This is a genomic window from Pseudoflavonifractor gallinarum, assembly GCF_014982855.1.
GTDB classification, from domain to species: Bacteria; Bacillota; Clostridia; order Oscillospirales; family Oscillospiraceae; genus Pseudoflavonifractor_A; species Pseudoflavonifractor_A gallinarum.
This window is the reverse complement of the sequence record NZ_JADCKF010000009.1, coordinates 1-113,184: the sequence shown is the minus strand read 5'-3', so window position 1 is coordinate 113,184 and position 113,184 is coordinate 1. Positions and strand designations below refer to the sequence as shown.

Annotated in this window: 111 protein-coding genes, 3 tRNA genes, 2 rRNA genes, 1 pseudogene and 1 other annotated feature; of the genes and pseudogenes, 52 read left to right on the top strand and 65 right to left on the bottom strand. The window is 58.1% G+C overall.

Annotated features, from left to right (window positions below; genetic code table 11):
* Positions 1–59: 59 nt before the first annotated feature.
* From INF37_RS10850 to pyk, 5 genes are all read left to right on the top strand, one after another.
* Positions 60–428 carry a VOC family protein gene (locus INF37_RS10850; RefSeq protein WP_101691485.1) on the top strand — a complete coding sequence of 123 codons (369 nt, stop codon included), beginning with the start codon at positions 60–62 and terminating at the stop codon, positions 426–428.
* Between the two features lie 3 nt (positions 429–431).
* Complete coding sequence (locus INF37_RS10845; RefSeq protein WP_193538278.1) at positions 432–1,496, top strand: acyltransferase; 1,065 nt, start codon at positions 432–434, stop codon at positions 1,494–1,496.
* Positions 1,497–1,524: 28 nt separating this feature from the next.
* Positions 1,525–2,952, top strand: coding sequence for an MBOAT family O-acyltransferase (locus INF37_RS10840; RefSeq protein WP_193538276.1), 1,428 nt, complete (start codon positions 1,525–1,527; stop codon positions 2,950–2,952).
* 12 nt (positions 2,953–2,964) lie between these two features.
* Positions 2,965–4,179, top strand: a complete 1,215-nt coding sequence (locus tag INF37_RS10835) for a DHHW family protein (protein WP_193538274.1) — start codon at positions 2,965–2,967, stop codon at positions 4,177–4,179.
* A gap of 180 nt (positions 4,180–4,359) precedes the next feature.
* A complete protein-coding gene (gene pyk / locus INF37_RS10830; protein WP_235964306.1) occupies positions 4,360–5,778 on the top strand; it encodes a pyruvate kinase in 1,419 nt (472 codons plus the stop codon).
* 202 nt (positions 5,779–5,980) lie between these two features.
* On the opposite strand, the gene INF37_RS10825 is transcribed toward pyk, so the two are convergent.
* The 7 genes from INF37_RS10825 to trxB form a co-directional block, all read right to left on the bottom strand.
* Positions 5,981–7,135 (bottom strand): YibE/F family protein, encoded by a 1,155-nt coding sequence (locus tag INF37_RS10825; protein WP_193538272.1) that lies wholly within the window; start codon positions 7,133–7,135, stop codon positions 5,981–5,983.
* An 88-nt stretch (positions 7,136–7,223) separates the two neighbouring features.
* The gene (locus tag INF37_RS10820) at positions 7,224–9,083 is read right to left on the bottom strand and encodes a purple acid phosphatase family protein (protein ID WP_193538270.1); all 1,860 of its coding nucleotides are present in this window, start codon (positions 9,081–9,083) and stop codon (positions 7,224–7,226) included.
* Positions 9,084–9,303: 220 nt separating this feature from the next.
* A complete protein-coding gene (gene grdD / locus INF37_RS10815; protein ID WP_193538269.1) occupies positions 9,304–10,461 on the bottom strand; it encodes a glycine/sarcosine/betaine reductase complex component C subunit alpha in 1,158 nt (385 codons plus the stop codon).
* A gap of 13 nt (positions 10,462–10,474) precedes the next feature.
* Complete coding sequence (gene grdC, locus INF37_RS10810; RefSeq protein WP_101691493.1) at positions 10,475–12,013, bottom strand: glycine/sarcosine/betaine reductase complex component C subunit beta; 1,539 nt, start codon at positions 12,011–12,013, stop codon at positions 10,475–10,477.
* Between the two features lie 167 nt (positions 12,014–12,180).
* Positions 12,181–12,651, bottom strand: a complete 471-nt coding sequence (gene grdA / locus INF37_RS10805; protein ID WP_101691494.1) for a glycine/sarcosine/betaine reductase complex selenoprotein A — start codon at positions 12,649–12,651, stop codon at positions 12,181–12,183.
* Between the two features lie 63 nt (positions 12,652–12,714).
* Positions 12,715–13,032 (bottom strand): thioredoxin TrxA, encoded by a 318-nt coding sequence (gene trxA / locus INF37_RS10800; protein WP_101691495.1) that lies wholly within the window; start codon positions 13,030–13,032, stop codon positions 12,715–12,717.
* A 50-nt stretch (positions 13,033–13,082) separates the two neighbouring features.
* The gene (gene trxB / locus INF37_RS10795) at positions 13,083–14,018 is read right to left on the bottom strand and encodes a thioredoxin-disulfide reductase (protein ID WP_101691496.1); all 936 of its coding nucleotides are present in this window, start codon (positions 14,016–14,018) and stop codon (positions 13,083–13,085) included.
* Positions 14,019–14,429: 411 nt separating this feature from the next.
* On the opposite strand from trxB, the gene INF37_RS10790 reads away from it, so the two are divergent.
* Positions 14,430–15,083 carry a TetR/AcrR family transcriptional regulator gene (locus tag INF37_RS10790; protein WP_101691497.1) on the top strand — a complete coding sequence of 218 codons (654 nt, stop codon included), beginning with the start codon at positions 14,430–14,432 and terminating at the stop codon, positions 15,081–15,083.
* A 72-nt stretch (positions 15,084–15,155) separates the two neighbouring features.
* Here the strand turns inward: INF37_RS10790 and lepB (INF37_RS10785) are convergent, their stop codons facing one another.
* Genes lepB (INF37_RS10785) through INF37_RS10770 form a run of 4 tightly spaced genes read right to left on the bottom strand, consistent with a single transcriptional unit; the run spans position 15,156 to position 19,864 of the window.
* On the bottom strand, positions 15,156–15,764 hold the full coding sequence (gene lepB / locus INF37_RS10785; RefSeq protein ID WP_235964305.1) for a signal peptidase I: 609 nt from the start codon (positions 15,762–15,764) through the stop codon (positions 15,156–15,158).
* Positions 15,761–18,022, bottom strand: coding sequence for an ATP-binding protein (locus INF37_RS10780; RefSeq protein WP_186963979.1), 2,262 nt, complete (start codon positions 18,020–18,022; stop codon positions 15,761–15,763). The genes lepB (INF37_RS10785) and INF37_RS10780 overlap by 4 nt, the downstream gene beginning before the upstream one ends.
* Positions 18,019–19,113, bottom strand: coding sequence for a metallophosphoesterase family protein (locus tag INF37_RS10775; RefSeq protein WP_193538267.1), 1,095 nt, complete (start codon positions 19,111–19,113; stop codon positions 18,019–18,021). Before INF37_RS10775 ends, INF37_RS10780 begins: the two co-directional genes overlap by 4 nt.
* A 1-nt stretch (position 19,114) precedes the next feature.
* Positions 19,115–19,864, bottom strand: coding sequence for a tRNA lysidine(34) synthetase (locus tag INF37_RS10770; RefSeq protein ID WP_193538265.1), 750 nt, complete (start codon positions 19,862–19,864; stop codon positions 19,115–19,117).
* Positions 19,865–20,134: 270 nt separating this feature from the next.
* Between INF37_RS10770 and rplM the strand changes: the two genes are divergently transcribed.
* From rplM to INF37_RS10755, 3 genes are all read left to right on the top strand, one after another.
* A complete protein-coding gene (rplM, locus tag INF37_RS10765; RefSeq protein WP_101691502.1) occupies positions 20,135–20,566 on the top strand; it encodes a 50S ribosomal protein L13 in 432 nt (143 codons plus the stop codon).
* Positions 20,567–20,583: 17 nt separating this feature from the next.
* Entirely contained in the window at positions 20,584–20,988 is a 405-nt protein-coding gene (gene rpsI / locus INF37_RS10760; RefSeq protein ID WP_101691503.1) for a 30S ribosomal protein S9, read from the top strand.
* A 228-nt stretch (positions 20,989–21,216) separates the two neighbouring features.
* Complete coding sequence (locus INF37_RS10755) at positions 21,217–22,572, top strand: diguanylate cyclase domain-containing protein (RefSeq protein WP_193538263.1); 1,356 nt, start codon at positions 21,217–21,219, stop codon at positions 22,570–22,572.
* 67 nt (positions 22,573–22,639) lie between these two features.
* Here INF37_RS10755 and INF37_RS10750 read toward each other — a convergent pair whose 3' ends face one another.
* Positions 22,640–23,629: a biotin--[acetyl-CoA-carboxylase] ligase gene (locus INF37_RS10750; RefSeq protein WP_193538261.1), complete on the bottom strand. Its 990-nt coding sequence runs from the start codon at positions 23,627–23,629 to the stop codon at positions 22,640–22,642.
* A 135-nt stretch (positions 23,630–23,764) separates the two neighbouring features.
* Between INF37_RS10750 and yabP the strand changes: the two genes are divergently transcribed.
* The 4 genes and pseudogenes from yabP to INF37_RS10735 all read left to right on the top strand — a co-directional run bounded on the left by yabP (position 23,765) and on the right by INF37_RS10735 (position 25,324).
* The gene (gene yabP, locus INF37_RS10745; RefSeq protein WP_101691506.1) at positions 23,765–24,052 is read left to right on the top strand and encodes a sporulation protein YabP; all 288 of its coding nucleotides are present in this window, start codon (positions 23,765–23,767) and stop codon (positions 24,050–24,052) included.
* Between the two features lie 3 nt (positions 24,053–24,055).
* A pseudogene (gene yabQ, locus INF37_RS16015) lies at positions 24,056–24,313 on the top strand (spore cortex biosynthesis protein YabQ); the annotation flags it as partial.
* A gap of 235 nt (positions 24,314–24,548) precedes the next feature.
* Entirely contained in the window at positions 24,549–24,824 is a 276-nt protein-coding gene (locus INF37_RS10740; protein WP_180956719.1) for a septum formation initiator family protein, read from the top strand.
* Positions 24,825–24,874: 50 nt separating this feature from the next.
* On the top strand, positions 24,875–25,324 hold the full coding sequence (locus INF37_RS10735; RefSeq protein WP_193538259.1) for a S1 RNA-binding domain-containing protein: 450 nt from the start codon (positions 24,875–24,877) through the stop codon (positions 25,322–25,324).
* A 58-nt stretch (positions 25,325–25,382) separates the two neighbouring features.
* Here INF37_RS10735 and INF37_RS10730 read toward each other — a convergent pair whose 3' ends face one another.
* From INF37_RS10730 to rny, 10 genes are all read right to left on the bottom strand, one after another.
* Complete coding sequence (locus INF37_RS10730) at positions 25,383–25,622, bottom strand: RNA-binding S4 domain-containing protein (RefSeq protein WP_101691509.1); 240 nt, start codon at positions 25,620–25,622, stop codon at positions 25,383–25,385.
* 70 nt (positions 25,623–25,692) lie between these two features.
* Positions 25,693–26,007: an HU family DNA-binding protein gene (locus INF37_RS10725; protein ID WP_328821073.1), complete on the bottom strand. Its 315-nt coding sequence runs from the start codon at positions 26,005–26,007 to the stop codon at positions 25,693–25,695.
* A 72-nt stretch (positions 26,008–26,079) separates the two neighbouring features.
* A complete protein-coding gene (gene mazG, locus INF37_RS10720) occupies positions 26,080–26,868 on the bottom strand; it encodes a nucleoside triphosphate pyrophosphohydrolase (protein WP_186963935.1) in 789 nt (262 codons plus the stop codon).
* 37 nt (positions 26,869–26,905) lie between these two features.
* Positions 26,906–28,666: a putative polysaccharide biosynthesis protein gene (locus INF37_RS10715; protein WP_101691512.1), complete on the bottom strand. Its 1,761-nt coding sequence runs from the start codon at positions 28,664–28,666 to the stop codon at positions 26,906–26,908.
* A 12-nt stretch (positions 28,667–28,678) separates the two neighbouring features.
* Complete coding sequence (locus tag INF37_RS10710; RefSeq protein WP_101691513.1) at positions 28,679–29,980, bottom strand: amidohydrolase family protein; 1,302 nt, start codon at positions 29,978–29,980, stop codon at positions 28,679–28,681.
* An 11-nt stretch (positions 29,981–29,991) separates the two neighbouring features.
* Positions 29,992–30,816: a purine-nucleoside phosphorylase gene (locus INF37_RS10705; RefSeq protein WP_101691514.1), complete on the bottom strand. Its 825-nt coding sequence runs from the start codon at positions 30,814–30,816 to the stop codon at positions 29,992–29,994.
* Between the two features lie 90 nt (positions 30,817–30,906).
* The gene (locus INF37_RS10700; protein ID WP_101691515.1) at positions 30,907–31,299 is read right to left on the bottom strand and encodes a hypothetical protein; all 393 of its coding nucleotides are present in this window, start codon (positions 31,297–31,299) and stop codon (positions 30,907–30,909) included.
* Between the two features lie 125 nt (positions 31,300–31,424).
* Positions 31,425–34,028, bottom strand: a complete 2,604-nt coding sequence (locus tag INF37_RS10695; protein WP_193538257.1) for a response regulator — start codon at positions 34,026–34,028, stop codon at positions 31,425–31,427.
* Between the two features lie 200 nt (positions 34,029–34,228).
* Entirely contained in the window at positions 34,229–34,807 is a 579-nt protein-coding gene (gene lepB, locus INF37_RS10690) for a signal peptidase I (protein WP_101691517.1), read from the bottom strand.
* 86 nt (positions 34,808–34,893) lie between these two features.
* Positions 34,894–36,438: a ribonuclease Y gene (gene rny / locus INF37_RS10685; protein WP_101691518.1), complete on the bottom strand. Its 1,545-nt coding sequence runs from the start codon at positions 36,436–36,438 to the stop codon at positions 34,894–34,896.
* Positions 36,439–36,861: 423 nt separating this feature from the next.
* Between rny and yedF the strand changes: the two genes are divergently transcribed.
* Positions 36,862–37,461 (top strand): sulfurtransferase-like selenium metabolism protein YedF, encoded by a 600-nt coding sequence (yedF, locus tag INF37_RS10680; protein ID WP_193538255.1) that lies wholly within the window; start codon positions 36,862–36,864, stop codon positions 37,459–37,461.
* A 3-nt stretch (positions 37,462–37,464) separates the two neighbouring features.
* Positions 37,465–37,728 carry a DUF3343 domain-containing protein gene (locus tag INF37_RS10675; RefSeq protein ID WP_193538253.1) on the top strand — a complete coding sequence of 88 codons (264 nt, stop codon included), beginning with the start codon at positions 37,465–37,467 and terminating at the stop codon, positions 37,726–37,728.
* Positions 37,729–37,773: 45 nt separating this feature from the next.
* On the opposite strand, the gene INF37_RS10670 is transcribed toward INF37_RS10675, so the two are convergent.
* The 5 genes from INF37_RS10670 to INF37_RS10650 all read right to left on the bottom strand — a co-directional run bounded on the left by INF37_RS10670 (position 37,774) and on the right by INF37_RS10650 (position 43,517).
* Positions 37,774–38,175, bottom strand: a complete 402-nt coding sequence (locus INF37_RS10670; RefSeq protein WP_235964304.1) for a hypothetical protein — start codon at positions 38,173–38,175, stop codon at positions 37,774–37,776.
* Positions 38,176–38,398: 223 nt separating this feature from the next.
* A complete protein-coding gene (locus INF37_RS10665; RefSeq protein WP_193538249.1) occupies positions 38,399–40,309 on the bottom strand; it encodes a sigma 54-interacting transcriptional regulator in 1,911 nt (636 codons plus the stop codon).
* Between the two features lie 127 nt (positions 40,310–40,436).
* Positions 40,437–41,462 (bottom strand): Bug family tripartite tricarboxylate transporter substrate binding protein, encoded by a 1,026-nt coding sequence (locus INF37_RS10660; protein ID WP_235964303.1) that lies wholly within the window; start codon positions 41,460–41,462, stop codon positions 40,437–40,439.
* Between the two features lie 53 nt (positions 41,463–41,515).
* On the bottom strand, positions 41,516–43,045 hold the full coding sequence (locus INF37_RS10655; RefSeq protein ID WP_101691524.1) for a tripartite tricarboxylate transporter permease: 1,530 nt from the start codon (positions 43,043–43,045) through the stop codon (positions 41,516–41,518).
* A 16-nt stretch (positions 43,046–43,061) separates the two neighbouring features.
* Complete coding sequence (locus tag INF37_RS10650) at positions 43,062–43,517, bottom strand: tripartite tricarboxylate transporter TctB family protein (protein WP_328821072.1); 456 nt, start codon at positions 43,515–43,517, stop codon at positions 43,062–43,064.
* A 494-nt stretch (positions 43,518–44,011) separates the two neighbouring features.
* Between INF37_RS10650 and INF37_RS10645 the strand changes: the two genes are divergently transcribed.
* A complete protein-coding gene (locus INF37_RS10645; RefSeq protein ID WP_193538247.1) occupies positions 44,012–44,494 on the top strand; it encodes a SprT-like domain-containing protein in 483 nt (160 codons plus the stop codon).
* Here INF37_RS10645 and INF37_RS10640 read toward each other — a convergent pair.
* Positions 44,491–45,048: a DUF2284 domain-containing protein gene (locus INF37_RS10640; RefSeq protein WP_101691526.1), complete on the bottom strand. Its 558-nt coding sequence runs from the start codon at positions 45,046–45,048 to the stop codon at positions 44,491–44,493. The genes INF37_RS10645 and INF37_RS10640 overlap by 4 nt on opposite strands.
* 160 nt (positions 45,049–45,208) lie before the next feature.
* Here INF37_RS10640 and INF37_RS10635 point away from each other — a divergent pair, with 160 nt between their 5' ends.
* The 3 genes from INF37_RS10635 to INF37_RS10625 are packed head-to-tail and all read left to right on the top strand — an operon-like array spanning position 45,209 to position 47,896.
* Entirely contained in the window at positions 45,209–46,027 is an 819-nt protein-coding gene (locus tag INF37_RS10635) for a DUF3298 and DUF4163 domain-containing protein (protein WP_193538245.1), read from the top strand.
* Positions 46,015–47,640: a 23S rRNA (uracil(1939)-C(5))-methyltransferase RlmD gene (gene rlmD / locus INF37_RS10630; protein ID WP_193538243.1), complete on the top strand. Its 1,626-nt coding sequence runs from the start codon at positions 46,015–46,017 to the stop codon at positions 47,638–47,640. The genes INF37_RS10635 and rlmD overlap by 13 nt, the downstream gene beginning before the upstream one ends.
* 10 nt (positions 47,641–47,650) lie before the next feature.
* Entirely contained in the window at positions 47,651–47,896 is a 246-nt protein-coding gene (locus INF37_RS10625) for a DUF6061 family protein (protein WP_193538241.1), read from the top strand.
* 51 nt (positions 47,897–47,947) lie between these two features.
* Here the strand turns inward: INF37_RS10625 and INF37_RS10620 are convergent, their stop codons facing one another.
* The 7 genes from INF37_RS10620 to INF37_RS10590 all read right to left on the bottom strand — a co-directional run bounded on the left by INF37_RS10620 (position 47,948) and on the right by INF37_RS10590 (position 56,463).
* The gene (locus INF37_RS10620) at positions 47,948–49,774 is read right to left on the bottom strand and encodes an ATP-binding protein (RefSeq protein WP_193538239.1); all 1,827 of its coding nucleotides are present in this window, start codon (positions 49,772–49,774) and stop codon (positions 47,948–47,950) included.
* 20 nt (positions 49,775–49,794) lie between these two features.
* A complete protein-coding gene (locus INF37_RS10615; RefSeq protein WP_193538237.1) occupies positions 49,795–50,982 on the bottom strand; it encodes an SIR2 family protein in 1,188 nt (395 codons plus the stop codon).
* Positions 50,983–51,003: 21 nt separating this feature from the next.
* On the bottom strand, positions 51,004–54,231 hold the full coding sequence (locus INF37_RS10610; RefSeq protein ID WP_193538235.1) for a type ISP restriction/modification enzyme: 3,228 nt from the start codon (positions 54,229–54,231) through the stop codon (positions 51,004–51,006).
* A 30-nt stretch (positions 54,232–54,261) separates the two neighbouring features.
* Positions 54,262–54,540, bottom strand: a complete 279-nt coding sequence (locus tag INF37_RS10605; RefSeq protein WP_193538233.1) for a hypothetical protein — start codon at positions 54,538–54,540, stop codon at positions 54,262–54,264.
* A 232-nt stretch (positions 54,541–54,772) separates the two neighbouring features.
* Positions 54,773–55,426: a sigma-70 family RNA polymerase sigma factor gene (locus INF37_RS10600; protein ID WP_235964302.1), complete on the bottom strand. Its 654-nt coding sequence runs from the start codon at positions 55,424–55,426 to the stop codon at positions 54,773–54,775.
* Positions 55,416–56,264 (bottom strand): helix-turn-helix domain-containing protein, encoded by an 849-nt coding sequence (locus tag INF37_RS10595; protein ID WP_193538230.1) that lies wholly within the window; start codon positions 56,262–56,264, stop codon positions 55,416–55,418. Before INF37_RS10595 ends, INF37_RS10600 begins: the two co-directional genes overlap by 11 nt.
* A 7-nt stretch (positions 56,265–56,271) precedes the next feature.
* Entirely contained in the window at positions 56,272–56,463 is a 192-nt protein-coding gene (locus INF37_RS10590) for a helix-turn-helix domain-containing protein (protein ID WP_193538228.1), read from the bottom strand.
* 227 nt (positions 56,464–56,690) lie between these two features.
* On the opposite strand from INF37_RS10590, the gene INF37_RS10585 reads away from it, so the two are divergent.
* The 17 genes from INF37_RS10585 to ppdK all read left to right on the top strand — a co-directional run bounded on the left by INF37_RS10585 (position 56,691) and on the right by ppdK (position 74,932).
* Complete coding sequence (locus INF37_RS10585) at positions 56,691–57,311, top strand: CHC2 zinc finger domain-containing protein (protein ID WP_193538226.1); 621 nt, start codon at positions 56,691–56,693, stop codon at positions 57,309–57,311.
* Positions 57,289–58,668 (top strand): DNA primase family protein, encoded by a 1,380-nt coding sequence (locus INF37_RS10580; protein WP_193538224.1) that lies wholly within the window; start codon positions 57,289–57,291, stop codon positions 58,666–58,668. The genes INF37_RS10585 and INF37_RS10580 overlap by 23 nt, the downstream gene beginning before the upstream one ends.
* Before the next feature lie 391 nt (positions 58,669–59,059).
* Positions 59,060–59,278: an LLM class flavin-dependent oxidoreductase gene (locus INF37_RS10575; protein ID WP_456239157.1), complete on the top strand. Its 219-nt coding sequence runs from the start codon at positions 59,060–59,062 to the stop codon at positions 59,276–59,278.
* Positions 59,275–60,261, top strand: coding sequence for a MobV family relaxase (mobV, locus tag INF37_RS10570; RefSeq protein WP_193538220.1), 987 nt, complete (start codon positions 59,275–59,277; stop codon positions 60,259–60,261). Before INF37_RS10575 ends, mobV begins: the two co-directional genes overlap by 4 nt.
* Complete coding sequence (locus tag INF37_RS10565; protein ID WP_193538218.1) at positions 60,245–60,427, top strand: hypothetical protein; 183 nt, start codon at positions 60,245–60,247, stop codon at positions 60,425–60,427. The genes mobV and INF37_RS10565 overlap by 17 nt, the downstream gene beginning before the upstream one ends.
* 88 nt (positions 60,428–60,515) lie before the next feature.
* A complete protein-coding gene (locus INF37_RS10560) occupies positions 60,516–60,758 on the top strand; it encodes a helix-turn-helix domain-containing protein (RefSeq protein WP_193538216.1) in 243 nt (80 codons plus the stop codon).
* The gene (locus INF37_RS10555; RefSeq protein WP_193538214.1) at positions 60,742–62,415 is read left to right on the top strand and encodes a recombinase family protein; all 1,674 of its coding nucleotides are present in this window, start codon (positions 60,742–60,744) and stop codon (positions 62,413–62,415) included. The genes INF37_RS10560 and INF37_RS10555 overlap by 17 nt, the downstream gene beginning before the upstream one ends.
* Before the next feature lie 98 nt (positions 62,416–62,513).
* On the top strand, positions 62,514–65,903 hold the full coding sequence (locus INF37_RS10550) for a PAS domain-containing hybrid sensor histidine kinase/response regulator (protein WP_193538212.1): 3,390 nt from the start codon (positions 62,514–62,516) through the stop codon (positions 65,901–65,903).
* A gap of 13 nt (positions 65,904–65,916) precedes the next feature.
* Entirely contained in the window at positions 65,917–66,603 is a 687-nt protein-coding gene (gene tsaA, locus INF37_RS10545; protein ID WP_193538210.1) for a tRNA (N6-threonylcarbamoyladenosine(37)-N6)-methyltransferase TrmO, read from the top strand.
* Positions 66,604–66,630: 27 nt separating this feature from the next.
* Positions 66,631–67,959 (top strand): putative ABC transporter permease, encoded by a 1,329-nt coding sequence (locus INF37_RS10540; RefSeq protein ID WP_193538208.1) that lies wholly within the window; start codon positions 66,631–66,633, stop codon positions 67,957–67,959.
* 58 nt (positions 67,960–68,017) lie between these two features.
* Positions 68,018–68,410 carry a DUF3783 domain-containing protein gene (locus tag INF37_RS10535; protein WP_193538206.1) on the top strand — a complete coding sequence of 131 codons (393 nt, stop codon included), beginning with the start codon at positions 68,018–68,020 and terminating at the stop codon, positions 68,408–68,410.
* A gap of 164 nt (positions 68,411–68,574) precedes the next feature.
* On the top strand, positions 68,575–69,339 hold the full coding sequence (locus tag INF37_RS10530; RefSeq protein WP_235964301.1) for a threonine/serine exporter family protein: 765 nt from the start codon (positions 68,575–68,577) through the stop codon (positions 69,337–69,339).
* Between the two features lie 13 nt (positions 69,340–69,352).
* Positions 69,353–69,829, top strand: a complete 477-nt coding sequence (locus INF37_RS10525) for a threonine/serine exporter family protein (RefSeq protein WP_101691534.1) — start codon at positions 69,353–69,355, stop codon at positions 69,827–69,829.
* Positions 69,830–69,833: 4 nt separating this feature from the next.
* Positions 69,834–70,523, top strand: a complete 690-nt coding sequence (locus tag INF37_RS10520; protein ID WP_193538204.1) for a YjjG family noncanonical pyrimidine nucleotidase — start codon at positions 69,834–69,836, stop codon at positions 70,521–70,523.
* A gap of 30 nt (positions 70,524–70,553) precedes the next feature.
* The gene (locus INF37_RS10515; protein ID WP_193538202.1) at positions 70,554–71,501 is read left to right on the top strand and encodes a GDSL-type esterase/lipase family protein; all 948 of its coding nucleotides are present in this window, start codon (positions 70,554–70,556) and stop codon (positions 71,499–71,501) included.
* Positions 71,502–71,550: 49 nt separating this feature from the next.
* Complete coding sequence (locus INF37_RS10510) at positions 71,551–72,021, top strand: DUF4358 domain-containing protein (RefSeq protein ID WP_193538200.1); 471 nt, start codon at positions 71,551–71,553, stop codon at positions 72,019–72,021.
* Between the two features lie 277 nt (positions 72,022–72,298).
* A complete protein-coding gene (gene ppdK, locus INF37_RS10505) occupies positions 72,299–74,932 on the top strand; it encodes a pyruvate, phosphate dikinase (protein ID WP_193538198.1) in 2,634 nt (877 codons plus the stop codon).
* Between the two features lie 149 nt (positions 74,933–75,081).
* Here ppdK and INF37_RS10500 read toward each other — a convergent pair.
* Positions 75,082–75,158: transfer RNA gene (locus INF37_RS10500), tRNA-Arg, on the bottom strand.
* A gap of 139 nt (positions 75,159–75,297) precedes the next feature.
* Here INF37_RS10500 and INF37_RS10495 point away from each other — a divergent pair.
* On the top strand, positions 75,298–75,657 hold the full coding sequence (locus INF37_RS10495) for an arsenate reductase family protein (RefSeq protein ID WP_193538197.1): 360 nt from the start codon (positions 75,298–75,300) through the stop codon (positions 75,655–75,657).
* Positions 75,658–75,702: 45 nt separating this feature from the next.
* Here INF37_RS10495 and pyrB read toward each other — a convergent pair whose 3' ends face one another.
* Entirely contained in the window at positions 75,703–76,761 is a 1,059-nt protein-coding gene (gene pyrB, locus INF37_RS10490) for an aspartate carbamoyltransferase (protein ID WP_101691541.1), read from the bottom strand.
* A gap of 172 nt (positions 76,762–76,933) precedes the next feature.
* Here pyrB and INF37_RS10485 point away from each other — a divergent pair, with 172 nt between their 5' ends.
* The gene (locus INF37_RS10485) at positions 76,934–77,482 is read left to right on the top strand and encodes a putative ABC transporter permease (RefSeq protein ID WP_193538195.1); all 549 of its coding nucleotides are present in this window, start codon (positions 76,934–76,936) and stop codon (positions 77,480–77,482) included.
* Positions 77,483–77,533: 51 nt separating this feature from the next.
* On the opposite strand, the gene INF37_RS10480 is transcribed toward INF37_RS10485, so the two are convergent.
* On the bottom strand, positions 77,534–77,746 hold the full coding sequence (locus INF37_RS10480; protein WP_193538193.1) for a hypothetical protein: 213 nt from the start codon (positions 77,744–77,746) through the stop codon (positions 77,534–77,536).
* A 204-nt stretch (positions 77,747–77,950) separates the two neighbouring features.
* Here INF37_RS10480 and INF37_RS10475 point away from each other — a divergent pair, with 204 nt between their 5' ends.
* From INF37_RS10475 to INF37_RS10465, 3 genes are all read left to right on the top strand, one after another.
* The gene (locus INF37_RS10475; RefSeq protein WP_193538191.1) at positions 77,951–78,466 is read left to right on the top strand and encodes a gamma carbonic anhydrase family protein; all 516 of its coding nucleotides are present in this window, start codon (positions 77,951–77,953) and stop codon (positions 78,464–78,466) included.
* A gap of 47 nt (positions 78,467–78,513) precedes the next feature.
* The gene (locus tag INF37_RS10470; RefSeq protein WP_235964309.1) at positions 78,514–79,287 is read left to right on the top strand and encodes a hypothetical protein; all 774 of its coding nucleotides are present in this window, start codon (positions 78,514–78,516) and stop codon (positions 79,285–79,287) included.
* A 69-nt stretch (positions 79,288–79,356) separates the two neighbouring features.
* A complete protein-coding gene (locus tag INF37_RS10465; protein ID WP_101691546.1) occupies positions 79,357–79,530 on the top strand; it encodes a DUF1540 domain-containing protein in 174 nt (57 codons plus the stop codon).
* 80 nt (positions 79,531–79,610) lie between these two features.
* Here INF37_RS10465 and INF37_RS10460 read toward each other — a convergent pair whose 3' ends face one another.
* From INF37_RS10460 to rsxC, 7 genes are all read right to left on the bottom strand, one after another.
* Positions 79,611–80,591 carry a pyrimidine reductase gene (locus tag INF37_RS10460; protein WP_193538187.1) on the bottom strand — a complete coding sequence of 327 codons (981 nt, stop codon included), beginning with the start codon at positions 80,589–80,591 and terminating at the stop codon, positions 79,611–79,613.
* Positions 80,592–80,784: 193 nt separating this feature from the next.
* The gene (locus tag INF37_RS10455; protein WP_193538184.1) at positions 80,785–81,651 is read right to left on the bottom strand and encodes an RnfABCDGE type electron transport complex subunit B; all 867 of its coding nucleotides are present in this window, start codon (positions 81,649–81,651) and stop codon (positions 80,785–80,787) included.
* A gap of 15 nt (positions 81,652–81,666) precedes the next feature.
* Positions 81,667–82,257 (bottom strand): electron transport complex subunit RsxA, encoded by a 591-nt coding sequence (gene rsxA / locus INF37_RS10450; RefSeq protein ID WP_207724952.1) that lies wholly within the window; start codon positions 82,255–82,257, stop codon positions 81,667–81,669.
* Entirely contained in the window at positions 82,257–82,904 is a 648-nt protein-coding gene (gene rsxE, locus INF37_RS10445; protein WP_101691549.1) for an electron transport complex subunit RsxE, read from the bottom strand. The genes rsxA and rsxE overlap by 1 nt, the downstream gene beginning before the upstream one ends.
* Before the next feature lie 14 nt (positions 82,905–82,918).
* Positions 82,919–83,479, bottom strand: a complete 561-nt coding sequence (locus INF37_RS10440) for an FMN-binding protein (protein WP_193538182.1) — start codon at positions 83,477–83,479, stop codon at positions 82,919–82,921.
* A complete protein-coding gene (locus INF37_RS10435) occupies positions 83,476–84,525 on the bottom strand; it encodes an RnfABCDGE type electron transport complex subunit D (RefSeq protein ID WP_101691551.1) in 1,050 nt (349 codons plus the stop codon). The genes INF37_RS10440 and INF37_RS10435 overlap by 4 nt, the downstream gene beginning before the upstream one ends.
* On the bottom strand, positions 84,522–85,868 hold the full coding sequence (rsxC, locus tag INF37_RS10430; protein ID WP_101691552.1) for an electron transport complex subunit RsxC: 1,347 nt from the start codon (positions 85,866–85,868) through the stop codon (positions 84,522–84,524). The genes INF37_RS10435 and rsxC overlap by 4 nt, the downstream gene beginning before the upstream one ends.
* Before the next feature lie 414 nt (positions 85,869–86,282).
* Positions 86,283–86,522, top strand: a binding site (T-box leader).
* Between the two features lie 51 nt (positions 86,523–86,573).
* Here rsxC and ilvB point away from each other — a divergent pair.
* From ilvB to ilvC, 4 genes are all read left to right on the top strand, one after another.
* On the top strand, positions 86,574–88,283 hold the full coding sequence (ilvB, locus tag INF37_RS10425) for a biosynthetic-type acetolactate synthase large subunit (protein ID WP_193538180.1): 1,710 nt from the start codon (positions 86,574–86,576) through the stop codon (positions 88,281–88,283).
* Between the two features lie 15 nt (positions 88,284–88,298).
* Complete coding sequence (ilvN, locus tag INF37_RS10420; protein WP_101691554.1) at positions 88,299–88,862, top strand: acetolactate synthase small subunit; 564 nt, start codon at positions 88,299–88,301, stop codon at positions 88,860–88,862.
* A gap of 207 nt (positions 88,863–89,069) precedes the next feature.
* Positions 89,070–89,522 (top strand): GNAT family N-acetyltransferase, encoded by a 453-nt coding sequence (locus tag INF37_RS10415; RefSeq protein ID WP_193538178.1) that lies wholly within the window; start codon positions 89,070–89,072, stop codon positions 89,520–89,522.
* Positions 89,523–89,668: 146 nt separating this feature from the next.
* A complete protein-coding gene (gene ilvC / locus INF37_RS10410; RefSeq protein WP_186963913.1) occupies positions 89,669–90,688 on the top strand; it encodes a ketol-acid reductoisomerase in 1,020 nt (339 codons plus the stop codon).
* Between the two features lie 494 nt (positions 90,689–91,182).
* Here ilvC and INF37_RS10405 read toward each other — a convergent pair whose 3' ends face one another.
* Both INF37_RS10405 and INF37_RS10400 read right to left on the bottom strand, forming a co-directional pair.
* Positions 91,183–91,947: a helix-turn-helix domain-containing protein gene (locus tag INF37_RS10405; RefSeq protein WP_193538176.1), complete on the bottom strand. Its 765-nt coding sequence runs from the start codon at positions 91,945–91,947 to the stop codon at positions 91,183–91,185.
* 93 nt (positions 91,948–92,040) lie between these two features.
* A complete protein-coding gene (locus tag INF37_RS10400; RefSeq protein WP_408004150.1) occupies positions 92,041–92,328 on the bottom strand; it encodes a helix-turn-helix domain-containing protein in 288 nt (95 codons plus the stop codon).
* Positions 92,329–92,634: 306 nt separating this feature from the next.
* Between INF37_RS10400 and INF37_RS10395 the strand changes: the two genes are divergently transcribed.
* Entirely contained in the window at positions 92,635–93,897 is a 1,263-nt protein-coding gene (locus INF37_RS10395) for a GGDEF domain-containing protein (protein WP_180956723.1), read from the top strand.
* A gap of 43 nt (positions 93,898–93,940) precedes the next feature.
* On the opposite strand, the gene INF37_RS10390 is transcribed toward INF37_RS10395, so the two are convergent.
* Positions 93,941–94,621, bottom strand: coding sequence for a FadR/GntR family transcriptional regulator (locus tag INF37_RS10390; protein WP_101691559.1), 681 nt, complete (start codon positions 94,619–94,621; stop codon positions 93,941–93,943).
* 113 nt (positions 94,622–94,734) lie between these two features.
* On the opposite strand from INF37_RS10390, the gene ilvD reads away from it, so the two are divergent.
* The 3 genes from ilvD (at position 94,735) to INF37_RS10375 (ending at position 97,225) form a co-directional block, all read left to right on the top strand.
* Complete coding sequence (gene ilvD, locus INF37_RS10385; protein WP_101691560.1) at positions 94,735–96,396, top strand: dihydroxy-acid dehydratase; 1,662 nt, start codon at positions 94,735–94,737, stop codon at positions 96,394–96,396.
* A gap of 110 nt (positions 96,397–96,506) precedes the next feature.
* Positions 96,507–96,848, top strand: coding sequence for a DUF4234 domain-containing protein (locus INF37_RS10380; RefSeq protein ID WP_101691561.1), 342 nt, complete (start codon positions 96,507–96,509; stop codon positions 96,846–96,848).
* Positions 96,848–97,225 (top strand): DUF2752 domain-containing protein, encoded by a 378-nt coding sequence (locus INF37_RS10375; protein ID WP_193538174.1) that lies wholly within the window; start codon positions 96,848–96,850, stop codon positions 97,223–97,225. The genes INF37_RS10380 and INF37_RS10375 overlap by 1 nt, the downstream gene beginning before the upstream one ends.
* A gap of 46 nt (positions 97,226–97,271) precedes the next feature.
* On the opposite strand, the gene INF37_RS10370 is transcribed toward INF37_RS10375, so the two are convergent.
* From INF37_RS10370 to INF37_RS10345, 6 genes are all read right to left on the bottom strand, one after another.
* Positions 97,272–98,108, bottom strand: a complete 837-nt coding sequence (locus tag INF37_RS10370; RefSeq protein WP_193538171.1) for a DUF975 family protein — start codon at positions 98,106–98,108, stop codon at positions 97,272–97,274.
* Between the two features lie 55 nt (positions 98,109–98,163).
* Entirely contained in the window at positions 98,164–99,792 is a 1,629-nt protein-coding gene (locus tag INF37_RS10365; protein ID WP_193538169.1) for a sensor histidine kinase, read from the bottom strand.
* A gap of 2 nt (positions 99,793–99,794) precedes the next feature.
* A complete protein-coding gene (locus INF37_RS10360; RefSeq protein ID WP_193538167.1) occupies positions 99,795–100,466 on the bottom strand; it encodes a response regulator transcription factor in 672 nt (223 codons plus the stop codon).
* 117 nt (positions 100,467–100,583) lie between these two features.
* Positions 100,584–101,630: a TPM domain-containing protein gene (locus INF37_RS15880; protein WP_193538165.1), complete on the bottom strand. Its 1,047-nt coding sequence runs from the start codon at positions 101,628–101,630 to the stop codon at positions 100,584–100,586.
* Between the two features lie 3 nt (positions 101,631–101,633).
* On the bottom strand, positions 101,634–102,830 hold the full coding sequence (locus tag INF37_RS10350; RefSeq protein WP_101691567.1) for a toxic anion resistance protein: 1,197 nt from the start codon (positions 102,828–102,830) through the stop codon (positions 101,634–101,636).
* A gap of 44 nt (positions 102,831–102,874) precedes the next feature.
* Positions 102,875–103,564, bottom strand: a complete 690-nt coding sequence (locus INF37_RS10345; RefSeq protein WP_193538162.1) for a 5-bromo-4-chloroindolyl phosphate hydrolysis family protein — start codon at positions 103,562–103,564, stop codon at positions 102,875–102,877.
* A gap of 282 nt (positions 103,565–103,846) precedes the next feature.
* On the opposite strand from INF37_RS10345, the gene ilvA reads away from it, so the two are divergent.
* The 3 genes from ilvA to recR all read left to right on the top strand — a co-directional run bounded on the left by ilvA (position 103,847) and on the right by recR (position 106,579).
* Positions 103,847–105,058 carry a threonine ammonia-lyase gene (ilvA, locus tag INF37_RS10340; protein ID WP_101691569.1) on the top strand — a complete coding sequence of 404 codons (1,212 nt, stop codon included), beginning with the start codon at positions 103,847–103,849 and terminating at the stop codon, positions 105,056–105,058.
* Between the two features lie 246 nt (positions 105,059–105,304).
* Positions 105,305–105,949 (top strand): ribulose-phosphate 3-epimerase, encoded by a 645-nt coding sequence (rpe, locus tag INF37_RS10335; protein ID WP_101691570.1) that lies wholly within the window; start codon positions 105,305–105,307, stop codon positions 105,947–105,949.
* Between the two features lie 27 nt (positions 105,950–105,976).
* Positions 105,977–106,579 (top strand): recombination mediator RecR, encoded by a 603-nt coding sequence (gene recR / locus INF37_RS10330; RefSeq protein ID WP_101691571.1) that lies wholly within the window; start codon positions 105,977–105,979, stop codon positions 106,577–106,579.
* A gap of 102 nt (positions 106,580–106,681) precedes the next feature.
* Here the strand turns inward: recR and INF37_RS10325 are convergent, their stop codons facing one another.
* From INF37_RS10325 to INF37_RS10275, 11 genes are all read right to left on the bottom strand, one after another.
* Positions 106,682–107,689, bottom strand: coding sequence for an asparaginase (locus tag INF37_RS10325; protein WP_193538160.1), 1,008 nt, complete (start codon positions 107,687–107,689; stop codon positions 106,682–106,684).
* On the bottom strand, positions 107,686–108,291 hold the full coding sequence (locus INF37_RS10320) for an FMN-dependent NADH-azoreductase (RefSeq protein ID WP_193538158.1): 606 nt from the start codon (positions 108,289–108,291) through the stop codon (positions 107,686–107,688). The genes INF37_RS10325 and INF37_RS10320 overlap by 4 nt, the downstream gene beginning before the upstream one ends.
* A 5-nt stretch (positions 108,292–108,296) precedes the next feature.
* Entirely contained in the window at positions 108,297–109,469 is a 1,173-nt protein-coding gene (locus INF37_RS10315) for a DUF2812 domain-containing protein (RefSeq protein WP_193538156.1), read from the bottom strand.
* A 4-nt stretch (positions 109,470–109,473) separates the two neighbouring features.
* A complete protein-coding gene (locus tag INF37_RS15580) occupies positions 109,474–110,664 on the bottom strand; it encodes a DUF2812 domain-containing protein (RefSeq protein ID WP_207730483.1) in 1,191 nt (396 codons plus the stop codon).
* Between the two features lie 59 nt (positions 110,665–110,723).
* Positions 110,724–111,047 (bottom strand): PadR family transcriptional regulator, encoded by a 324-nt coding sequence (locus INF37_RS10305; RefSeq protein ID WP_193538154.1) that lies wholly within the window; start codon positions 111,045–111,047, stop codon positions 110,724–110,726.
* A 109-nt stretch (positions 111,048–111,156) separates the two neighbouring features.
* Complete coding sequence (locus INF37_RS10300) at positions 111,157–111,888, bottom strand: M15 family metallopeptidase (RefSeq protein WP_193538152.1); 732 nt, start codon at positions 111,886–111,888, stop codon at positions 111,157–111,159.
* A 17-nt stretch (positions 111,889–111,905) separates the two neighbouring features.
* The gene (gene sfsA, locus INF37_RS10295; protein ID WP_193538150.1) at positions 111,906–112,598 is read right to left on the bottom strand and encodes a DNA/RNA nuclease SfsA; all 693 of its coding nucleotides are present in this window, start codon (positions 112,596–112,598) and stop codon (positions 111,906–111,908) included.
* A gap of 69 nt (positions 112,599–112,667) precedes the next feature.
* Positions 112,668–112,783: ribosomal RNA gene (gene rrf, locus INF37_RS10290) — 5S ribosomal RNA — on the bottom strand.
* A gap of 43 nt (positions 112,784–112,826) precedes the next feature.
* Positions 112,827–112,942: ribosomal RNA gene (gene rrf, locus INF37_RS10285) — 5S ribosomal RNA — on the bottom strand.
* Positions 112,943–112,981: 39 nt separating this feature from the next.
* Positions 112,982–113,056: transfer RNA gene (locus tag INF37_RS10280), tRNA-Glu, on the bottom strand.
* 2 nt (positions 113,057–113,058) lie between these two features.
* Positions 113,059–113,134, bottom strand: a tRNA-Lys gene (locus INF37_RS10275).
* Positions 113,135–113,184 lie beyond the last annotated feature (50 nt).

Genomic DNA, 113,184 nt, shown 5'->3' with positions numbered 1-113,184 from the left:
AACTGCCCGCTTTCTCCATCGGGAGCGGGCAGTTTCACTTTTGCAAAGAGGTGTTTCCCATGCTTCAGTTCAACCACTTCAACTTCAATGTGCTCGATCTGGGCCGCTCTCTGGACTTCTATGAGAAGGCGCTGGATCTCCGTCCCGTCCGTACCAAAGAGGGCCCCGACGGTTCCTTCCGTCTGCTCTTTCTGGGCGACGGCTCCTCTTCCTTCACCCTGGAGCTGACCGAGGTCAAGGGCCGGACCGAGCCCTACGACCTGGGCGAGTGTGAGTTCCATCTGGCCTTTACCACCGACGATTTCGACGGCATGTACCAGCGCCATCGGGATATGGGCTGCATCTGCTTTGAAAACCGCGATATGGGGGTATATTTCATCGAGGACCCGGATGGGTACTGGATCGAGATCGTCCCCCAGCGGAGCTGAGCCATGGCCCGGGGCGAGGGCGGGCGGCTGGTCTACGCCGACCTGCTGCGTGTGGCCGCCACCCTGGCGGTGGTGATCCTCCATCTCTCCGGCGGGTGGATCTCCGAGGTGCCGGTGGCCTCCGGCGCCTGGCGGGTCTTTAACGTCTACGATGGCCTGACCCGCTGGTGTGTCCCGGTTTTTGTCATGCTCTCCGGGATGTTTTTGCTGGATCCCAAGAAGTCTCTCTCCTACCGCTCCCTCTTCTTCCGGCAGATCCTGCGCATCGTGGTGGCACTGGTGGTGTGGAGCGTGGTATATGGGCTCTTTGCCCTGTTCCTGAACGGGACGCCCCTCACCCTCTCTGCACTCATGCAAATCCTGCGGGAGCTGGTGTGGGGCAAGCTGCACTATCATCTCTGGTTCCTCCCCATGATCGTGGGGCTCTACCTGGTCACCCCCTTCCTGCGCGCCTTCGTGCGGGGGGCCTCCCGCTCGGACTTCCACTTCTTCTTCCTGCTGGTCTTTGTCTTTGCCATGCTCCTGCCCACCCTGCTGCGCATCCGTCCCAGCGCGACCCTCTCCACCTGGATGGACAAGCTGCAGCTGGAATTGGTACTGGGCTACACGGGCTACTATGTGCTAGGCTACTATCTGAAAACCTACACCCTGGGCCGTATTACGGAGCTGCTGCTCTATTTGCTGGGTCTGCTGGGCGGCGCGGTCACCGTATGGGGCACCGAGTGGCTCTCCCTCCGGAGCGGAAGTTCGGATTTTACCCTGTACAGCTATTTCTCTCCCACGGTGTGCGCCATGGCCGTGGCGGTCTTTGTGCTCTTCCGCTATCTCCTGGGCATGAGTGACGAGCGCTCCCGCCGCCAGCAGATGGCAGGGCTCTCCGCCATTACCTTCGGTATCTACCTGTGCCACGATCTGTTTATCATGCTGCTGCGCCACTTCGGCATCTCCACCCTCTCCTTTGCTCCGGTGGCCGCCGTGCCCGCGCTGTCCCTGCTGGTGTTCCTCTGTGCCGCTGTGTTGGCCTGGCTCCTGTCCAAGATCCCGGCAGTGGGGCGGTTCATCACCTGAGATTTTCGCTGAAAAGGAGTCCTGAAGCGTGCTGTTTTCCAGTTCCATCTTTCTCTTCCTCTTCCTGCCTCTGATGCTGCTGGGCTACTACGGTCCCTGCCGCCTGCTGGGCCGGTGGAGCCGCCCTGCCCAGAATCTGCTGCTGCTGGTGGGCTCCCTTCTCTTCTACGCCTGGGGTGAGCCCTGGTTCGTCCTGGTGATGATGGCCTCTATCCTGGTCAACTATGCCTTCGGCCTGTGGGTCCACGCCCAAAAGAGCCGTGGAAAGTCCACCCGTGTATCGGTGGTCCTCTCGGTGGCCTCCAACCTGGGACTGATGTTTGTCTTCAAGTACCTCACCTTTGTGCTGGGCGAGCTGGGACGGCTGGGGCTCTCCCTCACCGTCCCGGTGATCGAGCTCCCCCTCGGCATCTCCTTTTTCACCTTCCAGGCCATGAGCTATGTGCTGGATGTGAACCGGGATCGGGGCCAGGTCCAGCGCAATCCGCTGAAAGTGGCCCTGTACATCTCCTTCTTCCCCCAGCTCATCGCCGGTCCCATCGTCAAGTACGAGACGGTGGCGGAAGAGATCGACAGCCGCCGGGAGACCTGGGAGGACTGCTCCGCCGGGGTATGCCGCTTCCTGGTGGGCCTGGGCAAGAAGGTCATCCTGGCAAACCAGTTGGCGGTGGTAGCCGACTTTGCCTACGGCCTCTCCCCCCACGCCCTCTCCACCGGGATGGCCTGGCTGGGCTCCCTCTGCTACACCCTCCAGATCTACTACGATTTCTCGGGCTACTCCGATATGGCCATCGGCATGGGGCGTATGTTCGGCTTCCATTTCCTCGAAAACTTCAACTACCCCTACATCTCCCGCTCGGTCACCGAGTTCTGGCATCGGTGGCACATCTCCCTGTCCACCTGGTTCCGGGATTATGTCTACTTCCCTCTGGGCGGAAGCCGGGTGGACCGGCGCTGGAAGCACATCCGCAATCTCTTTGTGGTGTGGCTCCTCACCGGGATCTGGCACGGGGCCGCGTGGACCTTCCTGCTGTGGGGTCTGTACTATTTTGCCCTCCAATTTCTGGAGAAATTCTGCGGCCTGGGCCGCGGCTGGCCCAAGTGGACTCAGTGGCTCTTTACTTTCTTCCTGGTCAATCTGGGTTGGGTCTTTTTCCGGGCAGAACAGCTGAACGTGGCTCTGCCCTATCTCCACGCCATGTTTACGCCCGCGGCCGGTGTGTGGGACGGCTACGCCTCCCTCTTCCTCACGGACAACCTCCCCATTCTTCTGGCGGCCGTCCTGGGCTGTGCCCCGGTGCTCCCCTGGCTGGGGGCGCGGACCGCCCACTGGAAGGGCGGCGCCGCACTGGCACAGGATCTGTGCTGCTCTGCGGCCCTGCTTCTGCTGCTGGTGATTTCGGCCAGCTTCATTGTTAAGGGAACCTATAATCCCTTTATCTATTCCAACTTCTAAGGAGGACGCGCTATGAAACACCGGAAAGAGACCATCACTGCCGTCCTCTTCTTTCTCCTGCTGGCCATGGGACTGTGCTACATTGCCTTTCTCTTTCTCTCCGGCCAGAGCTCCCTGCGCGAGGAATTGGGCAAACTCCGCCGGGACCCGGGCTATGTGCTGGAATTTGTGGAACAGGCCGAGTCCGCCCTCAATGAGGACCTGGACCAAAGCCACGGCTTTATCCAGCTCTACGGCGGCTTTCAGCGTCTGTCCGGACGGCGGATGCTGGAGGATGTGAACCAGGCGGCCCGGGTGGTCCGGCTCTCCAACGGAACGCTGAATTTCTCCTATCCGGATGCTCAGCCGCTGGATGTCTCTCCCCAAATCCAGGCTGTCAATGACCTCCACGATGTCCTGGCACAGTGGGACATCCCTCTCCTCTATGTGGCCGCCCCTCAGAAGATCCAGGACGGACAGGAGGAGGCGCTCCTGCCCCCCGGTATCTACGATTACGCCAACGACAACGCCGACCGCCTGCTCGCCGGTCTCCAGGCCCATGGCACGGATACCTGGGACCTGCGCCCGCTCTTTGCACAGCAGGAGGACTATGCCTCCCTCTTCTTCTGCACCGATCACCACTGGAAGCCCGAGGGCGCCTTCCTGGCCTGGCAGGAGCTGACCGGCATTCTCGCTCAGGACTACGGCATCCATACCCCGAGCGAGTACACCGACCCCGCCAATTATGAAACTAAGGTCTATGAGGATTACTTTTTAGGCAGCCAGGGAAAGCGAACCGGCACACTTTACGCGGGTACCGACGATATTACGGAATATATCCCGCGCTTTGAGACAAACTTTACCTATGCCTCTCCCTCCTTCGCCCAGGAACGGACCGGCACTTTTTCCCAGTCCCTCCTGTTCCCCGAGCGCGTGGCGGAGCGGGACTGGTTCGGCGGCAATCCCTACACCCTCTACTCCGGCGGGGATTACGGCATCGCCACTATGACCAACCACCTCAACCCGGACGGAAAGAAGATCGTTTTGCTGCGGGAGTCCTTCTCCTGCGCCCTGGCCCCCTTCCTGGCCCTCTCCTGTTCGGAGCTGACCACCATTGATCTGCGCTATTTTGACGGGGATCTGCTGGATACGCTGCGTGAAATCGACCCAGATCTGGTCCTGACCCTCTACTGCGTGAGCTCTATCAGCAACCAAGATCTCTTCACATTTCAGCAAGGAGAAACTTAAGGAACATTTTCCCTCTCTTTTGTCACGCCGTGGGGAGTATTCTGCGTCCGCCCCCCGTTTCTTGTGATTTTTGACGCTTCTCACGCGCGCGTATTCTAAGGTATAATCAAGATAAGCAAGAATAGATAGACTGTTTTTTTGGAATTGAACTGCCATTTACATGGTTTGGAGGTAACTGCTTTGAGAAAGACCAAAGTGATCTGCACCCTCGGCCCCGCCGTTTCCAACGCGGAGATGATCCGCAAGCTGATCGAGACCGGCATGAATGCCGCCCGGTTCAACTTCTCCCACGGCACCCACGAGAGCCACCTGGCCCAGCTGAATATGCTCAAGCATGTCCGGGACGAGATGTGCGTCCCCGTGGCCACCATTCTGGACACCAAGGGCCCTGAGATCCGCATCAAGAGCTTTGAGCAGTATCCCGTGCAGCTGGAGCGCGGCCAGACCTTTACCCTTACCACCGATGAGATCGTGGGCAATGCCGAGCGTGTCTCTGTCACCTACACCAACCTGCACAACGAAGTGGGCCCCGGCTGCCGCATTCTGGTGGACGACGGCCTCATCGAGCTGCTGGTGGAGAAGGTGGAGGGCCACGACATCGTCTGCACCGTGGAAAACGGCGGCCCGCTGTCCAACAACAAGAGCATCAACATCCCCAATGTGAGCATCCTGCTCCCCTCTCTCACCGAAAAGGACAAGTCCGACCTGAAGTTCGCCGCTGAGAACGACTTTGACTTTGTGGCCGCCTCCTTTGTGCGGAAGGCCAGCGACGTGGAGGACATCCGTGCCTGCCTGAAGGAGTACGGCGGCGAGCACGTGCGCATCATCTCCAAGATCGAGAACCGGGAGGGCGTGGACAACCTGGAGGAGATCATTGCGGCCTCCGACGGCATCATGGTGGCCCGCGGCGACCTGGGCGTGGAGATCCCCGCCCACGAGGTGCCCATCCTCCAGAAGAAGATGATCAAGGCCACCATCCGCCAGGGCAAGCCCGTCATCACTGCCACCCAGATGCTGGATTCCATGATCCGCAATCCCCGTCCCACCCGCGCCGAGGTCTCCGACGTGGCCAACGCCGTGTTTGACGGCACCTCCTGCGTGATGCTCTCCGGTGAGACCGCCTCCGGTAAATACCCCGTGGAGGCCCTCCAGACCATGATCGACACCGTCACCGCTGCCGAGGGCTCCATCAACTACTGGAACCGCTTCCGTCAGCGCCACGTGCTCACCGGCATTCAGGGCATCAACGACGCCATCACCCACTCCTGCTGCCTGACCGCCATGGATCTGGACGCCACTGCCATCCTGACCCCCACCCAGTCCGGCCATACCGCCCGGGTGATCTCCCGCTACCGTCCGGCCTGCCCCATCCTGGCCATGTGCCCCAATGAGCGCACCCGCCGCCAGCTGGCCATCTCCTGGGGCGTGCACTCCTACCTGACCGGCGACGTGGACTCCACCGACCGCCTCTTCTCCATGGCCGTGGAAGTGGCCGTGAAGGAGGACGCCGTGCAGAAGGGCGACACCGTGGTCATCACCGCCGGCGTGCCCATCGGCAAGAGCGGCTCCACCAACCTGATCAAGGCCCAGACCGTCTAAACATCCATCACCTCTGCCGGTTCGGCAGCGGTTGGATCAGGCCCGTATTATAAGCTGAATATAAATAAAATCCCTTAAGGGGACCCAGGCGATTGCATTCTTTCCCGGGTCCTTCTTAAGGGATTTTTTAATGTTACCGCCTTTTCTGCTGCCAAAATATATCCCCCACCCAGCATGGGAGGGGGATATAATCAGATCTGTTTTACGGCTGCTCCGTTCCGCGCTTTTTTTCTCTCCAGGTATAGAGGAGAACTGCCAGGCACACCGTCACTGGTACGCTCAGTACGATGCCAAAGCTGCCAGAAAGGCCCTGCATGATAGCGATTCCAATGTTGTTGGAGTTTATGATTTGCTGATAGGGCAGATCATAGGCATAGTCCAGCAGCAGCATCGAAACGCTGCCGCCTGCAAAGGCCAAAATCAACGTGTTGGAGTCCGTGCCCATCATATCCCGCCCCACATGCATCCCAGCCTTAAAAAGTGCCCGTTTAGACAGGGAGGGATTTTGTTGATGGATCTCGGAAATCGCGCTGGCAATGGACATAGCCACATCCATTACCGCCCCCAAACTGGAAATGAGAAGCCCCGAGAAGAGGAGCCCTCCCACTTGAATGCCGTTCACATTCCAGAGGGTAAGGAGACTCTCAATGTCGGACACGTTCCAGCCGCTGATGCCGCTGGCCCAGCTGAAGCATGTGGCCGCCACCCCTGCGATGACCACCCCGGCTACCGTACCACCGGTGGCGACCAGTGTTTTTTTGGTGGGTCCTCCGATCAGATACATGGTCACCACGGTGGTCACCACACACAGCCCCACCGACACCCAGAAGGGGGAATACCCTCTGTACACCAGGGGCAAGTAGAAAAAGAGGATACACAAAAAGGTGAAAATCAACCCCAGAGCGCCCTTAAGGCCCTGTTTCCCGCCAACCAGCACCAGCACCACCAGATAGAGGGCGGCAAAGAGGTACAGGACCCCCTCGCGATCCTGGCTGTACACGCTGGTAATGGTGGACTCCCCTGCCACACTCTGCAGGACCACCACTTTCATACCTACAGTGCAGCCCGCGCCGAAGAGATAGCCGGAAGAACTGGTTGTCTCCAGCTCCTGTCCAGCCCGGACGCCGGTCGTCATGCGCACCATCACCCGCTGTTCGCCCACCCGGCTGCCGTCAGGCATGAGATTATCCTGGAGAATCTGGGTGACTACACCCTTCTCAAAGGTCTGACCCTCCCGGGAGACCAGCGGCACTTTGTCTACCCGGTTGATCGATACAACAAAAGCCACAAAGACTGCCAAAAGGAGAAGTGGCACGCCCCAGCGGAGCAGGAAGTGGGAAAAGGTTCTCTGTTTCATGGCAAAACTCCGTTCTTGTAGCACAGCGGCCTCTGCGCACCAGGCGCGGAGGCCGCTGTCTGTCGGTTGATTCAGGGCTTGGCGTTTTTTACAGGTTTACACCCAGAGTCGCCAGGAAGGACGCAGACACGTAGTAGTTGCCCTCGGCCAGCACGGCGTTGGTGGAGACAGTCTTGCCGTCCACCGTGATATTCAGCGCAGAAGCAGCGCCGGAAGCGGGGGTCCCGGTGGGCACAGCGCCGGTGTAGGCCTTACCGGTATTGACGACCACGCCGTTGTCCCACTGTACATCAAACTGGTTGTCGGTGCCGGAAACGGAGGCAGCCACGTCGCGCAGGCGGTAGTAGGTCTCTCCCTCCACATCCAGAGTGGCGGCGGACACACCGTCCGCAGTCTTGCGGATGGTGAAGGTATCGTCGATCTTCTCTGTCTTGCCGTCGTCGGTGATCTGGTAAGTATCGATGGTGAAGGTGTCCTCACTCAGGGAAATGACGGAATAGCTGGGCAGCCAGTTCTGGCTGCGCTCGGCCACATAGTCCTGCTGGGAGGCAATGAGCTCATAGAACTTCGAGCCAGAGGCCGAGTTCGCGGTCATGTAGAGGATTCCCTTGGGGTTCGTCACGGTGTTGCCGCTGGTGCTCTCAATGGTATAGCAACCGTTGTCGGCCTGGAAGGCATCGTGAGCGGCGGTACCGGTGGTGTCACCCTCCTCGGGGTACAGAGGGATCTTCTCGTCAGTCTGGGTGTTGTAGGCGTTGTCCCAATCGTAGTCGGTGCCCTCGTCGTTCAGACGGAACTCATAAGTGCCGTGGGTCTGACCGTCACCGTAGAGCATCTTGGTACGGCTGTAGGTATGGTCATGGCCCTGGAGCACCACGTCGATGTCGTACTCATCGAAGATGGGGGTCAGCTGGGTGCGCAGGATCATGCCATCCGTGTCGGAGTGATCCAGGCCGGAGCCATAGATGTCCTGGTGGATGGTCACGATGCGCCACTTGGCATCAGGGTTAGAGGCGATCGCCTCCTGGATGGCCTTCTCGTGCTCGGCCACGTTGTAGTTATTGGTGTTGAGGACGATGAACAGACCCGCACCATAAGAATAGTAGTAGTCGCCGCCGGCCTGCGTCTTGCCATACTCCGTGGTGTTGGGGTTATTGAAATGGTACATATAGTCGGCGTTCAGAGAATCATGGTTGCCGATGGTGGTCGCCACAGGCAGGCTGGCCAGAGCGCTGGCGCTCAGGTAGCCAGCATATTCCTCCTCCTTGGCCTTACCGGTCTTGTTGACCTGGTCGCCGGCGGAGATGATGAAGTTGAGGTCAGGGTTCTGGGCAGTGGCAATATCCAGGGTACGGTCCCAGGCAAAGCTGTCATTGCGGGCCGCCAAATTACCCGCACCGGAGTCGGCAGTGAGCGTCACATCTCCCTGGGTCTGACCCTTGGAGGCGCCCACCTGGGGATCGCCCACATAGAGAATCTTCAAGGTGGAGAAGTCCTGGGTCTGATAGGTAACCACGTCGGACTGGACGCCATTGCGCTCCACGGTGTAGTAATAGGTGCTGTTGGCCTGAAGCCCGGTGACGGTGACATGGTTGTACTGGTAGGCCACGCCGTCGGTGAGCGCGGTGTCCACCGCATCCGCCGTACCGGTAAAGGTCTTCAGATTCTCCTTGTCGGTGCCAAAATGGACCACGGGAGTGGCGGCTTTGCCGTCCTCCACCTTGCTGTACCAGGCGAAGTTCAGCTCGGTCTCATCGGCGCCGGGGGTCAGGGAGACCTTGGTGTAATCAGTGGCGACGGCGTCCCACTGGGCGACCCATGCGTTCCAGGCCTCGCTGCCGCCGGTCACGCTGGAGTCATTGTAGGGAGAGGCCAGGGCCAGAGGGGCCGCCCCCATCAGAAGAGAGCCGGTCAGGACGCCGGCCAGGACCTTTTTGCTCATATTCATGTCCAGATTACTTCCTTCTTTTCTCAAGTATACAGCTTATTTTGCAACTGCAATTGGCAGTATAGCACCCCATTTTCACCTTTTCAAGAATAGTTTCAGAATCTTTTCACGTATTTTACACAGTTTTTTCATTTCTTAGAAACAAAAACCGACCCCTAGGCATTTACGCCCAGGGGTCGGTTGGAATCCCTCAATCTGTGAATAAACTATGCAATTAAATTCAGGACACGAAGCCGGCGGCCTTGAGGATCTCCACGGCGCGGTCCTTGTTGGCCTCGGACACGCGGACGATGGGACCAGTGCAACCCATGCCGTCCTCGGCGTAGATCTTCTCCTTCCACAGAGCCTTCACGGCATCCTCCAGGTCCATGACCTCGATGCCGGGGATCTGGGCGGTGACGATCTCCTTGGGAGGAGCCACCACGTCCTCCGCGGGAGCGGCGGACTTGTTGGCAGCGACCTTGCGCTCAGCCAGGAGCTTCTCCAGGCCGGCCTTCTCGGCGGCGGCGAACTCGGCGGCAGCCACCTCGAACACCTTGCCCCGCACCAGCTGGGCGGCGTAGTTGATGGCGCCGGCGATCACGGGAGCGCCGGAGGCACGGGAGATAATCATGACCAGACGGTCATAGCCCTTGCCGATGCCGGGGCCGTAGCCGTAGCCCACGGCCTCGTAGCTGCCGCCGGTGCAGGCGGAGGAGAGCATCTTGGAGAGGATGTTGCCGGTGAGGGAGTCGGTGACCATCACGTCGGCGGAACCCATGAGCACGTCGTTGCCGCGCATCACGCAGCCGCCATCAGCACGGGCAGACTCGGCAAAGGTGATGGGGTAGCCGTTTTCCTTCAGGGTCTTGAGGGCACCCTCGGTCTGACGGGCGCCGTCCACGTTCAGGATACCCACGGTGGGGTCAGCCACGCCGCAGGCCTTGGCAGCGATGATGCCGTAGATGGCATTCTTGATCATGCCCTCGATCCGGTCGGTGGAGGAGGTGCCGGTGGTGTTGGCGATGAACATCTCATGGCCCTTGCCGGGGGTGACGGCGCGGCCCACGGTGGACACACCGATGGGGAAGGGATAGTGCATGGTCACAGCGCCGTCCACGGCGCCGGTCTCCAGCAGCTCTTCCATCTTCTTGTGGGCCTCGTCCTCGTCGGCCACGGGAACGGTGGTGACCTCAGGATGGGTGATGGTTCCGATGAAATACACATCGGCGCCGGCGCGGGCGGCCTTGACGGCGCCCTCCATCACGGTCTCTTCGCCGTGCTCACTGCCCATGGCGGTGACGGCGATCTTGGGCTTAGCGCCGAACGTGCCGGTCTCCAGGCCCTCGGCGATGGCCAGGAAGGTGTCGGCAATCAGCTTTTTCGTCTTGTCAGCCATTGCGTCTCCCTCCTTACTCGTCGTCCACAGCCAGAGTGGCGGCGAACTGACGGAAGGACTCGGCGATGAGCTTCTTCACCTTCTCGGTGGATACGCCGCCCTCTTCCACTTCACCGCTGTTCTTGCGGATGACGAAGGACACGCCGTCGAAGAGGTTGGTCATACGGCCCAGGAACAGGGAGCCCTTGCCGATGATCATGGCGGTGTTCAGCTCGCCGGCGAGCATCTCGTCGCGGGCGGGGCCGATGAAGGGCACGCCGGAGGGGATGTGGCCCTGGGTGGGAGCCCAGCCCACCAGACCGTGCTTGGTCAGGAACTCGGGCATGGCCTTCTTGTCCAGGTCGCCGTTCTTGACCGCCAGAGCGGCGATCATCTTGTAGTTGGCCAGAGGCACATCACCGGCGCCGGCGGGCTTGGTGATGTCGGGGTTCTGCATCTCGGGGGAGTACTTGTCGATGTCGGTGATCTTCAGACCGGCGCGGGCCAGAGGATCGGCCACCAGAGAGCCGATGACGGCCTGAGGAGCGGAACCGGTGCCCACGGTGTGGCGGCCCAGGATGGACAGGTCGATCTCGGGGTTCACGCCGTCGTTCTGGGAGATGACCACGGCGAAGCCGCCCAGCATGTCCTCCAGGATGGGCAGGCCCTTCTTGACGTGGTCCTTACCGTTCATGCCCAGCTTAGCGGTGCAGCCGCCAGCGGTGACGATAACGGTCTTGTAGGTGCCGGCCTTGACCAGAGAGGCGGCCTCCACAATGGCGTGAGCAGGACCGGCACAGAAGCCGCGGGTATCGGAACCGGTGGCGTTGGGCAGGCCGGCGATCTCAGCAGCCGCCTTTGCGAAGTTGCCGCCGCCGCGCTGGTTCATGTCGCCGCAGGCCTCCTCACAGCAGTCGATGACGTACTCGACCTCGGACTTGTCGATGCCGGCGTTCTTCACGGCATGCAGCAGAGCCAGCACGCTGGAGGCCTTGGACACCAGGTTCTCGTGCATGACATGGGCGGACAGGTTCACGTCGATGTCGTGGGCGCGCTTAACACAGCCCACCAGCTTGTTGTTGTGGTACAGGCCCTCAGCGTGCTCCTCGTTCACCAGGTGCTCGATCTCGCTGATCTCCACACCCTCGTTCAGGCGGCCCACCATCTCCTCGTCAAAGAGGGGATGCTCGGCGATGGCAGCCTTGTGCTCGGCCACAAAAGCCTTCTCCAGCTTGACCACGTCAAAGCAGTCACAGATCTGCATCAGCAGCAGGAACTCGGCCTGGGGCATGATCTCGCCGTACTTGCCGTGGCGATCGGTAACGGAGCACTTCATGTCCACCCAGGAGGTGCCCTGCTCAGCCAGCTGAGCGGGGGTCACATTGCCGATATAGGTCTGGTTGGGCCAGTAGGCCAGCACATCCTGGAAGCTGCGCAGGTGGCTGGGCAGCTCCTTGAGGTACTCGCTCTCAGGATTGACCACGCGCTCGGTGGTCTGGGTGGTGCCGTTGTGGATCACCATGTCGGGAGTATGAACCAGGATATAGCCGGTTCCCTTGACAACACTGTTCATGTGAATAACCGCCTTTCCATCTATGGCTGTAATAATGCGCATCGTTTCGCGCGGGGATACGTCGTTTGCGTTTCGGGATGAGAGATACCCGGAAACTGCCGGAATAACGACAAAAGTGGTGACAGGGCGCGCCGCGTCCTACCACCACTTTTGTGTTCACAGCGCAATTAGTACTTGCAGTACTGATCACGGATGGACTTCATCTCATTGATGATCTCATCCACGTCCAGAACCATTTCCATCATGCTGACCTGCTCATCGTATACGGCGGGATCAACTTCATCTTTGATCTCGGGCTCGCACACATGATAAACCTTGAGTCCCAACGAGACTCCAGTCAACGGACCGGCGAAAGTGGGGTCGCCTGCGGTGACGGTCTCAGCCGCCAGACCGGAGGCCTCCGCCTCGGAAGCGCCCAGAATAACGATAACGTTCTCGGGGCCGAATTCCTCGGAGAAGTCCTTAACCCGCTTCTGATTCTCCAGATCCATTGCACCAGCGCTGGTTCACACAAAGCACTCGGTGGAGCTGAACACGACCTCAGCACCGGCGGTCTTCACGCACTCGGCGATGGCAGGACCGGGGATACCGTCGCGGTCACCAATGATGATGGCCTTCTTGCCTTCCAGCATTCCCATGGTGTTTCTCTCCTTCCTTTGTAGATTTATAGCAAGGGCGGATGCCCATACTACACAAGAAAATTAGATGTTGGCCTCGACCATGGCCTTGACAGCCTCGGGAGTAGCCTCTTCCTTCACGCAGGAAGCGATCTGAGCGCCGTTCTCGTAGATGGCGATCACGGGCAGACCCAGCACCTTCTGGGCAATGGCCAGACGGCGGGCCTTGGTGGTGTTCAGGGCGCAGAACTTGATCTTGTCGCCATACTGCTCGGCCAGCTCATGCACGTGGGGCATCAGAGCCTGGCAGGGCACGCAGCCGTCGCCGTAAAAGTCAACGAGGACCTTGCCCTCGGCCTTCAGCACTTCTTCCTCGAAGGTTTCCTTAGTCAGTTCCAGCATGGTAATATACCCCTTTCATTGTTCGGTGCGGCGGCTGCCGCGCCGTTCATTTACTCGTTGATGAACTTCTCAGCCTGCATGGCGGCGATAGCGCCGTCCGCAGCGGCGGTGACCACCTGGCGCAGGCTCTTGACACGGATGTCGCCGGCGGCGAAGACGCCGGGGATGTTGGTGTGCATGTTGTCGTCGGTCTTGATGTAGCCGTTCTCCATCTCCAGGATGCCGTCAAACAGCTTGGAGTTGGGGTTGTAGCCGATGAAGCCGAACACACCGAACAGGCCGTCCTCGGGATCGGCCTCGATGGTGGTGAGCTCGCCGGTCTTGACGTTCTTCACGACCATCTTGCTCAGCAGCTCGTCGCCGTCCACGGACTGCACCACGGTGTCCCACAGGAAGTGGAGCTTGGGATTGGCAAAGGCCTTCTCCTGGATGCTCTTGGCGGCACGCAGCTCATCGCGGCGATGGATGATGGTGACCTTGCGGGCAAACTTGGTCAGGTACATGGCCTCTTCCACGGCGGAGTCGCCGCCGCCCACCACGAAGACCTCGAAGTCCTCAAAGAAGGCAGCGTCACAGGTGGCGCAGAAGGAGATGCCCTTACCGATAAACTTGGCCTCATTCTCACAGCCGATGGGCTTGGGGAACGCGCCGGTGGCCACGATGACGGCCTTGGCACGATACTCATTCTTGGCGCTCTTGAGGACCTTCACATCGCCCTCCAGCTCCACGCTGAGAATGGTGTCGTTGGCGCGCTCAGCGCCGAACTTCTTGGCCTGCTCGGTCATACGGGCGATCAGGCTGGGGCCGCTCTCACCCTCGACCATCTGGCCGGGATAGTTCTCAATCTCATCGGTGATGGCGATCTGACCGCCATCCTTGCCCTTCTCAATAATGAGAGTGCTCAGACGGCTGCGACCGGCGTACAGACCGGCGGCCAGGCCGGCGGGGCCGGCACCCAGAACGATCACGTCATAAATCTTATCCATGGTATGATGCCTCCTACAAACTTCCATTTTGGATCCTGCGGGACATAAACGTGTGTGGACGGCGCACAAGAAGGCATCACTACACCTAAGTAAAATGCCTAAAAATGTTTCTTTCCCCATCACGCATTTTATTGAAACGATCAATTCTTTCAGCGTGATTTTATAATGCTTTTTCAAGAAAGTCAAGAGCTATTTTTTTGCCCCCAATGGCAAAAACCCCTTTTAAATCGCGGTTATTAAAAAAATAAATGAATAATCATCTTGATTATATTTGATTGGCGCGGTATAATGAATTGGAAAGTGCTCCGCTCTCCGGAATCATACTTATAAGTTCATTTTCTATCCCATCAAGGCAGAACGATACCATGCGCAATTTTGTGCGCCACTGGTGAACTTTAAGGAGGCATTATCATGGCAAGACCCCCTTACCGGGCCGAACAGCGCAATCAAATTTTCGCCTGTTTTATCAATGCGGCCAGCGAGTTAATGGAAAATGAGGGTATGGAATCCCTCACCCTGCGCCGGGTAGCCAAGCGGGCGGGCTACAACAGCGCCACGCTCTACAACTACTTCAAGGACCTGGACCATCTGACGGTCTACGCCTCAATGAAATATTTTGAGGATTACAACCGGAACCTGGCCCGCTATCTGGCCGACGAGCAGGATGCCTTCCAGCGTTTTCTGTTCATGTGGCGCTTCTTCTGCGCCTCGGCATTCCGCCATCCCCACGCCTATTATAACCTCTTTTATGGAAAGTACAGCGGAGAGCTCACCGAAATCATCCACGCCTACTACGAGGTCTTCCCGGAGGAGTTGGGCGAACTGGATGACAGCGTGCTGGAGATGCTCACCTGCGGCTCTCTGGTGGAGCGCAACTGGCAGATGCTCCAGCCCGTTCTGGAGGGGGCCTCCCTCTCGCTGGAGGAGCGGGAGTCCATGAATGAGATCATTCTCTACTGCTTCAAGGAGCTGCTCACCCAGAAGATCCAGATGGGCGACGCCCTGGATAACCAGACCCTGATTGAGCGGCAGCTCAGCTACATCCATGTGATCCTCCGCCGCTGATGTTGCTGATTCTGTCCGTATGCGCCAAGATGCGCCCGCCGGCCAAGGCCGACGGGCGCATCTTTTTGATTTCTATTCCAATAGACCGAAGTCGGACAGGGGCAGCACCACCGCGATGACCCGCCCCAGAACATACCGCTCATCCACCACGCCCAGCAGCTCATTGCGGCTGTCATCGGAGTGATTGCGGTTGTCCCCCATCACAAAAATACTCCCCTCGGGGACCGTGACCTCTGTAATGGTGCGCAGGGATCCCTCGGGCGGGTGCTCCATCGCCTCATTGAGATAGGGCTCCTCCAGGATCTCCCCGTCCACCGTGACCGTACCGGCATCATAGTCGATGGTTACATGCTGTCCGCCCACCGCAATGACCCGTTTGACAATGGGACCGTTGATCTTTCCAAAGGGCTTTGTCAGCACCACCACATCGTGCTGCCGGGGCTGATAGCTGATACTCTGGAGCAGGACCATATCTCCGTCCCGGAGGGTGGGCTCCATGGAGCTGCCATCCACGCCCACGACCCGGCCTACAAAGGTAAAGACCAGAATCAGGGCAATGAGCGCCATGACCAGCGCCTGGAGCCAGAAATACAGGTCCAACCGAAGTGCCTGACCATTGGTCAGCCCCTCCTCCTGGCCAGCCTGGTTCATCATGGCCTCCCCTCCTTCTGCGCCGTTCATACCAGATTACTCCCTTCGCCCCGCGAAGACAAGGGAATATGCTGGACGTCGTAGGCGTCGGAGAGATAATTTCCCTCCCGGCTGTGGCAGGTAAAGAGAAGGATCTGCCGCTCTCTGCCCAGAGAGCGGAGCACATCCAGGGCCAGCTTCATCCGGCCGTCATCAAAGTTGGCCAGCGCGTCGTCCAGCACCAGGGGCGCGGCATTGGCATCGGGCAGCGCCAGCTCACACACCGCCAGGCGTACCGCCAGGTAGAGCTGATCGGCCGTTCCCCGGGAGAGGGAGAGCACCCGCCGGGGCAGCATCCCATCCCGCTCCTCCGCCATGGCCTCAAATTCCCGGGTGAGGGTCACCCGGTCATAGCGGCCGCCGGTCAGGCGTTCCATCAGCTCCCCGGCGCGCTCGTTGAGGGCGGGGGCAAAGCGCGCCTGCATGGAGCGGTTGGCCTCCTCCAGTCCCTCCAGGGCCAGAGTGATGGCCTCATACTCCTGCCGGCGCAGGGCCAGCGTCTCCTGGGCCCGCTCCAGATCTGCCTGGGTCTGGGCAGGATCGCCCAGGGTCTTGAGCTCTCCCTGGGCCATGGCCAGCACGCTGTTGAGCCGCCCGATCTCGCCCTCCACCGCGCTCAGCCGCACAGCGGTATAGGTGCCGTCATACCGGGGCTCCACATCGGGGACCGCTTCCGGGACCTCCTGGGGAGCGGGCAGGCGCTGGACCAATTTTTCCGCACCTTCCCGCCGGATGGCCGCCTGTTCCAGCTTCTCCTGGAGGAAGAGGGCCTTGGAGATGGCCGCCGAGAGAGTAAAGGCGTCTTTCGCCCCAGGCGCAAATCCCTGCACCAGCGGCAGGACCTGGGCCCGCAGGCGCTCCCGCTCATTTTTCAGATCAATGAGCGTCTGCTCGGCATTCTGCCGCTCCCGCTCCGCCTCATGGGCGCTCTCCCACCCAGCACGGTATTCCCGCGCCAGGGCCAGGATTTCCTCCGAATCCTCCACGCCGTACCAGGTGAGGATCTCTTCCCGCTCCTCCTGGATAGTGGCAGCCTGCCGCTTGAGCCGGACATTCTGGACCAGCAGAATGATCCCCCCCACGAGCAGCAGCGCCGTGCCCAGGAAAGCAAAGGGGGTCAGCAATACCCCTGCGGCAGCCGTTGCAAGGGCTCCGGCCAGCAGCAGAAGCCCCGCAGCAAGGGTTCCCCCGGAGGCCGGCTCCTCCAGATCCACCTCGTCGGCGTCCAGATTGGCTTTGTCCCATGCCTCCTGGGGCGACATCCCCGCAAAGAGGGGGTCGGAGGCCTCCTGCCGGGCCTGATTGGCGGCCTGGATGGCCGCCTCATAGTCCCGCTCGGCCTGCTTGAGCTTCTGCTCCACATTGCGCAGCAGGTTGAGCTCCTCCTGGGTCCGGCGCAGGACCTCCCGGTCGGGGGTCATTCCGTCCCTGCGCAATTCCGCGCGGTACTTCTCCTCCTCGGCACGGGCCTGAGAGAGCTCTGACTGGGCCTGCTCCCAGGCAGTACGTTTCTTTTGCTCCGCCGCCGCCTTGTGATAGGCCAACTCCACCGCCAGGGTGTCCCGCTCCCGCCGGAGCCCGTCCAGACTCAGCAGGGCCTCCTCCGCGGTGCGATGGGCCTTGGACTGCCGCCCGGCGGCCTCGTTCAACTCTGTGATGGTCTGCTCCAGCTCGGGGATCCAGCCGGTCTTGTTGTGCTTGCGCCGGTTGAGCCAGTCCTTGAGCTTCCGCTCCACCTGGGCCCCCGACACATCCTCCTCTCCCGAGGAGACCAGCGCGGAGATGCGCTTTTCCAGCGCCGGAGAGCCGTCCACCGCAGTGGCTCCCTGTCCCACAAAGGCCGAGCGCTCAAAGACCTCCCGGGGCGCCCCGATGAGGGTCTCTCCCACATTTTCCGCCGTCAGCTCGGGAATGGGCTCCCCCGTCCGGGTGTCCACCGCCTCAAACTTGCCGAAGGGCACCGTGCGGTTCTGGCTGCGCAGAAGAGTGATGAGACGCCCGTTCCACTCGATCTCCATACGCCCCTCCATGGCCGAGCCATTCCAGGGCTGATAGCGGTTTTTCTCGGCGATGAAGCCCTGCCGGTCCCGCTCCTTGGTGGGGATACCGTAGAGCATGGCCCGGATAAAGGCCGACCAGGTGGATTTTCCCGCCTCATTGGGGGCCTGGATCAGGTTGAGCCCCTCTCCCAGCTCCAGCGTCTCGTTCTGAAGCCGCCCAAAGGTGGCTGTCATTCGTTTGATCTTCATTGCGGCTCCTCCCGATTCTCCAGTGCGGCCAGGCCAAAGCGGGCTGCCCGCTCCACAGCGGCCCGGGCCTCCTCGTCATGGGCCTCCTCCAGCCGGCGGCGCATGGCGCGCAGGAAGAGCCCGGTCAGGGTATCCTCCTCTGCCCGGGCCCACAGGTCCTGGCGCATCCGGGTCTTGTCCCGGACGGAAACACTGTAATAGTGGGGGCGGGCCAGGGCCCCCAGCTTCTCCAGGTCCAGCCCCTCCATGCCCCGCTCTCCGGTGAGGAGGATGCGGCAGAAGTCCGGGCTCTCCCCCTCCGGAAGGGCCTCCCGCAGGGCCTCCTCCGGCATCCGGGCGGTCACATCCACCTCCCGGATCAGATAGCGCCGGGAACATAGCGGCACAAAATCCATCTGTACATTCCCCTGCTCCACGCTGCCGCAGAGGACACCCTTGTCTCCCAGCTCGTCAAAACCCCGTCCCTCCGGACAGCCGGGATAGGCCCAGACGGTGGCTCCGGCGCGGCGGGGACCGATCCGGGCATGGATGTGCCCCAGCGCGGCATAGTCCAGCCCGCTCCCGGCCAGATCCTCCTCGGTAATGGGGCCGTAGGTACTGTTGGGTGTGCCGTCGGCGTGGAGGACCAGCAGGTGGATCTTCCCGTCCTCCGGCGCATGGAATCCCTCCAGCACCCGGTCACTACGGTGCGCCCCGGTAAAGGCCGCACCGTAGACCGTACATCCCAGTTCCGGGAGCTCCACGGTCTCCAGGTGCGGCTCGGTGAAGATATGGACATTCTCCGGCCATTCCAGCGCCGCGTAGGGGGAGCGGGCCGACCAGAAATCGTGGTTGCCGGGGGCAATGAATACCTGTCCCCGGATGGAGCCCAGGGCCTTCTCCAGGGCCTCCAGGGTCTCCCCGTAGATCTCCGCTCCGTCAAAGAGATCCCCCGACAGGAGGACCAGATCGGCTCCCTCCCGGTTGGCCAGATCGGCCAGGCGGAAGAGCAACTCCCGCTGCTCCGCCCGGCGGCCCGCCGCCTTCTCCGGCGGCAGCGCGTGGAAAGGGGCGTCCAGGTGGAAATCCGCCCCGTGGATCACTTTCAGCATGTCAGTCCTCGTCCTCCTCCAGCGGCGGCATTCTCCGGTGCTCCACCGGGCCCCACTCGGGCAGGGGCAGCCGCTGCATGGCCCCGAATACCCGGCTCTTCAGATTGGGATAGCGCTCCCCCAGCTCCTTCACCAGATCCTTGACCTCCTGCCGCTTGGTGAATCCGTTGGCGGGACAGGGATTGTGCACCACCGGGAGCCCCTCCCGCTGGGCCACATGGCGGATATGCCCCTCCCCGCAGTAGAGCAGGGGGCGGATCTGGGAGATCCCCGTCCGGTCCAGCCAGGTCACCGGCTGAAAGCAGGACAGCCGCCCCTCATAGAACAGAGAGAGGAAGAAGGTCTCCACCGCATCGTCGAAGTGGTGTCCCAGCGCGATCTTATGGATGTCCCGCTCCAGCAGGGCGGTGTGAAGGGCCCCCCGGCGCATCTTGGCGCACATGGAGCAGGGATTTTTTTCTTTCCGCACATCAAAGATGACATGGGCGATCTCCGTCGGAATGCAGGTATAGGGCACATCGATCCGCTTGCAGTATTCCGCCACCGGCGCAAAGTCCATGCCGGTCCCCATGTCCAGCGTAATGGCCTCCACGGTAAAGGGCTTGGGGTAGAATTCCCGCAGCCGGGCCAGGGCGGCCAGGAGCACCAGGGAGTCCTTTCCCCCCGACACACCCACCGCGACCTTGTCCCCCGGCTGTATCATGTCATAATCCTCCACACAGCGGCGGACATAGGATAGGATTTTGTTCATAATGTCCCTCCCGGATGAAAATGCAGAACTTTTCGCGCGCATTAAAAGAAAAATCGAAAGTAAGCAATCAAGAGATTTCGAGAGCTTTCAAGAGAAAAAAAGAGCTTTTTACTTTTTAAATAAAAACTGCCCAAAAACGCCTTGACACCGGCCAAACACTGTAATATAATGCAATACGCTCCGTTCGTAGGTTCTATTCTACACGCGGGGCATGTGTTCTGTAAAGCCAAATTTCATCATAGAACTTGAAAGCAAATTGGAGGTTTCACCATGTCCACTTTTATGGCCAACAAGGGAAACATCGTCCGCAAGTGGTATATCCTCGACGCGGCTGGTAAGCCCCTGGGTAAGACCGCTGCCGCCGCTGCCACCCTGCTGCGCGGCAAGCACAAGCCCGAGTACACCCCCCACGCCGACTGCGGTGATTTCGTGGTCATCATCAACGCCGAGAAGGCCATCCTGACCGGCAAGAAGCTGGAGCAGAAGTACTATCGCACTCACTCCGGTTATCCCGGCGGCCTCAAGGAGACCAAGTACCGCCTGCTGATGCAGGACAAGCCTGAGCTGGCCATGAAGCTGGCCATCCGCGGCATGATGCCCCGCAACATCGTGACCAAGGACAGCCTGACCCGCCTGCACATCTACCGCGGCGCGGAGCACCAGCAGACCGCTCAGAAGCCCGAGCCCTGGGCTTTCAACTAAGCAGGAGGTAAACGAGAATGTATAAGAGCAAGAAGCCTTACCTGTACGGCACCGGCCGCCGTAAGTCCTCCGTGGCCCGTGTGCACCTGTTCCCCAACGGCACCGGCTCCATCACCATCAACGGCCGTGACATCGACGAGTACTTCGGCCTGGAGACCCTGAAGCTCCTGGTCCGTCAGCCTCTGGCTACCACCGACACCCTGGGCAAGGTGGACATCGTTGCTACCGTCACCGGCGGCGGCGTGACCGGCCAGGCCGGCGCCATCCGTCACGGCGTCTCCCGCGCTCTGCTGGAGATGAACCCCGAGTTCCGCGCCGCTCTGAAGAGCGCCGGTTTCCTCACCCGCGATCCTCGCATGAAGGAGCGCAAGAAGTACGGCCTGAAGGCTGCCCGCCGCGCTCCCCAGTTCAGCAAGCGCTGATTTTTCCCTTTGGATTTTCAAAAATGCCGCCCGTTCCGGGCGGCATTTTTTGCATTTCCTAGATTGGGGTCCCGCAAGATCGCATGGACGCCGTAACCGTGTAGGCAGTTTGCTTTCCCGTTTCCCGACCTTCCATATAAACTTGCTTTTCCTATCTGTATTTAGTATAATTGTAAATAAACTCTTGCGTTTCGCGCATCTACCATTCATTATTAGGAGAGCCATATCATGCTGGGAACCAACTTATCGACCTCCTCCCCCGTATATCAGTCTCTCTGCGCGTTTTTTGACGCCTATCTTGTCCGCCGCGATCTGGATGCCGCCCTTGCCCAGGTCACAGAGGATATTTACAGTCTTGGAACCGGTGTTCACGAGGAAGCCCATGGCCGGGCCGAATTTGCCGCCCTGCTCCAGGAGGAATTGCACTCGGAACCAAACCCCAATCATTATCAGATCCATTCCTATTGGGAAAAAGAAGTCGCCCCGGGGATTTACAGCTGCCTCTGTCAAATCGAGGTTTCCGCCGAGGTCCCCGGTGAGGGCCGCGCCTACTTTTCCACCCGTCTTACGGCCGGCTTTCGGGCCGAGGAGGGCAAATACCGGGCCTTCAGCCTGCACATGTCCTGCGCCAATCCCATTCAGCAGGAGCGGGAATTTTTCCCGCTCCATTACGCCGCTCAGGAACTGAAAAAAATGAATGCCGACTCCCAGAGCAAACTCGCCGAGCTCTTCAATGAAATCGTACCGGGCGGCATCATGGGCGGCTATCTGGAGCCGGATTTTCCCCTCTACATCATCAACGACCACGCCCTGGATATGTTGGGCTATACTTATTCGGAATTCTGCGCCGACACAGAGGAAAAGATCGCCAACACGATCCATCCCGATGACCTCCCCGGCGTGATCCGGGCCATCGCGGATAGTTTTGCCGCCAGTGACAAGTACGATGTGGAATACCGCCTGCGCAAAAAAGACGGCTCCTATCTTTGGGTCCACGACGTGGGGCGAAAGATCGTCACAGAGGAAGGGCGCCCCGCGATCATCAGCGTCCTGGTGGATATTTCGGAACGGGTGGCCTATCAAACCCTTCTGAAGGACAATTCCATCCGGGATTTCCTGACCGGGATCTATAACCGCCGGGGCGCAGAGGAATGCATGTCCGCCCTCCTGACGGCAGAGCAGGCGTCCTATGGTTTCCTGCTGCTGGATCTGGACGATTTCAAGCAGATCAACGACCGCTTTGGCCATGCGACCGGAGACCGGGTACTCCAGATGGCTGCGGCACAGCTGCGGGCCCATTTCCCGGATGGCATCTGTGCCCGTCTGGGTGGGGATGAATTTGTGGTCCTGGTCCCCAACCTCTCCGAGCTTGAAGTCTTTCAGCTTCGCACCCAGTCTCTCTGTGAGGCCTATCGGAAGAGTCTGTCCACCCTCTGTGCAGGCCATCAGGCCGGCATGAGTATTGGGGGACTCTTCTTCCACCAGTCTCGTTCCTTTTCTTCCCTGTATGTCCAGGCGGATCAGCTGCTCTATCAGGTCAAACACCACCGGAAGGATGGGATCTGCATCCACTCCCTCCCCTGAGCTCCTGCCCCGCGATATGCGATACAAAAGCCGGCAGGCCGGAATGATTCCGGCCTGCCGGCTCTTCTCATACATAACCAAGCATGCCCCGCACAGAGACTTCGCCCGCGTTGACGACCTCCCGCCGTCCGTCGCTCCGGCGGACCACCAGCTGGAAATCCTCGTCGATCTCTTCCGCCACACCGGTCCAGCTCTCGCTGCCCCGGAGGATCCGCACCTCTTTCCCCAAGGTCACACAGTCCCTCCGGTACTGCTCCAAATAACGCTCCCTACTCCGGGGAAACTCCGCCCGCAGGGTGTCCAGCGACCGGAGCAGCGCCGCTGCCAGCTCCGCCCGGCGGGGTGGATGTTCCAGGATCTCTCCCAGCGACACGGCCAGAGGCGCTACCTCCGGCCCGAAGTCCTCGGCGGTCTGGGAGACATTGATCCCCACGCCGATGACCACATACTGGGGCTGGACGCCCTCGCCCTCCATCCCCAGCTCCGTGAGGATGCCGCACAGCTTCCGCCCATTCCAGACGATGTCATTGGTCCATTTGATGCCCGGACGGAAGCCGCAGACCTCCTCCACCGCATCGCAGACCGCCACGCCGGTCCAGGCCGTGAGCCAGAGCAGCTCCCGCAGGGCACTCTCCGGCCGCAGGAGGACCGAGAGGTATAACCCCTTCCCCGCCGGGGAGACAAATCCACGGCCCCGCCGTCCGCGGCCCGCCGTCTGCTGATCTGCCAGCACGGTCAGGCCCTCCGCGGCACCCTCCAGCGCCCGGCGCTTGATCTCACTGTTGGTGGAGTCCACCGTATCCAAGCATATTAGTTCCCGGCCCAGAACGCACCCCGCCAGACTTCCGGCCAGCTCTCCCGCAGAGATCCGGTCGGGGGAGGCCTCCAGCTGATAGCCCCGATTGGGCGCGGACGAGATGAGATAGCCCTCGTCCCGGAGGGCACTCACAGCCTTCCAGACGGCCGCCCGGCTCACACCAAGCCGCTGGCTCATCTCCTCCCCGGACTGGGGCCCCTCCCCCTCTTTCAGCAGTTTCAGCACATCTTCCCGGAGCATATCGGTTCCTCCTTCTCGTTTCCATTGCTCCCATTGTACCTGCTGGCAGGGACTTACGTCAACTCCCTCCCGGGCATATCCTCTCCTGTCGTTCCATATACATAGTAGCAAGATTTGGGAAAGGCGGGATGTACCATGGCATATGACGAAGCACGCCCCGGTGCGGATGTGCTCCACCACATCATTCTCGAAGGGCGGGAGCAGCTTACCGTCTCCGGCGTGGAAGAGGTGGAGAGCTTTGACGAAAACAGCATTGTAATGGATACCATCAAGGGTGTTCTGATCGTGCGGGGGGAGAACCTCCACATTGAAAAGCTCAGTCTGGACGGGGGCGATCTGAAAGTAGAGGGCAGCATTGACTCCCTGACCTACGAAGAACGCCGGAATGCACAGGGCGGTCTCTTTGCCCGCCTGTTCCGCTGAGCCATGGGTGTCTCCATTTCCGGCCAGCTCACCGCCCTCCTCTCGGCCCTGGGCCTGGGCCTGGGGACCGGGATGGTGTATGACTGCTTCCGCATCCTCCGATGCCGGTGCCGGTGGCGCTGGCTGGGCGGTCTGCTGGATTTTCTCTTTTGGCTTCTGGTGACCCTTGGCCTCTTCCTCCACGCTCTGGATACCGGCGGCGGGGTCCTCCGCTTCTACATGGTGGCCGCCGTACTGGGCGGCGCCATCGGCTACTTCCTGCTGCTCAGTCCTCTGTTTCTCTTTCTGGGTTACCGGATGGCTGATTTTGCCGGCATTCTCTTTCGTCTGGCGGTCTCTCCTCTGATCCTTCTGCGGCGGATCCGTAAAAAAATAGTACAGAACACAAAAAAGAACTTCCATTATCGCCGGAAATGGTATAGAATAAAGCTACTAATCGGTGAAATGGATGATGCCGTGCCCCGCGGGGCCGCGCAGCGAAAGGGGGGCGGAGCCCATGAAGACAAAACCGGCGGGATTTCTGACCAAACTGGTCGTGTTTGCCCTGTTGGTGGTCACCGCAAGCGCACTGCTCAATCTGCGCACCCAGATTCTCAGCGCCCAGGCGGAGCGGGACGCACTGCAGGCGGAGCGGGATGCTCAGCTTCAGATCAACGCCGATCTGCAGGACGCCGTAGACAACAGCGACGATCCCGACCGTCAGGCTGACATGGCCCGCACCAAGCTTGGGCTGGCTGCTCCCGGCGATCAGGTCATCCTGTTCACCGACTGACGCGGGCCTTGTGTCCCCGTTTTAACTTAAAGGAGGATATTTCAGTCAGTATGGAGTTCGGTGTTGGTTCGATTCTGGAAGGTAAAGTAACAGGTATCACAAAGTTCGGTGCGTTCGTGTCCCTGCCGGAGAACAAGTCCGGTCTGGTCCACATCTCGGAAATCGCTTATTCCTATGTCAGTGATGTCAAGGACCATCTGAAGGAGGGACAGGAGGTCAAGGTCAAGGTCATCGGGATCGACGAGAACGGCCGGATCAATCTCTCCATCAAGAAGGCTATGGATCCTCCTCCCCGTCCCGCCGGTGGTCCCCGTCCCGGCGGACGGCCCAATGGCGCCCCCCGGGCGGCCGGCGGAGGCGCCGGATTCCGCCGTGCGGCTCCCCAGGAGCCCACTTCTTTTGAGGATCGCCTCAAGCAGTTCATGCAGGCTTCGGACAGCAAGCTCTCCGAACTGCGCTATATGGACAAGCGTGGTTCCCGCCGCGGCGGCCGAAAGTAAAAAAATATATCCCGCTCCGGTGCGACCGGAGCGGGATATTTTGTTTCTGGTGCGCTTCTTACAGCTCCCGGTACATGGCGGGGGCATCGGCCTTCCCCACGTGCTCGGCCACGGTGAGGACCTGCACCTTTACGGTGCGCTCTCCAAACCGCAGCTCCAGCACATCCCCCTCCTTCACGTCGTAAGACGCCTTGACGGGGCGGCCATTGGCTGTGACACGCTGGTTGTCACAGGCCTCATTGGCCACGGTACGGCGCTTGATGAGACGGGAGACCTTCAGCCATTTGTCCAGACGCATCCGCATACCTCCTCTTCCAGCTGCACAGCGGCCCCGGGCAGATGCCCGGGGCCGCGATCCGTTTCAATGCTTACTTGGAAACAGCGTCCTTGAGGGCCTTGCCGGGCTTGAACATGGGCAGCTTGGAGGCAGGGATCTCAATGGGCTCCTTGGTCTTGGGGTTGCGGCCGGTACGGGCGGCGCGGTTCTTCACCTCGAAGGAACCAAAGCCCACCAGCTGGATCTTGTCGCCCTCGGTCAGGGCGGCAGTGATGACGTCGATGGCAGCGTTCAGAGCGCTCTCCGTATCCTTCTTGGACAGGCCGGACTTCTCGGCAGCGGCGGCGATGAGTTCAGTTTTATTCATGGTTTTTTCCTCCTGTGCATTGTTGCGGGCGGGTTTCACCCTGTATCCTAAAAGCGGCTTCCAGGTGCGCGAATCGCGCCGTTCCCTCTCTGGGCCGGAAGTCTCCCGCTTTTATGCGTGTTTCGCGCGCTCCCAGAGCGCGTCCAGCTCCGCCAGGGACATCTCCTCCATGGGGCGTCCCTCGGCCTTGGCCTGAGCCTCCACCTTGCGGAACCGGTCGATGAATTTATCGGTGGCCTTTGTGAGCGCCTGCTCCGTGTCCACCTTCACAAAACGGGAGACATTGACTGCGGAAAAGAGCAGGTCCCCCAGCTCCTCCTCGATGTTGGAGCCCTCGGCCACGGCGGTCTTGAGCTCCTCGATCTCCTCGGAGAGCTTGTCCAGCGCACCGGAGACATCCGGCCAGTCAAATCCGGCCTTCTTCGCCTTCTTCTGGACCTTCTCGGCCCGCCACAGGGCGGGCAGGCTCCGGGCCACGGCAGAGAGGGCATCCGTGTTGGTCTTCTGGCCCTTCTCCTTGCGCTTGAGATCCTCCCAGTTGGAGAGGACCTCCCCGGTGCCCGACACCTTCACATCCCCAAAGACATGGGGATGGCGGTAGATGAGCTTCTGACAGATCCCATCCGCCACACCGTCCAGGTCGAAGCGTCCCTGCTCCTCCTCCATACGGGCGTGGAGAACGATCTGGAGCAGGACATCTCCCAGCTCTTCCCGCAGGTGCTCGGCGCTGCCCTCGTCGATGGCCTCCACCGCCTCATAGGCTTCCTCCAGGAAGTTGCGGCGGATGGACTCGTGGGTCTGCTCGGCATCCCAGGGGCATCCTCCGGGGGCCCGGAGGATGCGCACGATCTCTTCTAAATCTTTTACCGTATAGTGCTGCTTGTATTCAAAATCTACCATATTTTCATTCCTCCTGCAACAGCTCCCACACTTCATTTTAATGAATGTGCAGAATCTTTGCAAGTTTCTCTCCCTTGGGCATGAGTTCCAAATCTTCCCTGGAAATCACACGCAGGGCCAGTACCAGCACCAGATAGAGCACCACGCCCACGCCGATGGCCACGGCCACCGCCACGGCATTGTCCAGGAAGCCGAGCTGATCGCCGCCCAGGATGCGCTCCATCATTCCGTAGACTGCCCATACGCCGCCGCCCATAATGGCCGCCGCGATGACCGGCTTCACAAAGACTTTTGTATAGCTGGGTGCGCTGGGGACCCGCGCCTTGATGATGAGCAGGTTGAGCACTGCCGCAATGGCAAAGCAGCACAGGGTGCCCACCGGCGCGCCGTAGATCATGATGTTGGGGTTGCCCACCAGCGTATAGTTGACCAGGATCTTCACCACGCCGCCGATCACCACCGTGACGATGGGCAGGTTCACAATGCCGTTGGCCTGCAGGATGGAGGTGGCAATGAGCTGCACGCACACGAAGATGGACGCCAGTCCCAGGATGGACAGCAGAGGACCGGCAATGGTGTAGTCCGTGCTGCCGCCGGTGAGCAGGCGGATGATGGGCTCACCCAGGACAAAGAGTCCGGCGCCGGCCGGAAGGGCCAGGAGCGCGGCAAAGCGCAGAGCCGACTCGGAGACCTTCCGGGCCTCCAGGTCATTGCGGCGGGCACGGGCCGCCGACACGGCGGGGATGATGCTGGCGGTGAGGGGCACCATCAGATTGAAGGGCAGGTTGTAGATGCTCATACACTTCTGATAGGCGCCGTACAGTCCGCGGGCAGAGTCCAGCACCGGGACCACGCTGGGATCGGTCAGGGCAGCCTGCATGTTCTGCTGGAGGATCAGGACCGCCTTGTTGCCGATGTCAAAGAGTCCGCGCACGCCCTCGGTGACCGTGGGCCCCGCGTCCTGGATGCTCTGGAACACATTCTGAAGCTGTCCGTTGACCAGGTTGGTGTCAATGAGCGTCACAATGGCGCTGGTGGAAGAGCTGATGGTGATGGGGATGGCCAGCTTCAGGAGCCGCCCCAGGATCACCTTGGAGCTGTCCGCCCGGTCGGTAAAGGGACCGGGGCGCAGCCGGTTGGTGCGCCGGTGGTTGAAGAACAGATAAAAGACCGACAGGATGCTGCCCACCGACACGCCCGCGATGGCGCCCACCGCCATCATCCGGTCGCCCAGATCGGCGGGCTGGATGGCCAGCGAGCCGATGAAGAGGGCCAGCCCCATGCCGATGATCAGCTTGGAGAGGTTCTCGGTGACCTGGGAGATGGCCGTCGGCATCATATTCATATGCCCCTGGGCATAGCCCCGGAAGGCCGAGCAGCAGCAGGTACAGAGCACCGCCGGCGAGAGGGCCACCACACACCACACGGCCTTCTCGTTCTGAAGGGCATAGGTGGCCACGGGCAGCGCAAAGACCGACATACAGATAAAGCTGAACAGGCCCATGGTCAGGAAGGCAAAGAAGGCCACCTTGAAGACCTTCTGCACCTGATTATACCGGCCCAGAGCATTGGCCTCCGACACGGTCTTGGAGAGGGCCACGGGCAGTCCTGCGGTAGAGATCGTCAGGAAAAAGGAATAGATGTTGTAGGCCGCGCCAAAATCGCCGTAGGCCTCATCGGACAGGATGATGCCCAGCGGGATCTTATAAATGGCACCGATGACCTTGATGATGATGGTACTCACCATCAGCACGGCCACACCGCCGAAAAAGGTATTTTTTTTCTGCTGACTGGACAACGGTTCTCCCCCTTACTTTTGGAACAGCAGGGGCAGGGCGTAGTCCTGGACCTCCCGCTTGACCCGCTCAATGTCGATGGTGAGGAACTCACCATTCTGGTATATGACCTGACCGCGAGCCATATTCATGATGACGTCGCATCCACGGGCGGCGTAGACCAGATTGGAGATCACGTCGTGACAGGGCGTGAGGTTGAGCGCGTCAAAGTTGATCAGGATAAGGTCGGCGTCATAGCCCGCCTCGATGCGCCCCGTCTTGCGGCCCAGAGCGGCGGCGCCGTTGGCGGTGGCCATGCGCAGGGCCTGTGCGGGCAGAACGGCCAGCGGGTCGCAGTTGGCGCCGTTCTGGAGAATGGCCGCCAGCTTCATCTCCGCAAAGAGATCGGTGCAGTTGTTGGAGGAGACGCCGTCGGTCCCCAGTGCCACGTTGACCCCCGCCTTCTGCATGGCGGACACCGGCGCGATGCCGGAGCCCAGCTTCAGGTTGGACATGGGATTGTGAATGGCCGAGATCCCCTTCTCGGCCATGATGGCCCAATCCTCAGGGGTGGTCCAGACACAGTGGGCCGCGATGGCCCGGGTATCCCACACGCCGTACTGGTTCAGGGTCTGGATGGGCGTAAGGCCGTTATGGCGCCCCTTGCAGGCCTCATGCTCCGTGCGGGTCTCAGAGATATGCACGTGCATGCCCAGGTCCTTTTCCCGGGCATAGGCCGCCATCCACTCCCACAGGTCGGCCCGGGAGGTGTACTCCCCGTGGATGGAGGCGTCGATCCGGATCTGGCCGTCGTTGTAGCCGTGCCACTCCTCGGTCAGGGCACGCTGCACCTGGCACTCATGGTCGGTCTCCGGGTCAAAGGTATCGGAGAAAAGCACCCCGCCGCAGCACAGATTGGCGCTGATGCCGGACTGGGCCACCCGCTGGGCGATAACCCCGGTGCGCATATACATATCGGCAATGCATGTCACGCCGGAGGCGATCATCTCAGCCAGGCCCAGATCGGTGCAGCATGCTACCGCCCGGTCATCCCATCTGGCCTCGGTGGGGAAAATATACTTCTCCAGCCAGTCCTGAAGGTTGTTGCCGTCGCCGTAGCCACGCATGGCCGTCATGGGCACATGGGTGTGGGCGTTGACGAAGCCGGGCATCAGGACGTTGTTGCCACCGTCGATCTCCCGGTCAAAGGGACCGTCGGGGCGCTGGGTGCCCACAGAACAGATCTTGCCGTCCTCTACCGCCACAAAGGCGCCGGAGAGAACGGTGTCTGCCGCATCCATGAGCACGGCACGGACATTGGAAATCAGGGTCTTCATACCGCGCCCCCTTACATCTGCTTCAGGCACTCCAGCACCAGGCGGGAGAACTTATCCTTGCAGGCCTCGGCCGCCTCGAGCACCTCCTGCTCACTCAGGGGCTGGTCCAGAATACCGGCCGCCATGTTGGACAGCAGGGTAAAGCCCAGCACCTGCATGCCGCAGTGGCCGGCCGTAATGACCTCGGGCGCGGTGGACATGCCCACCGCGTCGGCCCCGGCGATGCGGGCAAACCGAACCTCGGCAGGGGTCTCATACTGCGGGCCGGGGAAGTACATATATACGCCCTCCTTCAGCTCGATGCCCAGATTCTTGGCCGCATTGCGGGCCACCTGGCGCAGGGCAGGGGTGTAGAGCTTGGAGGCGTCAGGGAAGCGGACGCCGAACTCAGGCAGGTTCTCGCCGCGCAGAGGAGACTCCATAAAGATCTTGATCTGGTCGGTGATGAGCATCAGGTCGCCCGCCTTCCAGTCCATGTTCACGCAGCCGGCGGCATTGGTGACCACCAGGGTGTCGCAGCCCAGCAGACGCAGCACCCGCACGGCATAGGACACCTCCTCGTAGGAGTAGCCCTCATAGTGATGCATCCGGCCCTGCATGACCGCCACCCGGCGTCCCTCCAGGGTGCCGAAGACCAGCTGGCCCTTGTGGCCGGGCGCGGTGGACGCCTTAAAGTGGGGGATGTCCCGGTAGGAGACCACGATGGGATTTTCCACCACATCGCCCATAAAGCCCAGACCGGAACCCAGCACCATGGCGACCTGGGGCTTAAAATCTCCGATCTTTCCGCGGATGTAGTCGGCGCTCTCCTGGTACTGTGCAAAGGTATAGTTCATCGTTCAAGTCCTCCTAATGGATGGGGGAACAGGACGCCGGACGGAACTTCCGTCCGGCGTCCTCCCCTCTTGATTGTGTTGGTTGGTCTCTTATAGAACCGCTCCACAGTGTTTGCAGTATCGATCCTGTAAACCGCAGTGCTTTTCGCAGGCCGGGCACACCTTGACATCCCGCAGCGCGGCAGCCTGCTCCCGCAGATGCTCGATCTGGGCGTAGCGTTTTTCCAGCTCTTCCATGCGCTCCTCCAGAAAATCGCTGTGGTCTTCCCCGGTCTGGAGAGACTCATAGACCTTTTCTCCGATGTCACGCAGCAGGCCCTTACACTCCCGCTCCAACTCCAGCGCCTTCATATTCAGTTTGGCCGCGCCGAGGGCTTCCCCGGTCTTTTTCCCGGCATAGCACGCCGCCGCCTGGGCTGCTGTTCCCATCGTGGCCGCCGCCGCTTTCGTTCGGTCCAGGAATTCTTGCATACGCTCGTCCATGCGGAAGTCTCCTTTCACGCGGCAATCGCAGCGCTTTCAAGTCTGATTTCTCCTCATTTTACACCATGACGTGGGAAAAAGCAATTGAAAAGGCACACAGTTTTCATTCTTCCCGGAAGGGGCGTTCACATTCCGCCGCCCAGCGCAGCAGAGAGAGTGCGGTACACCTCAGCCAGGTCGATGGGCTTGGAGATGTGCCCGTTCATCCCGGCCTCCCGGCTCTTTTCCACATCCTCAGAGAAAGCATTCGCCGTCATGGCCAGAATGGGGATGCACTTTCCGTCGGGTCGCTCCATGGCGCGGATGGCCCGGGTGGCCGCATATCCGTCCATCCGGGGCATCTGCACATCCATCAGGATCAGATCATAGTGTCCCGGACGGGAGGCCGCAAACCGCTCTACCGCTTCCTGGCCGTCGCAGGCCGTCTCCAGCCGGGCGCCGGATGGTCCCAGCAGCTCCACGGCGATCTCCCGGTTCAAATCGTTATCTTCTACGATCAGGATGCACTTGTCCCGGAAATCATAGTCGGCCGGGCCCTCTTCCCGGGCCGGAAAGGCCCCCCGCTCCGACCACAGCCGGTCCAGCAGGTCCACCAGAGCCGACTCAAATACCGGCTTGTTCAGTACATCCCGGGCACCCACGTTCTTTGCTTTCTCCCGCACCTCATCCTCATCAAAGGCCGTGATGAGTACGACCGCCGTTTCCGGGGCCTCTCCGTGCAGTCTGCGAGCGGTCTCCACGCCGTCCAGGAAGGGCATTTTCCAATCCACCAGCACCAGACCGTAGGGATCGCTCTCATCCCGGGCGCGCTCCACCCGGGCCAGGGCCTCATAGCCGTTGTCCACCCAGTCGCACCGGGCGCCCAGCTTGCGCAGGAGCAGGGCGATGTGCTCACAGCTCTCCAGATCGTCATCTGCCACCAGAGCCCGCAGCTGTCGGTACTCCTCCCGCGGCGGTGTACCGGCACTCTCCACACGCTGGAAGGGAATGTGGACAAAGAAGGTGCTCCCCTTCCCCAGGGTACTGCTCAACCCAATCCGGCCCCCCATCATCTCCACAAAGCGTTTGCAGATGGCAAGGCCCAGGCCGGTCCCGCCATACTGGTGGGCCACTCCGGCGCTCTCCTGTTCAAAGGTCTCAAAGATCTTTCCAAAGTTCTCTTCCGCGATGCCGCACCCGGTGTCCTGCACTTCAAAGCGGATCTGCTGGGTCTGGACATTGCTCTCCAGCAGCTCCACACGCAGAGCAACCTTTCCGCCCCGCGGCGTGAATTTCAGCGCGTTTGAGAGGAGATTCATCAGGATCTGGTTCACCCGGAGCGAATCGCCGATGAGCTGCTCGTCCATATCCCCCACCAGCTGCATTCCAAAGGTGATCTCCCGCTGGGCCGCCTGTCCATAGGCCAGATCCGCCACGCCTTCCAGCAGCCGCCGGAGATCAAAGGGCTCCCGCTTGAGTTCCAGCTTTCCGCTCTCGATCTTGGACATGTCCAGCACATCATTGATGAGCACCAATAGGTGCTTGGAGGACATGCTGATCTTCCGCAGGCACTCCACCACCTTTTCCCGGTCATCGGATTTTTGCAGCGCGATGAGGGTCATGCCGATGATGCCGTTCATAGGCGTGCGGATCTCATGGGACATGCGGGAGAGGAACTCACTCTTGGCCCGGCTGGCCTGCTCCGCCCGGGCGGTGGCCTCTTCCAGCTCCCGCTGGGTACGCAGCAGCTGGGTCTCGTCGGTAAAGACCGTGATATACTGGGGCTCATCCTCTTTTTCTCCACCGGATACCCGGTAGACCTGAATCAACAGATCCCGGTCCTCACCGGTATGAGGATGGCGGTAACACACGGTGCTCTTCCAGCAGCTCTCCCCGCCGTCTTTCAGCGCGGCCGCAATGCTCTCCCGCTCCTTCTCGGTAATATAGGGTCTGAGGACATAGGGGTCTTTCATCAGTTGTTCCACGGGTACGCCCAGAATGCGCTCCGCATTGGGGGAAATATAGTCCTCCCGGCCGCTTCTGGGAGAGCTGATGAAGAAGACGGTATCCACGGTTCTGCCCAGCAGATCAAAGAGCCGGTTCTGCCGCAGGATTTCTCTGGTCTGACGGCGGATCCGCGTGCGGTAAAAATTCAATACCGCTACCACTGCGGCCGTAATAAGGATGACAAAGATCGTACCCTCGGTACGGATGTCTCCCGCCGCGCTATAATAGTAATCAAAACGGTCTCTGGCATAGTCCATGATGCCCGAGAGGATCTCCTCCATCTCGGCCTGGCTGGATGTAATCTCCTGCTGTGTGAAAGCAACGATCTCGGATTCGCTGCGCTCCTCTGCGGCGGCATATTGGAAGAGCTGTTCGTTGGCTGTTTTCAGCCGCTCCAGCTGCTCGCGCAGGGCGGCAACCTCCGAATGTTCTCCCAGATAGCGCTCTTCCACTATCTGAAGATGCTCCTCCACCTCCAAATAGATCGTTTCGATCTGTTCACGGACCTCGGCCACCATGTCGGGATCGTTGTTATATTGCAGGCGTTCCGTATAGAACTGTATCCGCTCCAGGTCATTTTGCAGGATGGAGGCGGAGTCCAGCACCCGGAAGGGATGCTCGGAGATCTGCTCCAACTGCTCCATCAGACGATAGGTGTTCAGAATGGTCATAAATACGAACGCGACGAGAAGAAGCACCAGCACCAGACCCGAAACCAGGGTCACCCGGCCTTCCCATGGCATGATCTTCTTCTCTTTCCCCTTCCACTCCACCTTGCATTCCCGCCTTTCCGCCATGCCCAATTGCGTGGAACAAATATGTTTTTATTATAGCGGATGGCACGAAAACTGGCAACATCGTCCCGGATCGGAAAAGAAAGCGTCCCCGGAGCCGATGGCTCCGGGGACGCTCTGCCGCTTTTATGGATGAATGATTCTGTGGCTCAGCGAATCAGTCCCAGATCTCCAAAGGGGAAGAGGACCAGCTCCGCCTTTCCCAGGATATAGCGGGTATCCACCGTACCCAGATCGGGATTTCGGCTGTCATTGGAGACATTGCGGTTATCTCCCATCACAAAGACCTCTCCCTCCGGCACCGTAATGGTGGAGATGGTCTGCCAGGATTTCTGCTCCATGGGCTCCAGAATATAGTCCTGGGGGATCTCCTCGCCATCCACATAGATCGTATTGGCCGCATAGTCGATCTCCACCGTCTGTCCGCCCACGGCAATGACACGCTTGACAATGGGCCCGGTGATATTCTCAAAGGGCTTGGTGAGGACCACCACATCCCCCTGCTTGGGGGTATACCCCAGACTACGCACGACCATCATATCCCCATGCCACAGGGTCGGTTCCATGGACGGTCCGTCCACGGGGGTCAGCCGTCCCACAAAGGTGAAGACCAGCACGATCCCGATGATGACAGGCGCCACTGCCTGAAGCCAGCTGTACAGACTCTGCCCCAGGGTCGCCTGCTCCTCCGGCTCATTCTCCTTCTTGACTGCCTGTGTGTCTGCCATAGTATTTTCTCCTTCTGCGCGGGGAGGCCCCGGCGTTTACCGCCGGGGCCTCCGCCTGGTGTCCCGCAGCGACTGTCCGCCGCGGCTTATTTGGCATACTCGACGACTTTGGTCTCCCGGATCATGTTAACCTTAATCTGTCCGGGATATTCCAGCTCGTCCTCGATCTTCTTGGCAATGTCCCGGGCCAGGAGAACCATCTGATCCTCAGACACCTGATCCGGCTTGACCATGATGCGCACCTCACGTCCGGCCTGGATGGCAAAGGACTTCTCCACCCCGGGGAAGGAAGAGGTGACCTCCTCCAGCTTCTCCAGACGCTTGATGTAGTTTTCCAGGTTCTCTCTCCGGGCGCCGGGACGGGCCGCGGAGATGGCGTCGGCCGCCTGCACCAGGCAGGCCACGATGGTCCGGGGCTCCACATCGTTGTGGTGCGCCTCAATGGCGTGGACCACGTTTTCATTCTCCCGGTACTTCCGGGCCAGCTCCACGCCGATCTGGACATGGGAGCCCTCCACCTCGTGGTCGATGGACTTGCCCAGATCATGCAGCAGGCCGGCGCGCTTGGCTTCCGCCACATTGGCGCCGATCTCGGCAGCCAGCAGGCCGGAGAGATGCGCCACCTCGATGGAGTGGTTGAGCACGTTCTGGCCGTAGCTGGTGCGGTACTTCATGCGGCCCAGGAGCTTGATGAGCTCGGGGTGCAGGCCGTGCACATTGGTCTCGAACACGGCGCGCTCGCCCTCGGCCTTGATGGTGGCGTCCACCTCGCGCTTGGCCTTCTCCACCATCTCCTCGATGCGGGCGGGATGGATCCGGCCGTCCTGGATCAGCTTCTCCAGGGCGATGCGGGCGATCTCCCGGCGGACCGGGTCAAAGCAGGAGACCGTGATGGCCTCGGGGGTATCGTCGATGATCAGGTCCACACCGGTCAGGGTCTCCAGCGTGCGGATGTTGCGGCCCTCACGGCCGATGATGCGGCCCTTCATCTCATCATTGGGCAGGGGAACCACAGAGACGGTGGCCTCGGCCACATGGTCAGCCGCACAGCGCTGAATCGCCAGCGAGAGGATCTCCTTGGCCTTGGTGTCGGCCTCTTCCTTATAGCGGGTCTCGATCTCCTTGACCTTCATGGCGGCCTCGTGGGTCACATCATCCTCGATCTGATGGATGAGGTAAGCCTTGGCCTCCTCCGCGGTAAAGCCGGAGATCCGCTCCAGAACTTCCATCTGGGTCTTTTTGACCACAGCCACCTCTTCCCGGGCATTCTCCAGCTCGGTCAGCTTGTTCTGAAGGTTTTCTTCCTTCTTCTCCATATTTTCGGTCTTGCGGTCCAGGTTCTCTTCCTTCTGCTGGAGCCGGCGCTCCTGCTTCTGCAGGTCGGCACGGCGCTCCTTTACTTCGCGCTCGTACTCGTTGCGGGCCTGCAGGATCTCCTCCTTGGCTTCCACCAGGGCCTCGCGCTTTTTCGCTTCCGCGCCTTTAATGGCCTCGTTGATAATGCGCTTGGCTTCCTCTTCCGCGCTGGAGATCTCCTTCTCGGCCACGTTTTTCCGCCACTGAATGCCGGCGGGGATTCCTATGGCAAGTGCGACCACGGCTGTGATCACACAGGCAATGATTGTCTGCATCAAGGTTTGAACACACCTCCATATAGTTTATTTGTAATTTTTGTTGTTATGATGTCTGTGGAATCGGTTTCCTTTGGCCAATCCACACAAAATTCGAAAAACTTCCCCTCTTGTTTTTCAAAATATTACACCGAATCTATTTTAGAACCAAGCGCTTCCCCTGTCAAGAAGTTTCGTATCCGACACAACAGTTTCCAGTGTCCATTTCACGCCATTTATTCAATAAAGACGCAAGCTAATATTGATTTTTTTTATAAAGGGATCATATCCCTCTATTTTCGCGGAAAGTGCTCCTCTCCAGTCCGGTTTTTCCGGAAGAAAACCGCTTTCTTCTCCCCCTGCCGTTCCACTCCAGTTGACAGTTTCCCGCTTCAAATCTATAATATTTTTCACAAAAAGAAACCATTTGAAGGAGATTTTACTATGTCTCGTATCATTGACGCCAAGGGAAAGGCCTGTCCCATGCCGGTGCTCATGGCCAAGGAGGCCATCTCCGCGGGCGAGAGTCAGTTCACCGTTCTGGTGGACAATACCACTGCCGTTGGAAACCTCCAGCGTCTTGCCGCGAACCAGGGTTTTGACGCCTCGGTGGAGGAAAAGGACGGGGCTTACTGCCTGTCCTTTTTGAAAAATGGTTCCCTGCCTGTTGCCTCTGCGGAGGAGCCGGTCTGCGCGCCCGCTCCCTCTGCCGGCTACGCCATCTTTGTGGGCCGGGACATCATTGGCGACGGTGACCGGGAGCTCGGCACCAATCTCATGCGGATGTTTTTCTATACGCTGGCCCAGTCCGACGATCTCCCCCGCTCCATCCTGTTCATGAACGCCGGCGTAAAACTGCCCGCCGGGGATGAGCAGGTGGCCCAGCACCTCCAGACCCTGCTTGACCGCGGCGTGGAGGTACTGGTCTGCGGTACCTGCCTGAACTTCTACGGGATCGCCGATCAGCTCGCCGCCGGTACCGTCAGCAATATGTATGACATTCTCACCCGTATGCAGGAAGCGGGCAAGGTGATCTCTCTCTAAGTCATGGATTACTGTCTGATTACCTTCTCTTCCTCCAGCGGGGCCATCCAGGCCCAGCGGGCCCTGAAAGGCCACCTTTCCTTTCAGACCATGCCGGTCCTGCGGGAGATTTCGGCCAGCTGCGGCATTGCCGTCCGTCTCGCCCCTGACGCGGCCGACGAAGCCCGCTCGCTCCTCTCCCATTCAGAGCTGCGGGCAGATGAGTACGCCTTTTATGGCATAAGCGGGCACGGCCCCACGCTTACCGCACAGCCCCTGTTTGGATAACGTATGTTCATTTGAAATCCCCCGGAGGATACCTCCGGGGGATTTTCAGTACTCTGTGACCGAAAAAAGAGAAAGTGCGCCATCCAGGGTCACGGGCCCGCTGCTGCGGACCAGAAACCGCATTCCGGTCTGGACCGGCACCACAAAGAGAAACTGTGTTCCCATGGACAGCGGCTGCTCATCCGCAGCATGTATCACGGCACGCAGCATATCCTCCTCCGCCAGACCGGTCACCGGAATCACCGCACAGCTTCCCCCGGCCGGCAGCTGCGCCACCAGATGACAGGCGCAGTAGGCAATCCGCCGGGGCTGAGTCAGCACAGTATCTCCGTTCTGGAGTGTAAAGGTGCCTTGACCAGGCAAAAAATCATGGAAGCGCACATAGGTCCCATCGCTGTAGCTGCCCTGGTTGACCAAGAACTGGGCATAGTCCGTAAAAGCAGACAACCCCTGAGGGCCGGTGGGGCCGGCAGCGCCAGCTGGTCCGGTTGCCCCGATGGGGCCGGTCGGGCCGGTTGGACCCGGCGGACCTGCTGGCCCCTGTGGACCCGGCGGGCCTGCTGGCCCCTGTGGACCCGGCGGGCCCGGGACACAGCACAGGCAGCATCCGGGCGGTCTCTGTGACGGCATATGGCATCCCCTCCTTCCTCAGGGTATGCCGCCGGAGGGCTCAGGGTGTCTTTTCCTCCTGCTGCTTTCGAAGGGCTTCCTGCCGCTTGGTCATACGCCAGAGGGTAGTACGGCTGATCCCCAACTCCTTGGCCAGGTCCTTTTTCTTCATGGTGACCGGAATCTGGAAGGTGATGGGTTCCTGCATGGGCCGCTCCACTTCCACCGTCCGCGGACTCTCCCGCTCCGGGAAAAAGAGGTGAAGATCCCGCAGGGCCTCCTCATCCACCGCCTGGGCGCTGCTGAGCACCACCAGCCGCTCACAGACATTGCGCAGCTCCCGCACATTGCCCGGCCAGGCGTAGCGGCGCAGCAGGTCCCGGGCCTGCGGCGTCAGCAGAGGCGGACTTTTTCCCTGCTCGGCCGCCAGCACACGGATCTGGCTCTCTACCAGAGGCAAAATATCGTCCGGCCGCTCCCGCAGGGGCGGAATATAGATCTCCAGGGTGTTGAGCCGGTGCAGCAGGTCACTGCGGAACTTCCCCTGGGCGATCTGGCTCTGGATATTGACATTGGTCGCGGCAATGACCCGCACATCCACCGGGATGACCGCCGTACTTCCCACACGACGGATCTCCCGCTCCTGGAGCACACGCAGGAGTTTGGCCTGGAGGGTGACGGGGATCTCCCCGATCTCATCCAGGAAAATGGTCCCGTGGTGGGCCAGCTCAAAGAGGCCCGTCTTTCCCTCCCGGGACGCCCCGGAGAAGGCCCCCGGCTCATAGCCGAACAACTCGCTCTCCAGCAAGGTCTCGGGCAGGGTGGCGCAGTTGACCGCCACAAAGGGCTGGCCCGCCCGGCTGCTGGCGGCATGGATGCTGTGGGCAAAGAGCTCCTTTCCGGTGCCGGTCTCCCCGGTGATCAGCACGTTGGATGGGGCCTGGCTGAATTTTTTTGCCATCTCCACCTTGTGCTGCATGGCGGGACTGACTGCGATGATGTCCCGGAAGGAGTACTTGGCGCTCAGCCCCTTCTGGAGCAGGCCCCGGCGGATCTTGCGCTCTTCCTGCAAGATCTTATCCGCTGCCTGGGTGGTGATCAGCGTTCCAAGACCGGAGGTCTCGCCGGAAATGAGCTTGTATTTGACGAGAAAGCGCTGCCCGTACAGATTGAGGAAATTCTCATCGCCGTCCCGGCAGGGATTTTCCCGGTTTCCAATAAAGGTGAGGTCCGGGTGGATATCGCTCACCCGCCGTCCCTTCCAGTCCGCCACGAAGGCCAGATGGTAGAGCTGGTAGGCCTGGTCATTGGCCTCCAGAATACGGCCGGACTCATCCACGGCCAGCACAGCGTCCTCATTCCCATCCAGGATCATACGGATGATATTGCTCTTGGTCCGCTCTGTATTGATGCTGATCGCCGTATTCTTGGCCTCCACCAGAGCATGTTCCAGCGTCTCGGAGCGAATGTGGATATAGGTATATGGCATCCCTCTGCCCTGGCAGATGTGCCCGACGGTGCCGCCGCAGACCACGGCGTCCATCCCGTCGCTCTGACAGGCGTCCACCGCCTGAATGGCACTCTGCTCATCCGTCACCTCATAGATGCGGATCTTTGCCCGGCACAATTCCTCCAAACCGCCCAGAATACTCTGTACCTCTTCCCGTTTGAGGCACAGTCCGATCCGGTTCGGGTGAAAGTCCTCCCGGCATTGGAGCAGCGCGCCCATGATATCCATCCCGTCAAAGCTGAGGTGGGTCACATGCTTTTCCGGATAGAGTTCCTGGACCTTTCCATAGGTGATCCCTCGGGCTACAATGACGTCATAGCGCTCCAGATGGTGCAGGATCTCCGGCGTGCCGAAGCAATGGACGGCGTCAATGTGGACCTCATCGCTCTGCATCCGTTCCACCAGGCGTTCCACCGGCTTGAGCATCTCCGGCGCAGGGACAAATACGATGACATTGACCATCAGACCTCTCCTTTCCCATCCGTTTTGATTCCCCCCGGTCCACCGGCCGGGGCACTCACAGAAAATAGGGAGCGAACCCTCTGATCTCGCAGGTCCGCTCCCATGATACTATATTTTAGCCTTCGGCTCAACCTTCCTTGGAAGCCAGGTAGTCAGCCTGGAAGTCAGCCACATACTGGGTGGCCTCCTCGGTGGCCTTATACTCGTCGATGAGCTGGTTGAGCTCCAGGTACTCCTTCCAGGCCTCGCTCTCGGCGCACTGGCCCAGAACGTTGCTCCAGTAGGTCGCTGCCTCATCGCTCATAGCAGCAGGGGCAGCCACGCCGCGCCACACGGGCTTCTCCACGTTCTCATAGTCGCCGATCTCAGAGAGGGTGGGGGCGTCGGCCAGATTGCCGGTGAAGCGCTCGGTGGACAGGGCCAGGGTGGGGGTCAGGTCGCCGGACTCCACATACTGGGAGGCGGCGGCGGGCTTGGAGATGACGAAGTCCAGGTTGCCGCCCAGAGCAGCGGTGATGGCGTCGCCGGTGGAGTCATAGGTGATGTAGCCCATCTGATCCTGGGTCAGGCCCAGCTCCTCCAGGAGGGCGTTGTAGGTGGCGATATCGTCGCCCTTGGATCCGCCGATGACCACATAGGTGCCGTTCTTGGCGGCCTCAATGGCAGCGCCAAAGTCGGTCAGATCGCCGCCAGCCTTGGCATAGTCGGTCTTGTGCTCGGCCGCAGTCTCGCTGGTGAAGAGCAGCTGCTTATCCACCGCCATGATGGCCAGGATCCGGAAGTTCTCCGCGCGGTTCTTGGTGTTGTCCACCATGGGCATCAGGTCGCCGGAGTTGAAGGTCAGCAGATTGTAGTCCGCGCCGCTCTTCATGGTGGCGATCTTGTTGCGGCCCACCTCACCGGCGCCGTCGGTCTCATTGGAGACCACGATGGTCTGGTCATTGACCAACTTCTCGTTGGTCATAATCTCACTGAGCTTGCGGGTAAAGAGGTCAGAGCCGCCGCCCGCGGAAGAGGTGCAGATCCAGGTAATATTTTTGGTGGGGTTAAACTCGCCGTTTTCATTGATGTCGGAGGCACCGCCGCAGGCCGCCAGAGAGACGGTCATCATGGCCGCCAGAGACAGGGAGAGCAGTTTCTTCTTCATATTCATGATTCATCTTCTCCTTATGAATTCTTATAGATATAGGATACGTCCAGAGAATATCAGACCGCAGCCTTGGTGTTGCTGCCCTTGACCTTGCGCAGGATGCTCTTGACCACGGGAGTCAGAACCAGCACCAGGAAGATGGCCAGCAGGACCAGCTTCAGGGGGCTGTTGACAAAGATACCCAGTTTGCCCTGAGAGGCGATAAAGGCCTTGCGCATGTTCTCCTCCAGCATGGGGGCCAGAACAAAGGCCAGCAGCATGGGGGCGGTGGGGAAGCCATTCTTCTCCAGCAGGTAACCGATGATACCGGAGATAAACATGATGACCACGCCGTACATGGAGTAAGAGGTGCTGTAAGCGCCCACGATGCACACGCAGGTGATGATGGGGATCATGTACTTGACAGGCACGCTCAAGATGTTGATGAGCACAGGGATGATCAGGATGGCCACCAGCAGGGTGAACACGTTGGCCAGATACAGGGAGGAGATCAGGCTCCAGCAGAACTCAGGGTTGGTATCGAAGAGCAGGGGGCCGGGATTCAGGCCCCACATCATCAGGCCGCCCAGCAGAACGGCGCCGGTGCCGGAACCGGGGATGCCCAGGGCCAGCAGGGGAGCAAAGGCGCCGGCGGCAGCGGCGTTGTTGCCGGCCTCAGAGGCGGCGATACCCTCAATGGCACCGGTGCCCATGGGCTCCTCGCTCTTAAACTTCTTCTGCATGGCATAGCCCACCATGGAGCCGGTGGTGGCACCGGAGCCGGGCAGAACGCCCACAAAGGTACCCAGCACACCGGAACGGAGGATGGGGGGCAGGATGCGGCGGAAATCGTGGCCCTTGAGGAGGCTGCCACGGATGGAGAGCTTCACCTTCTGCTCCTCACTATGACGCTTTTCCTCGTCAGCCTTGCGCTCATTGACCAGCTTGATAACCTGGGCAAAGCCTACGCAGCCGATGACAAAGGGAGTAAAGGTAATGCCGCCCAGCAGGTAGATGTTGCCGAAGTCGTAGCGGGGCACGCCGGAGAGGGTGTCCATACCGATGCTGGCCACCAGAATGCCCAGCATGGTGATGACGATGCCCTTAATGGGGTTCTCACCGATGAGCCAGCTGATGCTGGTCATGGCGATGAGCAGCACCACGGTCATCTCGGCATAGCCGAACATCAGTCCCACCTGGGCAAGACCGGAGGCGGTAATGGTCAGGATCAGGATACCGATGGTGCCGCCGATGAAGCTGGAGAGGTTGGCGGCCACCAGAGCCTGGCCGGGACGGCCCTTCTTGGCCATGGGGTAGCCGTCCAGGGCAGTCGTAATTGCGGGGGTATCGCCGGGGATGTTCAGCAGGATGGCGCTGAAGGAGCCGCCGTACATGTTGGAGTAATAGAGGGCGCCCAGCATGATGATCGCGGTGGTGGGATTGAACTTATAGGTGAGGGGGAGCAGCAGAGCCACGCCGGCCAGGCTGCCGATACCGGGCATGGCGCCGACCACCAGGCCCAGGATAGCGCCCAGCATACAGGCGCCGATGTTTACGGGATCCAGAACGGTCTGAAATCCGGCAAACAGCATTGCAAAGTTTTCCATACTTTTTCAGACCTCCTTACATGAAGAGCTCAAACAGGCCCATGGGGAACTGAACCTGCAGCCAGACCACAAATACGCCGATGATGATGGCGGCCAGAATGGCCTCAATGATGATCACATGCTTCCAGGGTGCATGCTCCACCAGCTTGAGCCACAGCACCAGGTACACCAGGCAGCTCAGGATCAGACCGATCACCATGCTGCCGATGATGATACCGGCGGCGCCCAGAATGACCATCAGCTCCGCACGGTTATACTGAACGTCCTTCCCGTCCTTATCCCGGGCCACCTGGATAAAGCTGGCGATGCTGGCCAGCAGCAGGACGACCGCAATGATGATGGGGAAAAATCCAGGGGTGGGACCCGCGTCCCAAAATCCAAAGTCGATCATGCCGACTGCAATGAACACGATGGCCACAATGGCAGTGACTACCGGGATCAGTGCCCGTGTGTTGAGTTTCTTTTTCTCCACGTTCTATCTCTCCTCTCTTGCTTCCGGCCGGTGCTCCTATGGCCCCAGCCGTCCGGCGGAGTCGCCGGAGTTTGCCCGCTCCCGCATATCGACTGTACATTACCCTCCTCCGATGCAGTTGCAGGCGGTCAAGACCCTCCCGCGGGCCTCATTCTGCCCAAATAAAAAAGCAACGCCTGTGCCAATCTCCCATTTTTTCAAACTTCTCTTTTTTCTTTCGGTGCTTTTTGTACAAATTATCCTGTGTCTTTTCAAAAAATGTCCTTATATTTCCTCCCAGAAATTCTTAACAAAAAGTTTTCAATTTTTTTATGGAGTTGCGCTTTGGAACAATTGCTTCATTTTGTTTCACAATTTGTTTCAAAAAATGAAACGCGTTGAAACATATACGTTTCAACGCGTTTCATTTAACTTCTGTGTGAAAAAAAGGATCCCTCTACCCACTTCTGTTTCACCGAAGCACATGGTATCATACTCCAAAAGGAGGGGATCTTTTGCATCCATTTGACAGGCTCCTGCTCCAGGTACAGCAGGAGGCACATGCTCTGAGCATCCCGATCTCTGCTCAGATCGTCCCCCACGTGCACATCAACACCCGGGCACTCACCCGATTTGGCCGCTGCTTCTTTCGGGACGGAGCATACCACATTGAATTGACCCACCGCCTTCTGGATGCGCCGGAGTGGGCCATCCGCCAGACACTGGCCCACGAGCTGCTCCATACCTGTCCCGGCTGCCAGAACCACGGGCCGCTCTGGCAGCGCTATGCTGGGCAAATGAATGCCGCTTACGGCTACTCCATCACCCGCACCGCACTCCCCAGTTCTCTGGGGCTTGCCGACGAAAAGCCGGTGCGTCACTTGGTGGTCTGTCTCTCCTGCGGCCGGGAATTCCCCCGCTCCCGCGCCTCCCGCCTGACCCAGCACCCGGAGCGCTATCGCTGCCGCTGCGGCGGCAAACTGGCGCTGCGCTTTTAGCCGTTTGGCGTATCTGTCGCACACTTCCCGTGAAAGAGAACGCAGCTGGTATAGGTAATGGTGTTGGGTCCGTAGTAATAGGGTACGCCGGCCCGCTCGCAGGCGCTGGATACCAGCAGTCCAAAGGCCTCCATGGAGATGACCGCCCGCTGGGGGAAGCGGCAGGGCGCATCCGGATAGGTACACTGAGCACACAGCTGGCAGGTCCCAGCCCCCAGGGGCAGGCAGTCGGCTTCCTCCGCCCGGGCCGCCTCTGCCAGGGCGGCAAAGCGCTCCTTGTGGATCCGCTCTGTCTCCATCATGGTGTCTGCGTCAAAGGGGTCGTCCAGCATGCCGGTACTCTGTACCAGCACGCCCTCCCCGTATTCCTTCAGCCGGGCCGCGCACTCCTCCAGACTTCCGCAGCCGGGAGGGCAGGTCCACCGGGTACCAAAGGCCCCGCACCGGCCTGCCGCACACATATCCCGCACCTCCGGCAGACACTCCAGGTCCTGTGCACGCACCACTCCCACATGCTCAAACCCAAATTCCTGCGCCTTTTTGCACCAGTCCATCGCGACCGTCCCTCCCTAATTTATTTTATATTTTTTATTTTACTGCTCTTTTCCCCCATATGCAAGCTTTGCCCATTTACGCCAGCTCAGATGAAGAGTATAATAAGATATTCTAGCGCTCTTAAGGTGCGGGCTTTGCCGCACCGGAAAGGAGATCTGTATGAAACGATCCGCACTTCTCCCGCTGACCGCTCTGCTGTTGGCCCTGGTGTCCTGTTCTCCCAAAGCGCCTGCTCCGTCTTCTTCCACGGCACCAGTTCCCACACCTTCGGCTCCCCCCACCCCCTCTCCCACCCCCACCTATACCTATGTTGCACCTGTTCTCTCCGAGCAGGTCTTTACCCAGGACTACACGGCCGACGACGGCACCACCGTACTGTCGGTGTCCTATACTCTGCCGGATTTCGAAAATAAATCCGAGTCCCCCGCCCTCGCCGCCATTTCCGCCTGGTATGCCGCTGAGGGACAGGCTCTTCTGGACAATACCACCGCCACCACCGCCCAGGACGCCCTCAGTGACTATGAGCTCTCCGGTCCTCTCGGGCTTCCGTTTCAGCCCATGAAAGAGGAAATGACCTACACCTCCCTCTATCAGAATGAGCAGGTCATCTCCTTTGCCCGGGAATTTTATGCCTCCTCGGAGGGGACCGCGCACCCCACTGTCTTCCGTATGGGGGAGCTCTTTGACCTGACCACCGGTGCCTCGCTGACCTTTACCCAGTGCTTTACCGACGCCATTGCCGCCTCGGAACAGGCGCTGGAGTATATTCTCGCCTCGGATACGGCTGCCGGACTGATGCAGCAGGGCGTGGAGAAAGCACAGCTCCAGGCCGCTTTTCAGCCGGAGAACTTCTATCTGACCAAGGATGGATTCGTTTTCTGGTTCCAATCCGGGGATCTGGGCGCCAACAACAGCCCCGTGGAGATCCCCGTCCCCTATTCTGCCTTGAAGGAGTATCTTGTCTCATGGATCGGATGATGGAACACACCATACAAACACTGACTGTCGACGCCTATTCCAGCGACGGCGCCGGCGTCGCCCGTCTGGACGGCGCGGCCGTCTTTGTGGCGGGCGGCCTGCGGGGTGAGACCTGCCGGGTCTACCTGGACAAGGTGGGACGCACTGCGGTCTGGGGCCATGTGGTGGAGGTCCTGACTCCCTCCCCCAACCGGCTGACTCCTGACTGTCCCTATGACGCACAGTGCGGCGGCTGCCGTTTTCGCCATATGACCTATGCGGAGGAGCTCTCCGCCAAGCGCCAGCGGGTAGAAGATGCTCTGCGCCGCATCGGCGGACTGGATCTGTCGGTGGAGGAGATCTTAGGTGCGGCCCATCCCGAGCGCTACCGCAACAAGGCACAGTTCCCCGTCTGTCCCGGTCCCCGGATCGGATTCTATCAGGCCGGGACCCATACTGTCACCGATGTAGCCGACTGCCTTCTCCAGAGCGAAGCGGCCGCCCGGCTGCGCACCGCCGCCAAGGAGTGGATGACCGCCTTCCGCATCCCCGCCTATCAGGAGAAGAGCGGCAAGGGCCTGGTACGCCATGTCTATGTCCGCACCAACCGCCGCGGCCAGTCTCTCTTCTGCCTTCTGGTCAACGGAACCAGTGTCCCCCACGAGGAAGAGCTGGTGCAGGCCCTGCGCCGCGCCGAGCCCGGCCTGATCGGTGTTGTACTGGGCGTCAACGAGAAGCGCAGCAACGTCATCCTCGGTGACTCCTACCGCACATTGTGGGGGAATGACTTTTTGGATGACACCCTCTGCGGACTTACCTTCCGCCTGTCCGTTCCCTCCTTTTATCAGGTCAATCCGGAGCAGACCGAGATCCTCTATGGCAAAGCGGCCGAATTTGCGGCCCTCACCGGAACGGAAACCGTTCTGGATCTCTACTGTGGCATCGGCACCATCGGTCTGACCATGGCCGGAAAGGCCCGCTCCATCATCGGCGCCGAGGTGGTCCCGGAGGCCATCCGGGACGCCCAGGCCAACGCCCAGCGCAACGGCATCACCAACGCCCGCTTCCTGTGCGGAGATGCCGGTGAGGCCGCCCGCCGTCTGGCGCAGGAGGGACTCCGCCCCGATGTGGTGTGTGTGGACCCCCCGCGGAAGGGTCTGCGGGAGGACGTGGTGGAGACGGTGGCCTCCATGGCTCCCCAGCGCATTGTCTATGTCTCCTGTGATCCCGCCACGCTGGCACGGGATCTGGCCCGTTTTGCCCAGTGCGGTTATTCCACCCAGAAGGCCGTGGCCGTGGATATGTTCCCCCGTACCGCCCATGTGGAGACGGTTGTCTTGCTTTCCAAGGGAGAAATCGACTCCAAAAAGGTTCGTGTGGAGTTCTCGCTGGAGGATATGGATATGTCCGGGTTCCAGAATGACGCTACATACGGGCAGATCAAAGAACGTGTATTGCAGCAGACCGGGTTGAAGGTTTCTTCCCTCTACATTGCCCAGGTTAAGCAGAAATATGGCATTATTGAGCGGGAGAACTATAACAAGCCAAAGTCTGAAAATGCCAAACAACCGAAATGTCCGCCAGAAAAGGAAGCGGCAATTACAGAGGCATTGAAGTTCTTTGGGATGATTTGAGGTGAACAACATGGAGCGTGCGATCTCTTGCGAGTTCAATTTGGATACAGCCTGCGTTGAACTGAAATTTGCTGATGGTAGCATGATTTCGATTGATACGGTTGCTGTTGAAAATGAGGTAGCAGACAATATGTATCAACGATCCGAATTGGACTGGTTAATCTATAACCAGCCACTAGAATATGCAAATGTAGTGTTGAGCGGAGGATTGGAGAAATATATTCACGGAACACCCCAGCATCGTTTGACAGATTAACTACATAGATTTGTAAAGCCCATCGGCCATTATTGACCGATGGGCTTTGTTTTAAGGTTCTTTCCACAACTCCGTAAGATTTATGGTGCTACTTTGTGGTTGCTGTTGTTTTGGCAATAAATCAACCTGCACCAAAACAGGAAAATTGGAAGCAACGCCAGTAAAGATACACGCTCCTTGTGGCAGGACAGAGATCATTTCATATGAAGTGTTGTCAATGAATGCCACAGCTTTACCAATGGCTCGTATATCCTCATTGTTAACCAATCGATGAATGAAATAGTTATGCAATTGAGAAATAATGGTTTCCGATATGTCAGATGGACGCTGACTTGATATGGTTAAAAACGTTCCAAACTTTCGCCCTTCTTTGATGATTTCTTCAAAAGTTTCTAAGCGGTAATCTTTCCATGTCTGACTTTCTCGCTCCGATGTTGTGGACAAGACATTATGCGCTTCGTCAATGATAATATGTAAACTACTACCATTGAAGTTTAGCCGTTGACGTTCATAGAAATACTTGCAAATAATTAGGGGAACAATCTTTTTGAATTCCACATTAACATCAACCAATGAATATATTGCCAGCCAATCAGCGGGAGGATTGTCACATATTTTGAAAAGACGCTTTACTCGTTTTACTCGATTTTCAAATCTTGAAATAAGTGGACCAACGTGCTCCTCATTGATATATTGCGAGCACAAAGAATCTAAGTATTTATACCGTAAAGCGTACTCAAATGTCAGATATTCATCTTCACTTTTATAATTACCAAGGAAAAACACTGAATCCAAAATAACAGAAACAAATTGCTGTTCGTAATCATCAGAAGTATTTCCCCAGTGATCACCATCATCATCTGTACGGAAAAATTTTGGGCCCTGTCCGCGAAGCTGAATACTATTTAAAATTTTAATCCCAGGCTCGGCATCAACAAATAGCAATGTGAGAATGTTCTTAAGCCCTGTCAATTGCCGCAAAAACATTTGAGGGTCATCATAATATCGGAGAAGCAGATTTTTTAACATTCCACGAATATATGCCATAAGATTATCTGTCCCGCGTAACCGACGGTATAGATCAATGCTCTTGCTTAGGAAAGGCTTTTGCGTTTTCTCTGTTGCCTCACATATTATTGACCAGAGTTCAACATCTTCCAAGAAAGATTGATGAATAGGGATTGAATCTCCTGTATCAACTCTTGTTGATAGCCGATATACCCGCTTGCTGTCATCGAAGGCTTGGGTGTACTCCCCATTAAAATCGATAAGAAGAAATCTACTTTTAGCAAATCCGGGCATTCCTTTAAAACGTTGAAAGCACTCAGTGTATATTTTGGCTAACGTATTTGATTTACCACTTCCGGTATTCCCGAATATTCCTATATGACTGGCGAAGAGCGAATTTGCCGAGATAAAAAGTTTTTCTTCTTTGTAATCGTTAATAGAGCCAATACACACAGAAGTAGTTAAATCAGAGCTAAACTCAAAAATCTTTTGTACTTCTGTATCAGCAAGCATATATGCGTCCGAGAAGACCAGCGGAATGTCAATTAAGCCTCTCTGGAAACGCCCGTCATTCAGCACACCCATAATGCTTACTTCGATAATGCGATCAATGGTTTCGCTTTCTTTTGAAAAGCGGGGTTGGCAGTTATTCTCACCTGTAGACTTATTCTCTTGAATGTATTCTCCTTCTATACGGCCAATGATATTGCTGAATCCTTTTGGAATCTTTACAAAACTACCGACAGACACATTTTTAATAACGTGTCCTTGGTATACCAAAATATTGCTGTTTTTGTTTTCAAAAACACGTATACGAAGTTTTTGACCACGTACTTCAATCACTTGTCCGATTTTATAAAAATCGTTCATACCAATTCACCTCTTTTCTTTTAGGAATGGATATGCGACAAAATCTGATTGAAATAGTTCAAAGACAGGTTTTCTCCATCAAGTGCAATATAAGTAATATTATTATTTTTTACTTCACCGAATAGCCTTTGGAAATCCCCAATTGCGGTGGCCTGATATACAAAAATGAGTATTTTCAACGATGGGTTAACCATGGAGCGTTTTACTAAATCTAGGATATGCTCATCCCTAAAAGAAAAACCATTGACCACCAGAAGTGAGTTCTCCTTTTCTAATTCATTAGAGAAAATACGTAAAAGTTCATAGTAATTCTTGTTCAACAGCGTGTCACTAAATTTTTCCTTGGTCGGATTCACAATTAGAAAAGCCATTTTGTACGCTTGAATGAATTTGCCGTAGTCATCCTCTTTAGCAAGCAATGTGTCGAAAATACTGCTTGCAAATAAAGATTGAATTTGCTTATTAGCTTCATCCGGCCGATTCGCTGTAAAATGTGCATCAATAGTTGACACAATAGTAGTATCGAACAACGTTGAGTAAGTATTTGTAAAGCACCCTATTTTATCGCGATACTGCCGATATATAATACCACCCCAGAAAATGTCTTGGCCCCAAGTAACAGATCCGTGTAATTTCAAAAGATTCACAGAAGGAATTTCTGCTTTCCTATTGGAGAATATGGCTTGTCTGTAATATGTTTTCGAATAATTATCAGTGGAAAAACGAGGCTCAATTCTCCCCTCAAAGCCATCATTGCATATGCAATTTGAATGGTCAAAAATGAGCTCGATTATTGGATCATAATTGGTTGTAAAAATGCTAAACTGCCTATCTAACGCCGGATTGCCTCTTTCAGAAAAAATTCGGTATACAATATCTCCGAATTCTTTATATGGATCAAATGAGGAATCATATGTCGATATTTTAGAGGAAATGGGCGCAATACATCTAACGAAAAATGACCAATACAAAAAAGCGGATAATATCGTAACTTTTTTCCTTTCATCCTCATTTTTTGCTTGGTATTTTTGCAGCGCTTCAAAAATCACCTCATTATTGCTCAAAGTTCCTAACAGATTTGCAGAGAATCCGGCGCCAAACAAGAAATTTACTCTACAACCAGAAAACAAGTTTCTGAGTATGGATTTTGTATCTTCTGAAATTGTAACCTTTCCAGCATCTACTGCAATTTTAATTATTTTATCCATGGTTTCCTCTTTTTCTAATACTTATTTGTGCAGACCTTTCAGATGTTCTCTTATGCGAATCGTCTCATCGAGAGCACCCACAATATTTTCGATGTGAGTAAAGGAATCAATCGTAAGTGCTTCACCCTTATGTTCCTTGAACCACTTGTCCAACACTTGATGCCCACCAATTTGATATTTCCATACTTCTTGAGAAATGCCGGTGATACGTTTATTGGCATTTAACTGGAGCACTCCATTTTTATATTTGATGGCTCCGATTTCCATATCATCAGGGGTATTGGGTTCAAGAGCTAGTTCTGCTGGGGCTTTAATTTGCATTAGATGCAGCTTTCTCAATCGCTCACCCGCAGAAACATACTCTCGATATAGTTCTTCGCTAACATAAAATTCCCCTTCGTCTCGTTCTTTCTCCGGTGTGTTGATGATTGGGACACGAGGAAAATCCCTGCAAAGATACTGTTCATACTTCTCACAATATACAGGGTCATGTAAGACACCATACACATAATCAAATATCTCTATTGGCTCCGGCTTTTCAGACAGATATTGCGTTAATTTATTGAATGTTTCGTCGTTCAAATTGGCAGTCCAACTTTCGCCAGTCAGTCCAGATTCAGAGCGAAGATAAAGTGGGGCAATATAGGTAATCTCGCACATAGCTGAGAACAGCCGATGAGCAATAATATTTTGTGATACAAATGGAGAAAAGAAACTTCTGGAAGTTTTGCAAAAGACCAAACCGATATTCGCTCCAATCGGGCTATTTGGTTCTGCCAGTAAATGTCCCATCGTGTTCTTTTCTCGGGGCCAAAGAACCCATCCACAAGAATTCCCAGAATAATATGTCCAACGAGAATCAAACGGACGAAATGAAATCGGAGTTATAGTGCCTCCGGACAATACATCATTTTGGATTTTCTCAGCTGTTTGTCCACGGCTAAATCTGCCCCATAAATCGAAAATATCTTTTTCTTCTGTGGCATTCTTAACAATGTCCATTCTCCTAATCAATTCAGCTTTTGTAGGAGCAATGGATGCTCCGTCATTACCAGAGACAATCCCTGTCACATTTACTGGGAACAGTTCGGCTACGCTAACACCTTTATCATAGGCTTCCTTATCATTACTTCCAAACGGAATAAAATACGCCATCTTTTGATCTAGCTTCAACTGAGAGAAAACCAGGTTGCCCTTGGCCAAGGCTTCAAATTTCGCTTCTCGAGTTCCCCAAATATCCGTGTAGTACACCTTTGCCCAATCGGTTTTTTTAGTTTTCTTGACGCCAATAAACAAAGAAACCCCCTGCATAATGTCAAAGATGTTTTCATCCTTGCTTCCATCTGGAGCAGTTTCCTTTTTGTTGGCACTACCGTGAAGATTCACAATATAAATTTTATCAAAGGTTCGCAGAAGGCTACCACGCATACCTCTAAAGGTCGGATTATCTAGATACCCATTATTAGATACAAAGGCGAGTACACCTTCTTTATTCTTATCAATGATCTGTTCGGAAAAACGGAAGAATTTTACGTAGTCATCATTCAGCCAGTGTTTCTTTTCACCGAAGTCGGTTACTCCATCTGTTTCAGTCTTGTATGCTGAAATGTCGTATGGGTTTGTAGATGCTGCCAAATATGGGGGATTGCCAATAATCACCTTAATTGGGCGGCGTGTTTTCCATGTATCAGCATTATAGGCTTCCTCTGTTATGGCAGCCGAAAAATCAAACAAGGTCAATTGTTCTCCACGTTCCAAATCGGACATGGGCGGTGTCAGAGTGTTGGTCAAAAAAATGTTTGTGGGAAGCTGAGTTGTCGGCAAATGACCAAGTGTTTCATCAATGGTACGGCGAATCTTCAAGTGTGCAACAACATAGCTCGTCATCATAATCTCAAACCCAATTAAGCGGGAAAGCAAGCCATTCTCTTGCTGAATATAGTTTTCGTAAAATACTGACCGACCACCAGAAAAATATGTATTTTTAATGTATTTGATAATTTCCGCACCAAAAGAGCCAGTACCGCAGGCTGGATCTAGAATGGCTACACGGGGTACGGAAATCGTCATCTCGTCTGACCACTTGTTTTTCGTTATCTTGTATGGCGCACACGGAACTTTCGTTGTGATCTGTTCGTTATTAGACAACCCACCTTCAATAGCAAAATCTTCGACCAAAATTTTATCTACAAAGGAAATCAGGTATTGCACAGCTTGAACTGGTGTGTAAAAAACGCCAAGAGATTTTCTTAATGCCGGGTCATAAAAAGTCAAAAATTCCTCGTAAAAGTGGATGATCGTATCTTTCTTCTCGTCTCTTTCCAGCAAATTAGAAATATTACAAATGCGATACAAAGAGCATAGCTTATCAATAACACCTTCAAGGGTGGGATGTTTTCTTCCGGTTCCTGTAATATGTAAAAAGAACTGCTTGAGAAGTTCAGATTCTTCTTGTAAATATTTGATGGCCTCATACCTATCAAATGAATCCGGCGTTGTGTCATTATACCTGGCAATAAATAACCCATAAACGATAGTCTGGGCATACATATCTGCGAACTCACGAGTGTTCATTAAGGGACGAAGGTCAGATTTAATCCTGCGATATAACCCGTATAGCTCCATGAACATAGGCAGTTTCTTTTGATTATCAGTCAAGAGCGGTTGCCCATTACCATCATCTTTAAGAATACCAGAAATAATGCTGCGTATTGTACGGGCGTGCATTGCCATATACTCAGCCAGCTTAGTAGATGATTTTATTTGTGCGGGGTCACGGAGCAAAAAATCTTCTAAAAGGCTAAAAAACAATTCGATATTGTCTTCTCTCAGAACTAGCTTTCCATCAACCAATTTCATAATTCGCAGACCGGTATACATCTCTGTATCACCTGCACGCCAAAACCGCCATTCAATATTGTCAGTCAAAATAGCGTTGCCATATCTATCAGCTTCAATCTTGATCTGAGAGAGCGCCCTTTTATCAATGCCACCAACCTTTTTAACTTCAACGCCGGCAAAAGGTTCGGTTTCTGTAACTTCTTCTTCGGTATGCCAAAGCTTGATATCAATATTTTCTCCAGATTGTCCTTTGCGTTCACCAGACAAATCACGGGCTGCACAGCCAATATCCGTAAATAAAGCCATTATTGGGGCATTATAAGATGATTCGACATTTCCGAGGCTATATGCGTCACACACCGCCTTGAAGTATTTCGTGATAATTTCTGTTATATTGGTTTTCTCCATGTTAGCCTCCTGCTTATACTCCATATAAAATCATACGAAAATCGTTATTTCTTCTGCTTTTGCCATAGCGGACACATGGGAATTTGCAAAAACAAGGCAATATCCCATGCGGGAAAATCTGAGAACCACCACCCCATGGTGAAAGTGTTTTTCAGATTTTACATTTTTGACAGCGTGGAAACCACCCAGCTTTGAGAGGGTGGATACCATTGCTGCCAAAAATAATAGGGTATCCAAAGGAGAATATCCCCTTTGCTCTGGGTTTCCAATAGGGGCGAGTAGCATCCCTGTTGGCACACGATTTTCCATAGGAAAGTCTAGTGTGTTATACCTTTGCTTCCGGCTGACGCTGGAAAGGGACTGGCTTCGCCATCTGCTGTGCGGGCAGATAGCGGTTGACAGACACTTTTCGGCGGCAGTAGGACAGGCGGATTTCGTGCAGCCACGGACGAAATCAGAATTTGCCAAACAGCAAAATCTGCCTGTTCGGAAAAGGAAGCAGAGGTATATCAAAGCCTTCGTCCCGCCGCAGCGAAACGCACTAATACCACCATGGCAGCTCCAGCCATAGATTGTCCAGCGCCAATGCTTCGGTTGACCTTGCACGGCTCTCGCTAAGATGGAAGTGCAAGGCTGTTCCTACCAGAGGATGCTCAATATCGTCCTCAAAGCCAAAGCGGTACAGTAGATAAACTCGCTCCCGTTCTCTTATGCGCCGCAGCCCTTCATAGAGTTCTTTCCGGTTTTCCGCTTCCTCCATAATCTTTTCCGGTTCCGACGCATAGGGGTCGGCAATCAGGTCAGAACGCTGCATAGGATCTTCGCCGGGAAGAAGATCATCCAGATTGATTCTCTCCATGGGGATACCATCTTTGTCAGACTGCATCCGCTGTTCAAAGGTTGCAAAAGCAGCCGAAATCAAATCCATCATGGCGTTGCGGATGGCAGGCCCCGCATAGGTCAGGAACTTTATTTTTTTGCCGGGATCATACAGGGAGATTGCCCGGAGCAAGCCGATACTCCCCTCCTGAATCAGGTCATCGTGGTCGATACCCAGCTCACTGTTCCCAAGGCCAACACTGATGTACAATTCATTTGCAGTTTTTCGAATATATCCCAGATTGTTCTGCACCAGCTGCTCCTGCGCCTGTGTATCCCCTTGCTGTGCCAAAGTGCAAAGCTGCTCATTGGTCATCGTTTTCATCACTTTGTTTTGGCTGCATACTTTCCATCATGTGAAGCAGCGCCTGCTGTAGTTCCACCAGTGATTCATCTTCTGCCAGTCCCATCTGGGATATGGGCTGCACGACCATGGCGGCAAGCTGCTCCGGGGAAACCGATGGATGATGAAGATCCTGCCCTTTGGTCAGTTCTGAGAACATCTGCTCGGTAAGCTCTTTTGTCATGTTCTGGGAAATCCCCTCCCCGGAAGTCATTTCCTTTTTGATCTCCCGAAGAACCGCCATGAATTGATTTTGAATGTTGGTCAGATCGGCTTGAAAAACCGGAACCTTGTTAAGAGAGACTGCCTGTGCCGCTTGTTGAGTTGCTTTCCGAATTTCCGGCTGTTCTTTGCCAGTCATTAACAACATGGAACTTAACGATTGCAGGATTTGATTCTGTGCGGAAAATCCGGAAGCCATCGTTTCATCAAAATACAAGGCAATCATACTGGTCAGCTGGGCAAAGCGGCGGTTTTCTATCAGACGGCTCACCACTTCCGGATTTACTCGCCCTGTATAGAGATTGCGTGCTGCTTCGGCAGAAAGACCAAGCTCAGAGATGTCATAATTTTTCTTATCCGGCACATTGGTCAGACAAAGCAGAAAATCCGAGGATACATTAAAGATTCGGGCAATACTGATGATCTGCTCGATAGTCAGTTTATTCTTTGTCCCATTTAGGAAACGGCTGATGGAACTTTCCGTAACGCCAATTTTAGAAGCAAGCTCCGCCTGCGTAATTTTATACTCCTTCATCAAATCTTGTAATCTTTGCTGTGGAGTATCACCAGGGAGATATTCCTGTTCCATAGGCAGATCACCTCGTTTCTTTTCTGTATTTCCCGCTTTTAATGCGGGCATCGTTTGGTTTTTCTGCATCCTCCGGGATGATCCAGCGACTTCCTGCTCTTTGTGCGCCGGGAATCCGGTCTTGGTTGCAGAGGATGCCAACCCGTCGGGGAGAAATCCCCCATTTCTCTGCAATTTCAAACGTAGAAAGATATTTCATAACTAGCCCTCATTGTTTACAATTCTACTTTTTATTATATTCCATAACAGGAATAATCTCAATCCATATTTTGAGACTCCAGCCGCCTTCTATCTTGCAATTTTGCAAGTTTTGGAGGCGGTATTTTATTTTCTTGCAAGACTGACGGATTTTTTGAGCCATGCCCTTTTTCTCCGTACATTGAGGTGACAGGAGAAACCTGTACAAAGATGAAGGAGGAACATGAGATGGATATTTTTACGACTGTAAAGGCAGCGGTTACCGTAAGACAAGCTGCTGAACACTATGGCCTGCAAGTCAGTCGAAACGGTATGACTTGCTGTCCCTTTCACGATGACCGGCATCCCAGCATGAAGCTGAACGAGAGGTACTTTTACTGTTTCGGCTGCGGAGCCACCGGCGACGTGATCGACCTTGTGGCGAAGTTGTTTGGTCTGAGCAGCTACGAGGCGGCTAAAAAGCTGGCTCATGACTTCGGGATTGACCCGGGCAAGCCACCAGCGGCAATCGCCCTGCCCAAACCGGAACGCCCCCTGCTGAGAGCATACCGTCAGGAGGAAGTGCGCTGCCTGCGGGTATTGTGCGATTATCTGCATCTTCTGGAACGCTGGAAGGTGCAGTACGCACCCAAGACAGCGGAAGATGTTCTGGATGACCGGTTTGTGGAAGCCTGCCAGATGCTGGACTATGTGGAGTATCTGGCGGATTTGCTTATTGCCGCCGAACTGGAACATCGGGTGAAAATCGTGGAAATGCTGAACAAGGATGGCCTGATCGCCGGTTTGGAGAAACGGTTAAAGAGATTGGAAAAGGAGGAAGTCCCTCATGAAGAAAAACAAGCAGCCTGACGGGATGCCCGTCTGGTTTGATGGAAAAAGCATCAACGAAGCCCTGTTTTGTGATGAGTTCTTGCAGACACACAAGACCATCTTCACAAACGGGGCTTTTTTCACACCCGAAGGCCGTGTGACCGATGAACTGCCCCTGCGGGGAGAAATTTTTGAGGAGCTGAAATGCTGTGCGGTCAGCAATATTCCTCGCAAAATCAGCAACATTGTGGAGTTGATGAAGCTGGCGGCGCTGGTGGAGGATTTTCCACCGGAGCCGGACCGGATTCATCTTTCCAACGGGACGCTTTTTCTGGACGGGAGATTTATGGAGGGAAAACCTGAAATCGTCCGCAACCGCTTCCCCGTGGCCTACAACCCCAACGCTCCGAAGCCTATCCTCTGGCTGCAATTTCTGGATGGCCTGCTCTACCCGGAGGACATCCCCACTTTGCAGGAATACATCGGCTACTGTCTGATTCCCAGTAATAAGGGCCAGCGGATGATGGTCATCAAGGGCAATGGCGGCGAGGGGAAGTCGCAGATCGGCGCTGTGCTGGGAGTTTTGTTCGGCTCCAACATGAAGGATGGCAGCATCGGGAAAATATCTGAGAACCGGTTTGCCCGTGCGGATTTGGAGCATATCCTCCTGTGCGTAGATGACGATATGCGAATGGAGGCCCTGCGCCAGACCAACTATGTGAAATCCATCGTCACCGCCCAAGGCAAGATGGATTTGGAGCGCAAGGGCAAGCAGAGCTATCAGGGATGGATGTGCGCCCGGCTGCTGGCTTTCTCCAACGGGGATTTGCAGGCGCTGTTTGACCGGAGTGACGGATTTTACCGCCGCCAGTTGGTGCTGACCACAAAAGAAAAACCAGCTGGCCGTGTGGATGATCCTGACTTGGCCGAGGAAATGAAAACTGAGGTGGAGGGCATTCTGCTGTGGGCTTTTGAGGGATTGCAGCGGCTGGCCGCCAACAACTTCAAATTCACCGAAAGTGACCGCACCAGAGAAAACCGGGAAGCAGTCAAACGGGACAACAACAATGTATATGATTTTCTAGATTCTGATGGGTATGTTCGCCTGAAAGCTGATCTATCTGCCAGCTCCAAAGAGCTGTACGAGGCATACCAGATTTACTGCACCGAAAATAATCTGCCTGCCCTGAAACCCCGTAGCTTCAGCGAAGCCCTGATTGCCTGCCAGAGCCGCTACAATCTGGAATACTGCAACAATGTGACCAATGCAGCCGGGCGGCGGGTACGTGGCTTTCTGGGGATTGAGGTACTGGTGAGAAATCATATATCAGTGTTTTCCGGTGATTCGATGCGTACGTACGTACCGGAAGATGTGCCGGAGGAATGGCGGCGCTGAACCATGTACGTACGTACACTTTGATTGACCATTGTTCCCCCTTTTATAGTAATTCAGCGGTTATATCTCAAAAATTACTGGCAAAATCGGAGGTGCAAATCAAGGCAAGTGAGAATCGAAAAGTATTTGACGGTTGGAAGAAATCATTTTGCGAAACCGTGCTTCTCGCCCCGGTGAACCGGGTGCATGGAATCATGGGAAAATGCACGGTTTCGAGCCAAGTCACACGGAACGGAAAGGTCGGAAAGTGCGACCTATGAATAGGACATCACACCAGCAATTCTGAACGGATTCAGTGACAGTAGAATTTTTCACGAAACAGCGAAGCGGTTATGCCAGAGGGTGTACCGGCTTCGCTTTCTTATTAAGTAAATTTAGGAGGATTTTTATGATGACGGTACGCAACGAGATCAAGGCCCAGATTGTCCGGGCCGGATACACCATGCAGGAGGTAGTTGATCGGCTCCATGAGGAATACGGCTGGTCGGACAGTGTTTCCAACCTGTCCGCCAAGCTCCAGCGGGAATCCATCCGCTACAAGGAGGTTGTGGAGCTGGCCGATGTGCTGGGATACGACATCATCTGGCAGAAACGGAGGGACAGAGTATGAGCAAGCCGCAGTATGCCATTCTCCGCTTTGCCAAGTACAAGGGGCCGGAGATTGGGAATATTGAAGCCCACAACGAGCGCACCAAAGAGAAATACGCCAGCAACCCCGATGTGGACATCAGCAGGAGCAAGTATAATTTCCATCTGATCGAGCCGCAGCGGAAATATCGTGCGGAGGCAGAACGGCAGATCAAGGAAGCTGGTTGCCGTACCAGGTCAGACAGTGTTCGGGTAGTAGAAGCCCTGATAACTGCCACACCGGAGTTCTTTCAGGGAAAGAAGAAATCTGAGATCAGGGCCTATTTTCAAGAGGCTCTGACCTTTCTCCAGCAAAACCAAGACCCCAAAACAATCATATCTGCCGTGGTGCATATGGACGAGAAAACGCCCCATATGCACCTTTCTTTTGTCCCGCTAACTGTGGATGGCAGGCTCAGCGCCAAGGAGATCGTGGGAAATAAGAAAAAGCTGACCCAGTGGCAGGACAAGTTCTGGGAACATATGGTGAGGAAATATCCCGACCTCGAGCGTGGGGAAAGTGCCAGCCAGACCGGACGTGACCACATCCCACCCAGAGTGTTCAAAGAGATGACCCGTCTGACCAAGCAAAAAGCCAAACTGGAGGAATTGCTAGCTGGTATTGGAGCCTTTAACGCAAAAAGCAGAGCTGCCGAGATTGCGGCTCTGCTGGATAAGTATATTCCGGCTGTGGAACAAATGCACAGCACCCTGAAGAAGTATCAGGTGGCATTTACGGAAACCACCGTGGAGAACAAAAAGCTGAAACAGGAGAACGCCCAGCTGGAGCAGACTTTGGAAAAAGCAACCCAGGAAAGCACCTTGAAGCAGTTGGTCAATGCCAAGCTGCGGCGGGACTATGCTGACGCTGTTGCTGTGCTGGATCGCATCCCTAAAGAGGTTTTGGATGTGTATACCCGTGGTGGCCACGGGAGAAAGGAGCGGCCTATTGAGCAAAATTTATGATAATCCGAAATATAATGCGGCGTTTGACCGCTGTATTGATATAATGACAAAATTGATGCTGAAATATGGGAATCAAGTTTTGGAGCAGCACCAGACAGCTGCTCCTGTTTCTTTGCAGGAACAGCCAGATACGGAGCAAAACAGTTCTTTTGCTGACGCTGCTTAAAAGTTTACAATTTACACGTTGTGTAATTATCAAGCCGATGGTATAATAATTACACAACGTGTGTTTTTTTGTTTATGGAGATGATGCGATGGACTGCAAAACCAAAATAAAAGAACTGCGGGAAATGACAGGTATGAACCGTAAGGACTTTTGCAAATTCTTTCATATCCCCTATCGGACAGTAACAGAATGGGAATTGGATAACCGTCATGCGCCGGAATATGTCCTGCGTCTTTTGGAGTATTACATCCGTAATGAGGGATTGTTAAAATCACCGGCAGAGCAAAAACACGCCGGAGAAAGGAGTTCCAGCCATGAAAAGACGGACTAAGTGCTATATCTACACGAGAGTTTCCACTTCCATGCAGGTGGATGGATACAGTTTGGATGCCCAGAAGGACAAGCTGCGGAAGTATGCCGAGTATGAAGATATGACCATTGTTGGGGAATATTCTGATGAGGGCTTTTCCGGCAAGAATATTCAGGGACGGCTGGAATTCCAACGTATGCTGAACGACATCCAAGAGGGCAAGGACGATGTTTCGTTTGTTCTGGTGTTCAAGCTGTCTCGCTTTGGCAGAAATGCGGCGGATGTACTCAATTCCTTGCAGCTGATGCAGGATTTTGGTGTCAATTTGATTTGTGTGGAAGATGGTATTGATTCTTCCAAAGATTCCGGCAAGCTGATGATCTCCGTCCTTTCTGCTGTGGCGGAAATTGAACGTGAAAACATTCGGACGCAAACCATGGCAGGCCGTGAGCAGAAAGCCCGTGAGGGAAAGTGGAACGGTGGATTTGCTCCGTATGGCTACAAATTAGTGGATGGCAAATTGGAAATTGCCGAAGATGAAGTAGAAGTGGTAAGGCTCATTTATGACAGATATATCCATACCAACGATGGAATTAACGGTGTGGCGAAGTATCTGAATGACCACGGATACAAAAAGAAAATCCGTCAGAATGGCACGATCCCCGGCTTTTCTTCCAACTTTGTGAAGGATGTTTTGGACAATCCTGTTTACATGGGTAAGATTGCCTACGGCCGCCGCAGAACGGAAAAGAAGCTGGGAACAAGAAATGAGATGCACGTGGTCGAGCAAGACGAGTTCCCGATCTATGAGGGGCAACATGAGGCGATCATTTCAGAAGAAGATTGGAACCTGGCACAGGATAAACGGAAGGCCAACGCCTTTAGGAGGGAAAAAGTAATTGACCCGGAACACGCGCATATCTTGTCCGGTATCCTGAAATGCCCCTGTTGCGGCAAAAGCCTTTACGGGAATATTGCAAAAGCACACAGCAAGGATAAGAAAACCCGCTATTACTATTACTGCAAAAATACGTTGGGTGCAACCGGACACAAATGCACCTTCCGTGTGAACATTGAGCAGAAAGAGATGAACCGCATGGTTGCGGCAATCATTTCGGCTATGGTCAACGATCCGCAATTTTCCAAGGCAATTAAGGAGAAAATAGGGACATCCGTTGATACCGAGGATTTGGAAAAGCAGCTCGCCGCACTCCAGGCGCAGCTTCGTCAGACCCTGGGCATTAAATCAAGGCTGGAGCATCAGATGGACACGCTGGATATTAACGATCCCCATTTTGACCGAAAAATTTTGGATTTGCAGCGGCGATATGATGAACAGTATGATAGAATAGAGCAAATCGAGGCAAAGATAGACGAAGTAAAAAGCCAGATTCAGAGTATCCGTCAGGAAAAAATCTCCGGCGACAATATTTACCAACTTCTGCTGGTCTTCGATGAAGTATACGGCGCTGCCACGGAAATCGAACAAAAAGAGTTTATGAGAGCGTTCATTGAACGAATTGACCTGTATCCAGAAAAGCAGAAGGACGGAAACTGGATCAGGAACATGGTGTTCAATTTTCCGGTTCCTGTGAATGGGCAGGAAGTAACTGAACTACCCTTGGAATCTGGGACAATGCTCGAGACGGTCTGTCAGCTCATCCGGGCCAGCCGCTGAGTCAACCGCTCCGCCTCAACTACATTCACTGATACTTCGCAGCGCCTTCCGGGCCGGCCTATCCCGGACTTTTGCTGTGTGCCCATGGAGGTACTGCTATGACAAATCCCCGCTCTTCTCTCACGGAGATTCTGGACGGCCTAAAGACCACTGCGGTCTACATCGTCCATCCCCAGACCCGGGAACTTCTTTTCCGCAATCAGGCCGCCGTTGCCCTGACACCCGAACTGATGCCCGGAAGTCCCTGTCCCGCCTTTCCGGACGCCTCTGTCGCGCCCATTCACTGGCAGGACGACACCGAGGCGGAGATGCTCTCCCGCACATTTCCGCGGGAGGTGGGGGACACTTCCTCCCCCTGTACCGGTACGGTACCGGTATCGGCACTCTCCGCCTGCTGCGATCTGTTTTCCTACGTGCTGGACCTTACCGCGGGCACATATTGCATCTGTCCGCCCGCTCTCTCGGGTCAGCGGGGCACATTAGAAGAGCTGCGCACGCAGCTGTGTAGCCAGGTCTCCTCGGACCGTGTCTCTCTGCTGGAGCATTTCCTCTCCCCGGAGCAGCTGCGTCAGGCACTGACCGCTCCCCTCCCCCCGCTGGAGCTGGATCTGAAGCAAAGCGATGGCAGTGAACACCATGCCGTCCTCACCCTGCTGCCCCTCTCTCCCGCCGCCTGTGGTCCGGACCGCGTCCTGCTCACCGGCCGCACCCAGCACCAGACCATGGCTGCCAGACGGCATGCCGCCGAGCAGCGGGCGCTCTACGACTCTCTCACCGGCGGGGTGGCCAAGTTCCGGATCGACGAACAGACTACCTTCCTGGGCGGAAGTTCCACCTTCCTGGAGATGTTCGGTACCCCGCCCCACAAGGGTATGGGGCACAGTATCCTCCACGAATACCGGGCCCATATTCTCTCAGAAATCCACAGCAAGGCCCGGCGCCGCCTGCCCATCTCGCTGGAATTTCCCATGCTGTGCCGGGATGGCCGCTCCATCTGGGCCCAGTGCGAGGGGACCTGTGTGGAGGAGGACGGCGGATATCCGGTCTATCTCTTCCTGCTGCTGGATATCACTCTGCGCCACGAAGCGGTGGAGGCGCTGGAACAGGAGCGGGCCAAGTACCGCCTGGTGGCGGAAGGGGCCGCCGACATCGTCTTTGAGTACTTCCCCCATCAGGACCACCTCTGTATCCAATACAGCCAGGGCGAATCCAGCCTTGCCATTCCCGGATATCTGGGCGATGTCGTGCAGCGGGAACGCTGTTCCGGCGCAGACCTGGAGCGGCTTCGGCAAGTCCTGTGCGGCAGTCTCCGGCAGGCTGAGGTCCGCATTATCCCCTACCAGGAGGCCGAGCCCCACTGGTATCTGCTCCAGGGAAATCCGCTTCTGGACGGCGGGGAGATCACCCGGGTGATCGGCACCTTCCGCCTCATTGACGAGCCAAAGGCCCAGATCCAGACCGCCCAGCACCAATTGGCGGAGGCTCTGGAGGAAAACCGGCGGGCCAACCGCCGCTTCTCCAGCGCGGTGAGCCGGTTCTATGATGCCATCTATGAGGCAGAGCTCTATTCCGGTGATCTGATTATCTGGAAGGAGTCGGAGGGGGGCCTCACCCCCATGGAGAGCGGTGTTACCCTGTCCGAGCACATCCAGACGGTGGCTGACCATTTTGTCCATCCGGATTACCGGGAGCGCTTCCTGGCCCAATTCACCCAGGAACGGCTGCTGGAGTTCTTTCTCAGCGGTGGGCAGGAGTGCTCCATGGAGGCGCCCAACCTTCTCGTCTCCGGTGAATACCACTGGTTCAGCCTCCAGGTCCAGCTGGTGGAGCGGGAGGAGCATGTTCTGCGCATCATGCTCTACCTCAAGGATATCGAGGCGCAGAAGGCCGAACAGGAACGCCGGCAGCAGGCCCTGCGAGACGCCCTCAAGCTGGCCGAACAGGCCAACGACGCCAAGACGGACTTTCTCTCCCGGATGAGCCATGACATCCGGACACCTATGAACGCCATCATCGGCATGACCACCATTGCCTCCTCCCACCTGGAGGAACCGGAAAAAATTGCCGACTGTCTGCAGAAGATCACCTCTTCCTCCCGGTATCTTCTCTCACTCATCAACGATATTCTGGATCTCTCCCGCATTGAATGCGGCAAGCTCTCCATTGCCCAGGAGCCCTTTGATCTGTTACAGCTGATCGAGGATCTGAACGCGGTGTGCTCCTCCCAGGCCCTGCTCAAAGAGCAGGAGTTTCGCATGATTGTCTCTCCCCAGCTGCGGCGCACCTATACCGGCGATGCCCTGCGCTTCCATCAGATCCTGATGAACCTGCTCGGAAACGCCCTGAAGTATACGCCCGAGCATGGCCATATCTCCTTCCGCGCCGACTGCAAACGGCTGACGGCGGATTCCGATCTGCTCACCTTCCAGGTGCAGGACGACGGCATCGGCATCACGCAGGACTTTTTGTCCCATATCTTCGACGCCTTTTCCCAGGACCGCCAGACCGACGCCCGGGTGGGCAGCGGCCTGGGCCTGGCCATTACTCAAAACCTGGTCCATCTCATGAACGGCAATATCTCTGTGGAGAGTGAATTTGGCAAGGGAAGCTGTTTTACGGTGGAGATCCCCCTGAAATATCCCGATGTCCAATCCGGCTTTGCCGAGGATGATCTCCCCGTGGACCTGCGGGTCCTGGTGGTGGATGACGACTCCACCGTTCTGGAACAGGCTGTCACCCTTCTCTCCCAGATGGGGGTCACGGCTCAGATCGCCGGCAGCGGCGCCAAGGCCCTGAGCATGCTGGAACACGAGCTGGAAAAACAGCAGCACTACGACATTGTTCTGGTGGACTGGAAAATGCCGGGCATGGACGGCGTCGAGACCGTACGGCGGATCCGCACCCTGACCGGCGGCGAGACCTTGGTGGCCGTCATGTCCGTCTATGACTGGAGTGATATCGAGACAGAAGCCCGGGAGGCCGGTGTGGACCTCTTTGTCTCCAAGCCGCTTCAGCCCCACAATCTGCGCGCCGTACTCACCTCGTCGGCCCGCCATCACAGACAACAGGCCCAGGAGGTCCACTTTGACGGGCAGCGCGTACTGCTGGTGGAGGACAATGAGCTCAATCAGGAGATCGCAGCCACCATTCTGGAGGAAAAGGGTCTTCTGGTAGATGTGGCGGAAAACGGGCAGGTCGCTCTGGAGCGGTTCCAGGCCACCCCGCCGGGGACCTATTTCGCCCTGCTCATGGACATCCAGATGCCGGTGATGAACGGCTACGAGGCCGCCCGGGCCATCCGGGCGCTGGACCGCCCCGACGCCTCCAGCGTTCCCATCATCGCCATGACTGCAAACGCCTTTGCCAGCGACGTCTCCGAGGCCATGTCGGCAGGTATGAACGGCCACATCGCCAAACCCGTGGAATTTGAAAAGCTCGCCGCTCTACTCCGCGACGTGGCCAGAGGGCGTACCGACGCCCAACCGTGAAACGAGGGATACTATGTCTGATACCCATTCCATCCATGTCATCGCCCACATCCACACCCAGTTCCCCACGAAATTCGGCATCCCCCGTCAGAGTGGTCTGGTGGAAGAACTGCGGGGGACGGTGGTCTTTGAGCCGGAATACCGCAATCCCGACGCCCTGCGGGGTTTGGAGGCCTTTTCCCACATCTGGCTGATCTGGCAGTTTTCCGGTGCGGTACGGGAGAACTGGTCCCCCACCGTCCGCCCGCCCCGTCTGGGCGGCAACCGGCGGATGGGTGTGTTTGCCACCCGCTCTCCCTTCCGCCCCAACCCCATCGGGCTCTCCTCCGTGCGCCTTCTGGGCGTGGAACACCATCCGGAGCTGGGACCTGTGCTCCAGGTGGCCGGGGCTGACCTGATGGACGGCACGCCCATCTATGACATCAAGCCCTATATCGCCACCGACCTCCATCCGGATGCCGCGGGCGGCTTTACTTCCGGTCTCGACGAGCGCAGACTGGAGGTGGAGTTTCCCCCCGCTCTTCTGGAGCAGATCCCCGAGGCACACCGCTCCGCCCTCCTGGGGGTGCTCTCCCGGGATCCCCGTCCCAGCTATCAGAAGGATTCCGACCGTCTCTACGGCCTGGCCTTCGCCGGATGGGATATCCAATTTACCATTTGGGAAGGCGTCCTCACCGTCCGCCATGTCCGCCCCTGCTGACCCGGGGCACACTGAAAAGGAGTCTTTATGACCTATTCTCTCTATCAACTTCTCTGGCTCTTCCTGCTCTACTCCCTTTTGGGCTGGTGTGCCGGCGTCGTGGCGTCCTCCCTGCGCAAACATGCGTTTATCAACACCGGTTTCCTCAACTTGCCCCTGTGCCCCATCTACGGCACGGCCGCCGTCCTCTTTTCCATTTTTCTCCCGGAACTGGCCCAAAACCTCTTCTTCCTCTTCCTGGGCGGCGCGGTACTCTCCGCCTTCCTGATCTTTGTGACCGGCTTCCTGCTGGAGCGCATTTTTCACCGGAAGTGGTGGGACTTCACCCAGCACCGTTTTCAGTTTGAGGGGTATATCTCGGTTCCCCTTCTGGCCCTCTGGGGCGCCCTGGCCGTGGTATGCATCCGGCTGGGGAATCCCCTTCTTCTGCATCTGACACAGCTCATCCCCCGTTCCGTCGGCCAGACCATTCTGGCTGTGGTCTACGGACTGGTGGGGCTGGACTTCCTGCTCTCCCTGGTCTCGGTCCTCCAGCTGCGCTTCCGGGTCAAAAAGCTCACCGAACTGGAGGAGGATTTCCGCAATCTGTCCAATCAGTTCGGAAATGCCATTACCGGACGCATTCAGCGCCGTGTGATCCACGCCTATCCCAACCTGGAAACCGAAAAAATCGTCAAAACACAGAAGGAAGCTAACCGCCGGGAAAAGTCCCTTGTCTTTGCACAGGGCTGCTGCTTTCACAAGCTGGTGTGGCTCTTTGTCATCGCCGCCTTTTTGGGCGATATCATTGAGACGGTCTTCTGCCGCTTTACCCTTGGCTGGTGGATGAGCCGTTCCAGCGTGGTCTGGGGCCCCTTCAGCGTGGTGTGGGGACTGGGCGCAGTCATGCTCACCGCGGCCCTCTATAAATACAAGGATAAGAGCGACGGCTCCATCTTTTTGGCCGGGACCATCCTGGGCGGCGCCTATGAATATGTGTGCAGCGTCTTTACCGAGCTGGTCTTCGGCACCATCTTCTGGGATTACAGCCACCTCCCCTTCAACCTGGGCGGGCGGATCAATCTGCTCTTCTGCTTCTTCTGGGGGATCGCCGCAGTGGTCTGGCTCAAGTACATCTACCCCCCGCTCTCCCGTCTCATCGAGCGCATTCCCATCCGCTGGGGCCGTGTGGGAACCTGGGTCCTTCTGGTCTTTATGGTGTGCAATATGTCCCTCTCCGCCCTGGCGTTGGCCCGCTACTCCCAGCGTCAGACTCAGCCGGATGCCCCTCAAAATGCCGTGACCGCTTTCCTGGATGCCCGCTTCCCCGACGCACGGATGGAACGGATCTATCCGAAGGCTGAAATTGTAAACTGAATTCTCCACATTTTACGGCTCCGTTGTGGAAAATCTATTATGCTAGGAGGTCTTCTTCATGCCCAAATCCCAGGGACTTGTCCTCTATTATAACGCTTCCACCCCGCAGGAAGCCGCGAAAGCCCGCCTCGTTTTCATCCGTATGGGTCTGAGGATCAAGCTGATCTCCACGGAAGAATTGGGACAGGCGGTGGGCTCCTTTGCAGGTCTGGAAGTACCGCCCCCTCCCGCCGCCGATCCTGTTTCCATTGAGGAGAGCATTCTGGTCTTCTCCGGCCTTCCGGGGCGTGCGCTGGATCAGACGCTGGCCGCCCTGCGCAAGGCCGGGATCCCCCGCTCGGTCTACAAGGCCGTCCTGACCCCTGGAAATGCCTCCTGGTCTTTCTATCAGCTCTATCAGGAGCTCTGTAAGGAGCGGCAGGCCATCGAAGATGGCAATTCTCCCGATTGACTTCGACAATCCTCTATTTTATTAAGCAAGATTATAAAATTTTTCTCAAAAACAACTTTTTACTTGTCCCGTGCGTCAAAAAGAGGTAAGCTTAGTGTTCGGTAGCGATCGGACGCAGGGCTTACCCCTGCCGTCAGTCTATGGAAAGGCAGGTGCGGCGCACTTTGAGCATCAATTATGACCAGCTTCTGGATCTGGCCACCGAGCTTGGCTTCCGTCTGATGGAGACGGGAGCCGAGATCTACCGGGTGGAGGAATCCGTACAATACATTCTGCGGGCATACGGTGTGGAGACCGGCGAGGTCTTTGCCATTCCCAACTGCCTGATCGTCAGTCTCACCGATACCGCAGGGCACGCCAGCACACGGGTGCGGCGGATCCCCGCCCACGGAACGGACATCTCGCTTCTGGAGTCCTACAACGAATTCTGCCGGAACATCGTACAGTCCCCTCCCCCGCTGGAGGAGGCCCTGAAACGCATGGAGGCCATCTCCGCCCGGCACTTCGTCTACCCCTTTCCCGTGATGCTCCTGGCCTATTTTGTGGGCGGAGGGGCATATTCTCTGTTTTTTGGCGGGGACTGGACCGACGGCATCTGCGGCGGACTGTGCGGCGTGGCCATCGGGCTGTGTCTCCGGCTACTGGGCCCCCTTGGCGCCAACTCCTTTGTGCGCACCATGGCCGCCGGAGCGGTAGCTGCCCTGTGCGCACTGGTTCTGGTGGGCATGGGTCTGGGACACAATCCGGACTTTATCACCATCGGCGCGCTGATGATCCTGGTGCCGGGGATCGCCTTTACCAATGCCATGCGGGATATCATGGCCGGCGATCTGACCTCGGGGGTCAACAAAGTGGTGGAGGCCCTCCTCATCGCCACCGCCATCGCACTGGGAACCGGCTTTGTTCTGAGCCTGGCTCCGGCGGTCTAAGGGGGTGGATGTGTTGGAACTGTTCACCTTCTCCTACTTTCTCCCCTGTCTCTACGCCTTTGTGGGCTGCGTGGCATTTGCCGTCTCCTTCAATATCCACGGCCGTGAGATCCCCATTTCCGCCCTGGGCGGCGCGGTAGGCTGGCTGGTCTATCTGCTCTCCGCCCCCTGGTTCCCGGGTGAGGTCGTGCGGTATTTTCTGGCCTCCCTGGCCCTCACCGCTTACTGCGAGGGGATGGCCCGGGTGCGCAAATGTCCCGCCACTTCCTATCTTCTGATCTCGATTTTCCCTCTGGTCCCGGGCGCCGGCATCTACTATACGATGGAGTATGCCGTCCACGGTGAGACCGCCCTCTTCCTTCAGCAGGGAATGGAGACGCTGAGCCTGGCCGGCGCGCTGGCGCTGGGCATCCTGCTGGTGACCTCCATCATGCGTATGTGGACCCTCTTCTGCCGCCGGACCAGGCGGACTTCCGCGCAAAGGAGATGATCTCTTGCCCCTCTACGACTATGTGCTCTTTGATGCGGACAACACCCTGTTTGACTTCGATCTGGCCGAGCGCCGGGCGCTCCAGGCCGCGCTGGAGGCCCACGGCTATCCCTTCAATGACCTGACGGAGCAGCTCTATCTCTCCGTGAATCGGGCGCTCTGGCACCGGTTTGATCTGGGCACCATTGACAAGGATACCCTCCTGCGGGAGCGCTTTGCCGTCTTTTCCCGTGTGATGGGCGGAGAGGACGATCCGGAGGAATTCAACCGCTTCTATCTGGACCGCCTGGCCGAGGGGAGCGATCTGCTTCCCGGTGCAGAGGCCCTCTGCCGCGCCCTTGCGCCCCACTGCACCCTGGCCATTGTCACCAACGGTGTCTCCCATGCCCAGCGGGGCCGCTTCTATGCCTCGCCCCTCCCGCCCCTCTTTTCCGGGCTGTATATTTCCGGCGAACTGGGCGTGAGTAAGCCCCAAAAGGCCTTTTTTGATGCAGTCCTTCAGGACCTGCATATCCCGTCCCATGCCCGTACTGTCGTGGTAGGGGATAATCTGCTCTCCGATATTCAGGGCGGGATCAACGCGGGTCTCGACACCATCTGGTACAATCCCCGGAAGCTTCCCAATCCCAACGGCCCGTTCCCCACATTTGAGGTATCGGATTTTGACGCGCTGCGCACGCTGCTCCTGTGCTGATTTTATTTCCTGAAATGAGGTACATATCCCATGTCTAACGTCAAGCGTTCCTCTTACCGCCGCCCGCCCCGGCGTCCCTCTCTCCCTCTGCTGGCCGCCGGCCTGGTGGTCTGCGCAGGACTGCTGCTGGCGCCTACGCTGACCCGCGCATTTTCGTCGGATTCCCCGTCTTCCTCCAGTCCCACCCCCTCCCCTTCTGCGGCCGCTCCCTCCGTGACTCCGGTGGCCCCTTCCGTTGCCACGCCGCCTCCTGCCGCGCTGAGCGCCGCGCCCCAGGCTTCTCCCACCCCCGCGCCTGCTGCCGAGTCCCCTGCGCCTGCCGGTAACGGTACCTACGACTATACCAAGCCGGCTCCCGCCTCCGACCCGGTCGATATGTCCTATTTCTCCGACGCGCTCTTTATCGGCGACTCCCGTACCGAGGGTCTCCAGCTTTACAGCGGTATTGAGGGCGCCTCCTTCTACTGCTACAAGGGCATCACCATTTTTGACGTGATGCAGGAGAATCCCAAAAAGCTCATCACCATCAACGGGCAGAAATATTCCATTGTGGACGCGCTCTCCGCTGAGGCCGGGAAGTACAGCAAGGTGTACATCTCCCTCGGCATCAACGAGCTGGGCTATTACGACGACCAGGGCTTCCACGACAAATTTGCCGCCCTCATCGATCACATTCGGGAAACCCAGCCCAACGCCATTATCTATCTCCAGAATCAGGTGCCGGTCAATCCCACGCTCTGCGCCAAAAACTGGCCCTCTTATGTAAACAACGACAAGGTCGCCGTCTACAACGGCATCTTTGAGCAGCTCGCTGAGGAGAAGCAGGTGGTTCTGCTGGATGTGGCCTCTGCCCTCTCCAACTCCGACGGGATCCTGGCCCAGGAAAACACCGTGGATGGCGTGCATTTCACCACCAGCTGGTACAAGACCTGGCTCACCTATCTGATGAATCACACCGTGGACCCCGCTCTCCTGTAACCCATGTGACCTACATGACACTATAACAATAGAAAGGAAGTCTTGCTCCATGCGTCCCTCCCTCTTCTGGCGGCTTCTTCCTCTGGCTGCCCTCTGTCTCCTGCTCTCTGCCTGCGGCGGAAAAGCTGCCACCCCCTTTGATCCTGCGGCCACGGCCCAAGCCCTTCAGGACTCCGGCGCCTTTTCTGAGCCTCTGGAGTCCATGTCCCAGGACCTGGCCTGCGGGACTCTCTACGCCATTGACAGCGCCGATGTGACCGGATGTGCCGTCTACACCACGCCCACCGCCGGCGCGGAAGAGATCGCCGTCTTCACCCTGGTGGATGAGGATGCCGCGAAGAGTGCCCTGGATGCTCTGACCCAGCGGGTCGCGGACCAGAAGGAGGCGCTGGAGAATTACCAGCCCGACGAGGTCTCCAAGCTGGACAACGCTATTTTGGAGCAGCGGGGCAACTCCGTCCTGCTGGCAGTGGCCGCCGATGCGGATGCTGCGCAAAAGGCGCTGGACGCCCTGAAGTAAGCAGAATTTTGATACGGCCTGGTGGAGAATGTGCCATTCTCTACCAGGCCGCTTTTTTGTGGCTATCTTTTCCTTCCTCTTTTTCCAAATCATACAGGCTTTCGGCACCTGCTTTTGCAATCCTCATCCAAGAAAAGGCGCTTTTTTTCTTTTCTGTGCAATTAAATGAATATCTCTGTCTCTTTTTAGACTATATATAATTTTTGACAGTTTTACTTGCATTCTTTTGTGAAAATGCTATAATGCAAAGTGTCAAAGCTTTGAGGAGGAATGTCACATGGGCCACAAATATGTTTATCAGTTCAGTGAAGGCAACGGCAAAATGCGTGAGCTGCTGGGCGGTAAAGGCGCCAACCTGGCCGAGATGACCAATCTCGGTATGCCTGTACCCCAGGGCTTTACCGTAACCACCGAGGCCTGCACTCGTTATTATGAGGATGGCCGTGCCATCGCCCCGGAGATCCAGGCTGAGATCCTGGAGTACCTCTCCAAACTGGAGGAGACCACCGGAAAGCAGTTTGGCAACGCCTCCAATCCTCTGCTGGTCTCGGTGCGCTCCGGCGCCCGTGCCTCCATGCCCGGCATGATGGACACCATCCTGAACCTGGGCCTCAACGACAGCGTCGTGGTGGGCCTGGCTGAAAAATCGAAAAATCCCCGCTTTGCCTATGACTCCTACCGCCGCTTTATCCAGATGTTCTCCGACGTGGTCATGGAGCTCTCCAAGAGCCGCTTTGAGGAGATCATCGATGATGTCAAGGCCAAAAAGGGCGTCGTACACGACATCGATCTGGATACCGAGGATATGAAGACCCTGGTAGAGCGCTTCAAGGCCTTCTACAAGGACGAGAAGGGCGAGGACTTCCCCCAGGACCCCAAGCAGCAGCTGATGGAGGCGGTAAAGGCCGTCTTCCGCTCCTGGGATAACGACCGCGCCAACGTCTATCGCCGCATGAACGAGATCCCCTATGACTGGGGCACCGCCGTCAACGTGCAGTCCATGGTCTTCGGCAACTTCGGCAGCACCTCCGGTACCGGCGTGGCCTTCACCCGCAACCCCGCCACCGGCGAAAAGCACCTGTTCGGCGAGTACCTCATCAACGCTCAGGGCGAAGACGTGGTGGCCGGTGTCCGCACTCCCAGCAATATCTCCAAGCTCCAGGAGGAGATGCCCGAGGTCTACAACCAGTTCGCCGCCATCGCCTCCAAGCTGGAGCAGCACTATAAGGACATGCAGGATATGGAGTTTACCATTGAAAATGGCAAGCTCTATATGCTCCAGACCCGCAACGGCAAGCGTACCGCCGCCGCCGCCCTGAAGATCGCGGTGGATCTGGTGGACGAGGGTGCCATCACCGAGAAGGAGGCCGTCCTCCGCGTGGAGCCCAAGCAGCTGGACTCCCTGCTCCATCCCCAGTTCGATGCCGACGCCCTCAAGAAGGCAGTGCCCATCGGCAAGGGCCTGGCCGCCTCTCCCGGCGCTGCCTGCGGCAAGGTGGTCTTTACCGCCGAGGACGCCAAGGAGTGGACCGACCGGGGCGAGCAGGTCATCCTGGTCCGCCTGGAGACCTCTCCTGAGGATATCGAGGGCATGCACGCAGCCAAGGGTATCCTGACCGTTCGCGGCGGCATGACCTCTCACGCCGCCGTGGTGGCCCGCGGCATGGGCACCTGCTGTGTTTCCGGCTGCGGTGAGATCGTGGTGGACTACGCCAAGAAGCAGTTTGAGCTGGGCGGCAAGGTCTATCAGGAGGGCCAGTACATCTCTCTGGACGGCTCTACCGGCAACATTTACGGTGAGGCCATCCCCACCGTTCCCGCCGACGTCTCCTCCGGCGACTTCGGCCGTTTCATGGAGTGGGCTGACCGCTACCGCCAGCTGGAAGTCTACACCAATGCCGATACCCCCACTGACGCCCGCCAGGGCCGCGCCTTTGGCGCCCAGGGCATCGGTCTGTGCCGTACGGAGCACATGTTCTTTGAGGAGAGCCGCATCAAGGCCATGCGCGAGATGATCGTGGCCGACAACGAGGCCGACCGCCGCCGCGCTCTGGCGAAGCTCCTCCCCTTCCAGCAGAGCGATTTTGAGGGCATCTATGAGGCTATGGAGGGCCATCCGGTGGTCATCCGCTTCCTGGATCCCCCGCTGCATGAGTTCCTTCCCACTAAGGAAGAGGATATCCGGGAGATCGCCAACGAGATGGGCATCACCGTGGAAAAGCTCCACAATGTCATCAGCAGCCTCCACGAGTTTAACCCCATGATGGGTCACCGCGGCTGCCGCCTGGCTGTCTCCTATCCCGAAATCGCCGAGATGCAGGCCACCGCTATCATTACTGCCGCCCTGAACGTGCAGAAGAAGCATCCCGATTGGACCATGGTCCCCGAGATGATGATCCCCCTGGTGGGCGAGGTCAAGGAGCTCAAGTACGTCAAGGACGTGGTGGTTTCCGTCGCTGACAAGCTGATCGCCGAGTCCGGTCTGTCCATGAAGTATGAGGTGGGCACCATGATCGAGATCCCCCGCGCCGCTCTCACGGCGGACGAGATCGCCAAGGAGGCTGAGTTCTTCTCCTTCGGCACCAACGATCTGACCCAGATGACCTTCGGCTTCAGCCGTGATGATGCTGCCAAGTTCCTCAGCTATTACTATGACAAGAAGGTCTACGAGTCCGATCCCTTCGCCCACCTGGATCAGAAGGGTGTTGGCAAGCTGGTCGACATGGCGGTCAAGCTGGGCCGCTCGGTCCGTCCCGAGATGCACCTGGGCATCTGCGGTGAGCACGGCGGCGATCCCACCAGCGTGGAGTTCTGCCACCGCGTGGGTCTGAACTATGTCTCCTGCTCTCCCTATCGCGTGCCCATCGCCCGTCTGGCTGCTGCTCAGGCCGCTATCAAAAATCCGCGGTAATCGCACAATATAAGATAGTAATCGGAGTGGCGCTGCATTAGCAGCGTCACTCCTTTTTCCATGCTGCCGGTCAGTGAATCTTTCCCCGGCCCCGCTAAATATAAATGCAAAAAAGAGCCTGTAACCAATACAGTTACAGGCTCTCGCTCTGGCACGCCCGAAGGGACTCGAACCCCCAACCCTCAGAACCGGAATCTGATGCGCTATCCAATTGCGCTACGGACGCATATGAACTTTTCCCAAGTACCCAATTATTATAGCAGGCTTTCCTCATTTTGTAAAGGGCTCTTTGCGGATTTCTTTCCAGCTTCCTCTTGCAAGTTTTGGGATTCTCCGTTAAAGTAGAGAAAAAGGAGTGAAACAACATGATCTTTCTCTGCTACCCCAAGTGTACCACCTGCCAAAAGGCCAAGGCCTGGCTGGATGCCCATGGCGTTTCCTACACCCTGCGGGATATTAAGCTGGACAATCCCTCCCTCAGCGAGTTGAAAGACTGGCACAGCCGCAGTGGTTTGCCCCTCAAGCGCTTTTTCAACACCAGCGGCCTTCAGTACCGGGCCCTGGAACTCAAGGACCGCCTTCCTTCCATGCCGGAAGAAGAGCAATACGCTCTGCTTGCCTCGGACGGAATGCTGGTCAAACGCCCCATGCTCATCGCGGAAGACTTTGTTCTGGTGGGCTTCAAGGCGCCCGACTGGGCTGACCGGCTTGGAATACAGGAATAACAAAACCGGCGCACGGAAAACATTCCGCGCGCCGGTTTTTCTCAATTAATGCAGGGCTGCGTCGCAGTAGGCACAGCAATCCACACCGCCGTTCTGCTTGACCAGGGGGGGCAGATAGGGGTCGGTCTGGGTAATGCAGCGGGGATTGGAGCAGACCGGAGTCGTACCGATCTCCACCGCCTCCGGCTTGATGCGGGGCTGGTTGGCCAGGTCCGCCAGCAGAGCCATACGGGAGAACATGCCGTACCGGGCCTGCTCAAAATAGGCTGCACGGGGATCGTCGTCCACGTCCAGGGCGATCTCATCCACACGGGGCAGGGGATGCATGACCAGCATGTTCTTGCGGGCCCGCTCCAGCTTGCGCTTGGTCAGGACATAGATACCCTTGTTGCGCTCGTACTCCAGGGGGTCCACAAAACGCTCCCGCTGGATACGGGTCATATAGAGGACATCCAGCTGGGGAATGACGTTCTCCAGACCGGTAACCTCCACGCTCCACAGGTTCTTCTCCTTCATGAAGGCACGGATATACTCCGGGATGGCCAGCTCGCGGGGAGAGATGAGGTAGAACTTCACATTGTCGAACTTGGCCAGCGCCTTGATGAGGGAGTGGACCGTACGGCCGTTCTTCAGGTCACCGCACAGACCGATGGAGATGCCATCCACACCGCCCAGCATCCGGGTAATGGTGGTCAGATCGGTCGTGGTCTGGGTGGGGTGCATGTGTCCGCCGTCGCCTGCATTGATCACAGGCACATCGGAATACAGGGAAGCGGCTTTGGCCGCGCCCTCCCGGGGGTTACGCATGATAACCACGTCGGCATAGCCGGACACCATCTTGATGGTGTCCTTCAGGCACTCGCCCTTTGCCACCGAGGAGGATTTGGGATCGGCAAAGCCAAACACCGTTCCGCCCACCCGCAGCATGGCGGTCTGGAAGGAAAAGTTGGTCCGGGTAGAAGGCTCAAAAAAAAGTGTGGAGGCCACACGACCCCGACACACATCCATAAAATCGGCGGGGTGGTCAATAATAGCACTGGTGCTCTTGTACAGCGCTTCCCACTCCGCCCGAGACAGATCCCCAAAATCGATCAGATGTCGCATACCATCTTCTCCATTCCTTGTCGTATTTTTTTCGTATTATCTTACCACATTTTAAGGAACTCGACAAGAATCTCGAGCCATTTTCTTTCTTGCCATTTTGCCAAAATCTCGCCTGTATTTTTTTCTTTCCCCCGGTCATGCTAGACAAAACGGGCCGGAGGAGGAATTCGACGTGGAATGGTTTTGGTATTTTGGGATTTATAGTTTCCTGGGCTTCTGTCTGGAAGTGCTTTTTGCGCGGGCAACACACCAGTCCAAGCGGGATCGAAAGTGCTTTTTTCTCCTGCCTCTCTGCCCGGTCTATGGTCTGGGTGCACTGTGGATTCTGGCGCTCCCCGCCCCTGTCCGCCAGAGTAATCTTCTCCTGTTTTTTGGCTCCGCTTTGGCCGCAACCGGAGCAGAGTATCTCATGTCCCTCTTCTATGAACGGCTGACCGGAGTACATTTCTGGGATTACCGGCATCTCCCCTTCCAGCTCCACGGCAGGGTATGCCTGCTCTTTTCTATCTTTTGGGGCATGCTCGGTGTGGGTGCGGTCCGTGTTCTTCACCCGCTGGTCGCTCAGTTTACCGCGCTCATTCCGTCTTTTTTATGGCCCCTTGCGGCATGTCTGCTTCTGCTGGACGGAGCCCTTACGCTGGTCCTCCTGCGGCGCACCCACAGCACCGACATTCTGTGCTGGTATCGCCGTGTTTCCAGACTGCCTTTGCGCGACTCCTGATGCAGAGAGAGGGGCGGAAGCTCCGCCCCTCCCCATATCAAACGTCTTTGCTCAGGCTTTCTGCAGCGCTTCCATTACCTCATCGATCTTCTTCTGCGGCAGATAGGCTCCCGCAAAGGCCAGCAGCTGCTCCAAGGTCACGGTATTGGCCGCTCCGGTAAGGGGATGCTTGAGGACGGCGGGCAGCTTTTTTTGCAGGACGCTCCGGCTCCGGGGATCTGCCAGCAGCTGCCCCACCGTGATCTGATTGTGCTTTAAGTCCATGGTACATTCCTCCTGTTGTGGTGATACCTCACTCTATGCACGACCCAAATCAAATTTTACACGCGCCCCTGCGGACTCGTCCTCTTTTTCCCAGGCTTGCGGCTTTCTCGCATACGCATTATAATAAAAGTGACGGTCTGGCGGCTCAACGGCCCTGTCCGGCCTTGTCCACATGCCGCAATCCAAGAACGGAGGAATTCACATATGATCAAATCCTTTGAAGGACATACACCCCAGCTCCATCCCGATGCCCGGGTCGCGGAAAATGCCACCCTGGTGGGACAGGTCACCCTGGAGGCGCGCTCCAGTGTCTGGTATGGTGCGGTCCTCCGCGCCGATACCACCACCATCCATGTCGGGGCCGGCTCCAACCTTCAGGATGGCTGCATGGTGCATGGAGACGAGGGATTCCCCGTTCAGGTCGGTCAGGACGTGACCGTGGGCCACGGGGCGATCCTGCACGGCTGTACGGTGGGCGATCGCTGTGTCATCGGCATGGGCGCGACCCTCCTCAACGGCTGTGTGATTGGCGAGGACTCTCTCGTGGCTGCCGGGGCCCTGGTGACCCAGAACACGGTGATTCCGGCGGGCAGTCTGGTCATGGGCTCTCCCGCCAAAGTCCGCCGTGCGCTCACAGAGGAGGAAAAGGCGGGCAACCTGGAGTCCGCCCGGGAATATGAGCATCTCTCCCTCCAGCTTTCGGCGGAGGGCTCCCGATGAAACGTTGGCGTGATTCCTCGTTCCGCGCCCAGGTGAAAAGTTCCCCCATGGTGGCCCGTCTTTATCAAATTCTCCGGCTTCTGGTAATTTGGGTTATGATCGCCCAGTTTTTCAACGGGAACTTTGAAAATGTCTTCCTGTGTATCCTGACCCTGATCCTGTTTCTGGTTCCCAGCTTTATTGAGCGGAAGATCCAGATCGATCTGCCCGACACGCTGGAAGTCATCATTCTCCTCTTTATTTTTGCCGCGGAAATTTTGGGTGAAATCCGTGCCTACTACATCTCCATCCCCTACTGGGATACTATGCTCCACACCCTCAACGGCTTTCTCTGCGCCGCCATTGGCTTCTCCCTGCTGGATATCCTCAACCGGCATGAGCGGCTCTCCTTCTCCCTCTCGCCCCTGTATCTGGCCATAATGGCCTTCTGCTTCTCCATGACCATCGGCGTGCTGTGGGAGTTCTTTGAGTGCACCATGGACGTGTTTTTCCATCTGGATATGCAGAAGGATACCGTCGTAAACACCATCTCCTCGGTCATGCTGGACCCCAACGGCGGCAATGTCCCCACGGCCATCCATAATATCACCGACGTCATTGTGGTCACCGCGGACGGAAGCGAGATCCCGCTGGGCCTGGGAGGCTATCTGGATATCGGCATTCTGGATACCATGAAGGACCTGTTCGTGAATTTTATCGGCGCAGTGGTCTTTTCCTTCATTGGCTACTTCTATGTAAAGTCCCGGGGCAAGGGACGCTTCGCCCGGCGCTTCATCCCCCAGGTGCTTCCGGAAACCCCCAGTTCTGAACCGAAAAAATAATGCCCGGTACGTATGCTTCTCTCCTGTGCGGATATACTAAGATCATCACCGCAAAGGAGGAAATGCGTTATGAACAACCAGGTCAATCACAACATCAAGTGCTCCGTCTCCAGCTGTGCGCATCACTGCGAGCAGAACTGCTGCACCCTCAACGAGATCAAGGTGGGCTGCTGCGGCGCCGCCGCTCCCAAGAGCTGCGACTCCACCGAGTGCGCCTCGTTCCAGCTGCGCAGCAGAGGCTGAGGCCGCTGAGTCCGGAGGCTGCTCCGGTCTGACGCAAACGTCCCCGGTTCCCACACAATGGGAACCGGGGACGTTTCTACTTATTTTTCCGCGCCGCGGCGCAGTCCGTAGATCATCTTCTGCCGGGTGCATATAAAGTTCTTTTCATGCAGCGCAATGGAGAGGAAGTCCGAGTGGGGATGCTCCTCCGCACCAAAATGCAGAAACGCACCAAACCCCACCTGTCCTGCCGCAAACACGGTGGAATAGTTCATAAACATCTCATCCATAGCCTCAATGCTCATGAGATAGGTCATATAGGAGGGGGACTCCACCATCACACGCTCCATCCCCAGGTACTTGAGTACCTTCAGCATGGCAAGCCCGTCGGTAACCGCTCCCGTTCCCGTGGCCAAAACGATTCGCTCTCCGGATGCGGCGGCCGCCTGTACCGCGTCCACGTCCACCTCTTCCGCGCTGGTGTAGGGCCCCAGTGCCCGGAAGCTCCAGGGACAATGGGCCCGGACATACTCCAATCCATCCGGAGAAGTCGCCACCACCACAGGGGCGTCCACATCAAAGAGCATATGGTCAAAGAGAAGATCCGTGCCGTCAAAAGAGACCACGATATGGGCCGGACAGTAGTGCTTCATCCCCATCTGCGTGGTGCGCAGGCTGGCAAGCTCCTCATCAAAGCAGTTGGCCCACATCACCTCGTTGGTATGCAGTGTCCGCGCCCCGATGATCACGCCATCCGCATAGAAGCGCAGCATATTCAGTACCCAAAAGTCGGCCAGCGCCCCATCGGGGTCCCGGAAATTATTTCCCGCAATCTTTTCGCCATGCCGGTCGTCGGTAAAGGAAATCTTTCCGTCCACCGACTCTACAATCGAGGCAAACAGATAGGGCCGGTCTGCGGGCGCCGGGGGAAAATACACATCGCCATACACCTGACGAATTTTCTCCGGCGTGGGTGCGTCGGGGGAAATGGCCCGAATGGCCGCCAATGCCTCTTCATCACGCATCAGGGGTGTCAGCCGGATCTGCTCTACCGGAAAATCCATCGTTACAAACTTCTCCATCTACCGTTTCATCCTTCCGCGCTTAAATTCCGCAAATCATTCTATTTTTGCGGCTATATTTCGATTTTATAGCATAAAATTCAAGTTGTCAACGCATTAGTAGTACTAATGAAAATTTTTCCAATTAAAACAGGCAAATAAATACGACCAGCCCCGGACAATCGTCCGGGGCTGGTCGTACAAATTGCAGATTTTACTCCGCTGCCTCAGGCTTGGCAGCAGCGGGGGCCGCCTTGGGGGCGGCGGGCTTCACCTCGGGGACCTTTCCGTCCACAGTGATGAGCTTGCGGGGACACTTCTGGGCGCACAGGCCGCAGCCCACGCACTTGTCATAGTCAATGACAGCCAGATTCTTGTCCACGGTGATGGCTTCCTTGGGGCAGGCCTTGGCGCACAGACCACAGCCGATACAGCCGTTGTCGCACACCTTGCGCACGTCAGCACCCTTGTCCTTGGAGGAACAGGTGATGGCCACGTGGCGCTTGGTCTTGTAGGGAGCCAGCAGGATGATGTGGCGGGGACAGGCGTCCACGCACTTCTTACAGGCCTTACACTTCTCCTCGTCCACCTTGGCCACGCCGTCCACCACGTGGATGGCGTCAAAGGGACACACGGCCTCACAGGTGCCGAAGCCCAGGCAGCCGAAGGAGCAGCCGGCAGGGCCGCCGCCGGGCAGGCGGGCGGCAGCAGCACAGTCGTGGATACCCACATACTCGTACTGCTCGTGGCCACGGCAGCCGCCGGTGCACTGCACTTGGGCAATCATCTTGGCGGAGGCCTCAGCCTTCACGCCCATGATCTCGGCGATCTGGGCCGCCACGGCGTCGCCGCCGGCAGCACAGCAGTTGGTGGCAGCCTTACCAGCCACCACGGCAGCGGCATAGCCGCTGCAGCCGGGATAGCCGCAGCCGCCGCAGTTGGCGCCGGGCAGGCAGGCAGAAATGGCCTCTTCACGGGGGTCCTTCTCCACGGCAAAGGCCTTGGAGGCATAGGCCAGGATCAGACCGAAGATCGCGCCCAGCACGCCGAGCACGACAACAGCAGCAATAACAGTGTTCATTCTTTCCAGCCTCCCTTAAAATACCTTCAGGCCGGAGAAGCCCAGGAAGGCCAGGGCCAGCAGGCCGGCGGTCACCAGCGCGATGGGGAAGCCCTCAAAGGCCTTGGGGCACTCGGCAAACTCCAGCCGCTCCCGCACGCTGGCGAAGAGCACGATGGCCAGCAGGAAGCCCACGCCGCCAGTGACGCCGTAGACCAGGCTCTCGATGAAGCCATAGCTGTTCTGGGTATTCTGGAGCACCACGCCCAGCACGGCGCAGTTGGTGGTGATGAGGGGCAGGTACACGCCCAGAGCCTCATACAGAGAAGGCATAGCCTTCTGGAGGAACATCTCCACGAACTGCACCAGGGAGGCGATGACCAGGATGTAGGTCACGGTCTGCATAAAGACCAGATTGAACTTCTCCAGAATGAAGTGGTTGATGGGCCAGCACACGGCGCTGGCCACGCCCATGACGAAGATAACGGCCATGCCCATACCCATGGCAGTATCGATCTTCTTGGACACGCCCATAAAGGGGCAGATGCCCAGGAACTGGGCGAAAATGAAGTTGTTGACCAGGATCGCGCCCAGTGCGATGCCAAAGAGTTCGGTGAAACTCAGCATTACTTGGCCACCTCCTCTTTTTTGTCACTGCCCTTCTTGGGCTTGTTGAGGAAATACTGCATGGCAGCGATCACCACGGCCAGGGTCAGGAAGCCGCCCACGGGCAGGATCATACCCAGTGCGGGGATGCCCTCCGGAATGAGGCGGATGCCGTCGCCGCCGTTGAGGATGCCGCCGCCAAAGGTGCCGTTGCCCAGGAACTCACGGATCACACACATGATGACCAGGATCACGGTGTAGCCCAGACCCTGGAAGATACCATCCAGGGCGGAGGCCGCCACGCCGTTCTTGGAGGCGAAGGACTCGGCACGGCCCAGGATGATACAGTTCACCACGATCAGGGGAATGAAGAGGCCCAGGCTCTCGGACAGGCTGGGGAGATAGGCCTTGAGCAGCAGGTCCACGATGGTCACAAACCCGGCGATCACGACGATGTAGCAGGCGATACGCACCTTGCTGGGGATGATCTTACGCAGCAGGGAGATAACGATATTTGCGCAGGTCAGGATGACCAGCACCGAGATACCCATGCCGATGCCGTTGAAGAGCGTGGTGGTGATCGCCATGGTGGAGCACATGCCCAGGAGCTGAACGGTGACGGGATTCTGATAAATCATGCCGTCCAGAAATTGCTTTTTCACATTCATTTACAATACCCTCCTTAGCCCAGGCTGGCGGCGGCCGCCAGCGCGCTGGTGACGCTCTCGCACACGCCGCGGGAGGTGATGGTGGCGCCGGTAAGGGCGTTGATCTCGCCGCCGTCCTTGGTGACGGAGACCTTGCCGCTCTGCCCCACAAACTGGGCCTGCCAATCCGGCTTGCCGGCGTTGGAACCCAGACCGGAGGTCTCACCGGTCTCAACGATGGAGATGCCGGTGCAGGTGCCGTCGGTCCCAACACCAACCATCACGCTCAGCGTACCGCTGAAGGAGGTGGCGGGCTTGACCTGGACCACATAGCCGGCGTCGCCGGCCTGGTACACGGCCTGCACGGTGGAATCCTCTCCGGTGTACTCCACGGGGGTGTAGACGCCGTCCTCCGTGGGGAGCACGGCCTGCATGGCCTCCGCGGTCTTTTTCTCGGTGTTCAGCTTAATCTGAGGCGCGGTAATCATATTGACCGCACCCAGCAGCAGGGCGGTGATCAGGCTGATAGCGGTCAGAACCACAACCAGCATGGCCAGGCTCGGCTCTTTCTTTTTGTTCATCACGATCTCGCTCATTTCGCCGCGCCCTCCTTTGCCTTGGCCTTCATTTCCTTGGTGACGCCGAAGCGGCCGGGCTTTCCGGCCTTATCCAGCAGCCACACGCAGATGTTCATCAGCAGGATGGCATAGCTGACACCCTCGGGATAGCCGCCGAAGTAGCGGATGAAGATGGTCAGCAGGCCGCAGCCAATGCCGAAGTAGATCTCGCCCATCTTAGTCACGGGGCTGGTCACATAGTCGGTCGCCATGAAGAAGGCGCCCAGCATCAGACCGCCGCCGCACAGGTTGTAGAGCATCCAGTCCACCCGGGCAATGCCGCCCTGGGGGAAGAGGAAGCAGAGCACCGCCACGGTGGCGAGATAGGCCACGGGGATGCGGGCGCGGATGACGCCGCGCCAGATGAGGTAGATGCCGCCCAGCAGCAGGAGCAGCGCGGAGACCTCACCCAGGCAGCCGCCCACGTTGCCCACAAAGAGGTTGGCCAGACCGTCGGCAGGCAGGGTGTGCACATTGGTGCCGGTGGCCACATCCAGATGGGCGTGCAGAGAGGCCATGGGGGTGGCGCCGGTCACCGCGTCAGCGGCGGAAAAGACGCCCGCCCAGTTCTTCACACCGGGCAGCACCCAGGTGGTCATGGCGATGGGGTAGCACATCATCAGGAAGGCACGGCCGCCCAGCGCGGGGTTCATAAAGTTCTGACCCAGGCCGCCGAAGAGCTGCTTGACCACCACGATGGCGAAGAAGTCGCCGATCAGGAGGGTCCAGTAGGGCAGCGTCACGGGGCAGACAAAGGCCAGCAGCACGCCGGTAACGGCGGCGGAGAAATCTCCGTTGGCCGAGGGCTTTTTCAGGAGCTTGCGGTAGCCCCACTCGAAGAATTCACAGCCCAGCACCGACACCACGGTCATGGTCAGGGCGCGGGGACCAAAGACATACACCGCCATACACAGGGCGGGAACCAGAGCGATGAGCACATCCAGCATCAGCCGGCTGGTGTTCACCGGGGAACAGACATGGGGGGAGGAAGCCACGGAGAGCTTCAGATTCTTGGTGTCAATCATGCTTTCTTAGCCTCCTTCTCTGCCTCGGCCTTACGCTTCATGGCCAGGGTACGGATCTCGAACTTGGCCATCCGGAAGGACTGGACCAGGGGCACACGGGCAGGGCAGATGTAGTTACAGGAACCGCACTCGATGCAGTCCATCAGGTGCAGGCCCTCGGCCTCATCCCAGCGGCGCTTCTCAGCATACAGGTGCATGTACACAGGGGTCAGGTGCATGGGGCAGACGTTGACGCAGCGTCCGCAGCGGATGCAGGTGGGATTCTCCACATGCTCGGCCGCCTCGGCCTTGGTCATGCACAGCACGCCGTTGTTGCCCTTGATGGTGCAGGCGGACAGGTCGTAGGCGGCAATGCCCATCATGGGGCCGCCCAGCAGGACCCGGTCGGGGGTCTCCTTGAAGCCGCCGGCCTCTTCCACCAGGTGCTCAATGGGGGTGCCGAAGGGCACCAGCACGTTGCGGGGCTCAGCCAGAGCGCCGCCGGTGAGGGTGACGATGCGCTGGGTGAGGGGCTTGCCCTCCACCACGGCGTCATACACCGCAGCGGTGGTGCTGGCGTTGAACACGGCGCAGCCCACGTGGGCGGGCAGTCCGCCGGGGGGCACCTCGCGGCCGGTGATGCGCTGGATGAGCTGCTTTTCTGCGCCCTGGGGGTAACGGGTGCGGCACACCACGATCTCGATGCCGCCGTCCGCCAGGCTCTTCATCTTCTCAATGGCGTCGGGCTTGTTGTCCTCGATGCCGATATAGGCCTTGTTCAGGTTGAAGGTCTTCATCAGGATCTTCAGGCCCTTGATGATGCGCTCGCCATCCTCCAGCATGAGCCGGTGGTCGGAAGTCAGATAGGGCTCACACTCCGCCGCGTTGACGATGAGCGTGTCCACCTTGCCGATGCCGGAGCTGATCTTCACGTGGGTCGGGAAGCCTGCGCCGCCCATACCGGTGATACCGGCCTCCTTGACGATGTTGATGATCTCGTCGGTGGTCAGCTTCTCATAGTCGGGATGGGGGGTCAGCTCGGAGCCAAAGGTATTCTGGAAGTCGTTCTCGATCACGACCGCCATCACCTTGCCGCCGCCGCAGTAGGGACGGGGCTCAATGGCCACGACCTTGCCGGAGACGCTGGCATGGATGGGCGCGCCCAGGCCGGTCACCTCCGCGATCTTCTGACCGACGGTCACCTGATCGCCCACCTTTACCACAGGTGCGCAGGGTGCTCCCACGTGCATGGACATGGCCAGAGCCACCTGAGCCGGGGCCTTGCGCAGCGGCTCGACTGCCTTGGTGCAGGTCAGCTCCTTGTGCTCATTGGGATGCACGCCGCCATAAAAGGATAATTTCATAGGTCCACCTCACAAATCAGGCCCCTCCCGGGGCCAGTCTCGGACGGAAACTGTGGCACGTTTCCGCCGCTCTCTTTTCCGTGCGAAACCGCACTTTCAAACAGATACTATCATATCGCAGCCAGCCGAAAAAGTCTAGTGATTCCGCAAAAAAATTACGCTTTTTTCTATAAACCATTCAGTTTATCCTTATATCACTTTTTTTCGTTCGAAAATATAGCCTCTTTTTTCCGCCAGAGGTCGATCTTGGCTTGCTTTTCTTTCCATTTTCACTATACTTTAAAGCGCTAGTGCGCTGTCTTTGTAAAAAACCACAGTTGACAAATGTCCGTCTCAGGAGTATTCTTATCATAATTTCACTCTCCGCCGCAGAGGCCTCGTTCCAGGCTTCCGTCGGGCGGAAATTATGAATCGTCAAAGGCGATGACTGGGCAAGTAGAAGCGGTGGAAATGCGCAGAGAGGGAGCGGATGGTGTAAGCTCCCGGGACCGCCGCACCTCGAACATCACCCAGGAGCAGCGGGTTGAACCCGGGGACATACCCCGCCAGTAGGCTCTGCCGGTTTCCCCTCCGTTAGCGGGGCAGCAAGTGCGCGGGAGCATGGTTTCTGCGAATTAAGGTGGTACCACGGAGTATAGCGGCTTCGTCCTTTCAGGACGAGGCCGTTTTGCGTATATAGACCAGTATGAAGGAGGCCCTAGACCTATGAGAATGAAATGTTCCCAAATTCTGATGGAGTGTCTGCTGGAGCAGGGCGTGGATACGGTATTTGGCTATCCCGGAGGCACGATCCTAAACATCTATGATGAGATGGAGCTGCACGGATACAAGAACAAGATCCGCCATATTCTGACTGCCCATGAGCAGGGCGCCTCCCACGCCGCCGACGGATATGCCCGCTCCACCGGCAAGGTGGGCGTGTGCTTTGCCACCTCCGGACCGGGCGCCACCAACCTGACCACCGGCATTGCCACCGCCTACTACGACTCCTCTCCGGTGGTCTTTATCACCTGTAACGTGGTGGAAAGCCTCATCGGCAAAGACTCCTTCCAGGAGGTGGACATTACCGGCATCTCCATGCCCATCACCAAGTGCAACTACCTGGTCAAGGACCCGGACCAGCTGGCCGACGTGGTGCGGGAGGCCTTTGCCATCGCCCGTTCAGGCCGTCCCGGCCCGGTGCTCATCGACATTGCCAAAAATGTCACCGCCTCGGAGGCCGACTATGAGCCCCTCCCCGTCTCGGAGCACGGCCGCCACGGCCGCCTGGGTGCCATGCTGCGCCGCTCCAGCCACGACCTCAAGACACCTGAGCCCGACTATGGAGACATTGAAAAGCTCCTCTCCATGATCGAGGAGGCCAAGCGTCCCCTCATTCTGGTGGGCGGCGGCGTCATCCGCTCCAAGGGCGCGGTGCCCGAGTTCCGCAGATTCTTTGAGCGCCTGGGTGCGCCGGTTGCCTCCACCATCATGGGCGGCGGCGCCTGTCCCGGCAACCACCCCCTCTTTACCGGCATGATCGGTATGCACGGCTCCCATGCGTCCAACATCGCCTCCAGCCAGTGCGACCTGCTCATCGCCATCGGCTGCCGGTTTTCCGACCGGGTGGCCACCGATCCAGCCACCTTTGCCAGCCAGGCCAAGATCGTACATATCGACATCGACCGGGCCGAGATCGACAAGAACGTCCAGACCGACCACCACATCATCGGCGACGCAAGACGTGTGCTGGAGCTGCTCAATGAAAAACTCCCCGCCCACGACTATCCCGAGTGGAAGGAGTTCGTCTTCTCCCACAAGGAGGTCCCCTTTGTCCAGGACGGTATCCTCCACCCCCACGAGATCCTGGAGACCATCTCCGATGTCACCGATGGCCAGGCCATCATCGCCACCGACGTGGGCCAGCATCAGATGTGGTCGGCCCAGTACTATCACTTCTCCCGTCCCGGCCAGCTGGTCACCTCGGGCGGCTTCGGCACCATGGGCTTTGGCCTGGGGGCCGCCATGGGCGCCAAGGTGGGAAATCCCGACCAGACCGTGGTGCTCTGCACCGGCGACGGCTGCTTCCGCATGAACTGCCACGAGCTGGCTACCGTGGAGCACTATCATATCCCAGTTATCATTGTCATCTTCGACAACGGCACGCTGGGCATGGTCCGCCAGTGGCAGCACCTCATCTACGGGGAGCGCTACTCCCAGACCGACCTGGACCGCGGCCCCGACTTTGTCAAGCTGGCAGAGGCCTATGGCCTCCGCGGCGCCCGGGCCAAGACCCAGGCAGAATTTGAGGCCGCCCTGCGCACCGCCGTGAACAGCGGTGAGGCCTGGGTCATCGACTGCGCCATCGACAAGGACGCCATGGTCCATCCCATGGTGCCCGGCGGCGCACCCGCAACCGAATTTCTGCTGGATTAAAAGGAGGGGAACGCCATGAAATCCAATCCGATCACGATAACCCGCCACACCCTGTCGGTCCTGGTGGAGAACTCCGCCGGCGTTCTCTCCCAGGTCTCCCGGCTCTTCTCCCGCAAGGGCTACAACATCGAATCCCTGGCGGTGGGCACCACCGATGACCCGGCAGTCTCCCGTATCACCATTGAGGTCATGGGGGACGCCAAGACCATCGAGCAGGTCATGAACCAGCTCAGCAAGCTCTTCTGCGTCTACTCGGTGCAGGAGCTGCTGCCCGAGCGCTCCATCCGCCGGGAGCTGGTCATGTTCAAGGTCAAGGCCGAGACCCCCGACATCCGCAACGAGATCATCCAGATCGCCAACATCTTCCGGGCGTCCATCATCGACGTCTCCCTCAAATCCCTGACCCTCGCCCTCATCGGTGATGAGAACAAGGCCGAGGCCATGCAGGGCCTGCTGGAGGCCTTCGGCATTCTGGAGCTGGTCCGTACCGGCATGGTGGCGCTGGAGCGCGGCGCCTACACCATCAGCGACGACAACAAGGAAAAGGCCGAGTTCAACCTGGGCAAGAATTTCCTGTAAGAGCCACCAGCCCCGATAGAGGCCAAGCGTTTCGCACGAAAAACATGGGCCTTAGCAAATTCCACAGAGGCCTCTGTGTTTTCATATATAGATATTTCTTTCTTCAAGGAAAGGGGGAGATCAGGTATGAAATTGTATGAAAACAAGTTCCTGTCAACCAAAGGGAGGGTTTTCATCCGTTAGCCCTCCCGCTGTAAAGGAGGAAATATGGACTGTATTACCTTACAGGAAGTTGATGAATCCAACTTTCTTGCCTGCTTTTCCCTGAAATTAGATGCCCAGCAGGAGAAATTTGTATCCCACCCTATTCGAAGTCTGGCCCAGGCGTATGTATACCGCAAGCAGTGTACTCCTTTTGCGGTCTGCCGCGCCGGTCAAGTGATCGGATACCTGATGGTCATCTATGACTACGACGAAGAGGCTTACTTTATTTGGCATCTGATGATTGATGCCCAGTACCAGGGCAGGGGCTATGGGCGAGCGGCCATGGAGTCGGCACTTGATTATATCCGTTCTAAGCCCTTTGGAGATTCCGACATCGTCCGGCTGACCGTTAACCCGGAAAATTCCGCCGCCTGTCATCTGTACCAGACCCTGCATTTCTCTGCTACCGGCCGGGCAGACGAGGATGAGATCGAGTTGGAACGAGTACTGGATTGACTTCCGTGCCCTGCAGGGCACGCCCGCATTGGGGATGCCGCCCAAATCTTTTCCGAGATTGTAACCTAGTTATCATTCTTTTTTCCCCATTCATGGTATCATAGGAACAATAATAATCCACCTCAAACCAAAAGGAGTGTATGATCATGGCTAAGATGTATTACGAGAAGGATTGCGAACTCAGCTACCTGGACGGTAAGAAGATCGCGATCATCGGTTACGGCTCTCAGGGACACGCCCACGCCCTCAACCTGAAGGATTCCGGCTGCGACGTGTGCGTGGGCCTGCGCGCAGGCTCCAAGCGCTGGGCCGAGGCGGAGAAGGCCGGTCTCACCGTTAAGACCATCGCCGAGGCCGCCCAGTGGGGCGACATCGTGATGATCCTCATCAACGACGAGGTCCAGGCCGATGTCTACAAGAGCGAGATCGCCCCCCACATGACCGAGGGCAAGGCCCTGGCGTTCGCCCACGGCTTCAACATCCGCTATGGCCAGATCGTGCCTCCCGCCGGTGTGGACGTCTTTATGGCTGCCCCCAAGGGCCCCGGCCACACCGTCCGCTCCCAGTATGTGGCCGGCAAGGGCGTGCCCTGCCTGGTGGCTGTGGAGCAGAATGCCACCGGCAACGCTCTGAAGCTGGCTCTGGCCTACATCGCAGGCATCGGCGGCGCCCGTGCCGGCGTGATGGAGACCACCTTCCACGACGAGACCGAGACCGACCTCTTCGGTGAGCAGACCGTCCTGTGCGGCGGCGTGGTGGACCTGATGCGCTGCGGCTTCGAGGTGCTGGTGGAGGCCGGCTATGAGCCCGAGAACGCCTACTTCGAGTGCATCCACGAGATGAAGCTCATCATCGACCTCATCAACAAGGGCGGCGTGGGCATGATGAACTACTCCATCTCCGACACCGCCGAGTACGGCGAGTATGTCTCCGGTCCCCGTGTCATCCCCCACGAGGAGACCAAAGCCCGCATGCGCGCGGTTCTCTCCGACATCCAGGACGGCACCTTCGCCGGCAAGTGGATCGCCGAGAACAAGAACGGCCGGACCTTCTTCAACTCCAAGCGTGCCCTCCTCAAGAAGCATCAGATGGAGGTCGTGGGCGAGGAGCTGCGCAAGAACATGATCTGGGGCGGCGACCAGGATCTGGACACTGCCTCCAACTAAATCCCATCATAACAACAAGCCCGGAAGGCCAATGGCCTTCCGGGCTTCTTTTTGTATGCGGCTCCTTATCGAATGTCTGAGATCCCAAGCACTTCTTTTGCCGCCTCTCGATCTGCGCGCTTCACATAAATCCGATAGCGGTAGCTGTTGTCCTCAAACAGGGTGCCGCAGGACGGTCTTGTTCCTCTGTTGAGGACTGACGGAGAACTTCTGTTGATCGTTTTCACGGTGCACTCGATCTGATTCTCCCGCAAACGGGAGGTAATGTCCCGACATTCTTCCATGGTACAGCAAGAGGTCAATTCACAGCGATTCCATACCGTGAGCATAGCAATCCTCCTTCCGGATATGACTTGTCCTCTCCCCTGCCAGCTGCTTCTGTTTTGACTCAAATTTAGGTTTTCTGGATATTTTTATTTTAATTTGAGTACTATTTCTTGTCAATTACCCTTTGGAGAGGCCTTCTGGTCTTTCCGTCACTCCAATGGTAATTTCTATTCGTATCGTTTGCCCACGATGGTCGCCGCCAGGAGCATGCCCAGCATGGCCGCCAGGGCCAGAAAACGCTCCCCCTGTCCGGCCAATCCGGGCCACAGATGACGGAGCCCCCACCACAGTGCCGGAAAAAGGGCCAGCGCCCCCAGTAGCCACCCCCGCATGGCGTTCAGAATATGGGGCCAGTTGCTGTTATGAAAGCGTACTCCGGGCAGATTCATCCGGAAAGGCCCGTCGCTGTAACTGCTGATGCGGTTCTGATCATAGTAGGCAGGCAGCTGCTCCTTTGCGCCAAAGCACAGATAGGCTCCAAAGAGAAGGGAGAGCAATTCCACCAGTATCACCGTGTCCTCCAGATCGGTCCAGCCATACCCGCCCCTTGTCAGCAGGAGCACGGTCTGTACCAGTCCGGCCAGCGCGCAGAGGACAAAGGCCAGCTGCCATCTCCTCCGGCGCTGCGCACGCGCGCTCTGTTCCCCCTCACTCAGACGCAGGGAGGCGTTCACCAGCGCCTCCACCTCCTCCACCGGAAGCTCCCTTGTCTGGTTCCGTTCCCCCCGGAGCAGCTCGGTGACGCTCACCCCCAGGCAGTCCGCCAGCGGCAGAAGGAGCGTCACATCGGGCAGGCTCAACCCCCGCTCCCACTTGCTCACCGCCTTGTCGGATACATAGAGCTGCTGTGCCAGCTCCTTCTGCGTCATGCCCCGCTCCCGGCGCAGCTGATGCAAAAAGGTCCCAAAGCGCTCTTTTTCAATTTCGTACATCGGCTTCCCTCCTTCTCTCCCCATCCTATCCGGAGGGATCGCCCACGTCAATCGACCAGCAGTAGAGTCCTTGGGGCACAAGGCTTCCCTATTTTATTCCGCCTGGGTGTCTCGTCTTTCCGCCTCCGCCTGGCGAAGCAATTTCTCCATGGATACGCCGTACAGTTTGGCCAGCGTCAGCAGATTGGCGGTGCTGGGGCAGGAGAGTCCGCTCTCCCATTTACTCACCGCCTGACAGCTCACCCCCACCGCTTCCGCCACAAACTCCTGGGTCATCCCGCAGCGCTTCCGGTGGGCTTTGAGCACCTCTCCCAGCGTGTCACTTGTGTCGCTCTGCCGCGCCTGTTCCTCTCCTTTCCCGCCCCGTCTCTTTCGAGCCACCAGGAGTACCACAACCACTACTGCAACAACCACGATCCACAGGAGAAATAAAAACGGAATCAGTATCCCCATCGTCATCATATATGTTTTGCACCTCTTTCGTTCAGGATTCCTCTATTCTACTCCATAGAGTACGGTTGCGTCCACCAACCGGGGCGCAACCACAGGTTGCGCCCTCCATATAACATCCACCCGGCTGGCAGACAAGCGTTCTGTCTTGCTGTCTGCGGTTGACGGAATTCCCGGATTCCTGTATAATGCCTCTACCATTTTTGTCACCACATGTTCCTGCCAGAGGTGAGCCGATTGAAGCCTTATCATGACATTTCCCGCGCCGACCTGCTGCGGTCTTATCTGGGATTGCCCGACAGTCTGGACGATCAGGACGCTATTTTTTTCCGTATCTACCAACAGAGCCATCGGTTTCATAGCATGCTGCTGGGCCTGATCATCTTCTATGAATGTGTGATGCTGGTGTTGATGGCCACCCGCCCGGGCGGTCCCTTTCTCCATCTCCGGCGGCTGACCTATATCCTGCTCTACCTCTCCCTGCTGGCTGCGACGATTTTTGTGCTGCTCTATACCAGGCAGCTGGGACGGCAGATGCCCCAGATGATCCGCCGGTATTTTGGCGTATACCATCTCTATGTGGTCTTTCTCAATCTCTGGAGTGTGGGGATCACCCTCAATGATCAGCTGGGCGGAAACAGTCTGATCGTCTACACCTGTATTGTCCTGAGCACCGCCTTTTTCTCCATGATGTCCCCCTGGAAAAGTGCTCTGCTCTATCTGTCGGATTTTATCCTGCTCAACCTGATGCTCCCCTTTTTCCCCTGCCCCAACGGACTGGACCAGCGCTTCAGCAACGGCATCAACAGCCTCTTTCTCTCCCTGCTGGCTCTGGCGCTCTCCATCTATACCTATCGAAGTCAGATTCGCCTCAAGGCGGACGAGCTGCTCATTGAGCGCCAGTATGAGGAAATTCAGCGCTCCCACCAAATTCTCCGGCAGGAGGTCATGTCGGATACGCTGACTGGACTCCACAACCGCCGCTATCTGCACCGCACGGTGGCGGAGCGGTTCCGCCGCTGTCGGGAGGATGGGGAGAGCGCCGCCTGTATCATGCTGGATATCGACCACTTCAAGCGCTACAACGACCGCTACGGTCATCCCCAGGGAGACCGTCTCCTCCAACAGATGGCGCAGTTCCTGCTCCATCACGATGCGCTGAAAGAGGCGGACATCATACGCTACGGCGGGGAGGAATTTGCCCTCTTTCTCTATGGTCCCGTCTGTGCTCAGGCACTGGAGATCGCCCGTCGGGTGGTGGACTCGCTGGCCCGGAAACAGCTTCCCCACTGGGACAATGAGGGCCGCCGGGTCACCCTCAGCGCCGGAGTCTGTGCCGAGATCCCCATCCCATCAGATGGGACCCTGGAAGAACTGATCGCCCGGGCGGATACCGCCCTCTATGAGGCCAAACGCACCGGCCGAAACCGGGCGGTGGCCTGCCCCTTCCGCTCTTCCGGCTCCCAAAAGAGCGCCTCGGAATGCGGTATTCCAATTTGATATTCCATAAAAGACAGGCCGGCGGAAATCGCCGGCCTGTCTTTTATTCCCCTTCCAGTCCCATCACGTCCATACTGTGGCGCATGTGGATGGCCATGGCGTGCTCGGCTCCGGTTCCGTCCCGGCGGGCAAAAAACTCCAGGAGCAGTGCGTGGTCCCGCAGAGTGTCCTCCGCCAGCTGTTCTCCATGCTCTCCCGCCTCCACTGCGGTCATGACCGCTCGGTCGATGAGGGGCAGCAAACGGGTGAGGAATTCATTGTGAGTGGCCCGGACGATGGACGCATGGAAGGCTCCGTCGGCGGCGGTGCGGTCCTTTCCCGCCCGGATGCACCGCTCCACCGCGGCCCCCCGCTCCAGAATGTCAGCCAGTTCTCCCTCGGTGGCCCGGCAGCAGGCCAGCCGGGCGGCGGCCGGCTCAAAGATGCTGCGCAGTTCAAAGAGGTCCCGCAACTGTCCCTTCACCCGGCTCAGACCGCCGAAGCCAAAGTCCTCAATGCCCTCCACCTCCCGGGAGACAAAGGTGCCCTTTCCGCGGCGCACCTCCAGCACCCCCTGGGCCGTGAGCGTGCGCACTGCCTCCCGCAGGGTGGCACGGCTCACGCCCAGGGCCTGCGCCAGCTCCAGCTCGTTGGGCAGTTTCTCACCCGGGGCGATCTGTTTTTCCAGGACGATCCGCGCATACAGCCGCTCCGCCGTCTGCTGTGCCAGGTTTTTTTTCTCCATAAAAGCCTCCCTCTCCTGCTTGACATCTTTCTTGCTCTTATTTTATAATAAGTTATCATACAACACAAGCGTCATCATACAACTTTGTTTGCGATTTTGAGGAGGTCTTTTCCATGCGCAGTGATCATGTGACAAAAGGTGTGGAGCGCGCCCCCAACCGCTCCCTCTTCTATGCTCTGGGCTACACCAAGGAGGAGCTGGAGCGTCCTCTCATCGGCGTGGTTTGCTCCTATAACGAGATCGTTCCCGGCCATATGAATCTGGACAAGATCGCCGAGGCCGTCAAGGCCGGCATCCGCGCCGCCGGCGGCACTCCGGTGGAGTTCCCCGCCATTGCGGTGTGCGACGGCATCGCCATGGGCCATATCGGCATGAAGTACTCCCTGGTCACCCGAGATCTCATTGCCGACTCCACTGAGGCCATGGCCATGGCTCACCAGTTTGACGGTCTGGTCATGATCCCCAACTGCGACAAGAACGTGCCCGGCCTGCTCATGGCGGCCGCCCGGGTGAACATCCCCACCATCTTCTGTTCCGGCGGCCCCATGCTGGCCGGCCGACTCAACGACGGCCGCCGCTCCTGCCTGTCCCATATGTTTGAGGCGGTGGGCGCCTATAAGGCGGGCAAGCTGGATGAGGCCGGCGTGGAGGACTATGAGAACAACGCCTGTCCCACCTGCGGCTCCTGCTCCGGCATGTATACCGCAAACTCTATGAACTGCCTCACCGAGGCCATCGGCATGGGCCTGCGGGGCAACGGCACCATCCCCGCAGTCTGGTCGGCCCGTCTCCGCCTGGCCAAGCACGCGGGCATGCAGATCATGGAGCTGGTGGAGAAGAACATCCGCCCCCGGGATATCATGACCCCCGCCGCCTTCCATAACGCCGAGACGGTGGACATGGCACTGGGCTGTTCCACCAATACCATGCTCCATCTGCCCGCCATCGCCCACGAGTGCGGCATCGAGCTGGATCTGGACATGTCCAACGAGATCTCCTCCAAGACTCCCAACCTCTGTCACCTGGCCCCTGCCGGCGACACCTATATGGAGGATCTGGAGGGCGCCGGCGGCGTCTACGCGGTGATGAAGGAGCTGACCAAGCGCGGCCTCCTGGACACCAGCGTCATGACCTGCACCGGCAAAACCATGGAGGAGAACCTGGCGGGTGTGGAGAATCGGAATCCCGAGCTCATCCGTCCCATCGAGAACCCCTACTCCCCCGACGGCGGTATCGCCGTCCTCAAGGGCAATTTGGCGCCCGAGGGCTGTGTGGTCAAGCGTTCCGCCGTCGCCCCCGAGATGATGCGCCACACCGGCCCCGCCCGGGTGTTCAACAGCGAGGAGGAGGCCATCACCGCCATCTATGAGGGCAAGATCGTCTCCGGCGACGTGGTGGTCATCCGCTATGAGGGCCCCAAGGGCGGTCCAGGCATGCGGGAAATGCTCAATCCCACCTCCGCCATCTGTGGTATGGGCCTGGGCGAAAGCGTGGCCCTCATCACCGACGGCCGCTTCTCGGGCGCTACCCGCGGCGCCTCCATCGGCCATGTCTCTCCCGAAGCCGCGCTGGGCGGCCCCATCGCCTTTGTGGAGGAGGGGGACATCATCTCCATTGATATCCCCGCCTGCAAGATCCAGCTGGAAGTGGACGAGGCCACCCTGGCAGAGCGCCGTGCCAAGTGGGTTTGCCCCGAGCCCAAGGTCAAAACCGGCTACCTGGCCCGGTATGCCAAGCTGGTCACCTCCGCCGCACGGGGCGCTGTACTGGAATAATTTTACTAGGGGAGCGGTTAAAAACCGCTCCCCTACTTGTCATATTGGCATCTTTTCGGTATAATACGGGCAAGAATGAAGCAAGACATGAAGCAAGAGGAGCGTTCAATATGAAACAGAGAAGCATCCCCCTGTGTGTGATCTATTCCATCATTACCTGCGGTATTTACAGTATCTACTGGTTCATCTGCCTGACCGATGAGAGCCGTATCGTATCGGACCGCTATCAGACTTCCGGCGGTATGGCGTTCCTGTTTAACCTCATTACCTGTGGAATCTATGGGATCTACTGGGGCTACAAGATGGGCGAGGCCATGGACGACGCCCGGGCCCAGCACGGCGAGCCTGCCGGGTCTCTGCCCATTATTTTCCTGATCCTCAACCTGTTCGGTCTGTCCATTGTGACAATGGCTCTGATCCAGAACGAGCTCAATAAATACGAGATCGCCTGATGCGTGCCCGCACCCTTCGCCTGATGCGAGGTCTGGGGCTCCTGTTGGCCGCCGGACTGGCCTATGCTGCCTTCTGTCTGGTGACCGGGTGGTCCATCCCCTGCCCCTTCCATCTCCTCACCGGGTGGAATTGCCCTGGCTGTGGGGTCACGCGGATGTGTCTTGCCTTGCTGCGGCTGGACCTGGCCGGAGCTTGGCAGGCCAATCCCGGTCTCATGCTCCTGCTTCCCTTTTTAGCCGTCCTTCTGCTCTCCCTGGCCGTGCGCTATATCCGCACCGGACGGGGGCTGCCAAGCCCCGGGGAACAGAAGTTGATCTGGTGCGGTGTGGCCTATCTTCTGCTCTATGGCCTGCTCCGCAACCTGTGGGAAATCTGATCCAAAGAAAACCGCCTGTGCCAAGTGGCACAGGCGGTTTTTTTCATTACTCAAAGGTCAGAGGCGGGTCCAGGGCCTCCTGCTTGGGCGGGCGGGGGAAACGTCCGGTGACAAAGTCATAGAAATTCGCCATGGACGCCATGTAGTAGGGCGTCACCCATAGTCCCAGAATCCCCAGGGTCAGGACCGAGAGCAGCTGCCACCCCAGGAAGGAGAGCTCCAGCTTGAACAGCTCCCACTTCCAGCCCTTCATATAGGTCACGCTGTTGCGCACAGCCTCCCGGGCACCGCTCTCCGGCTCATCCAGCAGGAAGAAGTAGGTCAGGCTATAGCGCAGCATGACCCAGAAGCAGTAGACCAGAAAACCGATCATGCCGGGGACTAGGAAGAGGAAAATCCCAAAACTGCCCATTCCCATCAGGACCAGCCCCAGCACCCAGTAGATTCCCGTGCCCAGCAGCAGCCAGGGCAGCATGCACAGCGTCTGCCAGATGTCGGTCAGCAGTACTTTTCCCGCCATGGAGAAGATATTGAAGAGGCTCTGAAATCCTCCCTCCTGGCCCCGGGCCAGGTGCATGGCGTAGGCCATATACCCTGCGCTCAGCACAGCGGAAAAAAGCGCCATCACAATGGTGAAAAAGAGGAACGGCAGAAGGAATGCTCCAGTCAGCAGCTCCTCCGAGAGGTACTGTCCTCCCAAAAGCAGGCCCTCAATGGCCCGCAGGGGCGATCCGGTGGCCAGCAGGAAGATCACATAGTTTCCTCCCATGCTCACGCCGCTGGTCAGCAGCAGGTAGATCAGTGTCACCAGCATGGGATGGGGATTGGCTCCGCTCAAACAGGCGCGGGCCTCCGCTTTGATACGAATTCGGTCAAAGTTCATGGTATCCCCTCCTTTCTGTCCTCAGGATACCATAGACCGCCCCACTTGGCAAGCATCACTCACCCCCGGGCAGCTCTACCCAGAAGCGCACCCCGCCGGGGATGTTCTCCGCGCCGCAGAATCCACGGTGGAGGCGCACTGCCTCCCGCACCAGCGCCAGTCCCAGCCCGGAGCCTCCGGCCCGGGCCCGCTCCTTCTCGCCCCGCCAGAAGGTCTCAAAGAGCTGCCCCAGGTCCTCAGGCGGGATGGGCTCTCCGTCGTTCTCCACAGTGAGGCGGACGATCCGGTCCCACCGGACCAGCGTGAGGCGGATCGCTCCGCCGGGCGGCGTGTGCCGCAGGGCATTGGAGAGGAGATTGTCCACCACCTGCTCCAGGCGCATCCGGTCCCCCTCCATCCGGACCGGCTCCAGATCCAGCGCCAGGTGGATGGACTGCTCCTCTGCCGACCGGCCCAGGCGCTGGGCCGCCCCCTCTACCAGCGCGGTCAAATCCACGTCCTCCGGAAGGAGCCGCTTCTCCTCTCCTTCCATCCGGGAGAGCTCCAGCAGGTCGCATACCAGCACCCCCATCCGGTCGGCCTCATCGATCAACACAGAGAGGTATTCCTCCCGCTTTTCCGGGGCGATGTCCTCCCGCAGGGCCTCGGCGTAGGAGCGCACCACCGCCGCCGGGGTCTTGAGCTCATGGGCGGCCGCCCGGGTGAGAGAGCGCTCCCGCCGCAGGGTGTCGGCCTGCCGTTTACTGACCCGGAGGGCCAGCAGCAGCAGAAAGAGGAAGGTGGCCCCATAGGTGAATTCCAGTCCGCTGCTCCCCAGCCGCCAGGTATGGTAGGCCACGCCGTAGGCCGAAATCAGCTCCGGTTGGTCTGCCGACGGGCCGCAGCGGGCATAGCCCTGGCCGCCGCCTCCGCCGCCGGTCCAATCGGTTCCCGGCTTTCTCCCGTCCAACAGACTGTCGATGCGCCCCTCGGCCGCCCGGAAGAGGGCCAGGGCCTGCTCCGGACTGTCCTTGCTCCATACCAGGGGGGAGCTCACCTGGGCCGCGTCAAAGGGAAAGGTGGTGAGCGTCTTGTCCTGAAAGAAGGAACTGTCCGTGTCCAGCAGGACCACAGGCCCCTCCTCATAGTAGTACACCAGCTTCTGGGGGTAGACCACATTTCCCTCCTGCACTCCGATGACTTCCCCCCGCAGGCCCACCCGCTCGTTGTCACTCGCCTCGTACAGTCCGCCCTCCGTGCCATAGAAGTGGGTATAAATCGGATTGGCCCGTATCCGTTTTGCCAGCGCCACGTGCTCCTCCTCGCTGAGCACCGCGTCAAAGCAGAGGTAGTGGTCATAGACCCCTGTGCCCGGCAGACAGAAGCTTCCCCAGGTCAGGGGGGTGCGGGCCAACTCGGTCCCCTCCTGGTCGTAGAGGCGGAACACCCCCATGGCCCCCGCCGTGTCGTAGCTTGTCATCCGGTTCGTCAGGATGGCCGGCTTCTCCCATTCCTCCGCCGTCCCCTCCAGCACCAGCTGGCAGTTTTTCAGAGTAGACTCCTCGTACGACCCCATGGCGTGTTCTATCTGGTCTTGCTTGGCGTCCAGATTCTGAAAGGTAAGGACCCCCACCAGGAGGAGCCATAGGGCAAAGAAGCTCAAAAAGACACTGCGGAAGATGCGCCAAAATACCAGGTCCTTCATGGTCATCCCTCCCTGAGCTGATACCCCGCCTTGAACACGGTCCGGATCTGCCGCCCGGCACTTCCCAGGGCGGCGCGCAGGTTCTTGATCTGTACGTCCACCGCCCGCTCGTCTCCCTCAAAGTCCAGGCCCCACACCTTGTCCAGCAGCTGCGCCCGGCTGAGGACCACCCCCCGGTTGCGCATCAAACAGAGCAGCAGCTCGTATCCCCGGGGTGAGAGCGGGATCTCCAAATCGTTCACCGTACAGGTCCGTGTGCCGGTATCCAGCCCGATGGCCCCGCAGCGCAGGGTCGTCCCCAGGGTCCCGCCCCGGCTCCGGCGGATCAGGGCCATGGTACGGGCATAGAGAAGGGCCAGGGAAAAGGGCTTTCCCACATAGTCGTCCGCCCCCAGTTCATAGCCCCGCAGGGCGTGGGCCTCGTCTCCCAGCGCGGTGAGGAAGAGGATGGGGACCCCGCTGCGCTCCCGCACCGCCCGGCACACGGCAAAGCCGTCCGGTCCCGGCATCATCACATCCAGCAGCACCGCGTCATAGTCCCGTTCCCGCAGAGCCTCCAGCGCCTCGGCTCCGTCCGCCGCCGTGCGGCACGCTACACCGTGGGCGACAAAGTAGTCCCGCACCACCGTGCGCAGCCGCTCCTCATCCTCTGCCAGCAGAATGGCTGTCTCCATATTTCTCTCCCCCCTTTCGTCCCTATCATACCATCCACTTGTGTCCAAGTTATGTGGCCATCCAGAAAAAACGGGAGTGCCGGAGCACTCCCGTTTCCTGTTCCTACTGCGCAGGTCTCAGCGGCGTCCGCCGCCAAAGCCCCCGCCTCCTCTGGAACCTCCAAAGCCGCCGCCTCGGCTGCCTCCGAAGCCACCGCCTCGGCTGCCTCCGAAACCACCGCCTCGTCCGCCCCGGGAACCGCCGAAGCTGCTGCCTCGTTCGTTCCGGGAGCCGCCGAAGCCACCATGGCTCCCGCCCGAGGGCCGCCCGCCGAAGGTTCCGCCTCCTCTGGGTCCGTGGTTCCCCGCACCTCCAAATCCACCGGGGCCACGTCCGCCCGGCGGGGGTGGGGGCGGGGCATTCCACCGCCGCCGGTACCAGCCGTACCGGGGTCCGTGCCAGAAGAGAATGGGCCGGAAGAGCACCGGGGGATTGGGCACGCCATAATAGCGGCGGCGGTACTCATTATAGCGGTACTCATCGGCCACACAGGCCAAAACAAAGACAAGAGCCACCGCAACGACGGTCATGGAGACCCAGTCCACCGACGCTTTGGACGACGTGGTATAGCCCGCGGTGCCCATATCCCCGGTACCGAAGGCGTTCTGGTAGAGCTCATCCATCCCCTGATAGAAGCTGAGGACACCATCCTCCCAGGCGCTGCCCGAGAGGACCCGGCTGTCCAGATCCTCCATCGCCTGGGTGGTGAGCAGGGTGGAGAACTCGGTTCCGGGAAAGAGGTAATAACTTCCCTGGGACGCGTCGATATAGAGGATCGCATCCCCCTCGCCCAGTCCCATGTCCAGACCGGCCGCCTGTGCCGCCTCCTCCAGAGAGCCAGAGGTCGTATGCTCCACCGTCACCAGCGCCACCACACTGTGGTAACGGGCATCCCAGTTGGCATTGTAGAGCCGCACCGTCTGCTCCGCCCCTTCGGAGAGGAGCCCGGCCTGGTCGTCCAAAAAGCGGCTCACCGCGCCGGTGTCCAGGGAGTTATCCAGCGGCACTCCGGTGTCCTGGGGCAGCAGATACTGTTCCTTGCGCAGCTGTCCGATCCCGATGGCGGCCAGGATCATCAGCACTGCCAGCAGCAGCGCTGTGCCGCGCTTTTTCAGGGCGCCCAAGGCTTAACCCCGCAGCTCCAGCAGTTTCTGCTTGAGCTCGCCCTCGATCCGTCCCAGTTCCACTTCGGCCTCCCGGCGCTTCTGAGCGCCGTCCTGCTGGATCTTCATCACCTCGTCCAGGGTGGAGATCAGCTGCTGATTCGTATGCTGGAGGGTCTGGATGTCCACCACACTCCGCTCGGCCTCCCGTGCGGTCTCGATGGTGCCCATCTTGAGCATGTCCGCATTCTGCCGCAGGAGTTCATTGGTCATATTGGTGACGGCGCTCTGGGCCGCGGTGGCCTGGCGAGAGTGCTCCAGCCCCAGGGCCAGGACCATCTGGCTCTTCCACAGGGGGATGGTGTTGACCAGCGAGGACTGGATCTTCTCCAGCATCAGGGCGTCGTTGTTCTGGATCAGCCGGGTCTGGGGACCCATCTGCACCGAGATCATACGGGTCAGCTCCAGGTCGTGAAGCTTCTTCTCAAAGCGGCTGCACATATTGGCCAGATCGTTGTAGGCCTGGGCGTCCTCCTGGGCGCCGGTCTCCCCGGCCTTGCGCTTGAGGGCCTCCAGGTCCTCCGCCCGGACCTGCTGGAGGCGCTTTTTCCCGGCCAGGATATACATGGTGAGCTCCTTATAGTATTTCATATTGAGCTCATACATCTGGTCCAGCATGGCTACGTCCTTCATCAGGGTGACCTGGTGCTGCTCCAGAATGGAGACGATCTTGTCCACATTGGTCTCCGCCTTGGAGTAGGCAATCTTCATCTCCTCCAGTTCATCCTTCTTTTTCTGGAAGAAGCCAAAGATGCCCCCCTTCTTCTCCTCCGGGGTGCCCACATGCTTGAGCTCCACCACCAGAGAGGAGAGGGCTTGGCCCACCTCGCCCAGGTCCTTGGTCCGCACCGAGTTGAGGGCATTCTCCGAGAAACCGGCGATATTCTTCTGGGCCGCCGCGCCGTACTGGAGGACCATGTTGGCGTCGGTGATGTCGATCTTCTGGGCAAACTCGTCCACCATCTTCCGCTCGGCCTCGGTGAGACGGCTCTCATCCAGCTTGACCGCGTTGGCGTCCCGCTCGGCCTGGGTCATGGCCGCGCTCTGCTCCTCCGTCTGGGGCGTCAGCGTCAGCTCAGGAGCCTGGGGCGCGGCGGCCGCAGCGGTGTCCAGGGTGGGCGTCAGAGTCAGTTCCGGCATGGTATCCAATTTATCCGACATAGTGATTCGTCCTTTCCTATTTCAATTCGTAATATTTCTTTCCTTTATTCCGGTTTGGTTTCAAAATCCGATCCGCTCAGACCCTCTCCCGCCAGCATCTGCTCCAGTACGATGATGTCGCTGGCAATGTCCAGTGCCTCATCTCCAAAGAGGGCGTCCAGCTGCCGGTCAAAGGCGGCGACGATGGTCTCCATCATGGTCTCGATCTTGCCCATGGTCCCGTCAATGTTGGTGCCCGACACACCGGCACTTCCCATCCGGTCATAGGCGTTGAGCAGCTTGAGGGTGGTGGGCAGATAGTAGTTGAGGAACTTTCGGATCTGAGAGCGCTTCTCCGGGTGCTGCGCCACATAGTCCAGGATCTTTCCGGTCACCTCTTCCAGGTGGTCGATCTGGGCCGAGATGGTGGCATCCTCAATGTTGTCGTTGAGGCGGCGCATCTCGCTCAGCGCCCGCTCCCGTTCCTTTTTGAGGGCTGCGATCTCCGGATCTTCGCTCGTCTCCTCCTTGGTCTCTGCCTTTTCCTCCGGTTCCTTCTGCTCCGGCTCGTCGGGCACGATCAGGACCCGGTCTTTCCAGATCAGACAGCGCCCCAGCACATAGACCGCCAGGGAGGCCGCCGCCGCCCCAAACCAGTGCAGGGGCTGATAGAGGGGCAATACCAGGGACCAGATCAGCCAGGTGACGCCCACGGCATAGATGGGGGCCACAGAAGGTCGTCTTTCTTTCGCCATTTGCATATCCTCCAAAACAGGGGCTTATTTGAGCTGGTTTTATTGTACCTTTCCGCAGTTGGGGTGTCAAGAAACATCCGCTTCCAGCGGGAATGGCACTTTCTCTCGTTGACTTTAGCGTGAAAAATTATTATGATATATGCAGTGCATCCGCCCCAGCGGCGGTACTTCTATTTTGGGGCTCCAGGGCCTTCCGGGTCCGGAGATACACGCAACGGTCATGGTCGCTCCTTTGTGTGAGGCGGCTCCCATCCGCTGTGTCAATGAAAGGGGACGTCTCTCATGCTTACGCTCAACGAGTTCAAGGCCGCCCGCAATGTATTGTCCGGCGTCATCCTGAACACCAACCTGATTTACAGCCCCGCCCTTTCCAAGAGCACGGGCAACCATGTCTATATCAAGCCGGAGAACATGCAGGTCACCGGCGCCTACAAGATCCGCGGCGCATACTATAAGATCAGCACCCTCTCGGAGGAGGAGAAGGCCCGGGGCCTCATCACCGCCTCCGCAGGCAACCACGCCCAGGGCGTGGCCTATGCCGCCCAGGCCGCCGGCGTCAAGGCCACCATCGTCATGCCCACCACCACGCCGCTGGTCAAGGTCAACAACACCAAGGACTACGGCGCGGAGGTCATCCTGCACGGCGAGACCTTTGACGATGCCGCCGCCCTGTGCGCCCAGCTGGCGGAGGAGCGGGGCCTCACCTATGTACACCCCTTCAACGACCCCGCCATCGCCACCGGCCAGGGTACCATCTCCTATGAGATCTTCCAGGACCTGCCCGATGTGGACATCATTCTGGTGCCCATCGGCGGCGGCGGACTGGCCACCGGCGTGTCCACCCTGGCCAAGCTCCTCAATCCCAATGTCACCGTCATCGGCGTGGAGCCTGTGGGTGCCGCCAGCATGAAGGCCAGCCTGGAGGCCGGTCACATCGTCACCCTCCCCACCATCGACACCATTGCCGACGGCGTGGCCGTCAAGACGCCCGGCGACCAGATCTTCCCCTATATCCAGAAGAATCTGGACGACATCATCACCATCCACGACAGTGAGCTGGTGGACGCCTTCCTGGATATGATGGAGCGCCACAAGATGGTGGTGGAAAATGCCGGCCTGCTCACCATCGCCGCCCTCCATCACCTCAACTGCAAGGGGAAAAATGTGGTGCCTGTCCTCTCCGGCGGCAACATGGACGTGATCACCATCTCCTCCCTGGTCCAGCACGGCCTCATCAACCGCGGCCGGGTCTTTACCTTCTCGGTGCAGCTGCCCGACCGCCCCGGCGAGCTGGTGCGGGTAGCCAACATCGTGGCCCAGGAGAACGGCAACATCATCAAGCTGGAGCACAACCAGTTCGTCAACATCAATCGTCAGGCGGGCGTAGAGCTCCGGGTCACCACCGAGGCCTTCGGCCACGCGCACAAAAATGCCATCCTGGACGCCTTTAAGGCCGCGGGCTACGACGCCCGCGTGGTCAATACCGTCCTGTAAACGCTCTTTGTTGGCCGCCGGCGAAGCCCACCGGCGGCCAACTATACCCAGCGGCGCACACAGTGCTCCCTGCCGGTTCCGGGCCCGTGGGGCCGGGGAGAGCTTCCGGCCGGTCTCTGTGTGCAGACGGCCGTGCCGTCCCTGCCGCGTGCACTATCCTATGCGCAATGGGAACGGGCGGTGCGCCCGCCCTCCCACGAGTATATACCCCACAGCTTTTCCATGGTATGAACGGAGGATGAAAGTATGATTAAAATTGCCCCTTCTATTCTCTCCGCGGACTTTGTAAACCTGGAGCGGGACATCAAGCGGGTCTCCACCGCCGACTGGCTCCACGTGGACGTCATGGACGGCCACTTTGTGCCCAATCTGACCATCGGTATCCCGGTGGTCAAATCCATTCGCAAATGCACCGATATGTTCCTGGATGTGCACCTGATGATCGATAAGCCGGTGCGTTACATCGAGGACTTTGCCAAGGCCGGCGCCGATCTCCTCTCGGTCCATCTGGAGGCCGACGGCCCCACCGGCATTGCCCAGGCCCTGCGGGTCATGGAGGACTGCGGGGTGAAGAAGGCGGTGGCCCTGCGCCCCATCACCTCTCCCAAGGCCATCCTGCCCTACCTGGAAAACCTGGACATGGTGCTGGTCATGACGGTGGAACCCGGCTTCGGGGGCCAGTCCTTCATGGCCGACCAGCTGGACACGATCAGCCAGGTCCGCTCCCTGATCCGCCAGTATAACCCCGCCTGCCGGCTGCAGGTGGACGGCGGCATCAATCCCGAGACCGCCCGCCGGGTCATCGCCGCCGGGGCCGACACCCTGGTGGCCGGCTCTGCCGTCTACGGCGCGGCCGATCCCGCCATGGCCATCGCGGCTCTGCGGGGCTAACTCTCAACCATCATCGGAGGTCCATCCATGCAGTATTTTCCCCCTGCTCTGGAAACCCTTACGGAGCAGTTCGCCCGTCTGCCGGGCATCGGCCATAAGAGCGCCCAGCGCCTGGCCTTTTTCGTCCTCTCCCAGAGTGCCGAGGACGTACAGGCCTTTGCAGACGCCCTCTTAGGCGCCAAGCACTCCATCTCCCTGTGCCCGGTCTGCCAGAATCTGACCGAGGGCGAGGGCCCCTGTGCCCTTTGTTCCAGCGATAAGCGGGATCGGGGTGTCATCTGTGTGGTGGCCAGTCCCAAGGATGTGGTGGCCATCGAGCGTGCTCGAGAGTACGATGGACTCTACCATGTGCTCCACGGGGTCATCTCCCCCATGAACCACGTGGGCCCCGACGACCTGCACATCAAGGAGCTGGTGGAGCGGGTGGCCGCCGGTGGCGTGCGGGAGGTCATTATGGCCACCAACCCCGACACCGAGGGAGAGGCCACAGCCATGTACCTCTCCCGGCTCCTCAAGCCCTTCCAGGTGAAGGTGACCCGTCTGGCCTACGGCATCCCGGTGGGCAGCCACCTGGAGTATACCGACGACGCCACCCTCATGCGCGCCCTGGAGGGACGGCGAGAGATCTGAGGGACACCCTCCCATACAACTGCAAAACAGCCTGTGGAGGATTCCACAGGCTGTTTTATTTTTTCTCTTTATTACCTTTTGGAATCACACGGTCCCGGCGGATTACTCCAGGGTCACCTCGCCGGCCAGGCTGGTCTCAAAGTAACGGCGGACCTGCTCCGGGTCCTGCGTCTGCCCCAGGGCCCACATGAGCTTGGTGACCGCCGCCTCGGTGGTCATGTCCCGCCCCTGGATGACACCCTGCTCCAGCGCCCGGCGTCCCACCTCATAGACCGCAAAATTACTGGGCTCATAGAGGCACTGACTGCACACCACCACCGACACGCCCGCGGCCGCGGCCGCCTGGAGCTTGGCCACCAGATCCCGCCGCACAAAGTGCAGGCCGCCCGCTCCGAAGGCCTCGATCACGATGCCCCGGTAGTGCATCTGGAGAAGCATGTCAAAGATCTCAGGCTCCACCCCCGGGGTGAGCTTCATCAAAAATACCCGGGGGGAGAGGGCGTCTCGAAGCACACATCCCTCACCCCGCAGCGGGGGAAGGGCGGCCGGGGTACAGTCCAGTCCGCCTCCGGAGGCCTGGGCCACATAGGGCCAATTCACGCTCTCAAAAGCGTCAAATCCGGTGGTGCGGGTCTTGACCGCACGGGTGCCCAGGATGATCTTACGGTTAAAGGCCACAAATACGCCGCCGATCCCGCTCTCCGCCATGGCCAGCGCCAGGCGCAGGTTCTCCTGTCCGTCGGAGAGGGGATGCTCAATGGGCAGCTGGGACCCGGTGAGCACCACCGGGATGGAGATCCCCTGGAGCATGAAGGACAAAATGGAGGCCGTATAGGCCATGGTGTCGGTCCCATGGGTAATGACGATGCCGTCATACTCCCGGCTGGAGGCAAAGACATGCCGTCCAATGATCTGCCACTCCTCCGGCTGGATATTGGAGCTGTCCATGCGCAGGATATCCCGCACCGTGATCTCATACCGCTTCAGCACCGCAGAGGGCAGCATATCGGTCAGGGCCTCTCCGTCCAATCCGGGGGCCAGTCCCTCCTTCGTGGGCTGGGACGCAATGGTGCCGCCGGTCGCCAGCAGCAGGAGCTTGGGTTTGTTCAAAATGTTTTCGCCTCTTCCACGCAGCGCTCCAGAGCCTGAGCCATGATCTGCTCTGCGTCATTTGTAATGATATCCAATCCGTCCGCCGCGATACAGCGGAACTCGGGAATGCCGAACATATGGCAGATCACCTTGAGCTGACTGGCTCCCAGTTCCAGCCACTGGACCTCCGGCGCAGAAAAATCTCCGCCCCGGGTGGTGATGAAGAGGAGCTTTTTCGCCTTGCAGAGGCCGTGCTCCACCCCGTCCTCGTCATAGTAGAAGGTCAGATTGACCCCGGAGATCCGCTCCAGATAGACCCGCAGCAGGGCGGGAAAGGACTGCTCCCAGAAGGGGGCCGCGATGACGATGCGGTCGGCCGAGGTAAACTGGTGGGAGACCTCAAACATGGGGTGATCGGTCTGCTTGGCCGCCAGCAGGGACTCCTGAAGCTCCAGCGTGTCGGGATAGAGGGGCTCCAGGCGCTCCTGCATCAGATTGCGCTCGGTGATCTCGTCCTCCGGATGGAGGGCTGCGTACTCCGCCAGAAAGGCGCGGGCCAGCTTCAGAGTGCGGGACTTCTCCTCCCGGACACAGGCGTTGACGAAAAGTACCTTTGCCATCGGTATCACGCTCCTAATTTCGTTTGTGATACTATTGTAGCAAGAAGGGCCGGGTCCGTAAAGTCCAAATCTGCCATAAGACGGACCACCGTCTTTCCCCTGCGGAGGATGAGATATTCACCCCGCTCATATTGATACAGCACGCTCTCCTCCGCACCAGAGACCTCCACCGGGATGGCTGTCCCCTCGCCCCGGCCGCAGAGTATGGCCTTGGTCTCATCCTGGTCCGCTTTTTGCTCTAGCTCCCGGAACACCCGCCCGGCCAGAGCGGAAGTGGCCGCGTCATAGCGCTCCACGTAGAGGATGCCCCCCGGCCCCCTGCTCTGGACAAAACTCACTGTGGAGAGCAGCCCGCTCCCCTCCTGCCACATGATGTCGTCGGTTCGGGTGATTCCGCCCAGATCGGCCGCTGTGACCACCGGCCGGCCCTCTTCTGCCAGCTGTGCGGGATCCAGCGGCGTCTCGGTGCGCAGGTTGCCCGTCCAGAGGGTACTCAGCAGCGCCGCTGCCAGAACAGGCAGCCAGAGGGCATCCCCCCAGGCCCGCACCCGAGCGCCCCGGAGAGAGGGACTCGGAAGGACCTCCCCCTGGGCCCGCCGCAGCTTCCAGCCATACCGGCACACATGGAACAGCTTGTAGAGCTGCCACAGGAGCCCCAGCCCGATCATTCCCAGGGCCAGAAGCTCCCCCGGATGGAGCAGGAGCTCAAACCAGTAGACCGCCCTCCGCTCCGCGTAAAAAAAGAGTAGCGTGGAGAGCACCACCGTAACGAGGACACTGGCCGTGGACTCCACCGCCGGGCGCACCACCTGCTGCTGGAAGCGCGCCTGCTCCAGCTCCGGGTCGGTCTGAAGAGGGACAGGGTTCTGTCCGCGGATGGATTTGTAGATCCGCTGTGCCCCGCTCTCCCCCACCTGCTCCCAGCCTGCATCGGCACAGAGCTGACGATATTCCGCCTGTCGCTCCACCCAGCCCTCCTGCGACTCCTCCCGCCTGCGCGCGGGAACCAGGTCCACCGTGTAGCGCACCTCCGGGCAGCTCAGGGGCACAAAGACGGCGATGCAGCCGGCCAGCACCCGCTCCAGCTCCCAGCCACGGGCTTTCCAGTCCTCCAGCCAGGTCTCGGCCGCCCGGTAATCCTCATCCCGAAAGCCATAAAACGCATACCGTTTTTTCATCGTTTCACTCCAGATCCAGCCGCTCCAAGACAGCATTCCACATACGCTCCCCGGTCAGGTCGGGCGCTCCTCCGTCCAGAATATGCGCCCCCACCAGGGCAACCGTGCAGCCCTCCCGCAGCAGGAGGAAGGAACCGTCCCGGGCGCTCCAGCTCTCATCCAGGCCCAGCTCCACCGGTACAAAGTCCAGAAGTCCGTATGCCTCGTACCCGCTGCGCCCACTCTCCCATCGGATGGCCCGCACCAGAAGGGAGGCGTATCCATCGCTCACACAGGTATAGCGGTCGCAGGAGAGGAACTGGTATCCCTCTTCCTCCCGGGCGTCCTCGTGATACCGGAGCCCCTGTACCAGCAGGGACCAGACCGGCTCCTCCCGGATGTACGTCACCGCATTGGGGTCCACCCCCATCTCCTCGGCCATAGCCAGAGGGCGCTCCCGCAGCTCCGGGCGGTGGGCGGCCACATCGTAGCCGCTGTATCCCAGGAAGGGGATAAACAGCTCCACCAGCTGAAAGATCACGCACAGCTCCATGAGCAGCCAGCCCAGCCACCCCACGCCGCCCCGGAAGCGGGACCAGAAGGGGGAGCTGGCCACCGGCTCCTCCCGCTCCACCGCCCGTTTCCAGCGCCGCCAGTGGAGCAGTCCGGCCGGAATACTCCAGAGCAGTCCGATTACACAGCAGAGAACACCAAGCGCCCCCAAAAGGCAGGCGGTGCTGCACAGGATCTCACTGGGCTTCACCGCTCTTCCCACGCCGCGCCACTGGAGCCAGCCCCACAGTGCCGCCAGAGCCGCCAGAAGCCCCAGCAACAGCAGGTGCCCCAAGATGGCCGGACGGATGGCACGCTTCCAGTAGGTACGCTCCTCCATCTTCCGGTCGGTCTGAAGGGGCACCGGCCGGGCCACAGGGCTGGAGGCAAAGATGGCCATGCCGCCGCTCTGGGCCACATACTCCCATCCGGCGTCGGCGCAGAGCTGGTAGTAGTCCTCCATATCCAGGGCGTATTCATCCGGCTTTCGGTGCAGGTCCACACAGTAGCGCAGATCGGTCCGCCCGCTGGGCCGGAACCAGGCCAGCACATTGAGCCAGATCCGGTCCAGCTCCCAGCCCGCCGCCGCCCGGCGGTTGAGCCAGTCCTCAGCCGCCTTATAGTCCATCTCCTCATAGAGAAATAGGCCCAATTTTCGTCTCATTCACATGCCTCCTCAGCTGTCCAGAATGACCTCCATCCGGTCCAGGCCCCGCTCCCGCTTCACTTCTGCTCCTCCTCTCGCAGAACGCGCTCCATATCGGCAGTCTGACGGCGGATGCGCTCATACTCCACCCGGAGCACACGATCCCCCTCTTCCGTCAGGCGGTAGTATTTCCGGTTTTCCTCCACCCGGGTGCGGCAGATCAGGGCATCCTTCTCAAAGCGCTCCAAGAGGGCATACAGGGTGCCTGCTCCCACATTCACCCGTCCTCCGGTCAGCGCGGAGATGTTCTGCATAATGCCGTAGCCGTGGCGCTCCTGCCGCAGGGACAGCAGGACATAGTACATGGGCTCGGTCAACGTATCCAGCTTTTTTCGCGCCACGATTTTCCCTCCCCTGACTATATCGAATATCGTTATAGTTATCATACGATAGGATAGCGCAGGTGTCAATCCATGAAAAAATCGGACTGCAAATTTGCAGTCCGATTTTTTACCTCTTGTCTGGAAAATCACATTCCGGGCAAAATCCATATTTCGGGGCGGTCCCGTGGGCGTGGGCCCACATCCGCTCTCCATAGGCAAAGTGCCACCACTCGGTGCAGTAGTTGATAAATCCTGCCCCGGTCATCCGGTGAAAGAGCAGACGCCGGTTCTCCAGAGCCGCTTGGTTTTCCGGATGCTCTTCCAGCCAGTGGGTATGGGCTGCCGGGGTCAGATCATCAAAGCCGGTCCCCATGTCCAGCGGGACGCCGTTTTTGCACAGAGTGAGATCCACCGCACCGCCCGTGGTATGGGGTGCGGGCGCATGGAGCCGTTTGACTGGCTTGGCCACAAAATCACTCAGGATCCGCTCCACCTCTTCCGGCTGGAGGCCCGGGGTACGCGCCCGCACAATATCCTCAAACTCCTCATAGATGGCCTTCTGGAGGGTCAGAGGCCGCAGACAGTCATAGATCAGCAGCGAATAGCACGCTGGAAGTCCCTCCACCACCTGACACAGCCTCTTCCAGACCCCCTCCCGCATAAGACACCGGTCCATGGCCCCGCGAAGTCCCCGCTTCTGATAAGCGCGGTCAAATCGAATTCGGGGATGGAGGTCTGTCACATCCAGAAGGGCTTCCCCGCAGTCCTGTGGGGCGGGTACACTGCTCAGGTCCGGGTCCTCTTCCCAGGGAATGGGCCTCTGCTGGTCCCTCCATACCCGTTCCATGTCCAGTTCCATCTCTCTCCCCCCCTCGTTCAGAGCTCTACCGGGATATTTCCTGTCAGCGTCAAACTATCCGGAGAAACCAGGCATTCCCGTGCAAAGATCTGTACCCCTGCTTCCCGGGCACGCCGCAGTGCTTCCCCAAAGGCCGGGTGGGTCCGGTCATTGGGGCGGAAACAACTCATTCCCTCCATCTGTACCACAAAGCAAAGAGCTGCCTCGTATCCCGCCGCATGGCAGGCAATCAACTCCTCAATATGCTTGACCCCGCGTTCCGTGGGGGCGTCCGGAAAGAGTACCACGCCGTTTTCCTCCAGCGTAACTCCCTTTACTTCCACAAAGCCGCGCCGTTTGGTGGAAAAGTCCTCTGCTTCCCAGTAAAAATCAAAGCGAGAATGGCCAAATTTTGTCTCCGGTTTCAGGAGCGTCAAGCCTGAAACCCATTCTCCTGCCTGGGCCCACTCCCCAAAGACTTGGTTTGGTGCCTGGGCATCCATATTGATCAAGAGGGAACCTTTTTCCACCGCAATGAGATCAAACTGTGTCTTACGCTTGGGCTGATCCGCCTTCTCCAGGTAGACCACCGCCCCAGGCACCAACAGTTCCCGGCAGCGGCCGGTATTCTTTACATGAACGACCTCCATGCTGCCGTCCACTTCCACGTGGGCTATGAAGCGGTTCGGGCGGGCCAGAAAGATCCCTCTCTTCACCTGTTTGTAGCGCATGTGGATGCCCCCTATCGAAATGAGGATAAACAAAAAACGGACAGTCGCATGGACTGTCCGCTCCTGATGTGTTGGCATTACCTATTTTCCCGGTCCGTCTCCAGACAAGTATCTTCGGCGCAGATGAGCTTAACTTCCGTGTTCGGAATGGGAACGGGTGGACCCTCATCGCAATCAACACCAACTCTGGTGAAAAGAACTGGACAATCTTACGACTGTCCAGTTCTGTGTCGGCATTACCTATCTTCCCGGTCCGTCTCCAGACAAGTATTTTCGGCGCAGGTGAGCTTAACTTCCGTGTTCGGAATGGGAACGGGTGGACCCTCACCGCAATCAACACCGACTGCTATTTCAACCGTCTCCGGTTAAAACCATAATTAAATTGGTGACCCGTACGGGAATCGAACCCATGTTTGCGGCGTGAGAGGCCGCCGTCTTAACCGCTTGACCAACGGGCCGTTGGTGCACCTTCAGGGATTCGAACCCGGGACCCACTGATTAAGAGTCAGTTGCTCTACCAACTGAGCTAAAGGTGCATACTTTCTTTCGAGAAAGAATGTATCCCGAAAAAGTGGGGTGCTCGCTG

What these genes read in the sequence shown, in the direction of transcription:
- INF37_RS10370 (WP_193538171.1), bottom strand. Translation starts at nt 98,108, where the DNA reads ATGAACTTTGACCGAATTCGTATCAAAGCGGAGGCCCGCGCCTGTTTG.
- INF37_RS10790 (WP_101691497.1), top strand. Translation starts at nt 14,430, where the DNA reads ATGGCAAGACCCCCTTACCGGGCCGAACAGCGCAATCAAATTTTCGCC.
- lepB (WP_101691517.1), bottom strand. Translation starts at nt 34,807, where the DNA reads ATGGCAGACACACAGGCAGTCAAGAAGGAGAATGAGCCGGAGGAGCAG.
- INF37_RS10535 (WP_193538206.1), top strand. Translation starts at nt 68,018, where the DNA reads ATGCCCAAATCCCAGGGACTTGTCCTCTATTATAACGCTTCCACCCCG.
- INF37_RS10575 (WP_456239157.1), top strand. Translation starts at nt 59,060, where the DNA reads ATGACGGTACGCAACGAGATCAAGGCCCAGATTGTCCGGGCCGGATAC.
- INF37_RS10375 (WP_193538174.1), top strand. Translation starts at nt 96,848, where the DNA reads ATGCGTGCCCGCACCCTTCGCCTGATGCGAGGTCTGGGGCTCCTGTTG.
- INF37_RS10770 (WP_193538265.1), bottom strand. Translation starts at nt 19,864, where the DNA reads ATGAACAAAATCCTATCCTATGTCCGCCGCTGTGTGGAGGATTATGAC.
- INF37_RS10585 (WP_193538226.1), top strand. Translation starts at nt 56,691, where the DNA reads ATGGATATTTTTACGACTGTAAAGGCAGCGGTTACCGTAAGACAAGCT.
- rny (WP_101691518.1), bottom strand. Translation starts at nt 36,438, where the DNA reads ATGCAGACAATCATTGCCTGTGTGATCACAGCCGTGGTCGCACTTGCC.
- INF37_RS10470 (WP_235964309.1), top strand. Translation starts at nt 78,514, where the DNA reads ATGGTGGCCCGTCTTTATCAAATTCTCCGGCTTCTGGTAATTTGGGTT.
- trxA (WP_101691495.1), bottom strand. Translation starts at nt 13,032, where the DNA reads ATGCTGGAACTGACTAAGGAAACCTTCGAGGAAGAAGTGCTGAAGGCC.
- INF37_RS10695 (WP_193538257.1), bottom strand. Translation starts at nt 34,028, where the DNA reads ATGCCATGGGAAGGCCGGGTGACCCTGGTTTCGGGTCTGGTGCTGGTG.
- INF37_RS10590 (WP_193538228.1), bottom strand. Translation starts at nt 56,463, where the DNA reads ATGAAATATCTTTCTACGTTTGAAATTGCAGAGAAATGGGGGATTTCT.
- rsxA (WP_207724952.1), bottom strand. Translation starts at nt 82,257, where the DNA reads ATGCTGAGTTTCACCGAACTCTTTGGCATCGCACTGGGCGCGATCCTG.
- INF37_RS10580 (WP_193538224.1), top strand. Translation starts at nt 57,289, where the DNA reads ATGAAGAAAAACAAGCAGCCTGACGGGATGCCCGTCTGGTTTGATGGA.
- INF37_RS10610 (WP_193538235.1), bottom strand. Translation starts at nt 54,231, where the DNA reads ATGGAGAAAACCAATATAACAGAAATTATCACGAAATACTTCAAGGCG.
- ppdK (WP_193538198.1), top strand. Translation starts at nt 72,299, where the DNA reads ATGGGCCACAAATATGTTTATCAGTTCAGTGAAGGCAACGGCAAAATG.
- INF37_RS10675 (WP_193538253.1), top strand. Translation starts at nt 37,465, where the DNA reads ATGGATTACTGTCTGATTACCTTCTCTTCCTCCAGCGGGGCCATCCAG.
- INF37_RS10700 (WP_101691515.1), bottom strand. Translation starts at nt 31,299, where the DNA reads ATGGACGAGCGTATGCAAGAATTCCTGGACCGAACGAAAGCGGCGGCG.
- INF37_RS10415 (WP_193538178.1), top strand. Translation starts at nt 89,070, where the DNA reads ATGGACTGTATTACCTTACAGGAAGTTGATGAATCCAACTTTCTTGCC.
- tsaA (WP_193538210.1), top strand. Translation starts at nt 65,917, where the DNA reads ATGTCTGATACCCATTCCATCCATGTCATCGCCCACATCCACACCCAG.
- rsxE (WP_101691549.1), bottom strand. Translation starts at nt 82,904, where the DNA reads ATGAATGTGAAAAAGCAATTTCTGGACGGCATGATTTATCAGAATCCC.
- INF37_RS10615 (WP_193538237.1), bottom strand. Translation starts at nt 50,982, where the DNA reads ATGGATAAAATAATTAAAATTGCAGTAGATGCTGGAAAGGTTACAATT.
- INF37_RS10600 (WP_235964302.1), bottom strand. Translation starts at nt 55,426, where the DNA reads ATGACCAATGAGCAGCTTTGCACTTTGGCACAGCAAGGGGATACACAG.
- INF37_RS10455 (WP_193538184.1), bottom strand. Translation starts at nt 81,651, where the DNA reads ATGAACACTGTTATTGCTGCTGTTGTCGTGCTCGGCGTGCTGGGCGCG.
- INF37_RS10735 (WP_193538259.1), top strand. Translation starts at nt 24,875, where the DNA reads ATGGAGTTCGGTGTTGGTTCGATTCTGGAAGGTAAAGTAACAGGTATC.
- ilvN (WP_101691554.1), top strand. Translation starts at nt 88,299, where the DNA reads ATGAAATCCAATCCGATCACGATAACCCGCCACACCCTGTCGGTCCTG.
- INF37_RS10850 (WP_101691485.1), top strand. Translation starts at nt 60, where the DNA reads ATGCTTCAGTTCAACCACTTCAACTTCAATGTGCTCGATCTGGGCCGC.
- rpe (WP_101691570.1), top strand. Translation starts at nt 105,305, where the DNA reads ATGATTAAAATTGCCCCTTCTATTCTCTCCGCGGACTTTGTAAACCTG.
- ilvD (WP_101691560.1), top strand. Translation starts at nt 94,735, where the DNA reads ATGCGCAGTGATCATGTGACAAAAGGTGTGGAGCGCGCCCCCAACCGC.
- INF37_RS10550 (WP_193538212.1), top strand. Translation starts at nt 62,514, where the DNA reads ATGACAAATCCCCGCTCTTCTCTCACGGAGATTCTGGACGGCCTAAAG.
- INF37_RS10315 (WP_193538156.1), bottom strand. Translation starts at nt 109,469, where the DNA reads ATGAAAAAACGGTATGCGTTTTATGGCTTTCGGGATGAGGATTACCGG.
- INF37_RS10480 (WP_193538193.1), bottom strand. Translation starts at nt 77,746, where the DNA reads ATGGACTTAAAGCACAATCAGATCACGGTGGGGCAGCTGCTGGCAGAT.
- INF37_RS10710 (WP_101691513.1), bottom strand. Translation starts at nt 29,980, where the DNA reads ATGAAGACCCTGATTTCCAATGTCCGTGCCGTGCTCATGGATGCGGCA.
- INF37_RS10320 (WP_193538158.1), bottom strand. Translation starts at nt 108,291, where the DNA reads ATGGCAAAGGTACTTTTCGTCAACGCCTGTGTCCGGGAGGAGAAGTCC.
- rsxC (WP_101691552.1), bottom strand. Translation starts at nt 85,868, where the DNA reads ATGAAATTATCCTTTTATGGCGGCGTGCATCCCAATGAGCACAAGGAG.
- INF37_RS10660 (WP_235964303.1), bottom strand. Translation starts at nt 41,462, where the DNA reads ATGAATATGAAGAAGAAACTGCTCTCCCTGTCTCTGGCGGCCATGATG.
- ilvC (WP_186963913.1), top strand. Translation starts at nt 89,669, where the DNA reads ATGGCTAAGATGTATTACGAGAAGGATTGCGAACTCAGCTACCTGGAC.
- recR (WP_101691571.1), top strand. Translation starts at nt 105,977, where the DNA reads ATGCAGTATTTTCCCCCTGCTCTGGAAACCCTTACGGAGCAGTTCGCC.
- INF37_RS10360 (WP_193538167.1), bottom strand. Translation starts at nt 100,466, where the DNA reads ATGGAGACAGCCATTCTGCTGGCAGAGGATGAGGAGCGGCTGCGCACG.
- INF37_RS10705 (WP_101691514.1), bottom strand. Translation starts at nt 30,816, where the DNA reads ATGAACTATACCTTTGCACAGTACCAGGAGAGCGCCGACTACATCCGC.
- INF37_RS10465 (WP_101691546.1), top strand. Translation starts at nt 79,357, where the DNA reads ATGAACAACCAGGTCAATCACAACATCAAGTGCTCCGTCTCCAGCTGT.
- INF37_RS10635 (WP_193538245.1), top strand. Translation starts at nt 45,209, where the DNA reads ATGAAACGATCCGCACTTCTCCCGCTGACCGCTCTGCTGTTGGCCCTG.
- INF37_RS10605 (WP_193538233.1), bottom strand. Translation starts at nt 54,540, where the DNA reads ATGGAAAATCGTGTGCCAACAGGGATGCTACTCGCCCCTATTGGAAAC.
- INF37_RS10595 (WP_193538230.1), bottom strand. Translation starts at nt 56,264, where the DNA reads ATGGAACAGGAATATCTCCCTGGTGATACTCCACAGCAAAGATTACAA.
- INF37_RS10655 (WP_101691524.1), bottom strand. Translation starts at nt 43,045, where the DNA reads ATGGAAAACTTTGCAATGCTGTTTGCCGGATTTCAGACCGTTCTGGAT.
- INF37_RS10350 (WP_101691567.1), bottom strand. Translation starts at nt 102,830, where the DNA reads ATGTCGGATAAATTGGATACCATGCCGGAACTGACTCTGACGCCCACC.
- lepB (WP_235964305.1), bottom strand. Translation starts at nt 15,764, where the DNA reads ATGAACGGCGCAGAAGGAGGGGAGGCCATGATGAACCAGGCTGGCCAG.
- rlmD (WP_193538243.1), top strand. Translation starts at nt 46,015, where the DNA reads ATGGATCGGATGATGGAACACACCATACAAACACTGACTGTCGACGCC.
- sfsA (WP_193538150.1), bottom strand. Translation starts at nt 112,598, where the DNA reads ATGCGCTACAAACAGGTGAAGAGAGGGATCTTTCTGGCCCGCCCGAAC.
- INF37_RS10775 (WP_193538267.1), bottom strand. Translation starts at nt 19,113, where the DNA reads ATGCTGAAAGTGATCCACGGGGCGGATTTCCACCTGGACGCCCCTTTC.
- INF37_RS10460 (WP_193538187.1), bottom strand. Translation starts at nt 80,591, where the DNA reads ATGGAGAAGTTTGTAACGATGGATTTTCCGGTAGAGCAGATCCGGCTG.
- INF37_RS10345 (WP_193538162.1), bottom strand. Translation starts at nt 103,564, where the DNA reads ATGGCGAAAGAAAGACGACCTTCTGTGGCCCCCATCTATGCCGTGGGC.
- INF37_RS10620 (WP_193538239.1), bottom strand. Translation starts at nt 49,774, where the DNA reads ATGAACGATTTTTATAAAATCGGACAAGTGATTGAAGTACGTGGTCAA.
- INF37_RS10435 (WP_101691551.1), bottom strand. Translation starts at nt 84,525, where the DNA reads ATGATTGACACCAAGAATCTGAAGCTCTCCGTGGCTTCCTCCCCCCAT.
- mazG (WP_186963935.1), bottom strand. Translation starts at nt 26,868, where the DNA reads ATGGTAGATTTTGAATACAAGCAGCACTATACGGTAAAAGATTTAGAA.
- INF37_RS10515 (WP_193538202.1), top strand. Translation starts at nt 70,554, where the DNA reads ATGTCTAACGTCAAGCGTTCCTCTTACCGCCGCCCGCCCCGGCGTCCC.
- INF37_RS10380 (WP_101691561.1), top strand. Translation starts at nt 96,507, where the DNA reads ATGAAACAGAGAAGCATCCCCCTGTGTGTGATCTATTCCATCATTACC.
- ilvB (WP_193538180.1), top strand. Translation starts at nt 86,574, where the DNA reads ATGAGAATGAAATGTTCCCAAATTCTGATGGAGTGTCTGCTGGAGCAG.
- yedF (WP_193538255.1), top strand. Translation starts at nt 36,862, where the DNA reads ATGTCTCGTATCATTGACGCCAAGGGAAAGGCCTGTCCCATGCCGGTG.
- INF37_RS15580 (WP_207730483.1), bottom strand. Translation starts at nt 110,664, where the DNA reads ATGAGACGAAAATTGGGCCTATTTCTCTATGAGGAGATGGACTATAAG.
- mobV (WP_193538220.1), top strand. Translation starts at nt 59,275, where the DNA reads ATGAGCAAGCCGCAGTATGCCATTCTCCGCTTTGCCAAGTACAAGGGG.
- INF37_RS10740 (WP_180956719.1), top strand. Translation starts at nt 24,549, where the DNA reads ATGAAGACAAAACCGGCGGGATTTCTGACCAAACTGGTCGTGTTTGCC.
- INF37_RS10440 (WP_193538182.1), bottom strand. Translation starts at nt 83,479, where the DNA reads ATGAGCGAGATCGTGATGAACAAAAAGAAAGAGCCGAGCCTGGCCATG.
- INF37_RS10755 (WP_193538263.1), top strand. Translation starts at nt 21,217, where the DNA reads ATGCTGGGAACCAACTTATCGACCTCCTCCCCCGTATATCAGTCTCTC.
- INF37_RS10300 (WP_193538152.1), bottom strand. Translation starts at nt 111,888, where the DNA reads ATGGAACTGGACATGGAACGGGTATGGAGGGACCAGCAGAGGCCCATT.
- INF37_RS10390 (WP_101691559.1), bottom strand. Translation starts at nt 94,621, where the DNA reads ATGGAGAAAAAAAACCTGGCACAGCAGACGGCGGAGCGGCTGTATGCG.
- ilvA (WP_101691569.1), top strand. Translation starts at nt 103,847, where the DNA reads ATGCTTACGCTCAACGAGTTCAAGGCCGCCCGCAATGTATTGTCCGGC.
- INF37_RS10845 (WP_193538278.1), top strand. Translation starts at nt 432, where the DNA reads ATGGCCCGGGGCGAGGGCGGGCGGCTGGTCTACGCCGACCTGCTGCGT.
- pyrB (WP_101691541.1), bottom strand. Translation starts at nt 76,761, where the DNA reads ATGCGACATCTGATCGATTTTGGGGATCTGTCTCGGGCGGAGTGGGAA.
- grdC (WP_101691493.1), bottom strand. Translation starts at nt 12,013, where the DNA reads ATGAACAGTGTTGTCAAGGGAACCGGCTATATCCTGGTTCATACTCCC.
- INF37_RS10665 (WP_193538249.1), bottom strand. Translation starts at nt 40,309, where the DNA reads ATGGTCAATGTCATCGTATTTGTCCCTGCGCCGGAGATGCTCAAGCCG.
- INF37_RS10730 (WP_101691509.1), bottom strand. Translation starts at nt 25,622, where the DNA reads ATGCGTCTGGACAAATGGCTGAAGGTCTCCCGTCTCATCAAGCGCCGT.
- INF37_RS10365 (WP_193538169.1), bottom strand. Translation starts at nt 99,792, where the DNA reads ATGAAGGACCTGGTATTTTGGCGCATCTTCCGCAGTGTCTTTTTGAGC.
- INF37_RS10820 (WP_193538270.1), bottom strand. Translation starts at nt 9,083, where the DNA reads ATGAATATGAGCAAAAAGGTCCTGGCCGGCGTCCTGACCGGCTCTCTT.
- INF37_RS10560 (WP_193538216.1), top strand. Translation starts at nt 60,516, where the DNA reads ATGGACTGCAAAACCAAAATAAAAGAACTGCGGGAAATGACAGGTATG.
- INF37_RS10780 (WP_186963979.1), bottom strand. Translation starts at nt 18,022, where the DNA reads ATGAAGATCAAACGAATGACAGCCACCTTTGGGCGGCTTCAGAACGAG.
- INF37_RS10750 (WP_193538261.1), bottom strand. Translation starts at nt 23,629, where the DNA reads ATGCTCCGGGAAGATGTGCTGAAACTGCTGAAAGAGGGGGAGGGGCCC.
- INF37_RS10640 (WP_101691526.1), bottom strand. Translation starts at nt 45,048, where the DNA reads ATGGACTGGTGCAAAAAGGCGCAGGAATTTGGGTTTGAGCATGTGGGA.
- INF37_RS10835 (WP_193538274.1), top strand. Translation starts at nt 2,965, where the DNA reads ATGAAACACCGGAAAGAGACCATCACTGCCGTCCTCTTCTTTCTCCTG.
- yabP (WP_101691506.1), top strand. Translation starts at nt 23,765, where the DNA reads ATGGCATATGACGAAGCACGCCCCGGTGCGGATGTGCTCCACCACATC.
- INF37_RS10555 (WP_193538214.1), top strand. Translation starts at nt 60,742, where the DNA reads ATGAAAAGACGGACTAAGTGCTATATCTACACGAGAGTTTCCACTTCC.
- INF37_RS10405 (WP_193538176.1), bottom strand. Translation starts at nt 91,947, where the DNA reads ATGTACGAAATTGAAAAAGAGCGCTTTGGGACCTTTTTGCATCAGCTG.
- INF37_RS10540 (WP_193538208.1), top strand. Translation starts at nt 66,631, where the DNA reads ATGACCTATTCTCTCTATCAACTTCTCTGGCTCTTCCTGCTCTACTCC.
- INF37_RS10475 (WP_193538191.1), top strand. Translation starts at nt 77,951, where the DNA reads ATGATCAAATCCTTTGAAGGACATACACCCCAGCTCCATCCCGATGCC.
- grdD (WP_193538269.1), bottom strand. Translation starts at nt 10,461, where the DNA reads ATGGCTGACAAGACGAAAAAGCTGATTGCCGACACCTTCCTGGCCATC.
- trxB (WP_101691496.1), bottom strand. Translation starts at nt 14,018, where the DNA reads ATGGATAAGATTTATGACGTGATCGTTCTGGGTGCCGGCCCCGCCGGC.
- INF37_RS10825 (WP_193538272.1), bottom strand. Translation starts at nt 7,135, where the DNA reads ATGAAACAGAGAACCTTTTCCCACTTCCTGCTCCGCTGGGGCGTGCCA.
- rpsI (WP_101691503.1), top strand. Translation starts at nt 20,584, where the DNA reads ATGTATAAGAGCAAGAAGCCTTACCTGTACGGCACCGGCCGCCGTAAG.
- INF37_RS10625 (WP_193538241.1), top strand. Translation starts at nt 47,651, where the DNA reads ATGGAGCGTGCGATCTCTTGCGAGTTCAATTTGGATACAGCCTGCGTT.
- rplM (WP_101691502.1), top strand. Translation starts at nt 20,135, where the DNA reads ATGTCCACTTTTATGGCCAACAAGGGAAACATCGTCCGCAAGTGGTAT.
- INF37_RS10510 (WP_193538200.1), top strand. Translation starts at nt 71,551, where the DNA reads ATGCGTCCCTCCCTCTTCTGGCGGCTTCTTCCTCTGGCTGCCCTCTGT.
- INF37_RS10495 (WP_193538197.1), top strand. Translation starts at nt 75,298, where the DNA reads ATGATCTTTCTCTGCTACCCCAAGTGTACCACCTGCCAAAAGGCCAAG.